The 115,343-nt window shown below is 35.8% G+C and carries 107 protein-coding genes, 1 other RNA gene and 3 pseudogenes (2 of these 111 only partly in view); 90 read left to right on the forward strand and 21 right to left on the reverse strand.

Annotation, left to right across the window (positions count from 1 at the left end):
• From mutL to glnA, 9 genes are all read left to right on the forward strand, one after another.
• Window positions 1-853: the 3' end of a DNA mismatch repair endonuclease MutL gene (gene mutL / locus FG390_RS02045; RefSeq protein ID WP_141189548.1), read on the forward strand. It extends 1,058 nt beyond the left edge of the window; the window shows 853 of its 1,911 coding nt (coding positions 1,059-1,911); its start codon lies beyond the left edge, outside the window; the stop codon is at window positions 851-853.
• Window positions 854-1,307: 454 nt separating this feature from the next.
• Complete coding sequence (locus FG390_RS15690; RefSeq protein WP_181406349.1) at window positions 1,308-1,481, forward strand: hypothetical protein; 174 nt, start codon at window positions 1,308-1,310, stop codon at window positions 1,479-1,481.
• A gap of 256 nt (window positions 1,482-1,737) precedes the next feature.
• Window positions 1,738-2,682 carry a tRNA (adenosine(37)-N6)-dimethylallyltransferase MiaA gene (gene miaA, locus FG390_RS02050; RefSeq protein ID WP_141189347.1) on the forward strand — a complete coding sequence of 315 codons (945 nt, stop codon included), beginning with the start codon at window positions 1,738-1,740 and terminating at the stop codon, window positions 2,680-2,682.
• Between the two features lie 356 nt (window positions 2,683-3,038).
• On the forward strand, window positions 3,039-3,272 hold the full coding sequence (hfq, locus tag FG390_RS02055) for an RNA chaperone Hfq (protein ID WP_141189348.1): 234 nt from the start codon (window positions 3,039-3,041) through the stop codon (window positions 3,270-3,272).
• Window positions 3,273-3,735: 463 nt separating this feature from the next.
• Window positions 3,736-4,680 (forward strand): stage V sporulation protein K, encoded by a 945-nt coding sequence (gene spoVK / locus FG390_RS02060; protein WP_141189349.1) that lies wholly within the window; start codon window positions 3,736-3,738, stop codon window positions 4,678-4,680.
• A gap of 71 nt (window positions 4,681-4,751) precedes the next feature.
• The gene (hflX, locus tag FG390_RS02065; RefSeq protein ID WP_141189350.1) at window positions 4,752-5,993 is read left to right on the forward strand and encodes a GTPase HflX; all 1,242 of its coding nucleotides are present in this window, start codon (window positions 4,752-4,754) and stop codon (window positions 5,991-5,993) included.
• Between the two features lie 15 nt (window positions 5,994-6,008).
• Complete coding sequence (locus FG390_RS02070) at window positions 6,009-7,265, forward strand: methionine gamma-lyase family protein (protein WP_141189351.1); 1,257 nt, start codon at window positions 6,009-6,011, stop codon at window positions 7,263-7,265.
• A gap of 174 nt (window positions 7,266-7,439) precedes the next feature.
• A complete protein-coding gene (locus tag FG390_RS02075; RefSeq protein ID WP_141189352.1) occupies window positions 7,440-7,844 on the forward strand; it encodes a MerR family transcriptional regulator in 405 nt (134 codons plus the stop codon).
• A 58-nt stretch (window positions 7,845-7,902) separates the two neighbouring features.
• Entirely contained in the window at window positions 7,903-9,240 is a 1,338-nt protein-coding gene (gene glnA / locus FG390_RS02080; RefSeq protein WP_141189353.1) for a type I glutamate--ammonia ligase, read from the forward strand.
• 87 nt (window positions 9,241-9,327) lie between these two features.
• Here glnA and FG390_RS02085 read toward each other — a convergent pair whose 3' ends face one another.
• Complete coding sequence (locus tag FG390_RS02085; protein ID WP_141189354.1) at window positions 9,328-9,426, reverse strand: YjcZ family sporulation protein; 99 nt, start codon at window positions 9,424-9,426, stop codon at window positions 9,328-9,330.
• Between the two features lie 171 nt (window positions 9,427-9,597).
• On the opposite strand from FG390_RS02085, the gene FG390_RS02090 reads away from it, so the two are divergent.
• Window positions 9,598-10,890 (forward strand): GH25 family lysozyme, encoded by a 1,293-nt coding sequence (locus tag FG390_RS02090; protein WP_141189355.1) that lies wholly within the window; start codon window positions 9,598-9,600, stop codon window positions 10,888-10,890.
• Between the two features lie 44 nt (window positions 10,891-10,934).
• On the opposite strand, the pseudogene FG390_RS16190 reads toward FG390_RS02090, so the two are convergent.
• Window positions 10,935-11,072 (reverse strand): annotated as a pseudogene (locus FG390_RS16190) (amino acid permease); the annotation flags it as partial.
• A gap of 200 nt (window positions 11,073-11,272) precedes the next feature.
• Here FG390_RS16190 and FG390_RS02100 point away from each other — a divergent pair.
• The 6 genes and pseudogenes from FG390_RS02100 to FG390_RS02125 form a co-directional block, all read left to right on the forward strand.
• The gene (locus FG390_RS02100) at window positions 11,273-12,118 is read left to right on the forward strand and encodes an MBL fold metallo-hydrolase (RefSeq protein ID WP_141189356.1); all 846 of its coding nucleotides are present in this window, start codon (window positions 11,273-11,275) and stop codon (window positions 12,116-12,118) included.
• A 745-nt stretch (window positions 12,119-12,863) separates the two neighbouring features.
• Window positions 12,864-13,163 (forward strand): hypothetical protein, encoded by a 300-nt coding sequence (locus FG390_RS02105; protein WP_141189357.1) that lies wholly within the window; start codon window positions 12,864-12,866, stop codon window positions 13,161-13,163.
• 252 nt (window positions 13,164-13,415) lie between these two features.
• Window positions 13,416-14,018 carry a hypothetical protein gene (locus FG390_RS02110; protein ID WP_141189358.1) on the forward strand — a complete coding sequence of 201 codons (603 nt, stop codon included), beginning with the start codon at window positions 13,416-13,418 and terminating at the stop codon, window positions 14,016-14,018.
• Between the two features lie 86 nt (window positions 14,019-14,104).
• Complete coding sequence (locus tag FG390_RS02115; RefSeq protein ID WP_141189359.1) at window positions 14,105-16,291, forward strand: type IA DNA topoisomerase; 2,187 nt, start codon at window positions 14,105-14,107, stop codon at window positions 16,289-16,291.
• 420 nt (window positions 16,292-16,711) lie between these two features.
• Window positions 16,712-16,969, forward strand: coding sequence for a GlsB/YeaQ/YmgE family stress response membrane protein (locus FG390_RS02120; protein ID WP_141189360.1), 258 nt, complete (start codon window positions 16,712-16,714; stop codon window positions 16,967-16,969).
• A gap of 519 nt (window positions 16,970-17,488) precedes the next feature.
• Window positions 17,489-18,210 (forward strand): annotated as a pseudogene (locus tag FG390_RS02125) (SPL family radical SAM protein); the annotation flags it as partial.
• A gap of 378 nt (window positions 18,211-18,588) precedes the next feature.
• Here the strand turns inward: FG390_RS02125 and lexA are convergent.
• Window positions 18,589-19,212, reverse strand: coding sequence for a transcriptional repressor LexA (gene lexA, locus FG390_RS02130; RefSeq protein WP_141189549.1), 624 nt, complete (start codon window positions 19,210-19,212; stop codon window positions 18,589-18,591).
• 176 nt (window positions 19,213-19,388) lie between these two features.
• On the opposite strand from lexA, the gene yneA reads away from it, so the two are divergent.
• From yneA to FG390_RS02160, 6 genes are all read left to right on the forward strand, one after another.
• Window positions 19,389-19,688, forward strand: coding sequence for a cell division suppressor protein YneA (gene yneA / locus FG390_RS02135; protein ID WP_181406325.1), 300 nt, complete (start codon window positions 19,389-19,391; stop codon window positions 19,686-19,688).
• 60 nt (window positions 19,689-19,748) lie between these two features.
• Window positions 19,749-19,982: a DUF896 domain-containing protein gene (locus FG390_RS02140; RefSeq protein ID WP_141189362.1), complete on the forward strand. Its 234-nt coding sequence runs from the start codon at window positions 19,749-19,751 to the stop codon at window positions 19,980-19,982.
• 123 nt (window positions 19,983-20,105) lie between these two features.
• Window positions 20,106-22,118, forward strand: a complete 2,013-nt coding sequence (tkt, locus tag FG390_RS02145) for a transketolase (RefSeq protein WP_246092625.1) — start codon at window positions 20,106-20,108, stop codon at window positions 22,116-22,118.
• A gap of 319 nt (window positions 22,119-22,437) precedes the next feature.
• Window positions 22,438-22,875 carry a sporulation inhibitor of replication protein SirA gene (gene sirA / locus FG390_RS02150; protein ID WP_141189363.1) on the forward strand — a complete coding sequence of 146 codons (438 nt, stop codon included), beginning with the start codon at window positions 22,438-22,440 and terminating at the stop codon, window positions 22,873-22,875.
• Window positions 22,876-23,089: 214 nt separating this feature from the next.
• Window positions 23,090-23,305: a YneF family protein gene (locus tag FG390_RS02155; protein ID WP_141189364.1), complete on the forward strand. Its 216-nt coding sequence runs from the start codon at window positions 23,090-23,092 to the stop codon at window positions 23,303-23,305.
• Between the two features lie 201 nt (window positions 23,306-23,506).
• Window positions 23,507-23,983 (forward strand): CcdC family protein, encoded by a 477-nt coding sequence (locus tag FG390_RS02160; protein WP_141189365.1) that lies wholly within the window; start codon window positions 23,507-23,509, stop codon window positions 23,981-23,983.
• 72 nt (window positions 23,984-24,055) lie between these two features.
• Here FG390_RS02160 and FG390_RS02165 read toward each other — a convergent pair whose 3' ends face one another.
• Entirely contained in the window at window positions 24,056-25,057 is a 1,002-nt protein-coding gene (locus FG390_RS02165) for an acyltransferase family protein (RefSeq protein WP_141189366.1), read from the reverse strand.
• A gap of 324 nt (window positions 25,058-25,381) precedes the next feature.
• On the opposite strand from FG390_RS02165, the gene nagA reads away from it, so the two are divergent.
• The 4 genes from nagA (at window position 25,382) to acnA (ending at window position 30,995) form a co-directional block, all read left to right on the forward strand.
• Complete coding sequence (gene nagA / locus FG390_RS02170) at window positions 25,382-26,560, forward strand: N-acetylglucosamine-6-phosphate deacetylase (protein WP_141189367.1); 1,179 nt, start codon at window positions 25,382-25,384, stop codon at window positions 26,558-26,560.
• Window positions 26,557-27,303 (forward strand): glucosamine-6-phosphate deaminase, encoded by a 747-nt coding sequence (gene nagB / locus FG390_RS02175; protein ID WP_141189368.1) that lies wholly within the window; start codon window positions 26,557-26,559, stop codon window positions 27,301-27,303. The genes nagA and nagB overlap by 4 nt, the downstream gene beginning before the upstream one ends.
• Window positions 27,304-27,313: 10 nt before the next feature.
• Complete coding sequence (locus FG390_RS02180; protein ID WP_141189369.1) at window positions 27,314-28,039, forward strand: GntR family transcriptional regulator; 726 nt, start codon at window positions 27,314-27,316, stop codon at window positions 28,037-28,039.
• Window positions 28,040-28,262: 223 nt separating this feature from the next.
• The gene (gene acnA / locus FG390_RS02185; protein WP_141189370.1) at window positions 28,263-30,995 is read left to right on the forward strand and encodes an aconitate hydratase AcnA; all 2,733 of its coding nucleotides are present in this window, start codon (window positions 28,263-28,265) and stop codon (window positions 30,993-30,995) included.
• Window positions 30,996-31,829: 834 nt separating this feature from the next.
• On the opposite strand, the gene FG390_RS02190 is transcribed toward acnA, so the two are convergent.
• Entirely contained in the window at window positions 31,830-33,203 is a 1,374-nt protein-coding gene (locus FG390_RS02190) for a dipeptidase (protein WP_141189371.1), read from the reverse strand.
• Window positions 33,204-33,272: 69 nt separating this feature from the next.
• A complete protein-coding gene (uptA, locus tag FG390_RS02195; protein WP_141189372.1) occupies window positions 33,273-33,872 on the reverse strand; it encodes an undecaprenyl phosphate transporter UptA in 600 nt (199 codons plus the stop codon).
• A gap of 126 nt (window positions 33,873-33,998) precedes the next feature.
• Here uptA and FG390_RS02200 point away from each other — a divergent pair, with 126 nt between their 5' ends.
• The 6 genes from FG390_RS02200 (at window position 33,999) to dat (ending at window position 37,594) form a co-directional block, all read left to right on the forward strand.
• Window positions 33,999-34,574, forward strand: a complete 576-nt coding sequence (locus tag FG390_RS02200; RefSeq protein ID WP_141189373.1) for a GNAT family N-acetyltransferase — start codon at window positions 33,999-34,001, stop codon at window positions 34,572-34,574.
• Window positions 34,575-34,683: 109 nt separating this feature from the next.
• On the forward strand, window positions 34,684-34,803 hold the full coding sequence (locus FG390_RS02205) for an FbpB family small basic protein (protein ID WP_309147163.1): 120 nt from the start codon (window positions 34,684-34,686) through the stop codon (window positions 34,801-34,803).
• 190 nt (window positions 34,804-34,993) lie between these two features.
• Window positions 34,994-35,530, forward strand: a complete 537-nt coding sequence (locus tag FG390_RS02210) for a GrpB family protein (RefSeq protein ID WP_141189375.1) — start codon at window positions 34,994-34,996, stop codon at window positions 35,528-35,530.
• Window positions 35,531-35,566: 36 nt separating this feature from the next.
• Window positions 35,567-36,337 carry an SGNH/GDSL hydrolase family protein gene (locus FG390_RS02215; RefSeq protein ID WP_181406326.1) on the forward strand — a complete coding sequence of 257 codons (771 nt, stop codon included), beginning with the start codon at window positions 35,567-35,569 and terminating at the stop codon, window positions 36,335-36,337.
• Window positions 36,338-36,421: 84 nt separating this feature from the next.
• Window positions 36,422-36,541 carry a small acid-soluble spore protein P gene (locus tag FG390_RS02220; RefSeq protein ID WP_141189377.1) on the forward strand — a complete coding sequence of 40 codons (120 nt, stop codon included), beginning with the start codon at window positions 36,422-36,424 and terminating at the stop codon, window positions 36,539-36,541.
• 198 nt (window positions 36,542-36,739) lie between these two features.
• On the forward strand, window positions 36,740-37,594 hold the full coding sequence (gene dat, locus FG390_RS02225) for a D-amino-acid transaminase (protein ID WP_141189378.1): 855 nt from the start codon (window positions 36,740-36,742) through the stop codon (window positions 37,592-37,594).
• Window positions 37,595-37,687: 93 nt separating this feature from the next.
• On the opposite strand, the gene FG390_RS02230 is transcribed toward dat, so the two are convergent.
• Complete coding sequence (locus FG390_RS02230; RefSeq protein WP_141189379.1) at window positions 37,688-37,969, reverse strand: hypothetical protein; 282 nt, start codon at window positions 37,967-37,969, stop codon at window positions 37,688-37,690.
• Window positions 37,970-38,373: 404 nt separating this feature from the next.
• Here FG390_RS02230 and FG390_RS02235 point away from each other — a divergent pair, with 404 nt between their 5' ends.
• Window positions 38,374-39,282, forward strand: coding sequence for a peptidase U32 family protein (locus tag FG390_RS02235; RefSeq protein ID WP_246092641.1), 909 nt, complete (start codon window positions 38,374-38,376; stop codon window positions 39,280-39,282).
• A gap of 13 nt (window positions 39,283-39,295) precedes the next feature.
• Window positions 39,296-40,525 carry a peptidase U32 family protein gene (locus tag FG390_RS02240; RefSeq protein ID WP_141189381.1) on the forward strand — a complete coding sequence of 410 codons (1,230 nt, stop codon included), beginning with the start codon at window positions 39,296-39,298 and terminating at the stop codon, window positions 40,523-40,525.
• 50 nt (window positions 40,526-40,575) lie between these two features.
• On the opposite strand, the gene FG390_RS02245 is transcribed toward FG390_RS02240, so the two are convergent.
• Complete coding sequence (locus tag FG390_RS02245) at window positions 40,576-42,246, reverse strand: alpha-keto acid decarboxylase family protein (protein ID WP_141189382.1); 1,671 nt, start codon at window positions 42,244-42,246, stop codon at window positions 40,576-40,578.
• Between the two features lie 210 nt (window positions 42,247-42,456).
• Here FG390_RS02245 and FG390_RS02250 point away from each other — a divergent pair, with 210 nt between their 5' ends.
• On the forward strand, window positions 42,457-42,951 hold the full coding sequence (locus tag FG390_RS02250; protein WP_246092626.1) for a MarR family winged helix-turn-helix transcriptional regulator: 495 nt from the start codon (window positions 42,457-42,459) through the stop codon (window positions 42,949-42,951).
• Window positions 42,952-43,101: 150 nt separating this feature from the next.
• Here FG390_RS02250 and zwf read toward each other — a convergent pair whose 3' ends face one another.
• Window positions 43,102-44,586 carry a glucose-6-phosphate dehydrogenase gene (gene zwf / locus FG390_RS02255; protein WP_141189383.1) on the reverse strand — a complete coding sequence of 495 codons (1,485 nt, stop codon included), beginning with the start codon at window positions 44,584-44,586 and terminating at the stop codon, window positions 43,102-43,104.
• A gap of 378 nt (window positions 44,587-44,964) precedes the next feature.
• On the opposite strand from zwf, the gene cshA reads away from it, so the two are divergent.
• On the forward strand, window positions 44,965-46,419 hold the full coding sequence (cshA, locus tag FG390_RS02260) for a degradosome RNA helicase CshA (RefSeq protein WP_141189384.1): 1,455 nt from the start codon (window positions 44,965-44,967) through the stop codon (window positions 46,417-46,419).
• 243 nt (window positions 46,420-46,662) lie between these two features.
• Entirely contained in the window at window positions 46,663-46,890 is a 228-nt protein-coding gene (locus tag FG390_RS02265; protein ID WP_141189385.1) for an IDEAL domain-containing protein, read from the forward strand.
• 80 nt (window positions 46,891-46,970) lie between these two features.
• Here FG390_RS02265 and FG390_RS02270 read toward each other — a convergent pair whose 3' ends face one another.
• Window positions 46,971-47,369, reverse strand: coding sequence for a reverse transcriptase-like protein (locus tag FG390_RS02270; RefSeq protein ID WP_141189552.1), 399 nt, complete (start codon window positions 47,367-47,369; stop codon window positions 46,971-46,973).
• Window positions 47,370-47,636: 267 nt separating this feature from the next.
• Here FG390_RS02270 and FG390_RS02275 point away from each other — a divergent pair, with 267 nt between their 5' ends.
• The 5 genes from FG390_RS02275 (at window position 47,637) to FG390_RS02295 (ending at window position 52,715) form a co-directional block, all read left to right on the forward strand.
• Window positions 47,637-49,316 (forward strand): formate--tetrahydrofolate ligase, encoded by a 1,680-nt coding sequence (locus FG390_RS02275; protein ID WP_141189386.1) that lies wholly within the window; start codon window positions 47,637-47,639, stop codon window positions 49,314-49,316.
• Between the two features lie 121 nt (window positions 49,317-49,437).
• Window positions 49,438-49,869, forward strand: coding sequence for a BrxA/BrxB family bacilliredoxin (locus FG390_RS02280; protein WP_141189387.1), 432 nt, complete (start codon window positions 49,438-49,440; stop codon window positions 49,867-49,869).
• Window positions 49,870-50,041: 172 nt separating this feature from the next.
• Window positions 50,042-50,272: a DUF2164 domain-containing protein gene (locus FG390_RS02285; protein WP_141189388.1), complete on the forward strand. Its 231-nt coding sequence runs from the start codon at window positions 50,042-50,044 to the stop codon at window positions 50,270-50,272.
• 192 nt (window positions 50,273-50,464) lie between these two features.
• On the forward strand, window positions 50,465-51,394 hold the full coding sequence (trhO, locus tag FG390_RS02290) for an oxygen-dependent tRNA uridine(34) hydroxylase TrhO (protein WP_141189389.1): 930 nt from the start codon (window positions 50,465-50,467) through the stop codon (window positions 51,392-51,394).
• A gap of 151 nt (window positions 51,395-51,545) precedes the next feature.
• Window positions 51,546-52,715, forward strand: coding sequence for an acyl-CoA dehydrogenase family protein (locus FG390_RS02295; RefSeq protein WP_141189390.1), 1,170 nt, complete (start codon window positions 51,546-51,548; stop codon window positions 52,713-52,715).
• A 33-nt stretch (window positions 52,716-52,748) separates the two neighbouring features.
• Here the strand turns inward: FG390_RS02295 and tgl are convergent, their stop codons facing one another.
• A complete protein-coding gene (gene tgl / locus FG390_RS02300) occupies window positions 52,749-53,546 on the reverse strand; it encodes a spore coat transglutaminase TGL (RefSeq protein ID WP_141189391.1) in 798 nt (265 codons plus the stop codon).
• On the reverse strand, window positions 53,543-54,517 hold the full coding sequence (locus FG390_RS02305; protein WP_141189392.1) for a hypothetical protein: 975 nt from the start codon (window positions 54,515-54,517) through the stop codon (window positions 53,543-53,545). The genes tgl and FG390_RS02305 overlap by 4 nt, the downstream gene beginning before the upstream one ends.
• Window positions 54,518-54,612: 95 nt before the next feature.
• On the opposite strand from FG390_RS02305, the gene kapB reads away from it, so the two are divergent.
• The 5 genes from kapB (at window position 54,613) to FG390_RS02330 (ending at window position 57,875) form a co-directional block, all read left to right on the forward strand.
• The gene (gene kapB, locus FG390_RS02310; protein ID WP_141189393.1) at window positions 54,613-54,996 is read left to right on the forward strand and encodes a kinase-associated lipoprotein KapB; all 384 of its coding nucleotides are present in this window, start codon (window positions 54,613-54,615) and stop codon (window positions 54,994-54,996) included.
• Between the two features lie 43 nt (window positions 54,997-55,039).
• Entirely contained in the window at window positions 55,040-55,834 is a 795-nt protein-coding gene (locus FG390_RS02315) for a thymidylate synthase (RefSeq protein WP_141189394.1), read from the forward strand.
• Entirely contained in the window at window positions 55,831-56,322 is a 492-nt protein-coding gene (locus FG390_RS02320; protein ID WP_141189395.1) for a dihydrofolate reductase, read from the forward strand. The genes FG390_RS02315 and FG390_RS02320 overlap by 4 nt, the downstream gene beginning before the upstream one ends.
• 290 nt (window positions 56,323-56,612) lie before the next feature.
• A complete protein-coding gene (locus FG390_RS02325) occupies window positions 56,613-56,816 on the forward strand; it encodes a hypothetical protein (RefSeq protein ID WP_141189396.1) in 204 nt (67 codons plus the stop codon).
• Between the two features lie 57 nt (window positions 56,817-56,873).
• On the forward strand, window positions 56,874-57,875 hold the full coding sequence (locus tag FG390_RS02330) for a hypothetical protein (protein ID WP_141189397.1): 1,002 nt from the start codon (window positions 56,874-56,876) through the stop codon (window positions 57,873-57,875).
• 90 nt (window positions 57,876-57,965) lie between these two features.
• Here the strand turns inward: FG390_RS02330 and FG390_RS02335 are convergent, their stop codons facing one another.
• Complete coding sequence (locus tag FG390_RS02335) at window positions 57,966-59,024, reverse strand: M20/M25/M40 family metallo-hydrolase (RefSeq protein WP_141189398.1); 1,059 nt, start codon at window positions 59,022-59,024, stop codon at window positions 57,966-57,968.
• A 516-nt stretch (window positions 59,025-59,540) separates the two neighbouring features.
• Window positions 59,541-59,741 (reverse strand): cold-shock protein, encoded by a 201-nt coding sequence (locus tag FG390_RS02340; protein WP_141189399.1) that lies wholly within the window; start codon window positions 59,739-59,741, stop codon window positions 59,541-59,543.
• 541 nt (window positions 59,742-60,282) lie between these two features.
• Here FG390_RS02340 and FG390_RS02345 point away from each other — a divergent pair.
• The 5 genes from FG390_RS02345 to FG390_RS02365 all read left to right on the forward strand — a co-directional run bounded on the left by FG390_RS02345 (window position 60,283) and on the right by FG390_RS02365 (window position 67,910).
• A complete protein-coding gene (locus tag FG390_RS02345) occupies window positions 60,283-61,650 on the forward strand; it encodes an APC family permease (RefSeq protein WP_141189400.1) in 1,368 nt (455 codons plus the stop codon).
• Between the two features lie 103 nt (window positions 61,651-61,753).
• The gene (locus tag FG390_RS02350; protein WP_141189401.1) at window positions 61,754-63,829 is read left to right on the forward strand and encodes a sigma 54-interacting transcriptional regulator; all 2,076 of its coding nucleotides are present in this window, start codon (window positions 61,754-61,756) and stop codon (window positions 63,827-63,829) included.
• Window positions 63,830-64,224: 395 nt separating this feature from the next.
• A complete protein-coding gene (locus FG390_RS02355) occupies window positions 64,225-65,694 on the forward strand; it encodes an aldehyde dehydrogenase family protein (protein ID WP_373681519.1) in 1,470 nt (489 codons plus the stop codon).
• A 31-nt stretch (window positions 65,695-65,725) separates the two neighbouring features.
• Window positions 65,726-67,093: a putrescine aminotransferase gene (locus tag FG390_RS02360; protein ID WP_373681515.1), complete on the forward strand. Its 1,368-nt coding sequence runs from the start codon at window positions 65,726-65,728 to the stop codon at window positions 67,091-67,093.
• A gap of 442 nt (window positions 67,094-67,535) precedes the next feature.
• A complete protein-coding gene (locus tag FG390_RS02365) occupies window positions 67,536-67,910 on the forward strand; it encodes an LSm family protein (protein ID WP_246092628.1) in 375 nt (124 codons plus the stop codon).
• Window positions 67,911-68,011: 101 nt separating this feature from the next.
• On the opposite strand, the gene FG390_RS02370 is transcribed toward FG390_RS02365, so the two are convergent.
• The gene (locus FG390_RS02370; protein WP_141189402.1) at window positions 68,012-68,803 is read right to left on the reverse strand and encodes an SDR family NAD(P)-dependent oxidoreductase; all 792 of its coding nucleotides are present in this window, start codon (window positions 68,801-68,803) and stop codon (window positions 68,012-68,014) included.
• Window positions 68,804-69,014: 211 nt separating this feature from the next.
• Here FG390_RS02370 and gloA2 point away from each other — a divergent pair, with 211 nt between their 5' ends.
• The 18 genes from gloA2 to FG390_RS02460 all read left to right on the forward strand — a co-directional run bounded on the left by gloA2 (window position 69,015) and on the right by FG390_RS02460 (window position 88,557).
• On the forward strand, window positions 69,015-69,401 hold the full coding sequence (gene gloA2, locus FG390_RS02375) for an SMU1112c/YaeR family gloxylase I-like metalloprotein (RefSeq protein ID WP_141189403.1): 387 nt from the start codon (window positions 69,015-69,017) through the stop codon (window positions 69,399-69,401).
• A gap of 621 nt (window positions 69,402-70,022) precedes the next feature.
• Complete coding sequence (locus FG390_RS02380; RefSeq protein WP_141189404.1) at window positions 70,023-70,436, forward strand: Fur family transcriptional regulator; 414 nt, start codon at window positions 70,023-70,025, stop codon at window positions 70,434-70,436.
• 132 nt (window positions 70,437-70,568) lie between these two features.
• Window positions 70,569-71,339: an alpha/beta fold hydrolase gene (locus FG390_RS02385; protein WP_181406328.1), complete on the forward strand. Its 771-nt coding sequence runs from the start codon at window positions 70,569-70,571 to the stop codon at window positions 71,337-71,339.
• A 345-nt stretch (window positions 71,340-71,684) separates the two neighbouring features.
• On the forward strand, window positions 71,685-72,794 hold the full coding sequence (locus FG390_RS02390; RefSeq protein WP_141189406.1) for a DEAD/DEAH box helicase: 1,110 nt from the start codon (window positions 71,685-71,687) through the stop codon (window positions 72,792-72,794).
• A gap of 260 nt (window positions 72,795-73,054) precedes the next feature.
• Window positions 73,055-73,693 (forward strand): YhbD family protein, encoded by a 639-nt coding sequence (locus tag FG390_RS02395; protein ID WP_258311541.1) that lies wholly within the window; start codon window positions 73,055-73,057, stop codon window positions 73,691-73,693.
• 160 nt (window positions 73,694-73,853) lie between these two features.
• Complete coding sequence (locus FG390_RS02400; protein WP_219995038.1) at window positions 73,854-74,573, forward strand: polymer-forming cytoskeletal protein; 720 nt, start codon at window positions 73,854-73,856, stop codon at window positions 74,571-74,573.
• 30 nt (window positions 74,574-74,603) lie between these two features.
• The gene (locus FG390_RS02405; RefSeq protein ID WP_141189558.1) at window positions 74,604-76,103 is read left to right on the forward strand and encodes an MDR family MFS transporter; all 1,500 of its coding nucleotides are present in this window, start codon (window positions 74,604-74,606) and stop codon (window positions 76,101-76,103) included.
• Between the two features lie 192 nt (window positions 76,104-76,295).
• Window positions 76,296-77,120 carry a D-aminopeptidase DppA gene (dppA, locus tag FG390_RS02410; RefSeq protein ID WP_141189407.1) on the forward strand — a complete coding sequence of 275 codons (825 nt, stop codon included), beginning with the start codon at window positions 76,296-76,298 and terminating at the stop codon, window positions 77,118-77,120.
• Between the two features lie 53 nt (window positions 77,121-77,173).
• The gene (locus tag FG390_RS02415) at window positions 77,174-78,112 is read left to right on the forward strand and encodes an ABC transporter permease (RefSeq protein WP_141189408.1); all 939 of its coding nucleotides are present in this window, start codon (window positions 77,174-77,176) and stop codon (window positions 78,110-78,112) included.
• A 9-nt stretch (window positions 78,113-78,121) separates the two neighbouring features.
• A complete protein-coding gene (locus FG390_RS02420) occupies window positions 78,122-79,066 on the forward strand; it encodes an ABC transporter permease (RefSeq protein ID WP_141189559.1) in 945 nt (314 codons plus the stop codon).
• A 6-nt stretch (window positions 79,067-79,072) separates the two neighbouring features.
• Window positions 79,073-80,080 (forward strand): ABC transporter ATP-binding protein, encoded by a 1,008-nt coding sequence (locus FG390_RS02425; RefSeq protein WP_141189409.1) that lies wholly within the window; start codon window positions 79,073-79,075, stop codon window positions 80,078-80,080.
• A gap of 109 nt (window positions 80,081-80,189) precedes the next feature.
• A complete protein-coding gene (locus FG390_RS02430) occupies window positions 80,190-81,797 on the forward strand; it encodes a peptide ABC transporter substrate-binding protein (protein WP_141189410.1) in 1,608 nt (535 codons plus the stop codon).
• A 178-nt stretch (window positions 81,798-81,975) separates the two neighbouring features.
• Window positions 81,976-82,896 (forward strand): S66 peptidase family protein, encoded by a 921-nt coding sequence (locus FG390_RS02435; RefSeq protein WP_141189411.1) that lies wholly within the window; start codon window positions 81,976-81,978, stop codon window positions 82,894-82,896.
• Window positions 82,897-82,939: 43 nt separating this feature from the next.
• Window positions 82,940-84,046, forward strand: coding sequence for a dipeptide epimerase (locus tag FG390_RS02440; protein ID WP_141189412.1), 1,107 nt, complete (start codon window positions 82,940-82,942; stop codon window positions 84,044-84,046).
• Window positions 84,043-84,972: an NlpC/P60 family protein gene (locus tag FG390_RS02445; RefSeq protein ID WP_141189413.1), complete on the forward strand. Its 930-nt coding sequence runs from the start codon at window positions 84,043-84,045 to the stop codon at window positions 84,970-84,972. The genes FG390_RS02440 and FG390_RS02445 overlap by 4 nt, the downstream gene beginning before the upstream one ends.
• Complete coding sequence (locus tag FG390_RS02450; protein WP_141189414.1) at window positions 84,969-85,964, forward strand: ABC transporter ATP-binding protein; 996 nt, start codon at window positions 84,969-84,971, stop codon at window positions 85,962-85,964. Before FG390_RS02445 ends, FG390_RS02450 begins: the two co-directional genes overlap by 4 nt.
• 1 nt (window position 85,965) lies before the next feature.
• On the forward strand, window positions 85,966-86,751 hold the full coding sequence (locus tag FG390_RS02455) for a serine hydrolase (RefSeq protein WP_141189415.1): 786 nt from the start codon (window positions 85,966-85,968) through the stop codon (window positions 86,749-86,751).
• An 87-nt stretch (window positions 86,752-86,838) separates the two neighbouring features.
• Entirely contained in the window at window positions 86,839-88,557 is a 1,719-nt protein-coding gene (locus FG390_RS02460) for an ABC transporter ATP-binding protein (RefSeq protein ID WP_141189416.1), read from the forward strand.
• Window positions 88,558-88,587: 30 nt separating this feature from the next.
• Here the strand turns inward: FG390_RS02460 and FG390_RS02465 are convergent, their stop codons facing one another.
• Window positions 88,588-88,773: a small acid-soluble spore protein H gene (locus FG390_RS02465; protein WP_141189560.1), complete on the reverse strand. Its 186-nt coding sequence runs from the start codon at window positions 88,771-88,773 to the stop codon at window positions 88,588-88,590.
• Window positions 88,774-89,310: 537 nt separating this feature from the next.
• Here FG390_RS02465 and gnd point away from each other — a divergent pair.
• The 3 genes from gnd to FG390_RS02480 all read left to right on the forward strand — a co-directional run bounded on the left by gnd (window position 89,311) and on the right by FG390_RS02480 (window position 94,084).
• Window positions 89,311-90,726 (forward strand): NADP-dependent phosphogluconate dehydrogenase, encoded by a 1,416-nt coding sequence (gene gnd / locus FG390_RS02470; protein WP_141189417.1) that lies wholly within the window; start codon window positions 89,311-89,313, stop codon window positions 90,724-90,726.
• Between the two features lie 164 nt (window positions 90,727-90,890).
• Complete coding sequence (locus FG390_RS02475; RefSeq protein WP_181406329.1) at window positions 90,891-92,669, forward strand: ABC transporter substrate-binding protein; 1,779 nt, start codon at window positions 90,891-90,893, stop codon at window positions 92,667-92,669.
• A 194-nt stretch (window positions 92,670-92,863) separates the two neighbouring features.
• Window positions 92,864-94,084, forward strand: coding sequence for an MFS transporter (locus tag FG390_RS02480; protein ID WP_141189419.1), 1,221 nt, complete (start codon window positions 92,864-92,866; stop codon window positions 94,082-94,084).
• Window positions 94,085-94,341: 257 nt separating this feature from the next.
• Here the strand turns inward: FG390_RS02480 and FG390_RS02490 are convergent, their stop codons facing one another.
• Entirely contained in the window at window positions 94,342-95,940 is a 1,599-nt protein-coding gene (locus FG390_RS02490) for an APC family permease (protein ID WP_141189420.1), read from the reverse strand.
• Window positions 95,941-96,415: 475 nt separating this feature from the next.
• On the opposite strand from FG390_RS02490, the gene FG390_RS02495 reads away from it, so the two are divergent.
• From FG390_RS02495 to FG390_RS02505, 3 genes and pseudogenes are all read left to right on the forward strand, one after another.
• The gene (locus tag FG390_RS02495; protein WP_141189421.1) at window positions 96,416-96,805 is read left to right on the forward strand and encodes a YidH family protein; all 390 of its coding nucleotides are present in this window, start codon (window positions 96,416-96,418) and stop codon (window positions 96,803-96,805) included.
• A gap of 90 nt (window positions 96,806-96,895) precedes the next feature.
• Entirely contained in the window at window positions 96,896-97,858 is a 963-nt protein-coding gene (gene uvsE, locus FG390_RS02500) for a UV DNA damage repair endonuclease UvsE (protein WP_141189422.1), read from the forward strand.
• 180 nt (window positions 97,859-98,038) lie between these two features.
• A pseudogene (locus tag FG390_RS02505) lies at window positions 98,039-98,204 on the forward strand (DUF255 domain-containing protein); the annotation flags it as partial.
• Window positions 98,205-98,391: 187 nt separating this feature from the next.
• Here FG390_RS02505 and FG390_RS02510 read toward each other — a convergent pair.
• Together FG390_RS02510 and FG390_RS02515 are read right to left on the reverse strand one after the other, a co-directional pair.
• Complete coding sequence (locus tag FG390_RS02510; protein WP_219995039.1) at window positions 98,392-98,667, reverse strand: type II toxin-antitoxin system RelE family toxin; 276 nt, start codon at window positions 98,665-98,667, stop codon at window positions 98,392-98,394.
• Entirely contained in the window at window positions 98,648-98,872 is a 225-nt protein-coding gene (locus tag FG390_RS02515; protein WP_141189424.1) for a hypothetical protein, read from the reverse strand. The genes FG390_RS02510 and FG390_RS02515 overlap by 20 nt, the downstream gene beginning before the upstream one ends.
• A gap of 171 nt (window positions 98,873-99,043) precedes the next feature.
• Between FG390_RS02515 and FG390_RS02520 the strand changes: the two genes are divergently transcribed.
• A complete protein-coding gene (locus tag FG390_RS02520; RefSeq protein ID WP_141189425.1) occupies window positions 99,044-101,086 on the forward strand; it encodes a thioredoxin domain-containing protein in 2,043 nt (680 codons plus the stop codon).
• Between the two features lie 47 nt (window positions 101,087-101,133).
• Here the strand turns inward: FG390_RS02520 and FG390_RS02525 are convergent, their stop codons facing one another.
• Window positions 101,134-102,348, reverse strand: coding sequence for an AGE family epimerase/isomerase (locus tag FG390_RS02525; protein ID WP_141189426.1), 1,215 nt, complete (start codon window positions 102,346-102,348; stop codon window positions 101,134-101,136).
• A gap of 144 nt (window positions 102,349-102,492) precedes the next feature.
• Here FG390_RS02525 and FG390_RS02530 point away from each other — a divergent pair, with 144 nt between their 5' ends.
• From FG390_RS02530 to hpaB, 4 genes are all read left to right on the forward strand, one after another.
• Window positions 102,493-103,098, forward strand: coding sequence for an NUDIX hydrolase (locus FG390_RS02530; RefSeq protein ID WP_181406331.1), 606 nt, complete (start codon window positions 102,493-102,495; stop codon window positions 103,096-103,098).
• A 101-nt stretch (window positions 103,099-103,199) separates the two neighbouring features.
• Window positions 103,200-103,436 carry an NUDIX hydrolase N-terminal domain-containing protein gene (locus FG390_RS15995; protein ID WP_246092631.1) on the forward strand — a complete coding sequence of 79 codons (237 nt, stop codon included), beginning with the start codon at window positions 103,200-103,202 and terminating at the stop codon, window positions 103,434-103,436.
• A 96-nt stretch (window positions 103,437-103,532) separates the two neighbouring features.
• Window positions 103,533-103,763 (forward strand): NUDIX hydrolase, encoded by a 231-nt coding sequence (locus FG390_RS16000; RefSeq protein ID WP_246092633.1) that lies wholly within the window; start codon window positions 103,533-103,535, stop codon window positions 103,761-103,763.
• A 70-nt stretch (window positions 103,764-103,833) separates the two neighbouring features.
• Window positions 103,834-105,270 carry a 4-hydroxyphenylacetate 3-monooxygenase, oxygenase component gene (hpaB, locus tag FG390_RS02540; protein WP_141189428.1) on the forward strand — a complete coding sequence of 479 codons (1,437 nt, stop codon included), beginning with the start codon at window positions 103,834-103,836 and terminating at the stop codon, window positions 105,268-105,270.
• Between the two features lie 97 nt (window positions 105,271-105,367).
• Here hpaB and FG390_RS02545 read toward each other — a convergent pair whose 3' ends face one another.
• Complete coding sequence (locus FG390_RS02545; RefSeq protein ID WP_141189429.1) at window positions 105,368-105,916, reverse strand: GbsR/MarR family transcriptional regulator; 549 nt, start codon at window positions 105,914-105,916, stop codon at window positions 105,368-105,370.
• 281 nt (window positions 105,917-106,197) lie between these two features.
• Between FG390_RS02545 and proV the strand changes: the two genes are divergently transcribed.
• From proV to FG390_RS02590, 9 genes are all read left to right on the forward strand, one after another.
• On the forward strand, window positions 106,198-107,400 hold the full coding sequence (proV, locus tag FG390_RS02550) for a glycine betaine/L-proline ABC transporter ATP-binding protein ProV (protein WP_141189430.1): 1,203 nt from the start codon (window positions 106,198-106,200) through the stop codon (window positions 107,398-107,400).
• The gene (locus tag FG390_RS02555; protein ID WP_141189431.1) at window positions 107,397-108,236 is read left to right on the forward strand and encodes an ABC transporter permease; all 840 of its coding nucleotides are present in this window, start codon (window positions 107,397-107,399) and stop codon (window positions 108,234-108,236) included. Before proV ends, FG390_RS02555 begins: the two co-directional genes overlap by 4 nt.
• 12 nt (window positions 108,237-108,248) lie before the next feature.
• Window positions 108,249-109,136: a glycine betaine ABC transporter substrate-binding protein gene (locus FG390_RS02560; RefSeq protein ID WP_141189432.1), complete on the forward strand. Its 888-nt coding sequence runs from the start codon at window positions 108,249-108,251 to the stop codon at window positions 109,134-109,136.
• A 249-nt stretch (window positions 109,137-109,385) separates the two neighbouring features.
• Window positions 109,386-111,659: a DEAD/DEAH box helicase gene (locus tag FG390_RS02565; protein ID WP_141189433.1), complete on the forward strand. Its 2,274-nt coding sequence runs from the start codon at window positions 109,386-109,388 to the stop codon at window positions 111,657-111,659.
• Window positions 111,650-112,954 (forward strand): ribonuclease H-like domain-containing protein, encoded by a 1,305-nt coding sequence (locus tag FG390_RS02570; RefSeq protein ID WP_141189434.1) that lies wholly within the window; start codon window positions 111,650-111,652, stop codon window positions 112,952-112,954. The genes FG390_RS02565 and FG390_RS02570 overlap by 10 nt, the downstream gene beginning before the upstream one ends.
• A 128-nt stretch (window positions 112,955-113,082) precedes the next feature.
• A complete protein-coding gene (locus tag FG390_RS02575; protein WP_141189435.1) occupies window positions 113,083-113,655 on the forward strand; it encodes an SLOG family protein in 573 nt (190 codons plus the stop codon).
• A 68-nt stretch (window positions 113,656-113,723) separates the two neighbouring features.
• A complete protein-coding gene (gene gpsB / locus FG390_RS02580) occupies window positions 113,724-114,029 on the forward strand; it encodes a cell division regulator GpsB (RefSeq protein WP_141189436.1) in 306 nt (101 codons plus the stop codon).
• A 51-nt stretch (window positions 114,030-114,080) separates the two neighbouring features.
• Window positions 114,081-114,476, forward strand: an RNA gene (gene rnpB, locus FG390_RS02585) — RNase P RNA component class B.
• Between the two features lie 424 nt (window positions 114,477-114,900).
• On the forward strand, window positions 114,901-115,343 hold the start of the coding sequence (locus tag FG390_RS02590; protein ID WP_373681516.1) for a THUMP domain-containing class I SAM-dependent RNA methyltransferase. It continues 715 nt past the right edge of the window; 443 of the gene's 1,158 nt are visible here — the first part of the coding sequence; the start codon lies at window positions 114,901-114,903; the stop codon falls past the right edge of the window.

The following is a 115,343-nucleotide window of genomic DNA, read 5'->3' on the forward strand; positions in this document are numbered from 1 at the left end:
AGACGTTAACTCAAATACAGAACAATCAATGGAGACGACATTCAGTGACAAAGATACGTTTGAAATAGAAGTTAAGGATATCCAAAAAAATCCAAATTCTAGTCGTCTCCAAGACCCACTTTATTCAGAATCCTTACCATCAGAGGTGCATGAAGAAACATTAGAAATTGAGCAAGTAAATGAAGTAAAAAACGATGTAGATGTTGAAAATGACTGGAGAACTTTGGATAAGAGTCCAATAGAACCGTCGAAGGAAGAGGAGATTTCTTCACGAATTCCCAAACTGTATCCAATTGGTCAAATGCACGGGACTTATATCCTCGCCCAAAATGAAGAGGGACTTTATATTATAGATCAACATGCAGCACAAGAAAGAATCAAGTATGAATTTTTTCGTGAGAAGGTAGGACAGACCACGAAAGAAGTACAAGAACTCCTTGTTCCTTTAACTTTTGAATTTACTGCAGCTGAATATGCAACCATTCATGAGTATAAACATTATCTTGAAGACATTGGATTATATTTTGAAGAGTTTGGACAACACACGTTGATCGTGCGATCACATCCAAGGTGGTTTCCTAAAGGAAAAGAAAAAGAGACAATAGAGGACATTGTGCATCAGTTAATACAAGAACGTCATATTTCAATAAAAAATCTACGGGAGTCTCTTGCTATTATGATGTCTTGTAAAGGGTCAATTAAAGCGAATCGCTATTTAAGAGATGATGAAATAGAAGCTTTGCTTGATCAATTGAGGCAAGCTTCAGATCCGTTCACTTGTCCACATGGTCGTCCGGTCATTATTAAATTCTCCACCTATGAAATGGAAAAAATGTTTAAACGTGTGATGTAAAATGATTAATTACATTAACCTAATAAAAGAAAAGGTGGGTAATTTCATATCCACATATTAAGAAAAGGAGACTCAGAAAAAAGCTGAGTGAAGACAGACAAACGGCTTTATCGACTTTACTAAGTTTAGATTTCTTTAGTGCCTTGTTTACAAAGTAAAGAATACCTATGATAATCAGTGCACTAATAATAATAGAAATTAATAGGATCACTTGACTCCCTCCTCTATTATAGAATTTGCAAATGAAAGAGAAGATATTCATGAATGATCAATTTTATAATCCAGTTTATTAACAATATCAAATTAAAAAACAAATAAAATAATGGAAAAACTCTAAATTTAATGTTAATATCAATTTGTGATTGGTCACACAATATGTTACCAAGCACATTGCATATACATAGCATGTAGAAACAGTAACCTCTTTTTTGTTGGGAAGGGCAAGAATTTAGAGGTGAGTGTTATTACTTTTTATGAAAAATTACCAAATGATGTTTTAATTCAGTTTTATTTTGAAATCAAAAATAATATTGACAAAGGTATATTATCAGAAGCTATGTATCAAGAATTAGAATTAATCAAGGATGCTGCATTAAAAAGAGGGTTAACGATTTTAGAAAAACATTAAATGTAATTTAATTTCTTGCCGTTCTCACAAAAAAGGGAGCGGTAAGAAACTAAAGCGTATACAGTAAACGCTTTTATGTTTTAGAGTGATAAAGAAATTTTATATCAATACAAGAAAATATAATATTACATATTATTCCGGGCCGTTTAAAGAATATATTTAGTATTTATAGCGAATATATAGATAAATATATACCTATTGGATATCATGTTTAATATAACTATAAGATAGCTGATTTAATAAGAAAGGAATCAGAATGAAGGAAAAAGTCATTGTCATCGTTGGGCCAACCGCGGTTGGCAAAACTAAGATGAGTGTAGAATTATCAAAACGATTTAATGGAGAAGTGATTAATGGCGATTCCACGCAAGTTTATAAGGGTCTAAACATCGGAACAGCTAAAATAACAGAGGATGAAAAAGAAGGAATTCCTCATCATCTTTTTGATATATGCTATCCTGATGAAGCTTATACCGTAGCAGATTACCAGAGAGACGCTAGGGAATATATTAAAGAGATACATTTACGGGAAAAGTGTCCTATTTTTGTTGGAGGAACGGGACTGTATATTAAGGCAGCTCTTTATAACTATCAATTTTCTGAAGTAAAAGCAAATGAAGATCTCCGTCAAAAATTTCTAAAGATGGCAAGTAGGGAAGGTTCGGATTTTCTTCATCAACACCTTCAATCCTTAAGTCCCGACGCTGCTAAAACCATTCATCCTCATAACATTCAACGCATCATTCGTGCGCTTGAAAAGGCTTATTCAAATGATGGAAAAGGGGATAAATCTGATGACTCAAATAGGTTAGAACCGTTATTCGATATCATCGTTATTGGTTTAACTATGGAAAGGGAACTTCTCTATTCGCGTATCAACGATCGAGTCGATCAGATGATAAAAAATGGGTTATTAGATGAAGCGAAGAACTTATATGATTTAAATATTAGAGAGAGTCAAGCGGCTAAAGCCATCGGATATAAAGAATTATTTCTCTATTTTGATGGAGAATGTTCACTAGATGAAGCCATAAGTTTAATGAAAAGAAATTCAAGACGCTATGCTAAGCGACAATTTACATGGTTTAAGCATCAAATGGATGTCAATTGGTTCAACATGGATCATGCCATTCAAAATTTTTCACATAAAGTCGATGAGATTGCCCTTTTTTTAGAAAAGCAAGGATTACAGCCAATGTAATGTGTAATTAAGTGGATAGTGATCTTGTTGAGTGAATTTTTTAATGTTAGAGAAACGTCATTTATTAGACATGTGAAAAAAACAAGTCAATATGTCATAGGTATAAAACTAACTTATATTTGCCTATATTGTTAGATAGACGATTTTTGGAAGACTTTTGAAACATTTGTATTATCTTTAATATACAATCTTTCATCTTTCATCTTTATTATGAGGAACATTGATCGCTAAGTTAACCATAGACAGGCTTTTTCATGTTTTCTTTGATTATTGTCGTTATAATGACATTTGTTGCAGGAAATTATGATATTAGAGTCGAATAATAGGTTTAGAGAGAAAAGAGGAGGAATACTACCATGAAACCGAATATTAATATTCAAGATACTTTTTTAAATCAATTGCGCAAAGAAAACATTTTAGTGACGGTTTTTTTACTAAATGGATTCCAATTAAAAGGTCTGGTCAAAAGTTTTGATAATTTCACTGTCCTATTAGAAACTGATGGAAAACAGCAGCTCATTTTTAAACATGCAATCTCAACATTTGCTCCCTCAAGGTCCGTTCAACTTAATAATCAAGAGGATAAATGAACCTGTTCATTCTACCTTTTTGAACGATAAGTATAAGAAAATCGATGGGGATAATCTCCATTTATTTGAAACCTTTACAAAGGAGTATCTTTAAAACAGAAAAATGTCTCTAGCCCATTGCTAGAGACATTTTTTATGTCTTAATGTAAAAAAAATACCTTAAGGGATGTCGTTTTCTTAGTTCGGGTAAGAAAGAAGAAGGTGAACCTGCTACCAAAGCTACAAAGAATTAATTCTCGAAAAAGTGCAAGGTTCGGAAGACATTAAGCATTCTATTTTTGCCGCATTCATTTTAAAAAAACTTCTGAAAGACAATTTTTTAACATACGATTATAAATAACATGACTTCATTTCTTTTTTCTAGATCATGATTTTATTTTAAAAAATTAATGGTGAAACTCGTTGAGCCAATGCCTATAACTGTATAGATTAAAGTATGCAATGAAACAGTGAGGTGGAATGTGTGTCTGAATCGTATACTTTTACGAAAAAAAGTCAAATTAATGTGATATTTAACCAAAAGAAATCCAATGATACGGCTGTGTTACCTAATTACCGAGAAGAGAGGTTAAAACATCAGCCACTTGAGCTCATAGAGAGTAAATTAAGTAAACTCATTGGACTTGAAGAAGTGAAGAAAATCGTTAAAGAAATCTATGCTTGGCTCTACGTCAACCAACGGCGGGGAGAGAAAAATTTAAAGGTACCTTCACAATCTCTTCACATGCTCTTCAAAGGAAACCCTGGAACGGGTAAAACAACCGTTGCAAGACTATTAGGTGAACTTCTGTGTGACATGGAAATCCTCTCCAAAGGGCATCTTATAGAAGCTGAAAGGGCAGATCTTGTTGGAGAGTATATTGGACAAACTGCTCAAAAGACGCGAGAATTGGTTAAAAAGGCAAAAGGCGGTATATTGTTTATTGATGAAGCTTATTCTCTAGCTCGTGGAGGAGAAAAAGATTTCGGTAAAGAGGCGATTGATACTCTTGTCAAACAAATGGAAGATTTACGGGAGGATTTTATTTTAATATTAGCGGGATATTCAGACGAAATGGAAGATTTTTTATCACAAAACCCTGGATTACCCTCAAGATTCCCAATAATTATTTCTTTTCCAAATTATAGTGGCAGCGAATTGCTTATGATTGCACATCAAATGCTTGATGAACAAGAATACAAATTAACATCCGAAGCGGAGAAAAAGTTAAAGCGATATTTAGATAATAAAACTATGGAGGAAAGTGAATCCTTCAGTAATGGAAGATTCGTTAGAAACCTTATTGAGAAAATGATTCGACAACAAGCTGTTAGATTACTTAAAGAAGGTCGCTTTGATCGAGAGTCCTTATTGACGGTTAGAGCTTGTGACCTTATCATTGAAGAGAACAAAGATTTAGGTCATTAAATGAATCGTAAATGGGTTAGACTAATGTCGTAAGTAACGGTCTATGAATCGGGACAAAGGTTGTGAAACTAATGGAAAAAGTCATATTGGTCGGCTGTCAACTACCTCATCATTCAGATCAAGCATTTGATTCCTCTATGCAGGAGTTGGCTGAACTCACGGATACAGCCGGGGGAGAAGTCATCTCAACGGTTGTGCAAAAACGACAAAAAATAGATGTTGGTACATATATTGGAAAGGGAAAATTGGATGAGCTTGAAGCTCTAGATAAGGCTCTAGAGCCCAGTACGATTATCTTTAATAGTGAACTAACCCCAGGACAATTGGGAAGGTTAAACGAGAAACTTGAAGCAAAAGTGATTGACCGCACGCAATTAATTTTAGATATTTTTGCGATGAGGGCTTTTTCTCGAGAAGGGAAACTACAAGTCGAGCTGGCGCAGCTTCAATACTTACTTCCTAAGTTAAGTGGAATAGGAACGACGTTATCCCGATTAGGAGGGGGAATTGGCACAAGAGGTCCAGGTGAAACCAAGCTTGAAACAGACAGACGATACATAAGAAAACGGATTTCCGACATAAAGAAGCAACTTGAAACTGTTGTTCACCATCGAGAACGTTATAGGGAAAGACGACACCAAAATGACCAATTTCAAATTGCTCTTGTTGGATATACAAACGCTGGAAAATCAACTATCTTTAATCAGTTAACTGAAGAAAGAACATACGAAGAAAACCGATTATTTGCCACGCTCGATCCATTAACGAGACGATTAATTTGTCCAAATGGATTTATTTCACTTGTATCGGATACCGTTGGATTTATTCAAGATTTACCAACAACATTAGTTGCGGCATTCAGATCAACGTTAGAAGAGGCAAGCCAAGCAGATCTCATTCTTCATGTGATTGATGTTTCATCGACAGATATGTTACAACATGAGAAAACAGTCAATGGTCTATTAGAAGAACTTGGTGCAGGGCATATTCCAAGTCTAAAAGTTTTCAATAAAAAAGATCAACTGACCACTTCATTTATTACACCAAAGGATGCTATATTAATATCTGCTAAGAGTGGACAAGATATTTTAAGGCTTAAGGAACGGATACAGGAACAGATTATTGATCAGATGACACCTTATCGAATGAAAGTCGCGTCGACTCAAGGTCATCTTATCGATCAGTTGAAAGATAAAACGATCATAATGAGTCAGACTTGGATAGAGTCCGAAGAACAATTTGAATTTACGGGTTACATCCATCCAAACCACCCATTAGCCGGGAAAATTTTGCCACCTATGCAGACAGAGTAAGGAGAAAGAAACGAAATGTATAGTGAATTGAAACATGGCTCTTATTTAGAAGAAATGACAGATCATATTGAAAAAAAGATTGCAGAACGTTTCGATGAAATTGAGAAAGTTGCACAAACGAATCAATTTAAAGTTCTTCAAAGTTTTCGTGAACATCAAATTAGCGATTCCCACTTGAACGGGTCAACGGGTTATGGATATGACGATTTTGGTCGAGAAGGATTAGAGGCTATCTACGCGGATGTATTTGGCGGAGAAGCTGCACTAGTGAGACCACAGTTGATATCAGGCACACATGCCATCACTGTGGCTCTTTTTGGTGTGTTGCGTCCGGGTGATGAGCTCATGTATATCACTGGGAAGCCGTACGATACGTTGGAAGGTGTTTTAGGTATAAATGGAAAAGGTCAAAGTTCGCTTAAAGACTTCCAAATTGAATCAAGAATTATCCCTTTGAAAGATCATAAAATAGATACGGAGAAAGTGATTCAATCTATTTCTTCAAAAACAAAAGTGATTGCCCTGCAGCGTTCCTGCGGGTATGCGAGAAGGCCTTCTTTTCACATTGATCAGCTTAAAGAAGTCATACAATGTATCAAAAAAGCTCATCCAAACGTTATTGTTTTTGTTGATAATTGTTACGGTGAATTTGTTGAATTAAAAGAGCCTTGTCATGTTGGTGCAGATCTCATAGCAGGTTCATTAATTAAAAATCCGGGTGGTGGATTAGCTAAAGTAGGAGGTTATATTGTAGGTAAAGAGCATCTTGTTGAGCGATGTGCGGAAAGACTAACTGCCCCGGGATTGGGAAAAGAAGTGGGCCCAACTCTAACACACCTATCTGATATGTATCAAGGCTTTTTTCTTGCACCACATGTCACTAGCCAGGCTTTAAAGGGAGCCATATTCACAGCGGCTTTGATGGAAGAGTTAGGTATGTCTACAACACCAAAATGGGATACTAAACGAACAGATCTTATCCAATCAGTCACTTTTGAGAATGAACAAGATATGGTCACCTTTTGTCAAGGTATTCAAATGGCTTCTCCCATTAACTCACATGTGACCCCGTATCCAAGTCCAATGCCGGGTTATTCAGATAAAGTGATTATGGCTGCAGGAACCTTTGTTCAAGGAGCAAGTATAGAATTATCTGCAGATGGACCAATCCGGCAGCCTTACACGGTATTCGTTCAAGGTGGTCTTACCTATGAGCATGTTAAAGTGGCATTGATTACCACGTTAGATCAACTGATGAGTCAGTGGAAATAAATATATCATCGAAAAAGGTTGTTAACTTCTGCTTAAGGGCTAAATTTGAAGAAAATATGTCGAAAATGAAAAAAATTATCAATTTATCATATTTTTTCTGTAAGAAAATGTAACATAGTTTGACATCATATTTTGCGTACCGTATAATATTAAATGTTGAAGGGGGGTTTGAATATGGACGATCGTCTACGTCGTTCAATGCCTTTATTTTCAATGGGTATTGTTCAAAACCTAACTGGATTAACTGCTCGCCAAATTCGTTATTATGAAGAGAATGCCTTAATAGAGCCCGAACGAACAGAAGGAAATAGGCGCGTCTTTTCGTTTAATGACGTTGAGAAGTTGCTAGACATCAAGTCTTTATTGGACGAAGGTGTGAACTTGGCCGGTATTAAGCACGTACTTAGTTCAAAACCTGTTGAAGCCAATCAACCCCTAAATGTTGTAAAACAAAAGAAGTCTGACTTATCTGATGCTGATTTAATGAAATATTTAAAAAGCGAATTAATAAATGCAGGTAAGTTTGGGGATCAAGCAGCGATACAAGGAGAATTCTCGAGGTTTTTTAACCAAAAATAATTCCTTTGTATAAATGGTTTTACTAAAAAAAGATAAAAGATTTTGGGGAGGATCACACATGGCAAAGAATTATAGCAAGTCAGACATTCTAAAAATTGCTAAAGAAGAAAACGTAAGATTTATTCGTTTACAATTTACAGATTTATTAGGAATCATAAAAAATGTTGAAATTCCTGTCGATCAATTGGAAAAAGCTCTCGACAATAAAGTTATGTTTGATGGCTCGTCAATTGAAGGATTTGTTCGCATTGAAGAATCAGATATGCTTTTATATCCTGATTATAATACTTGGGTGGTCTTCCCATGGACTGCTGAAAAAGGTAAAGTCGCACGTATGATTTGTGACATTCACAATCCAGACGGAACACCTTTTGCAGGAGATCCACGTAGTATTTTGAAAAGTCAACTTAAAAAAATGGAAGAACTTGGTTTTACTAGTTTCAACATCGGACCAGAACCAGAATTCTTTTTATTCAAAGTTGACGAAAAAGGTGAACCAACTCTTGAATTAAACGACCAAGGTGGTTACTTTGATTTAGCCCCAACTGACTTAGGTGAAAATTGTCGTCGTGACATCGTTCTTGAGCTTGAAGACATGGGATTTGAAATTGAAGCTTCTCACCATGAAGTAGCTCCAGGACAACACGAAATTGACTTTAAATATGCTGATGCGGTTACAACTTGTGACAACATCCAAACATTTAAATTAGTTGTTAAAACAATTGCACGTCAACATGGCTTGCATGCAACGTTTATGCCAAAACCTCTCTTTGGAGTGAACGGTTCAGGTATGCACGCAAACATGTCATTGTTTAAAGGCAATGAAAATGCGTTCTACGATGAATCTTCTGCTGACGGTTTAAGTGAAACAGCTAAACAATTTATTGCAGGTATCGTTAAACACGCTCGTGCGTTTACTGCAGTAACAAACCCAACCGTCAATTCATATAAACGTTTGGTGCCAGGTTATGAAGCTCCAAGTTATATCGCTTGGTCTCTCAGAAACCGCAGCCCACTTATTCGTATCCCAGCGTCACGTGGAGTGGGAACTCGTATTGAAGTACGTAGTGTTGATCCTTCCACAAACCCTTACTTAGGTATGGCTGTATTACTAGCAGCTGGTCTTGATGGAGTAACATCTAAAGCAACTCCACCGGCTCCAGTTGACCGTAACATTTATGTTATGGATAAAGAAGAACGTGAAGAACTCGGAATTCATGATCTTCCATCAACGCTTAAAGAAGCTCTTGATGTCATGAGTGGTGACCCTGTTATCACTGAAGCTCTTGGTGAACACGTTCTTACTCGTTTCCTTGAAGCTAAAGAAATTGAATGGGATATGTTCCGCACTCAAGTTCACCCTTGGGAACGTGATCAATACCTCAACTTATATTAATAATAGATTAAGAGAATCCCTTGATACATTCGTATCAAGGGATTTTTTTCTATCTTAAAGGAGTCGAGATATGAATACATTTTAAAATTAGTAGCAATAAAATGCACCAACAATAATAAGCAAGATAAATAGAACAACGATTAAGGCAAATCCATTGCCGTAACTATTTCCACCATCGTATCCCATAAAAACACCCCCTTATGATTATTCAGTATAAGATATGCAATAAATGACATAACCGAAAGGTATAAATGCTGATAAAGATGAAAACCGTGCTATAGAACTCAACAAACACGATTATCGGGCTTTTGAATAGGATAAAGAAAGAGCAAATATAGTAGGAAGGGGAATTTTAATTTGAATAAATGGTTTAAATATATATTCATACTGGCCTTCTCCTTCGGGGTCGTTTTTTTATTTATACCAAGTAGTTTGGCAGAAAAGCCCGATGCTGACTTTATAGATGTATCCCACCACAATCGACAAAGCGGCTTACCGCTTGCCTTCTATCAAATGATAAAAAATAGCGGAACAAAAAGTGTTGTTGTTAAGGTAAGCGAAGGAACTTACCATGTTGATCCTGCGGCAAGCGTTAACATCGCGAACGCAAAACAGGCTGGTTTGGTCGTTAATGCTTATCACTTTGCTCATTACAATAGTCATTTGAAAGCCAAATTAGAGGCCGACTGGTTTGATAAAAAATTAAGATTAGTCGGGTTTAATAAGACAAAAGATGGCTATGTTGTTGTTGATATTGAAGCTATGAATCTATCGCAAAGCCCAAAGAAATTAACTGGGTATACGAACACATTTATTAAAGAGATGAAACGATTAGGATATCCTAAGGTTGATATATATACTGGTTCTTATTTTTATAATAATCGCTTAGATCCCGAATCTTTAATTATTACGAAACCTTGGCTAGCCTCTTATCCCAAAAATCCAATAAAAAATAAACCAACAGCAATATTTAGTCATGGAAAAGGCGCCTGGCAATGGACAAGTGACTATTATTTCTTGGGATTGAAAAACTATGGGAATTTTGATGCGAGTGAGGATTATGCGGGAAAGTATACTAAGCAAACCCAATCATCTACTAAGGGGGTTAAACAAATAAAAACGGTATCCCTCGTTAATTACATGAAATCCAAAAACATGAATCCTTCATATAACAATCGTGTGAAATTAGCCAAATCCTATGGTATTATCAATTATTCAGGGACCGCGTCGCAAAATATCGCTTTACTTTCAAAATTGAAGTCGGGTGTTAAACCTGCTAAAGTCAATATAAGTAATAGTAAGCTTACAACAAAAACGACCACAAATTTAAAGACTAAACAAACCTTCTATAAAGTCAAGTTTGGGGATACTTTAAGTGAAATTGCTTCTAAATTAAGAACAACCGTATCTAAATTAAAGTCTGTAAATCACATCAAAAATGCGAATATCATCCGTATAAACCAAAGGCTAAAAATTCCTCGATCAAATTCAACATCTTTAACCACGTCTAAGAAGTACTATAAAGTCAATAGAGGAGATTATCTAGGTAAAATAGCCATTAAATACCATACTTCGGTAAGAAAAATTAAATCATTGAATAGCTTGAAATCAGATATCATTTTTCCAAATCAAAGGTTAAGAATTAAATAATGTAATTCGCTTTTATTCATTTATCTTTATTCCTTATAATTAATAAAAACGATCGAGGGACCGGTTGTTATGATACCAATACTAGATCCAAGAAAATAGCCTGTTCCAATAGTACAGCCAACCCCCAATAATGGTAAATACGACCATTGTGATTTATTCTTTTCATTCAGATTATTTGTGATCCTGGAGCACAGGAAACCAATTGTAATCCTCCGAGTTTTACGACTCTTGACTAAAGGATAGTTACATTTTTATTTTGATACATGACTTTTGTGAAGGTCTATCTTGCTCTAGATCATGTTATCGATTATTATCCGAATAGCGATAGGGTAGAAAGGGGGATAATAGGGTCATAAATTGATTCTAAAGGGAGAATGGGTTAATGCACGAAGATATGCACTATAGTGATGATTATAAATATATACCGATGACGTCTATAAACTCGGGTTTAGGTCAGGAAGTGTTAAAAGATCTTTATTGTTATACCATTCAGATCGTTAATATTTGTTTTGTGGGTAATCCAGAAAAGAATGATGAGTGGATTTTGATCGATGCGGGAATGCCCAAATCAGCTAATAAAATTGTTTGTGAAGCAGAAAATAGGTTTGGTTCTAAACCGCCTAAAATGATGATTCTCACTCATGGGCACTTTGATCACGTCGGAGCGATCGTTGACTTGGTCAATTATTGGCACGTTCCAGTCTACGCGCATGAGTTGGAATTACCTTATTTAAAAGGACAAAGAAGTTATCCAGAGCCAGATCCAACTGTCGAGGGTGGATTAATTGCTAAAATGTCTGCCATACTTCCACATGACCCCATCAATTTAGGAAAGCATGTCCAGGCTTTACCAGCAAATAATCTTATTCCTGAAATGCCAGAATGGTGCTGGATTCATACTCCCGGACACACACCAGGGCATGTATCATTATTTAGAAATAGGGACCAATCTTTAATTGCGGGGGATGCTTTTATTACTGTCAAACAAGACTCCTTGCTTAATGTCCTTGTTCAAAATTTAAAAATTAGTGGCCCACCAAGATATTTAACTATGGATTGGCAGAAGGCATGGAAATCAGTAGAAAAATTACAAGCTCTAAAACCAAAAGTAGCGGTTACTGGTCATGGTATGCCTGCACAAGGCGTTACACTCGAGGATGGACTGACAACTCTTGCAACAAATTTTGATCAATTAGCCATTCCGGATTACGGTCGTTACCTGAATTAATCACTTCTTTCGACTTATATAAAAATTAACCCATTAGAGTACGAATACCCTAAGTCCCGAAGTAAATACCAAATGCAATCAGCGATAATCCAGATAGTATGGAGATCACTTTTAAAGTCCATAGGTTTAATAAAAGTCTTAGACCACTTGTTAGAACAGCTACCGTAAATGCCCTAACCAAAAAGTATCGATAATGGGCTTAAAATCAACAACAAAAAACTGATAAAAGACAGGAAATATTGAATCCTTCTTTCTGTTATCTATTAACGTGAGCTTGTTTAAATTTAGAAGACCTTCATGATCAAGACTCAGAATCTTGAGGAGGGGGTCTTACTTATCGTTAAAGCGTGATAAAAAACTTTAAGTAGAGTAAATAAGAAAAAGGATAGTAAGCTTGCAATCAACACAGAAAAATACCCCTAATCGTTATCAGGGGTATCATTAGGAACGGATGAATAATCAATGGCATGTGGAAGTACTTTATGATTAGTTCCGCCCATAGTTTTATTATTAACCCATTTTCTTTATTGTATTCCTTAATTAAGGAAGTCCATATAAAAAAAGATCACGTTGAAAAGAAACTTATGTTATAGCTTTTATTTAATTTTTATTCTGTGATTGTCAAATGATGTAGAAATTGGGCAGGAATCTATAGCCGTCATGTAGAATATTAAATATATGAGAAATTTCAACTAAAAAATTATAATGGGCTGATAGGTTAAATGATGACTGTGAGGATGATTTTATGTGGTTGACCGATTATATTATTTTACTCATTACCATGCTTGTTTCCATGATGATATTCAAAGTGCTTTTTCATGGATTAAATAGAAGTATTTTACATCTTTTTGGTCCGTTGCAAAAACGAACCAAACGGTTAAAAAATAAAAAGAGAACCCAAAATATTATTTTTTATCTCCTTATCATAGGTTTCCTCATGATATCAAATACCGTTGATCTAAATAGCCTGGCATCAGGAATTATCATGGGATGTCTTATTAGCTTAATTGAAATCATTTTTTATGATGAGAAAATCACTTCATAGTTTCCTAGATTGATTGGTGTTAAATATTGAGAGCCTCAATTTCCTGTATAAGGCGTTGTTAAATATAGCTCTCAGTTGCCTTAAGTTGAAATCAACAGCTACATGTTTGATCGCCGCTTATAAGAAAGAAATGACTGAATCCTTCATATAGCCTTCCCGCATTTGTAATAACTCAATTAATACCTCTTTATCCTTATCCAAATTTCAATATGATACAATATGATTAGAACTCTAAGAACAGGGGGAATCGTCATGGGTTTTGTATCAGTTGTCGCAACTAAAGATTACTTGAACGTTTTGAGTGATGGTCTACATACTCAAGATCAAAAAGATGGGGAAATAACGATATTAAGTGAAGATACGCCTCATTTCATAAAGATTAGCCCAGACCAATTCTTTGCTTTTACAGGCGATAAAGGTCTCTTTGATCAAATAAAGAAAGAGCTTGTCTATCAAGACCATGGCTATGATTTAATTGACCTTGTTCATACATATCATACAAAAATCAGCAAAATTCCATATGAAAAAGCGCCTATTTTTATTACTATCGGAGGTTTAGATGATAAGCGAGATATGCAAGTTTTTGCTTTTTCAAATGAAAATAACACAGATAAAAGTTGGCTTCATTATACACCTAAAGAGAATGATTTATGCTGTACGTTTATGGAAAGTAGCCAGAACATTGATCAAAAGAGTCACCAAAAAATCACCGAAAAATTCAAAATCTATTTGGGAAAGTATGGAACAAACACAGCGAATAAAGCATCTAGAGCTCAACACGATTTAAACGCTTATGTGGCCTCTATCGATTCGACTGTAAACAAAAAAACTTTTCAACTCACAATTAAAAAGTAACTTTAGAGATAAATCAAGGGAGACTGGCGCGGATTATTGCCGAGAAGCCCGGCGATCAAATATTAATAGTAGTAAGAGGTTGAAAAATGACAAAAGTAGTAATTGCTGAGAAACCATCTGTCGCAAAAAATATTGCAGATGCTTTAAAGATTAAGGGTAGGAACAATGGGTATTTTGAAGGTAATGGATACATTATTACATGGGCTTTTGGTCATCTTTTGCAACTTCTTGATGCCAAAGATTATGATGAGAAGATGGCCAAATGGCGCATGGAAAACTTTCCCTTTATTCCACATCGTTTTCGATACAAAGTAAAAAGTGATCCCCGAAACCGAGGAAAAGAAGACTCTGGTGCAAGAAAGCAACTAAAAATCATTTATAGTTTAATCAAACGTCATGATGTGGATATGATTATATCTGCCTGTGATTTTGATAGAGAGGGTCAAATTATTGGAGATACAATCATTTATAATCTTAAGACCCAGAAACAAGTATATCGTCTTTTATTAAATGAGTGGACACCGGACGAAGTGTTAAAAGGACTTCAAAATATTAAGCCTAATACTGAAATGAGACCTCTTCAAGCCGCTGGTATAAGCCGCCAATGGGCTGATTGGGTCATTGGCATTAATTTAACATCAGTGGCTACATTAAAGTATCAGAAGGGATCTGGAAAGGCTCTAAATATTGGAAGGGTGCTGCTTCCTACATTAAAAATCATTTATGATCGAGATAAAGAAATAGAAAATTTTGTTCCAGAGGATTATTTTAAATTAGTAGCTACTTTTAAAACAAAAGACGATATAGAGTACGAAGGTACTTATGTGGAGAATGAAAAGGAAAAATTTAAAAGTAAAGAAACTCTGAAATTAATACAACAAGCGCTAATCAATCAAACAGCAACGATTCTAGACAAAAAAGTTGAACGTAAAAAAGAATATCCTCCATACTTATTTAACCTTTCTAACTTACAAGGTTTTATTACTAGTAAATACAAAGGCTGGACTTCAGATAAAGTCTTGAAAGTAGCCCAATCCCTTTATGAAAAAAAATATATTACGTACCCACGTACTGCAAGTGTGGTGTTAGAAGAAAGCTTAGTGGATAAAGTAGCAAAGGTACTCAATAATTTAAAAAAAGGGCTGCCGTATGAAAATGAAATTACATTTGCAAAAAAGAAACGTGTTTTTAATAATTCAAAAGTAGAGAGCCATAGTGCCATCATTCCAACCTATTTACTTCCAAAATCATTAACGAGGGATGAAGAAATCATCTATCATGCTATTAAAAATCGTTTTATCATGCAGTTTATGCCTATTGCTGAGCATGAAGAAACTAAAATAATGACCAAAGTTAATAATGATAAAATAAAAGGTCTGTTTACATCAAAAGGGAAAGTTCAGCTTGTTGAAGGATGGAAAAAGGTTGAGAAAATTGAATCTAAAGATACTATCCTTCCTTTGGTAAATATAGATGAGGTTGTTAATATTATAGATCACAAATTGACATCTCATGTGACGAAACCACCTAAGCATCATACAGAAAAAACGTTACTAAGAGTTATGGAAACATGCGGCAAGGGCAAAGACAAAGAGGATGAAAACAGTGAAGAAATGATGGCCGCTATTTTAAGCGGTTATAGTATTGGCACTCCAGCTACACGTGCAGAAATAATAAAAAAACTTAAAGATGTAGGCTACATGGCGTCTCAAAATAAAAATTTAATTTGTACTGAATTAGGTAGAAAATTAGTTGAAACATTTCCTGTAAAAGAATTATTTGATTTGGAATTTACAGGTAGATTAGAAAAAACATTGTCAGATATCGAGAAACAAAAGTTTACTAAGGAAAATTTCTTGAACTTAATTTTTGACTTTACAACTAAGTCTGTTAATACAATTAAAAACGACAAAGATATTATTATTAATGAAGTGACTAAAGAAAAGAAATCAATTAAGGTTCTTGGAAAATGTCCTCTTTGTGGTCATGAAATTATAGAGGGGCAAAAGGGCTTTGGTTGCAGTAACTGGAAAAATGGTTGTAAATTTGTCATATGGAAAAACGATAAATTTTTAGCATCGATGAAGAAAAAACCAACAAAGACAATGGTGAAAATGCTTTTGAAAAATGGAGTAACGACAGTCAAAGGTTTGACAAGTAAAAAAGGTAATAAATTTGACGCAAATCTAAGATATGAGAAAAATCCTGATAATGAATATTTTAGTTGGAAGATGGAATTTATTAAAGAGGTTGTTCAAAAAGTCAACAAATGATAAGCTACGAATTCTCGACGCCCGCTCGTTTTTCCCGTCCTCAAAACAGCGCCGCCTTGATCTTCTTGCTTCTAATTTATCGCCTTTTTGAACACGTATTTAAAGATAATAAATAATTTCATTCTGAACCTCTCATGACTAAAGTCACGAGTGTTCTCGGATATTTCATAAAATTTCTCTCTATTATTTACGCCTCTACGTGAGGCTTTTTTTATCGATTTTTTTGGCTTAGCAATGACCTATTGTTAATATCTTGAATATCTTAAACACTTTGATTTTGATACGATATTGCGTTATAAAAATCAATCTTGCTAGTTTTTCTAAATAGAGAGATTCCTTAATTTTCACGAGAAAATGATTAGAAACCACTAAATTTGGGCATATGAATAATAACTTACAACATAAGGAGGCAAAAGAATTATGGGCTTTATTTGGTCATTAATTATAGGAGGAATTTTAGGTTGGTTAGGAAGTTTAATTGTTGGACGAGACGTCCCTGGAGGTATTATTGGTAATATAATTGCCGGATTTATTGGTTCTTGGTTAGGGAACTTTCTACTTGGCCAATGGGGACCGGAAACAGGTGGATTTTACATTTTCCCTGCATTAATTGGGGCAATCGTGTTGATCTTCATTCTAAGTCTAATACTAAGATCATTTAAGCGAAGAAATGCCTAACGTTTAGTTGTACATTAATTATGAAAAGACAAGAAGAAAAATTTTCTTACTTCTCTTCTTGTCTTTTCTAATATAGGATATATAAATTACCATAACTTGGTTTAATCGATGTATTCTCTAAAAATTCAACATTAAACAATTGAACTACGGGTCATTAGATACTTTTCTAATGAAAAATCCTGGATCAACATAGAAAATATTCTACAAATTATAAATTTGGTCGTGACTTTAGTAATTTAATATGTTAAATTAATGAAGTAGTAAAGTAATGACCCCTATTGAATAAGCCCTGCTCCCTTAGGGCTTATTTTTATTATTTATAATTCAATTATGTTATCTAAAGTATTATATTGGTTGTATCTAAAATATCAAAATAAATAAAAATGATTAAGCTTGTGGAGGTTGTATTCTACAAGCTTATTTTATTTGAGAAAATACGTTAAAGAGAAATCAATCGTAAATTCCAGACTCTTTGGGCCTGATAACAATCGAAAATGGATTGGCGTGATATTGATTATGACGATGGGAAGTAAACCATATATTCGAACTTACGTGAATGTAGATGAAAATATTAGAAAGAGCAAATCAATATATGATAGATAGGCTATCAGAAGTAACACGTTTTGAGGCAGCTTGTACTTGATATTGTAGGTATTGACCATCTGACTCATTCCCTTAAAAAGGCTATTGAGTATTTTGGAAAAGCTGAACATGGTCAACTACGATTCGTAACTAAATTTCATCACATCGATCATTTACTCGATGCCAGACACAAAGGAAGGACCCGTTTTCGTTTTAGTGTAAATGCAGACTACGTCATAAAGTATTTTGAGCCTGGTACATCACCGTTAGACTATCGAATTGAAGTTGCACGTAAAGTTGCAAGGGCTGGGATATCCACTTGGATTTATTGCTGCACCTATTTATATTTACGAAGGTTGGAAAGAAGGCTATAGAGAACTCTTTGAAAAACTCGACTCAGAATTACCAACAGAATCAAGAAATGATATAACATTTGAGTTGATTCAACATAGATTCACTAAACCTGCAAAGCGCGTTATAGAAAAGAATTACCCTAAAACAAAGCTAATCATGAATGAAGATGAGCGTCGATATAAATGGGGAAGGTATGGGATTGGCAAGTATATATATCAAAAAAATGAAGAGCAAGAACTTCGTGAGGCATTAGAAGCTATATAGATCACTTTTTCCCTGAAGCAAAAATTGAATATTTTTCTTAGTAATTCATATATATCTTATAAAAATGATGATCATTATCGTAATTAAGTAGGATACAAAAGGCGAGTGAATAAGTTTTCACACGCCTATCGAAGGGAATTCAAATACGGTTTAATTTTAATAAAAGGAAAATTGCCCCAATAAGAATAAGTAAAATAAATAGAAAAGCGATTAAGGTAACACTAAAACCTCGAACAAATTGAGCGGATGATAAACAACTCCTTTTTCTTACCCCTTGGTTCCTGTGTTCTTCTTATATAATAATATGTATCTATTTTATGAGATGGATAGGCAAATTGACAGGAAAAGAGAAGATAAAAAGGGATATGTGGTACCATTTTGAATGCACCCGAATCATTAATGGAAAAATGTTCAACCTATTAATGAATATCCCGGAATACCCCGATGACTTTTCCAAGAATCACACAATCATTTAATATGATAGGCTCCATTGTTGGATTTTCTGGTTGAAGCCTGACATGGCCTTTTTCCTTATAAAAGCGTTTAACAGTAGCCTCATCGTCTTCCGTCATTGCAACAATTATTTCACCATTATCGGCACTTCTTTGTTGGCGAACAATGACTTTATCTCCATTCAGAATGCCCGCTTCAATCATACTATCCCCAATGACATTTAAGACAAAAACATCATTATCGTTGACCATTGTCTTTGGTACAGGGAAATATTCCTCAATATTCTCGATCGCAGTAATAGGTAGTCCAGCAGTCACTTTACCGACAACAGGGACGTGAACGACGTTATTTTCTTCTGGTGTAAAACTAGCAGATGAATCATCAAGGACTTCAATAGCACGGGGTTTTGTTGGATCTCTTCGGATCAATCCTTTTTTTTCTAAGCGTGAGAGATGTCCATGAACGGTAGAACTGGAAGCGAGTCCTACAGCGTCACCAATCTCTCTGACTGAAGGGGGATAACCTTTAGTTTGAACTTCGTGTTTTATAAAATCAATGATATCTTGTTGTCTCTGAGAGAGTTTCATAATTATTTCATTCCTTTCACTGCACTCAAAATTTCCACTATTATTATAACATGTCGATTTAACGAACACAAACATTCGTTCGAAAAAAATACAAACAGTTGTTCTTAAAAAATATTGACACAAACGGTTGTTCGTAATAAACTATAAACGAACAAACATTCTTATTTATGGGGTGGTTAATGATGCATTCAACAACTCAAAATGTCAAAGGGACTTCTTTCATTATTATATTTGTTTTTCTTATTCTTTTTATTTCTTTCTTTACGGCAAGGACCATTCTGGCTAATAGTCCTGATCAATATAAAACAATTACCATTAATAGAGGAGAAACGTTATGGTCAATTGCCAAAACATATAAAAATGATACTCATGGTTTTAATACGAATGAGTTTATTAATTGGGTTGTAAGAGAAAATGATATTGACAATGACCGATTAAAGTCGAATCAAAAGATCATTATACCGGTATTGAAACAGTAGCCTTGCATATCCATCTCCTTTACGATAAGCTATTTTCAACTTAATGTAAGGAGAATATATATGCTGGCTAAAGAAAAATTAAAACGAATTTCGGAACTAAGTAAAAAGTCAAAACTTGAAGGATTAACGATAGAGGAAAAAAAAGAGCAACAAGCTCTCAGGGAAGAGTATCTTAAAGCGTTTCGAAAAGGATTTCGGGATCATTTACATACCATCAAAGTAGTAGATGAAGAAGGGACAGATGTGACCCCATTAAAATTAAAACAAAGTAAGGAACGCCGATCAAAGAATTAGAAGATTATTTTTGATATACAAAAATAATTAGAATTCAATTTTGATATAAATTTGATGAAGAATTTATATAGTTTGTGTTAAACTGTAAGTGTTCCTTATTTTCAGATGAAAGGATGAAATTCATTGTCTCAAACTATTAAGCAACCCGCTATTGAACAACTATCGATTGACACCATTAGAACATTGTCTATCGATGCTATTGAAAAAGCTAACTCTGGGCACCCAGGAATGCCGCTTGGTGCAGCACCAATGGCATATACGCTATGGTCAAAAGTTATGAAGCATAGCCCTAAAAACCCAAATTGGTTTAACCGTGATCGTTTTGTCTTATCAGCTGGACACGGTTCGATGCTACTTTATAGCTTACTTCATTTATTTGAATATGGTCTTACAATCGAAGACTTAAAGAATTTCCGCCAATGGGGCAGTAAAACGCCTGGACACCCTGAATATGGACATACAGCCGGTGTCGATGCAACAACAGGCCCTCTTGGTCAAGGGATTGCTATGGCAGTTGGTATGGCTATGGCTGAAGCACATTTAGGTGCAAAATATAATCGTGAAGGCTTTAACGTGGTTGATCACCATACATATGCTATTTGTGGTGATGGAGATCTTATGGAGGGTGTAGCTTCTGAAGCGGCATCTCTAGCTGGTCACCTTAAACTTGGAAAACTTGTTGTACTCTATGATTCTAATGATATTTCTCTAGATGGAGACTTAAATATGTCCTTCTCAGAAGATGTCATGAAGCGCTTCGAAGCATATGGATGGCAAGTTATTCGTGTTGAAGAAGGAAATGACATTCAAGCAATCAAAGAAGCATTAGACAAAGCCAATGCTAAAACAGATCAACCAACATTAATAGAAGTAAAAACAGTTATTGGTTTTGGTGCTCCTACTAAAAGTGGTAAAAATAGTTCACACGGATCTCCACTTGGTGAAAAAGAAGCTTTAGCTGCCAAAAAGAACTATGGCTGGGATTATGAACCTTTCTTTGTTCCTGAAGAAGTGAAACAACATTTCGAAAAATTCAAAGAAAAAGGTGCAGAATTAGAAGAAGATTGGAATAAACTATTCAATTCATTTAAAAGCGCTTTCCCAGAACTTGGCGAAGAACTTCAAAATGCGATTGATGGTAAATTACCAGATGGCTATCAATCTGAATTACCACAATATAAAGTTGGAGATAGCAAAGCTTCGCGTATTACTTCGAATGAAGTACTTAATGCACTTGCTGGTAAAATCCCACAACTATTTGGTGGTGCTGCGGACCTTGCCTCCTCAACTAAAACATTAATGGGCCAAGATGTTAACTATAGTTCATCGAATTATGAAGGTCGCAATATTTGGTTTGGTGTAAGAGAATTCGGAATGGCAGCCGCTGTTAATGGTATGGCACTTCATGGCGGTGTTCTTCCATACTCATCAACTTTCTTTGTTTTCTCTGACTATTTGAAACCAGCTGTTAGACTTTCGGCACTTATGGGATTACCACTCGTTTATGTATTTACACATGACAGTATTGCTGTTGGTGAAGATGGTCCTACACATGAACCAATTGAACAATTAGCTGGTTTGCGTGCGATTCCTAACTTAAGTGTTATCAGGCCAGCTGATGGCAACGAAACTCGAGAAGCATGGAAACTTGCTGTAGAAAGCACTGATCATCCTACTGCTCTTGTTTTGACTCGTCAAAACTTACCAACACTTGAAGGCATGGTTCAAGGAGCTACTGAAGGTGTGGCCAAAGGGGCTTATATCGTTTCTGAAGCTAAAAAAGAAGCGGAAGGTATTTTGATTGCAACAGGATCAGAGGTTTCAAAAGCTGTGGAAGCTCAACAGATTCTTGAGGAGGACAACATTTTTGTCAGAGTGGTTAGCTTGCCATCATGGGATCTATTTGATCGCCAATCGAAAGAATATAAAGATTCCATTCTTCCTCCAAACTTAACAAAACGTGTTGGTGTAGAAATGGCAGCATCACTTGGATGGCACAAATACATTGGACTCGAAGGAGATCTAGTTACAATTGATACATTTGGAGCTTCTGCAAACGGTGATAAAGTTCAAGAAGAATATGGCTTTACAGCAGAAAATATTGCTTCAAAAATGAAAAAATTATTTAACAAATAACTATTGAATAAGGATCTATCCAATTTGGATAGGTCTTTTTTTATTCTTTTGTTGATACTTATCAAATTCTAGACATTTAATATGCCTATTATCTTACATATAAAAAACCTAAGTACTAATAAGAATCTTTTTTATTCTTGCTTTAAAAAAGGTTTTTGAAAGACTTTTGAAACAAGGAAAAAATAATTTTCTACTAAGTACACAAATAGATGATATTCGACAAAACTAGTGCTGGCTTGTCCCTCGTTTAGACACTCATTGCAAATAAATTATATTATAATGGTCATAAATTAGAGTTGTATAACGGGGGTGGGTATATTTGAGACAATACATGATTTATTTAATTGAAGAAGAGATATCAAGGTATTATTTTGGAAAAGAACATAAATTATATGAATTTTTTCTTGAAGCAAAACAGGACCATCAACCAAGAATGAAACAGTTGATTCAAAAGCAAATGGATTATATTGTAAGACCAATTTCATATTCTGAGATTTCAAAAATTCTTCAACGTCATTGCCGTTGTCTTTCCCACGCAAATATGTTTTCGTTGAATTGTTCGAATGGTACAAGTTCTGCAAAATTAATGATTCAGGAAAAAGAAATTAAACTTTTGTCAAAAGGATACTATGACGCCGAAGCAACATTTCTAGAAATCCTTAGACAGTTTGATAAACACTTTTTTGCCATTGACTATGCAAGTCATCAATTTGGCTGGCTAAATCCAATCAAAGATGCATATTATATTACGCAATAAGTTAGAGGCGCTTCATGAGCGTCTTTTTTTCTTGATCGATAATTCAAATTATAAAGATAAAGACAGTTTATATGATACTCTTTAGGTAAAACATGGATAAAAAGGTTTGGAACTTAACTTCTTTATTATAAACATTCGATGAAGAGGTTGTACTTTTCTATTTCTTTATAGTACACTAATGAATGGATATTAACATAAGGAGGACAACTAACTCATGTGGTTATACTTAATAGTGGGCATTGTCGTTGGTCTCATCTTGGGCGTCATTCTCGGCTTCTTCCTTGCCCGTAAATATATGATGGATTATCTCAAAAAGAACCCACCCATTAATGAAAAAATGCTTCGCGTGATGATGTCTCAAATGGGACAAAACCCATCACAAAAGAAAATTAATCAAATGATGAAAGCTATAAATAATCAAATGAAATAAAAACGAACCCCTTTTTAAAAGGGGTTTTTATCTTTTTTGTATCTGATTAAAAAACTCCTTATAATAGACCTTTTTTTAAATAGAAGGATATCAAAGGGAAGATATGGGCCATTACAGTAGGTTAACCATCAATTCATATGGTATAGTGATTTATATTGTATAAAGAATGGCCCTTAAAGATCAAGTCTAGAAGGTGATTGAATGCTTGTTGAAATATTAAGTTTATGTATCGGCGTATTATTCGCAGTTTCTGTCATTATGGTTCGATTAAAGGCATCGACAAGACCGACAAATGCGAAAAAAATATTGTTGCCTCCGATCTTTATGTCGACTGGCGCTTTGATGTTTCTTGTTCCAGCTTGCAGAGTGAGTTGGAAAGAAGCCATAATAGCATTTATGATAGGTATGTTATTCTCCATTCTATTAATAAAAACATCTTCATTTGAATGGCAAAATAATCAAGTCTATTTAAAAAGATCCAAGGCCTTTATATTTATCTTATTAGGTCTCCTAATCATACGGACAATCATGAAGATTATGGTGGAAAAGAGTGTAAATCTTCCTCAAACGAGTGGTTTGTTTTTTATTCTTGCATTTGGAATGATCTTACCATGGCGGATCGTTATGTATATTATGTACAGACATTTCATTAATGAAAAAAAGACATTCGTCAACTAATTTTGGAGATAATAACAAAAACATCTCGCTATTATTGATATTCAGCGGGATGTTTTTGTTTATTATTTTGATTTAATGTAAGACATTCCTTAATAACTTAGGCATTCTGACTTCTACTAATGGCCTCATAAATGTCCTTACCGGACGACTTGCGAGAATATAACAAAGAAGAATGGATCCGATAAACAAAACAGAATAAGAGTAAATGTTTTGTATTTTTTCATACAAAGGTAAGAGGGCAGCGATTTTTATAAAAAAGCCATGGAGTAAATAGATATATAACGTTTTTTCGCCTAATGTTGTAAATGACCAATGTTGTGAAGGAATAAGGGCTAAAAATGAAAATGTCGTGAGTAAGGTTAATGCATAGAGTGAGAGTCTGATGAATCCCCCTAACCAACTTGAAACGCCTAAACTTTGATAAGATGATGAATTGAGCAGCCAGGGCTGAATATCATCTGGAAAAAAGAAATAACTGATTGAAAAAATGACAATTAAGACAATTAAAGAAGGATATTTAATTTTAGGCTTTTTTAGAATTTTAAAATGCTCTTTCTTCAGAAGATATCCCAAATAAAATAGGGGGAAAAAAGCAAATGTACGGGAAAAACTCAAAAACGTTCCGATTTCATTAAGATAACCTGCGAATATCCCGATAAGTACGGCCAATGGAAAACCATAAACGCCAAACCTCGAAAAAAGCGGAAGTATTAACTGCCAACTAAGTAAGCTAATAAGAAACCATAATGTCCAATGAGGTGATAATAAATCAAAAGAAAATTGATCTTCGTACCCAGTAATATAGTAAAAACCTGAGTAAATCACTTGAAAGATTAAATAGGGAATGATGGTTTTTTTTATTAACTTTTTATGATAACCAGGTTTATTAAATCTTTTTGAAAAATAACCAGAAATTAAAATAAAAGCGGGCATATGAAAGATAAAGATAAATGTATAAATGGTTGAGATAATATGAGTATCTGATTTTAGAGACGTGATGCTGTGTCCAAAAACGACTAACAGAATTAAGATAAATTTTGCATTATCAAAGTAATTGTCTCTAACTTTAGACATGTTGATCCTCCTTTTGCACCTTATACATATAATTTTCGGGAATATGGTTTTTCTTTGGCTACTGAAAAGAAACTGTTAAACGAATGAAATATTTTGGAAATAACAACTTATCTAGTAGGTTTCTTAAAATTATTTTAATAGAAACATTTCCGATAATAGAATACGCCTCTTTATGAACAATTTCTACTATCTGGTCCATTATTAATCCCTCGTTTTATTCTCATTAATCATAAAAAACCGTATTGTAATGAAAAGCTATAATTATAGATGTATAGACAACCATACATAACGCTGATATAATATAACAAAAAGGAGCGAATCGAAATGGCGATTGTATCAGGATGTTCAATTTATTCAGATCAAAATTGGATTAAGCGAGGAAGTATAAAAGTTGATCGCGAAAAAATCGTTAATATATCAAGCAATCGGAAGATAGAAGATGCGCGAGAAGAGGTATACCATTTTCCCGATACATACAAATGTTTACCGGGAATGATTGATATTCATATTCATGGCGTTGCGGGAGCGGATACGATGGATGCAACGCCTGAAACATTCACTATGATGTCTCATAGTCTTCCGAAAGAGGGTACAACAAGTTTCCTAGCAACCACAATAACCCAATCAAAAGAGGCAATTGAAAAAGCCCTTTCTGCGGTTAATTTATACATGCAGAATCAGCAATCTGGTATGGCAGAGATTCTTGGTGTACATTTGGAGGGACCCTTTATCAACCCTAAAAGAGCAGGGGCTCAACCCATCGAATATATAAGAAACGCCGAGATCAAGCTATTTGAAAAATGGCAAAATCTTGCAGGTGGGAATATTAAAATTGTGACCCTCGCGCCTGAGGTAGGCGATAACCTTCATTTTATCAAGTATTTAACCAAGCATGATGTTGTCACCTCAATTGGACATTCAGATGGGACATTTGATGATATAAACAAAGCGGTTCTTGCAGGAGCGACGCAAGTCACGCATTTATACAATGGCATGAAAGGGTTGCATCACCGAGAGCCAGGTGTCCTCGGATCAGCTTTTATTTTTCCTGAACTCTATACAGAGCTAATTTGTGATGGGTATCATGTCTCAAAAGAAATGGTCAATTTCGCTTATCAAATCAAAGGTAAAGAAAAAATCATTTTAATTACGGATGCCATGAGAGCAAAGTGTTTGAAAAATGGTGTATATGATTTGGGAGGACAAGACGTCTATGTTAAAGATGGAATGGCTAAAACAGTCCATGGAACTCTTGCTGGAAGTCTTTTGAAAATGAAGGATTCAATTCAAAATATGTTGATGTTTACTGATGCCAAATTAGAAGATATTGTTCAAATGGGAGCGATTAATCCAGCAAAGCAGTGCGGAGTTTATGAAAAGAAAGGATCACTCGAGATAGGAAAAGATGCTGATTTAATTGTCCTTAATGAGAAAAACGAACACATTTTTACGATGTGTAGAGGAAAAGTAGCTTATGATCGAAGGGAGAAGTCATCATTATGAAACTAATTCAAGTCAAAGATAAAGACGAAATGAGCCGTTTGGGTGCAAAACATATTATTCATCGTGTGAAGAATCATCCTAAGCTAGTTTTAGGCTTGGCCACGGGAGGGACTCCTTTAGGGACGTATCATTATTTAGTAGAAGAGTATAATAAAAAACGAATTTCATACCAAGAGATGACGACGGTAAATTTAGATGAATACGTTGGGTTGACGCAGAAACATCCTAATAGTTATCATACGTATATGGAGGAAACCCTGTTTAAATTTATCGATGTTCCAGTAAACAAGACTCATATACCTAATGGAAGTGCAGAGCATTTGGATAAAGAATGCCAAGCATATGATACTCTAATTCAATCACTAGGCGGGATCGATTTGCAATTACTTGGTATAGGAGAAAACGGTCACATTGGATTTAATGAACCGGGAACCTCATTTGACCAAAGAACCCATATCATTCAATTGACTGAATCGACTCGCATGGCCAATGCTAGATATTTTTCTAAATTAGAAGATGTCCCCAAGTATGCGATCACAATGGGGATATTAACGATATGTGAGAGTAGAGAAATTGTATTATTAGTTTCAGGAGAGAATAAAGCGGAGGCACTAGATCAATTATTGAGACAGGAAAAAGAGGATGAAGCGTTCCCTGCTTCGGCTTTGATTCACCATCCCAATTTAACCATTTATGCAGATGAGTCAGCACTTACTCTATATAAAAGTAAAAAGATAGGATAGAGGCGTTTTTATGATTGACAAGCAATCACCTATTCCGATCTATTATCAGATTGAAGAATATATAAAAAAAATGATTGAAAATAAAACATTTAACCCGGGAGAAGCTATTCCTTCTGAAAGAGAATTCACTGAGATGTTTGAAGTCTCACGAATGACAATACGGCAAGCTTTGTCAAATTTGGTCAATCAAGGAATATTGGTAAGAAAAAAAGGAAAAGGAACATTTATTTCTGAAGGTAAGATTGAACAACCCTTAAAAGGATTAACGGGTTTTTCAGAAGAAATGGAAAAGAGAGGGCTTGTACCATCTAGTCAATTACTTGAGTTCAAGATTTTACCGGTTCCTGAGTCTATGACAAAACGGTTAAAGATGGGTCCGAATCAGAAAGTATATGAAATAAAACGGATTCGTTATGCAGATCAAATCCCTATGGCCATAGAAACAGCTTATGTTTCTTGTGATATCATAAAGAATTTACACGAAGAAGATACGTTACAATCATTCTATGCCTATTTAGAAAAACAAGGATTGAAAATAGGTCATGCTAGTCAAACATTAGAGGCTTCATTGGTTACAAAAGAGGATGCAAAGTTACTGGATGTTCCTGAACAATCTCCCGTTCTCTTAATCGAACGTTTGACATTTCTTTCCGATCATCGGCCATTGGAACTAGTTGAATCCATTTTTAGAGCAGACCGATATAAGTTTGTTATCGATATACAACGCCAAGATTAATCTAATTATTTAACGTATCCCTCTAGCCCTTTAGGTACGAGTACTAAAGGGCATTTACATGTTTTTTATCTTATTTTTATATCAAGATCAGGTTAGATGACTATATCATAAAAAATATCAATAGATAATGATCTGATAGTTCAATTTTACTTATCTTTCTGAATGAATTATCATAATTATAGATTAAATATGGCAAAAGAGATCGAAGACTAGGGGTGAAGAGATGGAGATAACCATGGATAATAAGAAAAAAGATATTTTTCAAGCCCGGGATCATTTCATTAGTAGTGGAAAAAAATATAGCTATTATAAGCTATCATCATTAAATAAGTATGGTGAGATTAAGAAATTACCGTATTCTATCAAGGTCCTATTAGAATCCGTATTAAGACAATATGATGGAAAAGTGATAAAAAAAGAACATGTTGAAAATTTGGCGAAATGGGGAACAGCGAATTTAGATAAATCAATTGATGTACCGTTCAACCCTGCTCGAATTATTCTTCAAGATTTTACTGGTGTTCCCGTCGTCGTAGATCTTGCATCTTTAAGAAAAGCGATGGCAGATCTAGGTGGAGACCCGGATAAGATTAACCCAGAAAAGCCGGTGGATTTGGTTGTGGATCATTCGGTTCAAGTTGATCGATTTGCTTCAAACGATGCTTTGAAGTTTAATATGGAAAGAGAGTTTCAACGTAATGGCGAGCGTTACAAATTTCTAAAATGGGCTCAACAATCGTTTGAAAATTATCGTGCCGTTCCACCAGCTACTGGTATCGTGCATCAAGTGAACCTTGAGTATCTGGCATCGGGTGTTCTTCAAACGGAGGAATCTGACGGTTCTCGTATGGCCTTTCCTGACACTCTCGTTGGAACAGACTCCCATACAACCATGATTAACGGATTGGGTGTATTAGGCTGGGGAGTTGGTGGAATTGAAGCAGAAGCCGGAATGCTTGGTCAACCTTCCTATTTCCCTGTACCGGACGTTATTGGTGTTCGCCTAACAGGTACGCTCCCTGATGGTACAACAGCGACAGATTTAGCCTTGAAGGTAACAGAAATGCTTCGAGAAGAAAAAGTCGTCGGTAAATTTGTTGAATTTTTCGGTCCGAGCATGTCTCAAATGTCTCTAGCTGACCGTGCAACGATTTCAAACATGTCGCCAGAAAATGGGGCAACAGCGACTTTTTTCCCAATTGATACTGAAACGATTAATTATTTGAAATTAACGGGTCGAAGCGATGAGCTAGTTCAATTAGTTGAGGATTATTGTAAGCAAAATGGCCTTTTTTATACTCCGGAAATGGAAATCCCTAATTACACGAAAGTGATTGAACTTGATTTATCAACGATAGAACCGGCACTAGCTGGTCCTAAACGTCCACAAGATCGGATCCCACTATCCAATATGAAAGACGAATTTAATCAGTCATTAACTCGTGAAGCAGGAAATCATGGCTTTGGCTTAGATGAGGATGAGATCAATAAATCAACGACTATAACTTTATCTGATGGTGAAAAAATTGAGCTGAAAACAGGCGCAGTGGTGATCGCTGCCATTACAAGTTGTACAAATACCTCAAATCCAAGTGTTATGCTTGGCGCAGGATTAGTCGCTAAAAAAGCAGTTGAAAGAGGTTTGAAAGTACCGAGTTATGTCAAAACCAGTTTAGCACCAGGATCTAAAGTCGTCACCGATTACTTAGATGATGCGGGGTTAACTCCTTATCTTGAACAATTAGGGTTTAATACAGTAGGTTACGGATGTACGACATGTATTGGAAACTCTGGCCCCCTCCCAGAAGTGATCGAACAAGCGATTAAAGATCATGATCTTACGGTATCTTCCGTTTTATCTGGAAACCGAAACTTCGAAGGACGTATTCATCAATTAGTAAAAGCAAATTATCTGGCTTCTCCACCTTTAGTGGTAGCTTATGCCTTAGCCGGTTCTGTTAATTTTGATCTCGTAAACGATTCATTTGGAAAGGATCAAGAAGGAAATGATGTCTTTTTCAAAGATCTTTGGCCAACAAGAGATGAGATTTCTGCATTATTAACTCAATCAGTAAATCCTGACATGTTTAAGAAAGAATATTCGCGTGTTTTTGAGGAAAATAAACGTTGGAATGACATTTTAACAACTGAAGGCCAATTATATGAATGGGACGCTGATTCAACCTATATTCAGAATCCACCTTTCTTTGAGAATCTATCTAAAGAACCAAGCAAAATTCAATCATTAAAGAACTTAAGAGTCATTGGAAAATTTGGTGATTCCGTCACAACCGATCACATTTCACCAGCTGGAGCTATTGCCAAAAATAGTCCTGCAGGTCAGTATCTATTAGCAAAAGGTGTCTCAACTCGAAATTTTAACTCTTATGGATCAAGACGTGGAAATCATGAAATTATGATGCGTGGTACATTTGCAAATGTGAGAATACGCAACCAGATTGCTCCTGGAACGGAAGGCGGATATACAACATATTGGCCAACAGGAGAAGTGATGTCTATTTACGATGCTGCTATGAAGTACAAAGAATCAGGAACAGGACTTGTAGTATTTGCAGGTAGTGATTATGGAATGGGAAGTTCAAGAGACTGGGCAGCAAAAGGTCCTAATCTCCTTGGTGTCAAAACCGTCATTGCAGAAAGCTACGAACGAATACACCGCAGTAACCTTGTTATGATGGGTATTTTACCGCTACAGTTCAAAGCAGGTGAAAATGCAGGGAGTCTTGGCTTAACGGGTGAGGAAATCATTGAGATCGATATTGATGAAAATATCAAACCAGGAAAAGAGGTCAACGTGACCGCCATTTCTGAAGGTAAGGAGAAAAAATTCTCAGTCATTGCTCGATTTGATAGTGATGTCGAAATCGATTACTACCGACACGGTGGGATATTACAAATGGTTTTAAGAAGAAAACTTGAAGATACAAAACATTAATATTTTTTTAAAGCTAATGTATATAAACTTGAACATTGGTTACAATAATTAGGGAAGAAGTCATTAAAGTTATTTAGACTTCGGATAATTTAGGGAGATGGTAGCGTTGGAAAAAATAGGATTTTTGACAATGTAACTTGCTTCGAAAGAGGTGTCTCCGAAAGATAATTGACCGAATGTCCTAGACAACTTCATTTATCTTCTTCATTAGGAGCTCTACCAATACGGTGGAGTTCCTATTTTTTTAATAAAATAACGTATATAAATCGTCATATTGGTTAGAATAGTGATTGAAGAAAGCTTGAGGTCTTAAAGTAGTCGGATTTGTTTCAGGGATCATTTCGTTGACTAAAACGGTATGTTTTACAATGGAATAAGGAAAACCTTTGAAAGAGGTGTCCCCAAAAAAACAATACCGAAGGCTTATAAACTAAAACTTCTTCGAAAAAGAGTTCCGTCCAAGCGGCGGAGCTCTTAATTTTTTATCTAATAATTTTTAAGTATAATTTTTAAAAAAATGGTTAAGTTATAAATAGGAGAAAGCCATTTAGTTTTTATATGGATTCGGTTATTTTTGGGAGTTGTTGCATATGAGAATGCAGCGAACCTGGGAAAAGGTGACTCTAATAAAGATAGTCCAATAATATAAAAACTTTATCCTTTTCTCCGTAAAGAGCTTTGTCTTAGGACAAAGCTCTTTTTCTCAAAATAAATGTTAGAATATATTGAAAAGATAATTTCGTTATGTTATATTTAAATAGTAAAATGATAGCGTTTACAAAACCTAGTAATTCAAAAAAGAGCCTTCTAAGCGAAAGCTCTTTACTCAAAGATTTAGGATAATTTTTCTTTAACATTGAAAAGAAAGTCAACAAGTGATTCTAGTCCTTTGTCAAAATTCTCTAAGTGAAAATGTTCGTTAGGTGCATGGAAGTTCTCTTCATCTAGACCAAAGCCCATGAGTACGGCAGGTAAACCGAGAGTGGTATTAAAAAGTTCGACAATGGGAACTGATCCGCCCATTCGAGCATATACTGGATCAACACCGTAAGAAGATTTAAGGGCATCACCCGCGGCTTCGATAGCTGGATGGTCATATGGCGTTAAAAATGGTTTTGCTTGATCATGCCATGTTATGGCTAATTTTACGCCAGTAGGCAAATGAGATTCTAAATGTTTTTGTAGCAGGGCAGCTATCTCTTTAGGTTCTTGATCCGGAACAAGGCGACAAGTGATTTTAGCATGGGCTTCAGAAGGAATAACAGTTTTAATTCCTTCACCTTCAAAACCGCCGTATAATCCATTTATTTCAAGTGTTGGCCTTGCCCAAATACGAGCAAGAGTTGGATAGCCTTCTTCACCGTACAAGGCATCAAGTTCCAATTGAGTTTTAAGGTCTTCATCCTGTGATAATTCCATACAAGTTTTCATCTCTTCTTCAGAGATAGGCTGAACAGCGTCGTAAAAACCGTCAACGGTGACTTGACCTTTATTGTTATGCATAGTTGAGAGCAATTCTGTTAAAGCATGAAGAGGATTCTGAACGGCGCCGCCATATATACCTGAATGAAGATCGTGACTTGGACCTTTTAATTCTATTTCAAATGCACACATGCCACGTAGACCATAACAAACAGTAGGTTTATTTTTACCTACCATTGTGGTATCGCTAACGAGTAAGACGTCTGAAGAAAGTAATTCCTGGTGATTTTCAACGAATCCATAAAGGTTTGGACTGCCAATTTCTTCTTCACCTTCAATACAGAACTTAACATTAACAGGGAGTTCACCATTTGTCTTTAATATGGCTTCAACCATTTTAATGTGCATAAACACTTGCCCTTTATCATCGCTTGCACCTCGGGCGAAAATTTTATTATCTTTTATAACGGGTTTAAACGGCTCTGAGTGCCACTTGTTTAACGGATCAACCGGTTGCACGTCATAATGGCCATATATAAGCACGGTTGGTTTACCATCTGCATGTAACCAGTCAGCATAAATGACAGGATGTCTTTTGGTTTCCATAATTTGAATGTTTTCCAAACCAGCTTCTTTTAATGAGTTTGATAACCACTTTGCGGCTGTTTTGATATCGTTGGCGTGTTCTGATTGGGCACTAATACTTGGGATAGAAAGAAAATCTTTTAGTTGATCTAAATGTACGCTTCGGTGATCTTTTAAATAGTTCTTGATAGAATTGGTCATGGTTTCTACTCCTCCATTTTAGATCTATTTGTGGGGATGATAAGTAGGGTCAAAAAAATGAATACCTAATTAAGGCTTTAACGAACGTTTTTTAATTATCTTAATACTGATATAAATGATGACGAGTAAAAGGACAACAAGCAAGATAATATGCATATAGGGTCCAGTCACATCTTTAATCTTATTCCAATTTTGACCTAATTTTTCACCTAGATAAACAAAAATAATGGCCCACGGAATTGTAGCTAGAATGGTAAATAACAAAAAAGTTTGAATAGACATTTTTGCAATACCAGCGGGAATTGAAATTGCTTGTCTCAAAACAGGGACAAAACGGGCAAAAAATACAACACCAGCACCATAGCGTTTAAACCATTGCTCTGTGATATCAATATGTTTGTTATGTATTAAAAAATATTTTCCATACTTATTTAAGAATGGTCTGCCACCGTAGTATCCGATGTAATAGAGTATCAGCTGCGCAACTGTCATGCCAATGATTGCTGCGATAACGGTGAAAGAAAAATTTAGATGTCCTAAAGACACCATAAAACCACCGTAAGCTAAAACAAGTTCACTTGGGATAATTTCAATAGCAAGGGCAAGAGCAACACCAAGATACCCAAGGCTTACAATAGCATTCAAAAGTTGAATGATCAAATGTGTCATGTTAAGTCCCTACTTTTCTAATTATTATTATACCCATTATAACTAACTTTTGATCATCATGGTATATTTTTGTCACTTGAAAGATAATTCTGAAAAATGAGAAGCGAAACGAAAGGATGAACGCATATGTCGTTATATCCTGAATTCACAACCCCACGTCTCAAGTTTCGTCAATTTAATATAAACGACGATATTGAACCTGTTTATCAACTTTTTTCTGATCCAGAAACGATGCGTTTCGATGGTGGAGAATTAATGGCAAGTCGTGATGAAGCTAGAGATTTAATTCAAGCTTTTTCTTCTTTTCAAGCACCAGCAGTCAGGTGGGCAGTGGTTTTACGTGAAAATAATCAATTCCTAGGATCTTGCGGGTATCATCATATAGATCACTACAATCAGAAAGCTGAACTTGGCGGAGAACTAATCAGACAATATTGGCGTCTTGGGTTTGCAAGGGAAGGATTATTTGAACTTCTTAGATTTGGGTTTGAAAGAATGAACTTCAATCGAATTGAAGCATGGATATCGCCGGAAAATAGAGCGGCAATTCGAACAATTAAGTGCGTGCCATTTCAAGAAGAAGGGTATCTTCGTCAGTGTCAACGTTGGGGTAATCACTTTGTAGATATGAAAATCTATAGTTTAATACGAAGAGATTGGGATATGTTTCATGAACAAATAAAATTTTCGGAACCTTTGTAATACTTTTTGCGTAAATGGGTATAACTATAACTAAATTACACAAGATGTCTAATCATCATCTTAAGTGTTCAAAACATAAAACTTAAAAAATATAAAGGCGGTTATGAATATGAAAAGAAAATTATCGTTTAAAGAACTTGTATCTCAGAATAAATCAGAAATTTTAAAAGATCAAGCCATTATAGAAAAAATCGAACAAAAAATTGATAAAAAACTTGGCTTACGATAATCACAAAAAAATGTAACATCAAAAAAACCACAGGGACACTTCTTCTTGTGGTTTTTTTGAGTTGATTAAAAGACATTTACTCACTTACCGAGCTATAGGGATTCTATTATTTAAATGAGTGCAAATGGCTATTTTATGATACAATATATGTCGAAAATTCGTTTTTTTATACGTGCTTGGAGGTTAGATTGTGAATCAAAAAAATAGAAAAGTTGAGGTTGTCCCATACACTAGAGATTGGGTCAAGCAATTTGAAAAAGAATCATTACGACTTAAGCAAGTATTATCTGACCTTTTAGTCAATATTCATCATGTTGGTAGCACAGCCATTCAAGGGATGTGGGCTAAACCAACTATAGATATGATGCTTGAGGTGAAAAATATCGATCAAGTAGACCTACACATGGATCAAATGACGTCCTTAGGCTATGAATCTCTTGGCGAGAATGGGATGAAAGGAAGACGCTATTTTAATAGACTAGCTGAGGATGGCGTAACACATCTAACCCATTTACACGTATTTGAACATGGCAGTGTATCAGCCATCCGCCATTTAGCATTTCGAGATTTTTTAAGAGCTCATGAAGAATTGGCAGACTTTTACGGTCAATTAAAAACAAAGTTGAGCACACAATTTCCATACGATATCGAAAGTTATATAGAAGGAAAAGAGGTTGCCATCAAAAAAATTGAGGAACAAGCGTTAATATGGTGGTATGAGAATTAATGAAGGAAGGGTTTTAAGATAAAAAAGACAATCATTTTGATATGTGGACTTATATGTATAATACTCGCAACTTTTTTTGTTATCAATCAACAGTTTCATCTATTAAATAAAGCTAAAGCTCTTGTTAATGTGCAACAAAAGACAAATAAACCCATTGAAAAGAAAACCCTTAACATCGTTGCTATTGGCGATTCATTAACTCAAGGTGTGGGTGACGAAAAAAACCATGGTTACGTGGGAGCAACCGTTGAGAAATTGAATCAATTAAAAACAGTTAGACGTGTCAACGTGGCTAACTTTGCACATAAAGGAGATAAAACGCAAGATCTTCTTATGGTCTTGAAAAAAGATCACGTACAAGATCAGTTAAAACAAGCTGACTGTATTTTCATGACGATTGGTGGAAATGATATTACTGGAGTTTTACGTACAAGGTTACTAAATTTAAAGGAACAAGATTTCAAAAACGAGCAAGTAGCGTACGTAGAAAGACTAAATACGATATTAAAAAAGATTAGGGAGTTGAACCCAAAAGCACCGATCTTTTTATTTGGGCTTTATAATCCCTTTGAAGACTATTTTGCAGATGTGAACAATCATTTTGTCCAAATACTCGGTGATTGGAATCATGAGACGGAATCGACCCTCGCTAAGTATTCAGACACCGTCTTTATTCCAACCTACAAAACATTTAAAGGGAAAGGTGATAAACTCCTTTTTGAGGATCATTTTCATCCCAATCATAAAGGATATGGTCTTTTATCTGATCTCTTATTTTTAAAAGTTAAAGAGGATTTTTCTTTGTAAGGCATGTATAATTAAAATAAACATGACCATCCTAAGACTTAATTCGCCATGTGTGCGAAGAGTAATAAAAAAAGGTGGGGTCATATGATGGCAGATAAAAAGAGACATTCCAGTCAACAAAATGGAAATCCAAAACCTTTAAGTGGGAATAAAAATGCTAAACAAAGACAAATGAAAAGACAAAAACATGGTGAAGGAAGTTAACTTTTTAAGCTTAAGCGAAAGCCTAGTTGGAATAAATTCCAACGGGCTTTCGCTTTTTTATGTATTGTCTGATTTAAAATGATCTGTATTATTTCTCTAAAAGGAGGGTTCATTTATACACTTACCATTTAAAATGTTATAATTCTAATTAATCAGTATACGAAACCAATTAGTCATTAAACAAGGGGATGAATATTAATGAGTACAATTCTTTATAATGATCAATTTGTACCTAGAAAAGAAGGAAAAGTCGACATTGAAGATAGGGGTTATCAATTTGGAGACGGGATATACGAAGTATTTCGCGTTTACCACGGGAAGGTTTTTCTTATGGAATGGCATTTAGATCGCCTTCAGCGAAGTATTAAGGAACTTTATTTAACACTTCCTTATCCAATCCAACAAATTGAGAAAAATATATATGCTCTTATAGAAAAAAATAGCCTCATTGAAGGCACCGTCTATCTTCAAATAACACGTGGAGCAACAAGTCGAAATCACTTATTTCCTACTAACACAAATCCCGTTCTTATTGCGTATACCACACATTTAAAAAGAGAAGAGGCGGTTGTTAAGGATGGAATTAAAGTAAGTCTATTAGATGATATCCGGTGGTTACGTTGTGACATTAAAACACTAAATTTACTTGGTAATGTACTAAATAAGGAAAAAGCACATCAAGAAGGTTCAAGCGAAGCGATTCAACATCGTGGCGATATTGTGACTGAAGGATGCACTTCGAATGTCTTTATCGTCAAAGAGGGCGTGTTAATCACTCATCAAGCCGATCACTTTATCCTAAATGGTATAACCCGTATGTACGTATTGGAATTAGCTACAAAGTTAGGCATTAAAATTGAAGAACGTCAGTATACGATCAACGAATGTCTCCAAGCAGATGAAGTTTTTATCACGAGTACTGGAGCAGAAGTGACACCTGTTATTCAAATTAAAGACCATCTCATAAATCAAGGAAAGCCTGGCCCGATTACCAAACAACTTTTTTCAGAATTTGAAAATGAAATTAAAAGAATGGAAAAAGTTTCTCAATAATGTTTTTTTAAATGTGAAAACACCTCTTTATCCGAAAAGAGGTGTTAATTATGGGGTATCAGCTAAAGTACGCCAAGTAAGAAGATCATTATCTTATGATAAATGATTATTTTGCGAGCTTTTTATTTGCTTGATCACTTTATCAGCCTGATCAATATCTTGTTCTGCTGTCTGAATAAGTGGGTCTTGATTGATCTTGCTTTGTGCTAATTCTTGTTTTGCTTTTTGGGTATATTGTTCTGTTTGATGAAACGCAAGATTATTTTGCATGGCTTCAGCTTGTGTGATTGAATTCATTGCATTTTGTAAATAGTTTTGTGCTTTCTTTAGTGATTTAAGGTGTTCTTTAGATTGGATTTGATCCGCTTCATTCATTTATAGTTCCTCCGTAACGTAGATTTTCACTTCTCTATTGTAGTTTTTCACCTTTTTAATAAATTTATGTTTAGGACTTGAATTACTCGCCTTAACGGCTAGTAAAGACCCCCACCCTCAAGGTAATAAGTGTAAACGAGCATTTTCTAGGTGGGAGTAACTGCCCGTAAAAGTCCGATTGGTTCAGACTGACAACCAGTGGGGGATGACACAGGCTAAAAACCAGGCGTCCTGTCGCAATGCCTGCACTAGCACATCCTGTATGTCGAAAAAACCCCCACTGATTGAAGTACGGCCTCATAAATAGTTGAAAAAATGACACAAATGAGTCATTCATTCAATTTCCATTGTGATAGGATGAGATAGGATAATTTAGTTAGTTGGTTTCGGAGGGTACAGAAATGATCGAAGTTATTGCTACAGCAGAATCTGTTAATCAGGCTAAGGCCTTGTTAACAGTAGGTATAGATACATTGTATGTCGGTCAAGATCAATTTGGTTTACGATTACCAAAGTCATTAACATTGGATGAGATTGAAGAAATCGTTCAGGAAGCACATAAGTTTCAAAAACGCCTTATTGTTGCTGTAAATGGTTTAATGCACAATCATCATATTGATGATGTTCCAGACTATTTAAGTAAACTGGATCAAATAGGCGTGGATGCCATCACAGTAGGTGATCCTGGTGTGATTATGACCCTTCAAGAACTAAACCTATCTTTACCTTTTATATATGATGCTCAGACGATGGTTACTTCAGCCGACCATATTTCTTTTTGGGTAAAAAGAGGCGCTATTGGAGCTGTGGCTGCGAGAGAGTTAACATTAATTGAACTTGAGAATATTCAAAATAATATTTCCGTTCCTTTAGAAGTTCAAGTTTATGGACCGACATGTATTCATCAATCCAAACGGCCCTTAGTATCAAATTATTTTAGATATTCACAAAAAAATGAAGCAACAAATAGAGAAAGAGGCTTGTTTTTATCTGAACCGAAAGATCCCGAAACGCAGTATCCTATCTATGAAGATCAAAATGGAACACACATTTATTCAACAGAGGACCTCTCGTTGATGCCTTATCTTGATCGGTGTGTCCAAAAAGGAATAACTACTTGGAAATTAGACGGTGTGCTTCTTCAAGGTGATCGATTTGTCCGTATTGCTCAATTATTTGTATCTGCAAAACAAGCGATTGAGTCAGGCGCCTACTCATCTGCTACATTTGAAACAAAACTTCATGAATTACAACCAACAAATCGACCACTTGGAGCAGGATTTTATTTAAAACAACCTGGAGACGTTCAGTAAGGAGTTAAGTAAGATGGGAGTAAAAATGAAAAAACCTGAAATTTTAGCACCAGCAGGGAACTTAGAAAAGTTGAAAATCGCCATTAGGTACGGGGCAGATGCTGTTTATATCGGTGGACAAGACTATGGACTACGTTCAAGAGCAGGAAATTTTGATTTTGATCAAATGCAAGAAGGGATTGCTTTTGCTCACGATCGTGATGCCAAAGTATATGTAGCGGCTAATATGGTCACCCATGAAGGCGATTCAAAAGGATCTGGAGAATTTTTCCGAACCTTAAGAGATATCGGTATTGATGCCGTCATCGTGTCTGATCCCGCTCTAATTGCGATATGTATGAGTGAAGCACCAGGTCTACCAGTGCACCTATCTACTCAATCTTCTGCCACAAATTATAAAACGTTAGAATTTTGGAAAAAGGAAGGATTAGAGAGGGTCGTATTGGCTCGTGAAGTCAATATGGAAGAAATTCGTGAAATCCGCCGAAAAACGGATGTTGAAATTGAAGCCTTCATTCACGGAGCAATGTGTATTTCTTACTCTGGTCGATGTGTCTTATCTAATCACATGTCAAATCGTGATGCCAATAGAGGAGGATGTGCTCAATCTTGTCGATGGAAATACGATTTGTTTGATATGGATGATGTAGCGACGAAGCATAGCCTAATTAAAGAAGGTGACGATCCTTTCTCAATGAGTGCTGTGGATTTAGCCATGATTCGCCATATACCAGATATTGTAAGCACGGGTATTGATAGTCTAAAAATAGAAGGGCGAATGAAATCGATACATTATGTATCAACCGTTGTTAATGTTTATCGAAAAGCGATTGATACGTATTGTTCTGATCCAGAAAATTATACTTTTGACCCTGCTTGGGAAGAAGAGTTATGGAAGACAGCTCAACGCGAATTAGCATCTGGCTTTTATTATCACATTCCAACAGAGAATGAACAAATCTTTGCCAAACCAAGAAAAATTCCTCAGTATACTTTTGCAGCGCAAGTCATTGATTATGACCCATCCACGAAAATGGCAACGCTACAACAAAGAAACAACTTTGGAGTGGGGGAAGCGGTTGAATTTTATGGACCGGGTTTGATTCATCATAAACAAGTTATTGAGGCTATTTGGGATGAAAATGGAAATGCTATTGATCGAGCTCCAAACGCCATGATGATCGTTAAAGTCAAAGTGGATCATCCTGTTGATCCTTACTATCTAATGAGAAAAAAAAGATAAAGAAAAAAGATAAAGATGTTGCTCTAATAGGGCAACATCTTTTTTGATTATTAATTATTTTGTGCGGCCAAAGCTTTACCAACTTTATTTAAGAGTTCCGGCATATCCATTCGATCCATCACAACCTCAATAAAGTGGAGTGTATCTGTATTTGCGATGGTGTTTTTTAAGGCATCAATCAGTTCTCCTTCGGTTGATACTTTTACTTGATTAGATTTTGCTCCTAAGACTGACGGTATTTCTGCATAATTCCACATCTGAATATCGTTATACACTTGTTTTTCCCCATGGATGGCACGTTCAACTGTATAACCATCATTGTTAAAAACAAAAATAATCGGCTTGATTTGCTGTCTCGCCATGGTTGATATTTCTTGGAACGTCAGTTGAAAGGCCCCGTCACCAATGAATAAAATATTTCTCCTTGTAGGATCGGCGAGTTGCGTACCTAGTAGAGCAGGTAATGTATAACCGATTGATCCCCACAATGGTTGACCAATAAAGGTTACGTGTTCTTTTAAAGGAATCGTGGATAATCCAAAATAGGCTGTGCCTTGGTCTGCGATAAGAACGTCATCTTTTTGAATAAATTGATGCATTAATTCCCAAAATCTTTCTTGTAAGATGGGCTGTTCAGGTTTTGCATAGAAAGAGGATAGATGTTTGTACTCATCTTGAGATAAAATAGGTTTTATATCTAAAGTCTCTGGACCACGTTTGGTTATTCGAGTTGATAGAGCCGTTAAAGCATCAACCATTTCGATGTTTTCCCAAGTATCATCTTGGTATCGAATTCCGTGAGGCATGATATGAATAACCTGCTGCTCAGAAAAGCCTTGTGAAAATCCACTTGTTATGGAATCGGTGAGTCTAACACCAATACAGATGATACAATCTGAAGAGTCGATGCGTTTTCTCAAATATGGAGTACTTGTTTTACCACTATAGACCCCGATATGTTGAGGATGATCCTCATCAAATACACCCTTACCCATACTTAAGGTAGCTACAGGGAAACCCGTTTTTTCAGCAAAAGTTTTTAAAGTTGAATAAGCATCGTAACGGTATACCTGATAATCAGCTAAGATGACGGGTGATGTTGCTTTTTCAATAACTGGTAATAAGTGTCTGATCAATTTATTTAATGTATTCGTATCAGTCTGAGGAAGATTTTCTAATAAAGCCGTTTTGGGCATTGTCGCTGGTTTAGAATGTATATCAACAGGTAAAGTAATATGGACAGGTTTCTTTTTCAGTACACACAGGCGTAGTACGCGATCTATTTCATCCGTAGCATTTTGTTCATTCAACGTCGTTTGAGCGACGCTTACTTCACTGAACATTCTTGAAAAGTGATGAAAGTCCCCGTCACCTAGTGTATGATGGACTAATTTTCCTGCATTTGATACAACAGTCGATGGAGCTCCCGTAATTTTGACAACAGGGACTTCTTCCGCATAGGATCCAGCAATTCCGTTTATTGCACTTAACTCACCAACACCAAAAGTTGTGACTAGAGCACTGATTCCGTGAATACGTGCATAACCATCAGCTGCATATGACGCATTTAATTCATTACAATTTCCGACCCATTCCAGTGCTGGGTGATCAACAATATCATCCAAAAATGATAAGTTATAGTCTCCTGGAACACCAAAGATATGTCTAATACCAAGCTCAGCTAAACGGTCGATTAAATACCGTCCGATTGTATATTCCACTCTATATCACTCCCAAGAAGAAATTAGAAATTAGGTCAATAAGATTGACTTATATGATTATTTTATATAAAAAACGAATTTAGGTCAATATACTTGACCTAAAAACCATCACTCAAATTATAGTTTATCGATTATCTTTTTTAATACTCGTGTTCGAAATAGTGAAAATGATGGTATGATATATTTACAGCGAAAGGGGAATCTAAACAAGTGAATCACGAAGAAGACGAACTTAATGAATTGCTCATATTATTTTATTTTGGATATCGAACATTTACAGAAAAACCCAATCAAATGATTCAAAAGTATGGAATTCAGAGAGTCCACCATCGTATTTTATTTTTTATTGCAAGAATTCCAGGAATCACGGTAAATGAATTATTAACGGTTTTAGAAGTAACTAAGCAAGCCTTAAATCATCCACTTAGACAACTTACGGAAAAGGGTTTTATTTTACATAAACCAGGTGAATTTGATAAAAGATATAAGCAGCTTTATTTAACGGATCGTGGAGTGAATTTGGAAAGAGAACTCAGTAAAGTGCAACAAGAGCAAATGAAAACGATTTTTACTAAATTAGGTGGAAATCATCAGGAAGCCTGGGTCGATGTGATGAAGGAATTATCTAGTGTTAGACCTGGTCAAAAATTCTTTAAAGATTTATTTTTAACAAAGAATTCAGAGACCAATATAAACAATAAATAACCTATGCAAAATAATCAAAATGTTGAAGATCCAACAAATATGCCAAAATATTCTTGAAAACACAATCAATAAAAGAGAATTAATGAATGAAAAAACGTCATACCTTAAAGGCTATGACGTTTTTTATGTGATAAACAATTATGTAAAAACCTAATTTTTATCAACTTTACTTATATCCCACCAGTGAAAGCCTTCTTTAGCAAGGAGATCATCAGCAGCTTTTGGACCCATTGATCCGGCAGTGTAGGCTTCTAGAGAAACATTCTCTTCTCTCCATGCTTTTGCAATTGCATCAACAAAAGTCCACGAGAAGGCAACCTCATCCCATCTAATAAAGTTTGTCGAATCACCATTTATACAATCCTCAATTAAACGTTCATAAGCTGTTGCAACATTAGGATTTCCCGAACAGTTATTACAGAATTCCATTTTAACAGGGATCGTATCGTTTTCTTGACTATATTGTTTTGCATTAAGCTTTAAGGAAATACCTTCATCCGGTTGGATATGAATGGTTAAAAGATTTGAACTTAACTCATTAAAGTTATAGAAATATGGATTTTTTGGTACATCTTTAAATTGAACAGTAATTTGTGCCGATCTCTCAGCCAAACGTTTACCTGTTCTGATATAGAATGGGACACCAGCCCAGCGATAATTATCGATAAAAAGTCTTGCGGCAACATAGGTCTCAGTTTTTGATTCTGGATCAATATTTTCCTCTTTTTTATAACCAATGACAGACTCACCATTAGGCATGGTTCCTTCAATGTACTGTCCACGAACGACATGTTCTTTAACTTCTTGGCTATTAAAAAGACGAAGCGATTTTAATACTTTCACTTTTTCATCACGGATATCTTCTGTAGCAAAACGGCTTGGTGGCTCCATTGCTGTTAGCGAAACTAACTGTAGCATGTGATTTTGAATCATATCTAGCAAGGCACCGGTTTGGTCATAATAACTTGCCCGTTCTCCTACACCGAGTTGTTCACTTAAAGTGATTTGAATATTTGAGATATAACGGTTATTCCAAACTGATTCAAAGATTGGATTTGCAAATCGGATCACTTGAATATTTTGAATCATTTCTTTACCAAGGTAATGATCAATGCGGTATATTTCACTTTCTTTAAATACCGCATGAAGTGACTCATTTAATTCAGTTCCTGATTCTAAGTCATGTCCGAAAGGCTTCTCAATGATAAGACGTTTCCAACCATTGTCATGAGTTAGACCAGCTTCTTTGAGATTGCTTGTTACTTGTCCGAACAAGCGTGGGGCAAGTGATAGGTAGAAAACACGATTACCTTGTAACTGAAATTTTTGGTCAACTTCATCACTTAAGGTTTTCAATGAAACGAATGCCTCAAGGTTATTAACATCCAGTGGATGGTAATAAAATGCGTCTAAAAAGTCTGTCAAATCAGTATCTTGAGCTACAAAATCCTGTATAGAGTCTTTAACCAGATCGCGAAACGATTGATGGTTGTGAGGTCGGCGTGCAAGCCCTATCACCGCAAATGGTTGTTGCTTTTTATACAGGTTATATAGTGCAGGGTACAGTTTTCTTCTTGCAAGGTCGCCAGTTGCACCGAACAAGAAAAAGATATTAGCTTCTTTATTTTGTGTCATCTTTTGAATCCTCATTTCTAATAAAAATCGGTATCATATATATTTTATCAGAGTTATGAAAAAATGTTAAAAAAGAAAGCTTAAAAATTTGAAAAAGAATGTATCATTGTGTCGTCCAATATACTCGTTTTTTGATTGAAAAATAAAAATTTATTTTTAGAATGAATAGTAGTTTAGTTTAAAATAATAAGGTGTATAGAGTAGAATGGGATTAAAATTGCAATTCAGTAACGTACATGATAAAGTAAATAAGTATTCTTATGTGGGTGGAGAATTTTCCTATTGAAAAAATTGATGCTAGGCTTAACTGTTTAGTAGGCATTTTCCGCCTGGAGAATGCCTAACTATTTGTAATAATAAAGGAGAATGTATTTATTAATGAAATTTTCTGAACTAAAAATTGATGAAGCAATACTAAAAGCAACGGAAAAAGTAGGCTTTGAAAATATGACGCCTATTCAAGAGAACGCCATACCTCTTGCATTAAAAAAAGTGGATTTAATCGGTCAAGCACAAACTGGAACAGGGAAAACAGCCGCTTTTGGTATCCCGTTATTGCAGTTCGCTGATCCAACAAATCGAGAAATACAAGGTATCATCATCACTCCGACTCGTGAACTTGCGATACAGGTCGCCGATGAACTAAATGGTCTTGGGCGCTATAAAGGTGTTACGACTTTACCAATATATGGTGGGCAAGATATTCAAAAACAAATTCGATCTCTAAAAAAACGTCCTAGCCTTATTTCAGCAACACCAGGTCGATTATTAGATCATATAAAAAGAAGAACTATCCGATTGGATCATATCGAACATGTCGTTCTAGATGAAGCAGATGAAATGCTAAACATGGGCTTTATTGACGATATTCGTTCTATTTTAGAGAAAACACCTGCCGATCGACAAACGTTACTGTTCTCTGCAACGATGCCAAAGGCTATTCGTCTTTTAGCTGAGCAGTTTATGAAAAATCCTGAAAAAGTACAAATTAAGGCAAAAACTTTAACGGTGTCAAGAATTGAACAGGGATATGTTCAACTTAGAGAATCAGAAAAATTTGATGTACTAGCCCGTTTTCTTGATTTACACACACCAGAAAGAGCGATTGTTTTTGGTCGAACGAAACGTCGTGTCGATGAGTTAACGCGTGCTCTTCAAAAAAGAGGGTATACAGCGGAAGGGATTCATGGTGATTTAACACAATCAAAACGAGATCACGTTCTTAAACGTTTTAAAAATGATCAAGTTGACTTACTTATAGCAACAGATGTTGCTGCACGTGGACTCGATATTAGTAATGTCACTCATGTTTATAACTTCGACTTACCACAAGATCCTGAAAGCTATGTGCACCGGATAGGTAGAACAGGTCGTGCAGGAAAACAAGGGATGGCTTTAACGTTTATCACACCTAAAGAAATGCCTCACTTAAGCTCAATTGAACGTGTAACTAAACAGCAAATGAAGGAAGTTAAAGCGCCAACGTATCATGAAGCTTTAGTTGGTCAACAAAAATCGGCGGTTAATGCGGTTGAAGACTTACTTTCAAATGCCAGATTAGATAGTTATAAACAACTTGCTGAGGATTTGCTTGAAGACAAAGATGCTGTTCAAGTGGTAGCAGCAGCTCTTAAAGCGTTAACGAAAGAGCCAGATTCTACACCAGTTCGCTTAACAAATGAATCACCATTAATGGTGAAACGAGATCGTAAACGTCCGCCTAGAGGAAAAGGAAGAAATTATAGTCATGGGCGAGACCGTTATCAAAACGGTAATAGAGATCGTTACCAAGGTAACCGTGATCGTAATCGAAAACATGCTCAACAACACTAAAACATGATGAACATAAGCTAATGCCTAATTAGAGCATTAGCTTATTTACGTTGTGCCTAAGAAATTTATGTTTAAAGTCATAAGTCGGTTAGATCTTTACTATATATAGTTAATAGTTATATAATTTAATTTGTAAGCGCAACCAAAATATTGTTTAAATTTTCGAAAAAAAATTAAACGGAAAGGTTGCAAAAGTCTGAAAAATAGTTTAAGATAGTAAAAAGTGCAGAGGGGGCAGTTAAGATGAAAAAAGATCAATCTTTTCAGCAAGATACAAAGGCGCTCGTTCTTTATAAAGAACAGCATGCTAAGATTTCAGTCGTCGAAATGTATGCACAAATGATCCTGGATGAACTTGAATACAATCACCGAGTTGAACAGCTGAAAGTGGCGATTGATAAAAGCCTTGATTGTCGCGATGAAGCACTATTCTTAAAACTAAGCGAAGAATATCGTAAACTCGTGTCTTAAAATTGAATAGAATATTAAAAGCGTCACTCATTTCCGAGTGGCGCTTTTTCAGCATATAAGAAACATCAATTAAGCCCTATTTAAGCTTGTTTCAATTGGTCTTGAATCGCTTTTTTTGCTAATTCGTCTGCATTTTTATTTTGTTTGCTGGGAATCCATTTGATAAAAAATAAATTAAATTCATCAATTAGTTTTGTTGCCCGTTCAAGATAGTTTTGGTAATCCTTTCGTTTAACAAAACCTTTTTCAATCGATTGATTCACGAGCTGAGAGTCTGTTCGGAAAGACACTTCAAGATAGCCGTGATTTTTGCAGTAAGATAAAGCGTGTATAAATGCTTCAAATTCAGCTTCATGGTTACTTAGAACACCGAGCGGTATAGCCTGACGCTCTTCCTTTGAGTGATGGTTAATATAAATGCCGGCTCCCGATAACCCTGGATTTCCTGCACTTGCTCCATCAAAATAGACATCAATCAAGGCCATTCCTCCATCTATAGACATATTAATAATCCTTCATAATAAAAAAATCATCATATCATGGTCCTAGTCTAGCAAAAACGTGAATGAAATATTGGTTAGCTGGTAATGTTTTTATGTTAAAATAATGTGTAACGTTTCTTACCTATTTTATTATACTTTAATCTGATAGTAATTTGTTGATATCGTAAATAGTGATAAAGAAAATTATCATAAAGTTATCATAACTTGAAAATATTTGCACTTAGTTTGTTGGGAGGCTCTTTCGTGAAAGAATTTAAAACAGATGTTGACATTGCACAACAAGCGACACTTTTACCAATAGAAAACATAGCGGCGCAATTAGATTTAGAGAAAGACGATTGGGAACCTTATGGACGTTATAAAGCGAAAATATCAATACATACACTAGACCGTTTGCATGATCAAGCTGATGGCAACCTTATATTAGTGACCTCAATTAATCCAACACCAGCGGGTGAAGGGAAATCGACTGTGACCGTCGGACTTGGTCAAGCCATGAACCGTATTGGAAAGAAGACGGTTATTGCTCTTAGGGAACCATCACTTGGACCAAATATGGGATTAAAAGGTGGTGCAGCTGGTGGGGGGTATTCACAAGTTGTTCCAATGGATGACCTGAATTTACATTTTACAGGGGATTTTCATGCCATTACGACAGCGAATAACACGTTGTCATCCATAATTGATAATCATATTTATCAAGGCAATGACCTTAACATTGATCAACGGCGTATTGTTTGGAAACGCGCATTAGATCTAAATGATCGTGCCCTCCGTCAAATAGTGGTTGGATTAGGTGGACCTTTTGGTGGTGTGCCGAGAGAGGATAGTTTTCAAATTACGGTTGCTTCAGAAATAATGGCTATTCTATGCTTGGCCACAGACATGGATGATTTAAAAGCGAGATTAAGTCGTATTGTTGTTGCGTATACATATGACAAAACGCCTGTTACTGTTAGTGATTTAAATGCACAAGGTGCATTGACGCTCCTATTAAAAGACGCTATTCATCCTAATCTTGTACAAACATTGGAAAATACGCCAGCCCTTGTACATGGAGGACCTTTTGCTAATATCGCTCATGGATGTAATAGTATTCTTGCAACAAAGTTAGCATTAAAGCTGGGTGACTATGTCGTTACAGAAGCAGGATTCGGGGCTGATCTAGGTGCGGAGAAATTTTTGAATATAAAATCCAGAGTAGGCCATTTGTCTCCAAAAGCTGTCGTTATTGTAGCTACTGTTAGGGCTTTAAAAATGCATGGGGGACTTCAAAAAAACGAATTAGATCAGGGAAATCTAGTTGCACTAAAACATGGTATGACGAATTTACAACGACATATTGAGACGATTCAATCCTTTGGACTGCCTGTCATCGTAGCTATTAACCGTTTTACAGCGGATACAGATGAAGAAGTTCACTTTATTAATCAGTGGTGTAAAGAGAATAATTACCCTTCAGCTCTTGCAACGGTTTGGGCAGATGGAGGAGCTGGGGGAGAAGAACTTGCACGTACGGTCGTAGATGTGATTAATCAAGGAGACGCTCAATTTAAGCCTATATACTCTTTAGAAGAAAGTATTGAAACAAAATTAAATAAGATTGTAACCCAGGTATATGGTGGACAAGGGGTTTCTTTTTCTGAAAAGGCACTCAAGCAAATCAAGGAATTCAATCAATGTGGTTGGGATAAACTACCAATCTGTGTGGCGAAGACACAATATTCATTATCGGATGACCCGAGCCGTTTGGGGAGGCCGAAAGATTTTACCATCCATGTTCGTGAATTCCATGCCTCTATAGGTGCTGGATTTCTCGTGGCTTTAACGGGTAACATTATGACGATGCCAGGTTTGCCAAAAGAGCCTGCAGCGCTAAAAATGGATATCTTAAGCGATGGTACGATAAAAGGTTTATTCTAAAAAGCGCATGATTTTGAGCAGGTGGTTTGCGCATAAAGCTAATAATTGATATTTTATAATTATACGCTCTATAAGGATGATGATTTAATGGATATGATCCACATAAGAGAGGATGATCGATATGTCTATGGCATATGAAGAATATATGAGACAAATTGTTAAACCAATGCGTGAGGAACTTACTCATGCAGATTTTACTGAACTTACCACTCCAGAATCAGTGGAGAACTTTATGAGTCAAGTAGAGGGAACGACCTTGGTTGTTGTTAACTCTGTATGTGGATGTGCAGCGGGTTTAGCCCGTCCCGCGGTTGTTGAAGCTTTAAAAGGTGAAAAAAAACCTGATCATTTAGTGACCGTTTTTGCTGGTCAGGATCGTGAGGCTACTCAAAAAATGCGCGAATATTTTACCGATATAGAGCCTTCGTCTCCATCAATGGCTTTGTTAAAAGGAAAAGAAGTTGTTCACTTTATCCCAAGAGATGATATTGAGGATCATTCTCTAGAGGAAATAAAAGGTAATATCGAATCAGCATTAAAAAAACATTGTTAATCGGGATGTTTAATAAGGGCTACTCTATCGCTATGGTTATGAAATAGTGATAGCAGCAGTCCTTTTTAACACTTTAAGAAAGTATAAAGTACAACTTGGCCTCTGTCAGCGCCTTATAGGCCCCCGCAATCGGCAGGTTTACTTTACATTCTTGGAAAGGGTATACATAGATATGAGACTTCGATCTGATCAAAAAACCGTTATTATACAGAAACTTCAAGATTATTATTATCAGGAACATGAAAAAGAACTAGGTATTATTGGTGCCGAAAACTTATATGATTTTTTTATGAAAAATTGTGCACCTTTGATTTATAATTTAGCTATTGAAGATATACAAGGGGTTATTTTACAACAATTTGAATCAATACAAGAAGACATAGAAGTATTAAAAAAGAGATAATAGGTACTATATTACTATGCCTTCGACTTTTTATTCTATATTATGGATGTAATTAAAATAAATGTCCAATACTAATGCATAAATGGTTCAAGTTTGGTATCATATTTTATGACACCTTTTTAACATTTTATATAATGTTTAAAAATAATAAATAACTGCAATATTTATTAATGAATAAGGGTGGAATCAAATATGACAGAACACAAACCATATCGTGTATTACTTTATTATAAGTATGTACCGATTGAAGATCATGAAGAATTCGCTAAGGATCATCTTAAATTTTGTAAAGAACTAGGATTGAAAGGCAGGATCTTAGTTGCACATGAAGGTATTAATGGGACAGTCTCTGGAACATGGGAACAGACTCAGATTTATATGGATACACTGAAAGCAGATCCAAGATTTAAAGATATTGTTTTTAAAATAGATGAAGCAGAGGAACATGCATTTAAAAAAATGTTTGTAAGACCTCGGAATGAAATCGTAAGTCTCAAACTAGACGAAGATTTAGATCCAAATCATATTACAGGTAAACATCTACCTCCAAAAGAGTTTCTGAAATACTTGCAACAAGATGATGTTGTGGTTATTGATGCTCGAAACGATTATGAAACACAAATTGGCCACTTTAGGAATGCTATTATCCCAGATGTTAAAGCGTTCCGAGATTTACCAAAATGGATTCGTGAAAATTTAAGTGAGTATAAAGATAAAAAAGTCTTAACCTATTGTACGGGTGGAATTAGGTGTGAAAAATTTACTGGTTTTCTAATTAAGGAAGGGTTTAATGACGTTAACCAATTAGAAGGCGGTATTGTAGAATATGGAAAAGATCCTGAAGTTCAAGGTCGGCTCTATGATGGAAAATGCTATGTCTTTGATGAAAGAATATCTGTACCTGTGAATAGGACGGACGAAGATGTTATTATTAGCCATTGTCATCATTGTGGAAAAGAAGTTGATCGACTTGTAAACTGTGCTAATCCAGAATGTAATAAACAATATGTTTGTTGCCCTGAATGTGAAGAGAAATACCATCGTTCATGTTCTGACGAGTGCAGAGAACACCCACGGAATCGTTTTGAATTAGATAAAAAACGGGCTGTACAACATAATTAATATCATTGATTATAAACATGCAGGTGGTTTTTATGCCCCGCATGTTTTTTAAATCTAACATATGGATCATGTTCGAAATGACAATGATGAAACGTTACGATAAAATAGAACAAGACAGTTCTAAAATTAAAGTTTTGACAGGAGGGCTAATATGTTTGATCTCTATGCTTCTTTTATAAAAAATGACCGGCATAAAGAACTTGTTGACATGGCGGCAGCACACGCCAAAAAATTCAAACTAAGAGCGGCAAAATATGATAAAGAAGCATCATTTCCATTTGAAAATTTTGCAGAATTAAAAGAGTCAGGTTATACGGCTTTGTCTGTGCCTAAAGTTTATGGAGGCCAGGATTTATCTCTATATGAATTTGCTCTCATTCAAGAAAATTTGGCTCAAGGGGATGGACCAACCGCATTGTGTGCAGGGTGGCATCTCGGTATAGTGATGGACTTAGTGACTCGAAGAGAGTGGGAGTCATCTGCTTTTGAAAAGATCTGTCAACAAATTGTTGATGAAAAAATAGTGATAAATCGAGCCGCAACAGAGCCGAAAACAGGAAGCCCAACAAGAGGTGGTAAGCCCGAGACAGAAGCTATTCAGACTGAAGATGGATGGCTGATCAATGGACATAAAACATTCACATCCCTAGCACCAATTGCTGATTATTTTATTGTTAGTGCGCAAGTCAGAGGCAGTGATGAGATTGGTGGATTTTTAGTACCTAGAGATGCAGATGGCGTTTCAACGAAAGAAACTTGGGACACACTTGGGATGAGAGCGACTCGAAGCGATGATTTAATCATTGACCATGTCAAACTCCCTAAAAATGCTTATGTTGAGCGAATTGGGTGGCAAGATAAAAACCATACACCCCCTGGATGGTTAATACATATTCCTGCTTGTTATTTAGGTATTGCTTTAGGTTGTCGTCAAGATATGATTGATTTTGCCACAAACTACAAACCAAACAGTTTAAATAAACCGATCAGTGAATTGGAGCACATTAAAAATAAGGTTGGACAAATTGATCTCGAACTCATGAAAGCAAGATATTTGATGTATGGTGTTGCAGCTGAGTGGGACGAATTTCCTGAAAGACGTGAATATCTAGGGCCAGAATTGCAAGCTGTCAAATATGCAGCGACGAATGCAGCTCTTAAAGCCGTTGATCTAGCTATGCGAGTGGTTGGTGGTCAAGGTTTATTCCGTTCAGAGCCTTTCGAACGGTATTACAGAGACATTCGTGCAGGAATTCATAATCCGCCAAGTGATGATATTGTTTTGCAGACTCTCGGGAAACGGGCATTTGAACAAGAATAGACGTGTGGACACCTTCTTAAATAGGATTTCAAATTAATCGTACTCATACTGAGTAGAACCTAATTGAATGGGAACACGACTCATTTCATTAGATGTGTAATTAAAAAGGAAATTAAAATCTGGACGAGTCGCACTTGTCATTAGATAGGCTGAAGCCGTGGCACCGATTCGCCGATATTTGTTTAATTCATCGATCATTGCATTCGCATTAAGGTTTCCTATTCCATGTCCGAAAAACTTTTGATCTGGCATTTGAATGGCATTTTCACCTTGCCATTGTGGTGTTCTTGGATTTACTTCGGGATTCTTGAAATATCGAATATCTCCAAGAATTCCTTGAGAGACATCGATTAAAACCAGAGGATAGTTAGCATGATGATGCCAATCCCATAGATATAGTTGGCGGTAAAATTGATCAAAATGACGTGATCCAATCACTTCAATTAACGCTTTATATAAGATAATCATCATGGCTGTTGCACATTCAAAGGCATATTGGTCTCCGTTTGTAAAAATGTCAATGATGGCGACGCTCGGTGAGCTTCCGACCCTTAATTCAAAACCGCCTTCCTCATTAAGAGTCCAATACCGCGGGTTACAGGCTGATTCATAAAAAGTGGCAAAACTTGCTCGGCTTTCTGATAAGAGAGATGCAGCGTTAATGATAGCTTGCCTTAATTTTATTTCAAAAATTAAAGCTTCTTGATTAGGGTATCGGTAAGTACGGAGGTCGCTGATTAGTCCATATACAATTTCTTTGGTAAATGGACCTAAGTTTCCCAACACCTGTTGTTCGACTGATGAAATGGGTCTATTTTGGATCAATATCATGGCTTGCCTCCTCCATTCAAGAATAAACGTTGATCTTGTAAGGAATAGGTAAGAATTTGTTTCCATTTTGAACGTTCCTGTAATCGAAGCTCTAATGATTTCTCTGCTAATGTCATTTGTTCTTGTTTCGATAATTGGACAAAATATCGATAGTTCCGTACATCTGTAGATGATAATCTAAGAAGAGGATTCCCGGTTTTATGTGATATAGGTTTACCTAAATATTTAGCAGCATAGTTAATTCGAAACGGATGGTGTTCTGGAGAGACATCATTTGTTTCTCCCGTATAAACAAGATAAGGGCTATTGTGCTCATACCAATTCACAAATACATCAAAAGTTTCTTCGGCTGATGCGCTTTGAACTTCAGGTATAAAACTTAACAATTGCTTCGCGTATTTTCGATCTGTAAGATATTCCGATAATAAATAATTAGAAAAGTGAAGAAGAACAGTTGGATCACCAAGTTCGTAAATGGCCCAAAGTAAATAATGACGCTGGGATTTATGACGATTTCTAAAAAATAACAATCTGATTAGTTGTTGAAGGTAATCCTGATGAAAAGTTAATAAAACCTGAATCGCTGTACTATCGATTACTTGAATATAATCTAATGAATGAATGGAATCTGATCCTGTCTCGAGGATCCATAAGAATGAAGTCACGATGGTATCGTGTTGATCATGAAATGGACTTTCGTTTGTTAGTCCATAATCCGTTCCTCTCAAAACATTACTAATATGGTTGATAACAATTTGATTTCGATCATTAAGGTCTACTGAATCTTTCCTAACTTCAAGTTCATGTAGAAGAAGAAAAAGGGTAGGAAATTCAAGTGCCTGATCATTAATTAATTGAATAGCATAATCTTTATTGGTGCTATAAAGAGTTTGCCATTCTTTTTTTAATTCTTTTATCCCTTTTTCACGAATTTTGTTTAGGGGATGATCTGATCGATTAAATTCACTCATGATTTTTTCCTCCAAATAATGCATCCTAAATCAATAGTATGTGACAAAGAAGAAAATCATGATAAAGGAATAAGTAGTCTAAGGAGGTGTATTACATGGAATTAAATGTAAATGGTCTTGTATATGCTCGTTATAAAACGGGGAAATATGTTGCAAAAATCATTCAGCTAGACGTCAATCATGCCATCGTAGAGATCTTAGCTGTTTTAACGCACCCGACTCAAGGTGATTTACACCATCCTAACGAAGTAAGCGTACCCCTTTTTCATCAAAGAAAAGCACTAAGTTTTCATGAAAAAGCACGGGTCCCATTGCACACCTGCACGCCATTTGATGAAGATGTGATTCCAGACTATGAAGAATCTTTAAAGAGCGCCCTTAAGAAAATTTCCTCCAAGCTTAAGAAACGAGACGACGCATGGTCTTCTGAGTCGCTCAAGCAGCTTCGCGATTTGGAGAATGACTATTTTAAAAAGTAAGATTAGACAGAATAGGCCAAAAGTCTTTATGAGGTGATGAAAAATGAAGCAATACCTAGATCTATGTAAACGTGTTTTAAAGGAAGGCAATGAAAAGGGAGATAGAACGGGGACAGGTACTCGGAGTGTTTTTGGCCATCAGATGCGTTTTTCTCTTCAAGAGGGTTTTCCGTTATTAACAACAAAAAAACTCCACTACAAATCCATTATTTACGAATTGCTTTGGTTTTTAAAAGGAGATACAAATGTTAAGTATTTACAAGACCATGGTGTTAGGATTTGGAATGAATGGGCAGACGAAACCGGGGAACTTGGGCCTGTTTATGGGCACCAATGGCGATCATGGCCAGGGAAGAATGGAGAAACGATTGACCAGATCTCTAAATTAATGGATATGATCAAATTAAATCCAAATTCCCGCCGTTTGATTGTAACGGCTTGGAATCCCAGTGATATTGAAGAGATGGCTTTACCTCCATGTCATTGTTTATTTCAATTTTATGTAAGTCGTGGCAAGCTATCATGTCAGTTATATCAGAGAAGTGCCGATATCTTTCTCGGAGTTCCGTTTAATATTGCATCATATGCTCTTTTAACACATGTGATTGCTCATGTCTCCGGACTCGAAGTCGGCGAATTTATCCATACGCTAGGCGATGCACATATTTATAACAATCATATTGAACAAGTAAAGGAACAATTGAACAGGACACCTAAAGAGCTGCCTACATTATCTTTTAAACGCAAGGTTCCAACAATATTTGATTTTGAATATGAAGATTTCGTTATTGAAGGTTATGATCCTCATCCTCATATTAAAGGGAAGGTATCAGTATGATATCTTTTTTACTGGCAATGGATGAAAAAGGTCTTATTGGAAAAAACAATGATTTACCGTGGCATTTACCTGCAGATTTACAATACTTCAAAAACATCACGATGGGCCATAGTATTATCATGGGAAGAAAAACGTATGAATCAATAGGAAGACCACTGCCTGGGAGAAGGAATATCATCTTAACACGGAATAAAGATTATTCTAGTGAACAGGCGCAAGTTTTTTATTCAGAAAAAACATTACTTAAGTATTGCGATGATCCAAGCGAAGAATATTTTATCATCGGAGGGGCCGAATTATTCAAAAGTTTGTTTCCTTATGCCAATAAATTATATATAACGCGAATTCATCATATATTTGAAGGTGATACCTATTTTGGAGGCTTTAATCCAGATGAATGGCGTTTGGTATCTGAGATAGAAGGAGTGGTAGATGCAAAGAATAGGTATCCTCATACTTTTTGCATATATGAAAGGAAAAGTGAATAGATAATGATTAAAACCGATCAGGCCAACTGATCGGTTTTTTTACACTTTAAAAAAGTATAAGTGCGGGCTTAGGCCTCTGTCTAAGCCGTAGGCCCCGCATCGGCCAGCTTTCTTTACCCTAATGAACTTACTGAAATTCAGAAAAAAGGGTTAACGCCGCCAGCTTTAAAATAACACCGATCAAATTACCACATGAATGACATGTATTTCCGTTTTTTCTGCACGCCTATTTTTCGTTTTGCATAATGTATAGAAAAAGCGCTTGAAATGGCGAGACGGAGCTGATAAAGATGATGTTGCAAATGCTGAACTTGGTCCTCGTCTATCTTATTTGTGGTACCTTGATTAGTGGATCGCTAACCATATTACCATTTAGAAAAAGGTCTTGGAAGACCCATGCTATTCCATTCTTAATACTCACCATTCTATGGTTTCCTATTAGTATCGTGACGATGATGCTGGCTCCCTTTATTCATAATATGGAATTGGATTGATCGAGATGATTGATTTTATAACAGGATCTTTAGAGCAGGGATAAGGAGGCGTGAGGAGTGTTCTTAAATCATGTTTGTTTTGAAAGCATTCTAGAGCCTGAAAGAATCATCATTCCATCTGAAATTTATAAGCGGATTAAAGTGATCAAAGTGATCAAGGATGAGACGTTAGGATATAGAGAATCAATTGAAAGAAAGCAGGACATTCAGAAAGATAAAGCGATATTTATTGTGAACCCTTTGGATTCGGCTTGGGTTGATGCTATGGTCATCGATAATGAACTTTTTGTTATTGAATCACTGTTTCCTAAGCTGAATTTGAATGGAAAAAAAGTATATGAACAAGGAGATTTAAATCGATCAAACTTAGATACGATTCTTTTATTTGAAAAACATCGATTTATGAATGAAGCGAGAAAACAATTTAAAGTCGCAAAAAAACATGCGAAAAACATCGCAAGTATTATGGATCATGCCACTCAATATGATCAGCTAAACCAATTTCTAAATCATCTCTCTGTTCAATTATTCAAAAATGAACAAGTTGTTGAAACAAAAGAGATATTCTTGTCTTCCTGTCAGTATGGAACGATTCTTCAACCCGCTCTTGATCCATTATTTATGATTCGAAATATTCGTCATTTCATTATATTAAAAGGAACAAACCAGCAATCGATATCCACTTGTTTGCATCAACTAAAAAAAGTAGCCATGATAGAAGAACATGCCCCTATTAGCTACTATTGCCCCTTCTATACAGAAGATATCGATATGCTTTACTTACCTAAGATGAAGATAGCTATATTAGATGGGATGTCCCCGCATCGTTTTGAACCGATTCATCCAAAGGACAAAATATATAATTTAGATTATATTGTGATGGATCAGGAGAAACGTTTGGAACATATTAGTGATTTAAATGAGTATATGAAATGTTACCATCATTACATGAATAAGGGGTATTACGCATTGCACCAGGCAAAATATTACCAAAACCAATTATTAGCCTTTAGTTCTCATAAAGATCAGATTCTGCATTACGTAGATGAGAATAAGTAAGCATAAAAACACTTTCTTAGTACAGAAATGAAGGATTACAGTGTAGCGTATCTGTAATCCTTTTAGGTCTATGATTGGTTAGATTTGAAATCATAAATCAACAGGATTAAAATCTTCTTCCCCGGTCAGATGACAAATCATATCAGTTAATAAATCTATTTCCTGTTCAATATCTTTAAAGCTAACGGTTTCTACTGGAGCATGCATATATCTAAGAGGCAGAGAAACAAGGGCAATAGGTACTCCTTCACCAGTTAAACGCATTCTATCTGCATCGGTACCCGTCATCCTAGGTGTTAGTTCATATTGCAGGTTGATATTTAATCTTTTTGCTGATTCCTCGATGATAGAGTTGATTTTATGATTTATAGGGGCTCCTTTTGCTAATACTGGTCCACCATCCAAGGTAATATGACCGTGCTTATTTTGATCCACTTCTGGAAAATCGGTAGCAAATGTGACATCACAGGCGATAGCGAGAGTAGGTTTTATTTGACTCGCTGCAAAATAAGCTCCACCCATATTCGTTTCCTCGTTAACTGTACTTGCTACATAGAGACCCACTTTACTATTCCTTTCTTTGCAACGTTTCAGAACTTCAGCAATGATAAAAGCACCAGTACGATTATCAAGACCGCGAGCACTTAGTCTGTGATTAAGGAGTTTTTCAGGTTCCCGCTTATAAACAGCAAGATCACCAACTTGGACATATTGCATGATTTCCTCTTTGGACTTCGCTCCACAATCAATATATAAATCGCTAAATTCAAATTCCTCCTTAACTCCACCATGATGTTCGGCGTTAACTCCAACAACTCCTACAATGCGTTGTTTGTAACCGAGAATTTCAATTTTCATGCCGATTGCGGGTTTTGGACTGATTCCTCCCAAACTATCTATGTATACAAATCCGTTATTGTCCATCCCTCGAACAATAAAGCCAATTTCATCAGAATGACCAGCAAGAAGTACTTTAAAGGGTGCTTCAGGATTTAAGATGCCAATCACATTTCCAGAAGAATCTGTACGTATTTCATCACAAAAAGCTTTTACATAGGATGCCCATTTGCGTTGAATAACAGCTTCCTGACCTGAAGGGGATGGAGTAGCTAATAAATCAAATAAGAATTCATATGATGGTTGTGTCATTATAGACTAGACCTCCTAATAAATTTAATTGCACGACTAAGCACTCATATGTTTATACAACATGGCTCTTAAAGAAGAAAGGGGATAGACATCTCCAAACCATTGATCCATGTTATATGTCATCACCATTTTACATCAACTTAAGGTAAGATCCTAATAACACAGAAAAAACATTATGTAAACTAAAAAGTCTATTATAATCAAATTTATCACGCCCATCAGTGAGGAATGACGCAGGCTAAAAACCAGGCGTCCTGTCGCAACGCCTGCACTAGCGCATCCTGTGTATCGAAAAGCCCCCACTTATGGAAGTTTCAGCTTTTTTGTCGAATAAGCATATATATTGGTGAATTGTGACGAGTTATGTTATACTGAATGTACCATTTGAAATACTGTACTTGATATACAAAACTCTCTATTCTTATACGGATTAGGGAGTTATTTTTTTAAAAAATATTTTAATTACAATAAACAAAAAGGCAGACTCTTATAAGAGTCTGCCTTATATCTTTTGTATTATAATTTAACAACGTTAGTTGCTTGTGGTCCGCGTTGACCTTGTTCAACTTCGAAAGAAACTTCTTGACCTTCGTCTAAAGTTTTGAAGCCGTCAGTTTGGATTGCTGAAAAGTGTACGAATACATCGTCTCCACCTTCACGTTCGATAAATCCAAAACCTTTTTCTGCGTTAAACCATTTTACTTTACCTTGTTCCATTGTTGTTGCCTCCTAGTGCGTTAAGCACACATTTGTTACTATCCTTGCTCAATTCTTTTAGATTTAAAGTAGTTACTTCTCAATCCAGACCGAACAAAAATAATTCTTGTTTAGTATAACAAGGAATAACAGATTTTGCAAATTTAATTAAACAAAATATGATCATGTTTACGAATAAGAAATCACCTTCTTTAAAATATGATGAATTAGTATACCCCATTTTCATTCTTTTAGTCCGAGTATCAGCTATTTGTCACCATTCGTTTAATTTAATGGATTATGAAAAAAATTTATTCTCTATTTTATGTGAAAAATAATTCCAATCTTTATATGGCTTTCTGAACGAGTTAATATGCAATAATGCATAAGCTATGCAATAATGTATAATTGAATTGCGGGATAATTTTAAAAATTAAATAAAAAACTGTAAAAATAATGCTTATTCAATTGTTAAACGTTTTGGCATTAAACTTGCATAATGATTATTGATGAAACTGTTAGTTTATCAATTTGTAAGAAATTATGAGGAAGAGGGATTGATATGGGAGAACAAACAACATTGAAACGTTCGCTCGGATTATGGTCGATTATTTTGCTTGGTCTAGGTTATATGACACCAATGGTTGTGTTTGACACATTTGGAATTGTAGCTGGAACGACCAGTGGAGGAGTTCCGCTCGCTTATTTGGTCGCATTAGTTGCCATGTTACTAACAGCGCTTAGCTATGGAAAAATGGTTCAAGTCATGCCGAGTGCAGGAACAGCTTATTCTTATACATCAAAAACGATTAACGGGCACCTTGGTTTTATGGTTGGCTGGGCTTCATTACTCGATTATTTATTACTGCCGATGGTCAATGCGCTTATTTTTCGAATTTATATGAATTCATTTTTTCCAGAAATCTCAGTTTGGATTTGGATTACGGCATACGTCATTCTATTAACAGGATTAAATATTTGGAGTGTAAAATTGGCTTCACGTTTTAATAGTTCACTCGTCTTTTTACAAATTATTATGGTTGTATTTTTCGCAATTATTGCAGTGGTCAAACTACATAACGGCCATGGAAATGGTGTGATATTTAGTATCGAGCCATTTATTCATTCAGGAATTCATTTTCAAACATTAATGATGGGGGCAACGGTTGTTTGTTTTTCATTTTTGGGTTTTGATGCGGTAACCACTTTTTCAGAAGAAACACCGAATCCAAAGAAAACCATACCAAAAGCAATTATCCTAACAACGTTATTTGGAGGTGCCTTGTTTATTGTTGCATCTTATTTCGCACAATCGTTATATCCACACCTTTCAACATTTAAAAATACTGACGATACGTTACCTGAAATCGCAAAATATTCAGCTGGTGTGACCTTTCAAGTGTTCTTTTTTGCTGCAGCGTTTGCAGGGGTTTTATCCTCTGGCTTAGCATCACATGGAAGTGTTTCTCGCTTATTGTATGTCATGGGTAGAGATGGTGTTTTACCACGAAAAGCATTCGGTTATGTGCACCCGCGCTTTCGCACCCCGATGTTTAATGTTATTTTAGTCGGATTAGTGACGTTTGCTTCCATGTCTTTTAGTCTTGATCTCATTAGTTCCTTTATTAATTATGGCGCACTTACGGCTTTTTCTTTTGTCAATTTATCTGTCATTGCCCATTATCTGTTTAAGGAAAAACGCTTTAAGACACCAAAAGAAATTATCAACTATGCAATCTTACCGTTAGGTGGATTTGCTTTTATTGTCATGCTTTGGACGTCTTTATCTCATGATTCGATTTATTTTGGTTTAATCTGGTCGGCCATTGGTTTTATCTACTTACTTTGGCAAACGCGTTTGTTTAAGGTCCAACCTAAACAATTTGATTTTGAACTTGCTGAAGATACAGTTGAACTAAAAGCACAATAATAAGGTGAAAAAACAGTAACACAATGATTATATAGCTAACTATTGATGTCATTATTTATAACTAGGTATGTTATAATCGTTTCATAAGGAGGGCGATTAATAGATGCTACCCATTCCTAGTGAAAAAATAAGACCTATTGTTAGTATTTCAATCGATCAGACAGAAGAAAAATTATCGGAATATTTGAGACATTCATTCAACGATTATATTTTTATAAAAGATGGTAATCGGTTAACAGGTTATTTAAACGTTACAGATGCCTTTAAGAATGAATCTGTCACTTTTGACCAAATCAAACAACTCACCCATCCACTAGATCACGCCTGTTTCCTGAACAAAGAACATACGTTGCTTGATCTATATCAAGTGATTGGGGAAGCTGTCACTCTTGTTAAAAATGATCGTAATCAAGTTATCGGTTATATCAAGAGAGAAGACTTGCTTGTAGAAATGTTTAAAGATGAAAGTCAAAATACAGATTTATTAAAAACCATCTTAACATCTATACCAATGGGTATATTTGTCGTCAATCAAGATCGGAAAATTATCAATTGTAATGATTCTGGTTTAAAAATGATCAAAAGAAGGGCTATGGATGTGATAAATAATCCTGCTTGTCTCATTTTTAAACAAAAACATATTGATTATGTTTTTCGAACTGGTGAAACATTATTGAATCAAATCATTACTTCGGATAACATGGGAATTCTTGCTGATTATAGCCCAATAATTCAAAATAACCAGGAAGTAAGTGGGGCCGTCATTGTTGTCCAGGATTTGCCAATGGTAGAGAAAATGGCCATGGAAATGGAGTATGTAAAAAATTTAAACAATGATTTAAACGCTGTTTTATCCAGCGTATATGATGATATTTTAGTATTAGATGAGAATGGCGTACTCCTAAGATGCAGTGAAGCTATGACACCAGACTATTGGGACATCGATTTTAAACGGTTTATTGGGAAATGTTTGCTTCACATGGATTTTAATAGTGAATTCGACCCGAAGGCCATCCAATATGTAAAAGAAAACAAGGAAAAATATACTATTGTATATGAAACGAAAATTGGGAAAAAAGTGCTCACTGTAGGTACGCCAATATTGGATGAAGCAGGGGATTTACAACGAATCATTATTGCGTTACGGGATATAACAGAAACAGCCAACTTAAAACAGCAATTAGACCAATATAAAAAGGAATTAGATGGTTTAAAAAAGAAAGACATATTTTTTAATCAAATGGTGTATCGCAGTGCAAGAATGGAAGAATTAATGATTCGTGTTAAGAAAGTAGCTGAATTTTCATCAACGGTCTTGATAAGTGGAGAATCTGGAGTAGGAAAAGAAGTCGTAGCCAAAGCGATTCATCAAATGGGTAGCCGCTCTAGTCAACCGTTCATTAAATTAAATTGTGGAGCTATTCCTGAACAATTATTAGAAAGTGAATTATTTGGTTATGTCAAAGGCGCTTTTACGGGAGCAGACGTTAAAGGTAAAAAAGGGTATTTTGAACAAGCTAATGGCGGTGTGATTTTTTTAGATGAAATAGGAGAAATGCCTATTCAACTTCAAGTGAAACTCCTTCGTGTTTTGCAAGAAAATGAAGTTGTACCTGTTGGAAGTACAAAAACCATACCGATTGATGTCCAGATTGTAGCAGCCACTAATCGTGATTTGTCTATCATGATCAAAGAAGGGGAATTTCGTGAAGATCTATATTATCGTTTGAATGTCATTCCTATCCATGTACCGCCCCTGCGCGAGCGAACAGAAGATATAGCTCCGCTAACCATGCATTTTTTAAAACAATTTAATGAAAAATATCATAAACAGTATACGTTCATGCCGGATGCATTAAATTTACTAGAATTGTATAGTTGGCCTGGGAATATTAGAGAACTACAAAATGTTATTGAAAGATTAATTGTAGCATCGGATGATCATATCATTAATGCTGATCTCGTGACTAAGCTGATCAAGTTTGATTTAAGTTTGCCAGAATCGGAACCATTGAATCGAGTGATACCTATGCGACAGGCAAAGGAAAAATTAGAAAATGAGTTAATTATTTTGGCGATGAAGCGCTACAAAACGACCATCCGTGCAGCCGAGGTTCTTGAAATAAGCCAATCCACGGTAAGTCGGAAATATAAGAAACTGCTAGAGCAGAATCAATAGACTATCAAACTCCCCATTACATTTTAGTTTAATAAAGTAACTTTCATCAATGGGGTCTTTCTAGCCGTTAAGGCGGGATAAAAAAATAGCTCAAACCACCATTCTTTAGACGGGGATGGTGGTTAATTTTTTCTTTAATAATGCAATTAAGAATACTGTTATGCAAAAAAGCATAGTCTTACAAACTCTTCTTATTCGGTTGGAAACGAAATTTCTTCATTTAGCGCCTCTTTTGTGCCTCAGTTCGTGATGTCTTTAAGGTTTTCAATGATTAAAGGAGGATTAATAGTTGGCATGAAGTTTGCATGTACTAGACTAAGAGGGAATAAATTAACGATCATTTAAAAATATATGGAAGGAGACATGATACGGTCGTATCAATGAATCGAAAAATAATGAAATTAAATATGTTTATTGACGGATCTTGGCAAGGTGGTGGTACCAACCAAACACGCCAAATTGTCAATCCTGCCAACGGGGAAATCATTGCTGAGGCTGCTGAAGGTACAACAAGTGATGTAAATTATGCTATTTCAATTGCAAAGAAAACGTTTGAATCAGGAATTTGGTCTGAGAAGCCCGCTGAAGAGCGAGCAGAAGTTTTATTGAAAATTGCACAAAAGATTGATGAAAAACAAGAGGAATTAGCAAAACTTGAAACTCTCGATAATGGAAAAACTTTGAGAGAAGCAAGTTATGACATGAGTGATGCAGCCAACTGTTTCCGTTATTACGCAGGTTTGATTCTAGCGCCTCATGGTGAAACCTATCAAGTCCCAGATCATATGCAGGCCATGGTCGTAAGAGAACCGATTGGAGTATGTGGACTCATCGTTCCTTGGAATTATCCTCTCTTAATGAGTGTATGGAAACTAGCTCCAGCACTCGCTGCTGGAAATACCGTCGTCTATAAACCATCTGAAGTAACCCCAGTGACACCTGTTAAGTTATTCGAGATTTTTGAAGAAGTTGGTCTCCCGCGTGGTGTAGCAAATCTTGTCATGGGAGAAGGGAAAGTGGTTGGCCATGCGATTGCTGAGAGTCATGATGTGGATATGGTTTCGTTTACAGGAGGGACTGAAACAGGTCGCCATATCATGAGAACTGCAGCAGGTAACATGAAGAAAGTGTCTCTTGAATTAGGCGGGAAATCACCAAATATTATTTTTGCTGATAGTGATTTTGAAACAGCCGTCGACTATGCCTTATTTGGTATTTATGCTGGTGCAGGTCAAGTCTGCTCGGCTGGCTCTCGGATTTTAGTTGAAGAAAGTATCCAAGAGGCTTTTATTTCGCGATTTGTTGAAAGAGCAAAAAAAATCAAGGTCGGTCCTGGTCTCAATCCAGACTCGGAAATGGGACCACTTGTAAGTGAGGAGCACATGAAGAAAGTGCTTCGTTATATTAAGATTGGTCAAGAAGAAGGGGCAGAACTTGCCTCTGGTGGTTACCGGATCGTCGATGAAGGGTATGATAAAGGTTATTTTGTTGCCCCAACAGTCTTTATTCATACGACACCGGATATGCGAATTGTTCAAGAGGAAATTTTTGGACCTGTCGTCGTCATCCAAACCTTTAAAGATGAGAATGAAGCGATAAAACTCGCAAATGATACAAAGTATGGCCTTGCAGGTGGCGTTTTTACCCAAGATGCAGCCAAAGCAATGCGCGTCATTAAAAAAGTTCGGGCTGGTATCACGTGGGTGAATACATACCATGGCACTTATAATGAGGCTCCGTGGCATGGATATAAACAAAGTGGAATTGGTTCTAGTTTAGGTACTTATGGATTGGATGAATTTCTAGAAATTAAACAAATCAATTTCAATTTACAAGTAGAACCAATCGGTTGGTTTAAAAATTAAAAACAACAGGATGAATCGAGGAGAAATGAACATGTCAATGGATACATTAGATTTAAAAAACCAGAAAGTTAATGAAGCGAATGAATATGCAAAAAAGGTATTAGATCTCATCAATAAAAAGGACACAGACATCACAGCAGAAGATGCTGAATGGATCACTCAAGAAACAGTTAAAGATTTTAGAGATTATGTCAATCCTGGATTTTTGAAATATCGAAAGTCGGTCACTAAAGATGAGCAATTTGCCGCTGTTGAATGGTCAGATGAAGGGGATTGTTTTAAAGACGTAAATGGTAAGAAATATATCGACTGTTTAGGTGGATTTGGTATATATAATGTCGGGCATCGTCATCCTAAAGTCGTTCAAGCTGTCGTTAATCAAATGAATCGTCAAGCCCTTCATAGCCAAGATTTACTGGACCCTCTTCGTGCTTTTTTAGCTAAAATACTTGCTGACATCACACCAGGTGATCTACAATATTCATTTTTCACGAATAGTGGTACAGAAAGTGTGGAAGCAGGTCTAAAATTGGCAAAGATGTATAACCCTGAGCGTCATACATTTATTGCGGCAACACGAGCTTTTCACGGTAAAAGTCTTGGATCATTGTCAGGAACAGCAAAAGGAATGTTCCGTAAACCGTTCCTTCCGTTAGTTTCCGGTTTCCGTCACGTCCAATATGGTGATATTGAGATGCTTAAGAAAACAATGGAAGCATGTGCGTTAACTGGGGAAGACGTGGCAGCGGTTCTTTTAGAGCCGATTCAAGGAGAAGGCGGTATTATTATTCCTCCTGAAGATTATCTCCCTCAAGTGAGGGCTCTTTGCGATAAGTTTGGCGCATTACTTATTTTTGATGAAGTACAAACAGGTATGGGCCGGACGGGTAAAATGTTCTGCTGTGAACATTCTAATGTGGTCCCCGATATTCTTTGTCTTGCAAAGGCGTTTGGTGGAGGTATAATGCCAGCTGGAGCCGTCATTGCAAGCGAGAAGGTCTTTGAGAATCTCTTTCCTAATCCATTCATGCATACGACAACTTTTGGAGGAAATCCATTAGCCTGTGCAGCAGCTATCGCAACCATCAACATATTAATTGATGAAAAATTACCAGAACGTGCAGCACAAATGGGCGAATATATGTTGGATGGCTTGAAAAAAGCAGCTGAAGGCCATGAAGACAAGGTTAAGGCGATTCGAGGCAAAGGGTTTATGATTGGGATAGAATTTCAAGAGGATGTAATTGGTTATGAGTTCTCTAAGAAATTATTTGATAAAGGTGTCCTTGTCGCAGGAACTCTAGTCAATGCCAAAACGATTCGAATCGAACCGCCTTTGACCATTAAAAAAGAAGAAATTGAAACGGTCATCCAAACCGTTGCGGAAGCATTAAAATAAAGATAAAAATAAAACCTTGACTCTTATCAAATGAATAGGAGCAAGGTTTTTGTGCTTGGATGCAAAGTTCTGGCCATAAAGCACATCCTTAATAAAAACGACTCGCCGATTGTTTCAGGACCTAGGTATTATTTTGAAATGTAAACATTATGAATCTAGAACATGATCATCATGTAATTAATGGAAATAATGAACGTTTATTCAATCTTCAAAGCTCACGTATCATTTGTCAACTTTCATAGTTTTTAATTGAAAAGAAAGAGGAGGATTTAGAGAAAACATTCGAAATATTAATGAAGAAAAAACAGAAGAATTAATATCATCTCTTTTAGGCGTTAGCCCTCTCATAATCATTTAGGTGACATATAGTATTGAATGAGAGGCAGGCATTTGTCATGTTTTGTATTCGTTTATGATGCAATAAAAAGAGGAGAGTGGCTTTATGTCTATTCGAGATAACTATAATCAATCTTATCAGTACTTGAACCAAGCAGTGGAAATCATGTGTGCAGACGGCAAGGTTTATCAAGGAATTGTTCATTCTGTCGACCATGAAAATGTGTATATACAACCGTTTAATGAGAAGGCACAACGCCCCTATGAAAATGAAGATGAAAGGTTTTTTGCAGCTCCATTTGTCGGAGCCTTGACGGGCGGTTTGATCGGGGTTAGTCTAGGCAGTATTTTAGCTTTTAGACCATGTGGCCCTTATGGTTGCCCTTATCCATATGGTGGTGGATATGGCTACGGAGCTGGTTATGGATATGGTTATGGATCGGTTCCTCCTTACTATGGTCCAAGACCGGGATATTATTAATAAGTATGAGGAACTTGTGATAATAATACATGATCTAACAAGTATAATAAAATGAAAAATGCTCCTAGTTGGGAGCATTTTCATTTAACTATCTTAATTTATTATACATATTTTATTGAACCGCCATTGACGGCATATTCAGACCCTGTTACGTAAGAAGCTTGGTTTGAAGCAAGAAAGACAACAACGGCCGCTATCTCCTCGGGTTTACCTATAGAACCTCTAGGAATTTGCCTAACATTTTTCGCAAAATGTTCTATGGCTTTTTCACCATCCATGTTAAATTTTTCAGCAAGCATATCAATCATACCGCCGGGTTGTTCCCACATATGCGTTCGAGTAGGTCCAGGGGATACACAGTTAACACGAACCCCTTCAGGTCCAAATTCTTTTGCTAAGGCTGACGTAAGGTTGATAACCCCTGCTTTACTTACGCTGTAGTCTATGGCAAATTCATCTGGTTGATGACCACTTTCTGAAGCTATGGAGATGATGGAAGATTGGTCTTGTTTAGTAAGATGAGGTATGGCAGCACGACTGACTCGAATCATACTATACAGATTCGTCCTTAATGTATTGTCCCAGTCATCGTCCGTTAAAGCTAAAAAACTATGTTTATATTTTGCTATGCCGACATTATTGATTAGGATATCAATTTTTCCAAATCGATCAATCGCTTTATTAATTAATGTTTCAGCGCCTTCTTGTGTACTTAGATCGACTTCAACAGGGAATAGACTATCTTGTGAGGCGATGTTTTGAAATCCCTCGATATGTATATCTCCGGCTACAACCTTAGCTTCTTCGTTAAGAAAGGCTTTAGTAATGGCGAGACCCATACCGGCATGGGCACCTGTAACGACAACGACTTTTTCCTTTAAACTTAAGTCCATAGATCCTATCTCTCCTTTTTCCTTTTTTAAACTTATACCCTTATTCAATATAAATAAAACCTACTGATGAAAATTGAATACAAAGTTTAAATTTAAAAACAGTATTTCTTGTTCAGATATCTGTACTATAATAATTAATAGAGGGACGTACAGTACAGATATAGATACCAAAAAAATCACAAAATAGGTGGTAAAAGAGGAGGACATAGAGATGGAGATTATGGGTATCCACCATATTGCTATTATTTGTTCGGATTATGAAAAATCAAAGCATTTTTATGTCAATATTTTGGGTTGTCAAGTTATTCATGAACATTACAGAGAAGAGAGGCAGTCGTATAAATGTGATTTGAGATTAGGTGAGTCCGATCAAATTGAATTGTTTTCATTCCCGAGTCCACCTGGAAGATTAACTCATCCTGAAGCCTGTGGATTACGGCATCTAGCGTTTAAGGTCAAGGATATTAACCAAGCTAAATTAGAACTAGAAGAAGCGGATATAGAAGTTGAGTCGATTCGTAAAGATCCAATCACCGGAAAATTATTTACTTTTTTTCAAGATCCTGACCATCTTCCGCTTGAGTTATATGAAATATAAGTGCGTGTTCAAAAAGGTGACAAATTAGAAGGGTTACTGGCTAAGTACGCTGGCATCCTACAAGAAACGCCAGTACTAGCCCGTCCTGGGCGTCGGAAGGGGAAGAACGGCATAGCTCCTTAGGACTAGCATTCCACATGATGTGGTAGCTTCAGGCGCCAGCGTGAGCGATTTTAGCCAGCGATCCTCTTGTATCCACGTACATGAGGACCGAAAAAACAAGTGGGCACCAAGATTCGCAGCTTATCATAGCATTTTTTTTCAACGATCGTATAGCTTAATCTAATACTTATGCCAATAAAAGGGTTAGTTAAGCTCCCCGCCTCAAGACTCTGAGTATTCAAAGAAGATAGGAGGGGGATCAACTGCCCGTAAAGGACTATTAAAAAATCGCGGCTTGTAAAATCAAGGCGGGAGGGTAAAACCATCTTTTATTCAAATGAAGATGACCATCTGCTGAAAATATAAAAACAAACGATTGATCATGCTCGCCACGAGTGAGATATACACGTTGAATAAGAGGTTTTGGTAGATAAAACGGTTAACCGTCTGTTATGATGTAATAAGTATTTATATTTAGGAAGTATGAGGAAATGAAAATGAGGAAAGAAGTGATGTGCGATGAATAAGCGTGATGCCCTCGTTGCACTTAAAGAAAAAGGTTATAAACATACGGATAAACGAGAGGATATTTTGCAGCTCTTTGAAAATAGTAATGGCTATATCTCAGCTAAAGATATCCAAACGGCTTTAAAGTCAACTTATCCAGGTTTAAGTTTTGATACAATCTATCGTAATCTTTCACTATTTGTAGACATGAACATACTAGAGACAACGGAACTTAATGGCGAGAAAATGTATCAGTTTTACTGCTCGCATCATCATCACCATCATTTTATTTGTCTAAAATGTGGAAAAACACATTCAATCGATGTCTGTCCAATGGAGAGTATACACGGACTAGATCCTAATTTTGTTGTAACTGGTCACAAGTTTGAAATTTATGGTTACTGTAAAGAGTGCAAATGCAAATAAAACGAGAAAAAGTGTGTGAATACGTTCCTAGTTTATTTGGATGGTATTTATTTTAAAATAAAATAGGATGAATAGATGAGCCTCCACTAGATAAAAATACCTTTATATTGTTATCGCATGGAGGCTATAAGTATGCCTTATTTTGAAAATTCAAGTGGCGTGAATATCTACTTTGAAACCATTGGAGAAGGACGGCCGATCATTTTTATTCATCCGCCTCTATTGGGGCATAATGTTTTTAAATATCAAAAAAAATTAAGTGAACATTTTAAAGTTATTTTATTTGATGGAAGAGGGCATGGAAAAAGCTCTTATAAGCCTTGTTCAGGAGGTGTTCTAGATACGCATGTCAAAGATTTAAGAGATCTGGTTGAGTTTCTTAATATAAAGAAACCCATTATTGTGGGATATTCTAATGGCGGTTTAATTGCACAATTGTATGCTCTAAAATTTCCTAATGATATTGAAGTGTTAATTTTTTTTGGCGGTTATCCTGTTGTAAATTCAATAACATTAGCTATGATTTATCAACTTGGAATCGGTTTTATGAAAACGAATAATAAGACATTATTGAGTTATATCCTTTCTCGTACTCATGCAGTAACGGAAGAAGATCAAAAAGAACTGTTTGTTTATATGTTAAAAGCAAATAATAAATCTGTATTGGAATTATATTGTGAAGGAAAAGACACCAATTTAATCGACCAACTTAGTAAATTTAACAATCTTCCCATTTTAGCGATATATGGGATGAATGATTGGTATACTAAAAAATACAATAAATTTTACTCGGGACTAAAGCAGTCAAAAACGGTTCTAGTTGAAGGAGCAACTCATCAAATTCCTATTCGTTGTCACGAAGAGGTAAATGCTGCGATCACTCATTTTTTAAGAGATTTATGAATAAGGTTGTGGGTAATAAAGAAAACAACTTGCCGAGTGCGGGGCCTGTAAGGCGCTAGAACAGAGACCTGAGCCCGCACTTTTATGCCTTTTCTTAAAGGTGTAAAAAAAGACCCAAGCCGATATGACTTAGGAATGTTAAAGCGCTTTCAATTAATAAAAAATCAATGTTGGATTGGATAAATTTATTATAGTTTATCTAGACATAAATTGCAAGTTAAAATAAAAGGAACCTTTTCTCTAGAAAATATATACGTATATAACATATGAAGGTTCGTATTTGTTGTAATAAACAACGATACTATACATAAACCGAAAAATTCACTTTAAAAAAGGAAGAATTTAATGAAATCTGCGTTCAACTCTTATGGGATAAACCGAAAAATAGTGGATCGATTACAGGGATTAGGGATCAATATACCTACAAACGTTCAGGAACTTTCGATACCGCAAATCCTTTTTAATAGAGATTTATGTATTCAAGCACCAACAGGCTCAGGGAAAACATTGGCTTTTCTCCTACCTTTACTTCACCTACTCCAAACTTCATTGGGTGAAGGACTGATTATTGTACCGACCCGAGAATTAGTGATACAAATAGCAGAGGTGGCTAGGTCACTTGTCGATGATCTAAAGATACTGGCCATTTATGGCGGACAATCTTTAGATAAAGAAATGGCTAACTTAAGCAACAATCATACTGATTTAATTGTAGGAACACCAGGTCGATTAAACGATCATTTGAGAAGAGGGACTTTGACATTTCAGACAACAAAGTATCTTGTCATTGATGAAGCCGATTTGCTATTTAAATTGGGATTCAAGGAAGACGTTGAGAGTATTGTTCAAAATGTATCAAGTGAACGCCAAACAGTGTTAATTTCAGCGACTTTAGCTCACCATTTAATGGATTGGAAAACTTTTTTTAGACAAGAACCCATTGACATTAGGATAAATTATAAAAAAAGTGATGTTAGTCATATCAAACAGTTAGCGATAACAACTTCTGATCGAGAAAAGTTTGAAACACTTTGCCGAATTATCCATCAATTTCAGCCCTTTAAGTCTATCATTTTTTGCCGAACAATTAGGCGGGTTAAAAATTTACATAAGAAGTTAGAGGATAAGGGCTATCATGTTTTAGCCCTTCATGGAGATTTATCACAGAATCAAAGAGAGCAGGTTGTATCGCGGTTTAAAGATGAATTGATACCTATCCTTGTCGCAACTGATCTCGCTTCCAGAGGATTAGACGTTGATTTTGTTACACATATCGTAAATTATGATTTTCCGCGAGATGTTGAAACATATGTCCATAGAATTGGAAGAACTGGTCGTGCAGGTCAATACGGCTTAGCTATAACATGCGTCACACCAAAAGAGGAGAAACTTCTGAAAGATATTGAACACACGTTAAACATTCATCTAAGCCTTAAACGCTTAGTTGATAAATAAATCATATTTATCTAATTGATGGCAAGCTATTAAAGTTTTACAACTTAACGGGAAGCAGTTATGAGTCTACCGTTAAAGCCAATATAACATTCTAGATTGTAGTTTCACCATATTGGATAAGATGAGAGATGGTAATAAGATTACAAATAAAGGTCTTTTACTTGTCGAATTCATATATTCTAATGAGGTCAAATGATTCGAGTTCTCTTTATTTACTCTTTACAACGTAACAGTGTTATGTTACATTGTTTGTGGAGGTTATGATGATGGAAAATGATCTTATCGCAAAAAAAGATCTATTAGAAGTAGCACATATTTCATATGGTCAACTTTATCGGTGGAAGAGAAAAAAATTAATACCAGATGAATGGTTTATTCGAAAATCGACTTTTACAGGACAAGAAACTTTCTTTCCAAAACAAAAGATATTAGATCGTATTGAGAAGATTATTAGTTTAAAAGACGATCTGTCACTAGATGAATTAGCTGATATGTTCTCACCTAATCCACAGTCTGTGTCATTAACTGTTAACCAAATTATAGAACGTCACATTGTTTCATTGATGACAGTGGATGTTTTGTTTCCTGAGGAAGAAAGAAACAAGTCATTATCATTTGAAGCGATCCTGTCAGCTAATATTGTTGAAAAGGTATTGAAATCAGGTGAAGTCAATCGAGAAGAAAGTAAACAACTCTATACTTTTTTAATCAACAATTATGGTAAGTTATACGGTCAGCCTTTTTATTTATTAATTTTTCGAAAACTTGGAGTAACGTCGTTTTTATTAATATCTAAGCAAGAAAATTATTATGTTGATGATCTTACTAATGAAGTCTTCAAATTAGATATTTTGCAAAGTATTGAAGAACTTAAGAGTTTATTATCGAAGGGAGCATAAATGATGAGAGGAAAATACAGTTGCGGAGATTGCAAGAGGAAATCATAAGTCAAAATTGTTCGATTGATCCGTTGGAATATAAAATAACATGTCAAATAAATAGAACATCAAATATAAAGGCAAAAGTGAAAACTTAATTACAATGGAGGAATGAAGAAACATGATTAAAACAACTCAAGCAGCCGATTTAATCATTTCGGGATCGGGTTCAACTTCAGGCGGAATATTTCGAGATGTTAAAATCAGCGGTTCAGGTAAAGTCAGTGGGGATATAGAATGTAACCAATTTCAAACAAGCGGTTCCAGTCGGATCAATGGAAATGTGAAGTCAGAAAACATGAAAATAAGCGGGAGCTCTAAAATCCTTGGGTCGGTGACTTCGGATACGATGGATATTAGCGGTTCAACGACAATTGAAGGAAATGCGGATGTGAAAACCATTCATATTAGCGGATTTTCTCGTATAAAAGGAAATATGAAAGGAGAAAGGGTGTCACTTAGCGGAGGTATTAAATTGTATGGTAGTTTGGAAGCCGACTCAGTTCAGTTAAAAGGTGGATTTATGATTCAAGACTTATTAAATGCAGACGAGATAACCATTGGCATTGGTGGTGATTGTAAGGTAAAGGAAATTGGATGTGGAACACTTAAAGTAACGAAAAAAACGTTTGGTTTAGATATTTTAGGTAAATTGTTTTCTAAACATTTAATCACGGATCAAATTGAAGGTGATGATATCTATTTAGAATATACAAAAGCAAAAACGGTTCGGGGAAATCGAGTGACGATTGGAACGGGTTGTGAAATTGATCATGTAGAATATAAAGACCATTTTTCTAAAGTTGGCAATGCGATGGTGAAACATTCAGAGAAAATATAAGGGAGAGTTTTAATTTTGACAGCAAAACAAATGAATATTGTCGTTATAGGGTTATTATTAAGTATATTTACAGCGTCAATGGATCAAACGATCGTATCGACTGCTATGGGTACGATTGTTGCTGATCTCGGTGGCTTAGATAAATTTGTTTGGGTCACATCCGCTTATTTAGTAACTGAAATGGCCGGTATGCCTATTTTTGGTAAATTATCCGATATGTATGGACGAAAGCGATTTTTTATCTTTGGATTATGTGTTTTTCTTCTAGGTTCGATTCTTTGTGGGACAGCGACCTCAATAACCCAATTAAGTCTATATCGGGCTATTCAAGGTATAGGAGGGGGTTCGTTGATGCCAATCGCTTTTGCGATTGTTTTTAATATCTTTCCTCCAGATCAAAGAGGTAAAATGGGTGGTTTGTTTGGAGCGGCTTTTGGTTTATCAAGTGTCTTTGGGCCTCTTTTAGGTGCCTATATTACAGACCATTTTAGTTGGCACTGGGTCTTTTATATTAATTTACCTCTAGGTATTTTGTCGGTTGTTCTTATTTCCTTTTTTTATAAGGAATCTAAAGAACATCAGAAGCAAAACATTGATTGGTGGGGAGCGATTACCCTTGTAATAGGAACAGTTTCCCTTATGTTTGCACTAGAACTAGGCGGTAATAAATTTGATTGGGGATCAGTTCAGATTATAGGTTTATTTACTTCATTTGTGATTTTCTTTCTATTATTTTTGTTCGCAGAAACAAGAGCTATTGATCCCATTCTTCCGTTTAAATTATTTAGAAAACGCCTTTTTACTGCATCTAACCTTATTGGTATATTTATCAGTATTCCCTTTATTGTAGCGATTGTTTTTATTCCCCTTTATGTCCAAGGGGTTACAGGTGGAACGGCCACAAGATCGGGATTAATTTTATTACCGTTAATGGTTGGAACAACTGTATCAAGTATTTTAGGCGGATCATTAATTCAAAAAGTCAGTTATCGAAATACCATGATTTTCTCTGGGTTTGTTATGTTCATTGGAATGATTTTATTAAGTACAATTACGGTAAACACACATATTGGTTTATTAATTGTATATGTGTTCTTCGTTGGTTTCGGTGTGGGTTTTTCTTTTTCAGTCTTAGGAACGGCGGCTGTTCATGGATTAAGTCCTAGAGAATTTGGTTCAGCCAGTTCGACTCTTGCTTTTTTAAGGGAACTTGGTATGACAGTGGGACTCACGATATATGGAGCTATTCAAAGTCATATTTTAAAAGATGAATTACATGATTTATTTCGATCCATGGCGAAAATGGGATCAGCTGGGCAATCCCAAAACCCAAGAGTTCTGCTATCACCTGAAGTAAGGGAACATATTCCATCCAATATTATTGATCATCTAGTCAGTGGATTATCTAAGTCCATTTCTCATACGTTCATTTGGGCCATTATACCTACTGTTATTGCTCTAATCTGTGTTTTTGTGATGACAAATGAGAAGTTAATCATTGAAGAAAAGCAAACAAAACAATCTTTTTAATGTATCCAGTACCTATTCTTTAGAACAGGTACTTTTTTATTAATTAGATAAAACATAACGGAATATTCAAATAAGAGGAGAAAAAAAGTCTTGTTATTTTATCTCTGTATGATATTATCTTTATATTATTAATTTTATAATAAATATGTATGTTTTAAGCTAAAAGCAGATGTTACGCAGGGAGTGATACTCATGACAAAATTATGGATTTCAGTCGATATGGAAGGAATCTCAGGCTTACCTGATTATACATATGTAAATTCAAGTGAATTTAATTATGAAACTGGCAGAAGAATAATGACAATGGAAGCAAATAGTATCATTCAAGCTGCTTTTGATTATGGGGTAGACGATATTGTAGTGAACGACAGCCATTCAAAAATGAACAATATCCTAATTGAAGAAATTCATCCTGAAGCCAGATTAATTTCTGGAGATGTTAAGCCAATGTCTATGGTTCAAGGATTAGATGATCAAGTAGACTTAGCTGCTTTCATTGGCTATCACGCCCGTGCTGGAAAGAAAGGGGTGATGTCACATTCTATGACTTTTGGAGTTCGGAATTTTTGGATTAATGATCAAGTCGTTGGGGAATTAGGTTTTAATGCCTATGTTGCGGGTTTCTATGATGTTCCGGTTATCCTTGTTGCTGGGGATGATTGTGCATGTGAAGAAGCAGAAACACTCATACCGGGGATCACGACTTGTATTGTAAAACGCGCCTTATCGCGCTCTTCGCAAGAAACATTATCACCAGCTAAAGCTACGGAGTTAATACGGGAAAAAACATTAGATGCTCTTGGTCAAAAATCGATCGAGCCACTAAAACCCCCAAAAAAGCCTACTCTTAGAGTAGAGTTTACAAACTATGGAGAAGCCGAGTGGGCTGCTCTCATTCCTCAAGTTACCATCGAACCTGGAACAACCATTGTCAAATATGAAGCTAATACAATTATTGATGCTTATCAAGCCATGGTTGCGATGACTGAACTCGCAATGAAAACAAAATTTTGTTAATTAAGCCATACTACATAGATTAATAGATTATTTGATTGAAGGGGGTAACAGAGATGATGAATTTTATCTTTAGACGACTACTAGCCATGCTCCTAACCATTTGGGTTATAGCAACACTTACTTTTATTCTAATGCATGCTATTCCAGGATCCCCGTTCAATAGTCATAATGGTAAGCAATTGAATGAAACGGTTCAAAAGAACATGGAGATGCATTACAACTTAGATAAACCGTTGCCTATACAATATCTGATCTACATGAAATCCGTTGCAACATTTAATTATGGACCCTCAATTAAGCATCCAAATGACACAGTCAATAGTTTAATTTCCGATGGATTTCCCGTGTCCTTTGAGCTAGGCATGATTACATTGATTGTCGCTATTATTTCAGGTCTTATTTTAGGTGTTTTAGCGGCTCTAAAGGCTAATCATTTCATTGATTATGTAGCAATGACCATAGCAGTACTGGGTATATCGATACCTAATTTTGTTTTAGCTTCATTATTAATACAAGAATTTTCCGTTAATTTAGGGTGGTTGCCACCTTCCATGTGGACAAGTTGGAAAAGTGAAGTGCTACCAACCATTGCCTTGGCTACAGGTCCAATGGCGATTATAGCGAGATTAATTCGTACTAGTATGATCGAAGTGTTGACACAAGACTATATTCGAACGGCACGAAGTAAGGGTTTATCTCCTTTTCTTATCGTTATGAAACATGCTTTAAAGAATGCCTTGCTACCCGTTATTACACTTCTCGGCACCTTAGCAGCAGGCATTTTAACGGGTACTTTTGTTATCGAAAAAATATTTGCTATTCCTGGAATGGGAAAATATTTTGTTGATAGTATTAATTCCCGTGATTATCCCGTTATCATGGGAACCACTGTTTTTTATAGTTCCATACTGATTGTTTTACTATTTATCGTTGATATGGCTTATGGTTGGCTAGATCCAAGAATTAAACTTCATAAGAAGGAAGTGAGCTAATTGTCCGCTATGAGAATAGATGAGGTGCCATCAACAAACGAAATTAAAGACGAATGGTTTAAAAAAAGAAACGTGGAGAATAGCGACGTAGAAGACATCACACGTCCAAGTTTATCTTATTGGAAAGGAGCGTGGTATCGTCTTCTGCAAAACAAACTAGCCATGTTTGGTCTAATTTTTATCATTTTACTCGCTATAATGGCCATTTTGGGTCCGGTAATGTCGAAATATTCCGTCTCTTACCAAAGCTTACAAGAGCAAAACTTAAGCCCTTCAATGAAACATTGGTTTGGAACTGATGACCTAGGGCGCGATGTGTTTACTAGGACATGGTATGGGGCTAGAATATCTCTTACTGTTGGACTATTAGCAGCTTTAGTAGATTTGTTTATCGGTGTTATTTATGGCGGAATAAGTGGCTATAAAGGAGGAACGGTTGATAGCGTTCTTATGAGAATTATAGAGATCCTTTATGGCCTTCCATACCTTCTTGTTGTTATTTTGATGATGGTCGTTATGGGACCTGGGTTGTTTACGGTTATTGTTGCCCTTACCATTACCGGATGGACGGGGATGGCTCGAATTGTTAGAGGTCAAGTTTTACAATTAAAAAATTATGAATTCGTGTTAGCATCAAGATCATTCGGGAGTCCAACTTTACGGATTGTTAAGAAAGATTTAATACCAAATACGATAGGACAAATTATTGTTCAAATGACCTTAACCGTTCCTTCAGCCATATTTGCCGAAGCCTTTCTAAGTTTTTTAGGACTCGGCATACAAGCCCCATTTGCAAGCTGGGGGACGATGGCGAACGACTCGTTATCTGCTATATTAACCGGTTATTGGTGGCAATTATTTTTTCCAGCATTTTTTATTTCGATGACCATGTTTGCCTTTAATGTCTTAGGTGATGGTTTACAACATGCACTCGACCCTAAATTAAGGAGGTGAAACTAATTGGAACCATTACTTGAGGTAAAGCAGTTGCACATTCAATTTCAAGCCCATGGCGGTACCGTGAAGGCGGTAAGAGGTATCGACTTTACCATTGGGAAAGGAGAAACCTTGGCTATTGTCGGCGAATCCGGCTGTGGGAAAAGTGTTTCTTCTCTTGCCATTATGGGTCTTATCGATCATCCAGGTAAAATTACAAATGGTTCAATAATTTTTAAAGGAAAAGATTTAACTAGGCTAACTTCAAAAGAGATGCGAAAAGTTCAAGGAATTGACATTTCGATGGTTTTTCAAGATCCAATGACGGCGCTAAATCCGACCTTAACGATTGAATCACAATTAATAGAAGGTCTTATTCATCAAAAGAAAATGTCGAAGCGTGTTGCCAAGAAGGAAGCCATCAAAGTATTAGAATGGGTTGGTATTTCGAATCCACATGAACGATTAAAACAGTATCCCCATCAGTTAAGTGGGGGGATGAGACAAAGAATTGTTATCGCTATGGCACTGATTTGTGAACCAGATTTACTTATCGCAGATGAACCTACAACGGCATTAGATGTGACGATCCAAGCTCAGATACTGGATTTATTTGAGTCTATTCAAAAAAGAACCGGCATTTCTATTGTTATCATTACTCATGATTTAGGGGTTGTAGCAAAAATGGCAGACCGAATCGCTGTCATGTATGCCGGTAGAATCGTGGAGATGGGGAGCAAACGTCAAGTATTCTATCATTCAGAGCATCCCTACACGCGTGCCTTACTTAATTCCGTTGTGAGATTAGATCAGACAAGTCATAGTTTAAAACCCATAGAGGGCTCACCTCCGGATCTATTTTCTCCACCTAAAGGTTGTGCGTTTGTTGATCGTTGTCCATTTGCTATGGAGGTCTGCGGACGTGTTCAACCCCAAAAATCAAGGTTACGTGAGGGACATCAGATTGAGTGTTGGTTACAAGATACAAGGGCAGTTGCCGTAAGAAAAGAAATGCTAGCAAGTCAATTGTAATAAAATTACAGGCGAAACAGAACTAATTTTTAGGTTTACATACAACTAATAACTTAAAAAATCAATACGCTAGTAAAGAATGTCTAACTTTCAGCTAGGGGGTTTCAAAATGAAAAAAACATTAACCATTCTGTTATCGATTATTTTAATTTTGGCTTTATCTGCTTGCACAGCTAACAGTTCGAGAAACTCTGATTCCTCTTCAGGTCATAAAAAAGTCCTAAAATTAAACAATGGACTAGAACCATCTTCATTTGATCCGCCTAAAGGATTTGATGCTGCTTCATGGAACCCTTTAAATAATTTGATGGAAGGCTTAGTACGACTTGGTAAAGATAATGAGCCACATCCTGCTATAGCCGAAAAATGGGATGTTTCATCGGATGGAAAAACATATACGTTTCATATACGTAAAAATGCAAAATGGTCAAATGGGGATCCTGTAACAGCTAACGATTTTGAATTTGCATGGAAGCGCCTTTTAGATCCGAAAACCGCGTCACCTGCAGCCTTCCTTGGTTATCTCATCGAAGGAGCCGAAGCTTTTAACTCTGGTAAGGGTTCGAGCCAAGATGTTAAAGTTTCAGCTACTGATAAAAACACACTTCAAGTGACTCTCACTGCACCACAAAAATATTTCTTAAATATTATAACAAACCCATGTTTCTTCCCTATAAATGAGAAAGTAGCCGAAAAAAATCCAAAGTGGTTTGCTAATGCCAAAACGTTTGTCGGAAACGGTCCATTCAACCTCACGACTTGGAAGCATAATAGTCAAATGGTATTCAAGAAAAACAATAACTACTGGGATAAGAAGAATGTCAAATTAGATGAAGTAGATTGGGCCATGATTGATGATCCAAACACGGAGTATCAAACCTATCAATCTGGTAATCTAGATGAGGCTAGTGTGCCGCCTGGACTTAGCGACAAATTATTTAAAGAAGGAAAAGTTAAAGTTGAACAGCAAGCAGGAACGTCATTTATTAGTATGAATGTTCATCAAGCTCCGTTCACAAATCAAAAAATAAGAAAAGCTTTTGCTATGTCGATTGATGGTAAGCAAATTGTTGATTATGTCACCAAGTGGAAACAAACACCTGCTTTTGGATTCGTGTCACCGGGATTTAAAGACCCAGATGGCAATGACTTCCGCGAGAAAAACGGAGATATGTATAAATTCAATCCAACTGAAGCTAAGAAACTATTGCAAGAAGGCATGAAAGAAGAAGGATATTCGAAACTGCCACCTGTCACATTTACTTATTCGACAACAGATGAAAATAAAAGAATAGCGGAAGCCATACAAGAAATGTTAAAGAAGAATTTAGGGGTAAACGTGAAATTGGCTAATATGGAATGGAATGTTTTTTCAACCGAACAAAAGGCGGGTAAATTCCAGTTTTCTAAAGCATCCTTCTTAGCTGATTATGGTGATCCAATTAATTATCTTGAAAACTTCCAAACCGGTATGCAAATGAATAGTGCGCGTTGGAGTAACAAAGAGTATGATGCTTTAATCAAAAAAGCAAAAAACGAAAAAGATGAAAAAGCTCGCTACAATGAAATGTATCAAGCAGAAAAAATCTTGTTTAAGGACATGCCATACTCCACAATTTTATTCTATAATCAGCCGTTTTTACAAAAGAGTAATGTCACAGAAATTGTTCATCATCCAGTAGGTTATTTAGATCTTAAGTGGGCTAGCAAAAAGTAATACACTTGATTTAAATATTTTAAAATTTTAAGGGTCGTTTTATAAACATTTTAAGTAGGGAACCCGCATATGTTAATAAGAATATCGGGTTTCCTTCCATTAATATTTACTTAAATCTGGTATTATTAACCAATAAATTATACATTCCTTTTAGTTTATAAAAAAGGAGAGAAAAACGATGCTAAGACCAACGAGATTAACTATAGGAGATACCATTGGCATTATCGCTCCAGCAAGTCCACCCAAAATTGAACCCCTAAAAAAAGGGATTAATATCTTGAAAAAGTTTGGTGTAAAGATTCATGAAGGTCAACATTTATACGATGAAGTTGGATACCTAGCAGGTTCTGATTATGATCGTGTGAATGATTTACATAGTATGTTTTTAGATCCAAAGATTAAAGCAATTTTTTGTGCATGTGGAGGGTACGGAACGCCTAGAATCGTAGATCGACTCGATTACAATTTAATAGCAAATAACCCAAAAATATTTTGGGGGTATAGCGACATTACCTGCTTACACACGTCTATACATAAAAAAAGCGGGCTCGTGACGTTTCATGGTCCAATGCCAAGTTCGGATATGGGTCATGATGATTTTAAGCTTTTATCAGAACAGTTGATTCAACAATTATTTGAACCTACAACTTTACATTATGATGAAACCATTTCACCATTAGATGTTCTTGTTGAGGGGATTGTAGAAGCTCCCATTGTAGGAGGAAATCTTTCTTTACTTGTAAGCAGTATTGGTTCGGACTATGACATTGATGTAAAGGATAAAATTCTCTTAATTGAGGATATAGGTGAGGAACCTTATAGAGTTGATGGTATGTTAAATCAGTTACGTCTTTCTGGAAAATTAAATGATGCGGCAGGATTTTTGATTGGTTCATTTACTGAAGCCGAACCAAAAAAACGACAATCATCTTTAACTTTAGATGAAGTATTCCATCATTATTTAAATCATTATGGAAAACCTGTTATGAAAGGTTTCCTAATCGGACATTGCCAGCCTCATTTTTCTATTCCACTTGGCGCTATGGCCATCCTTAATACTTATACAAAAACACTTACGATAGAAGCGGGGGTTTGTTAATCCTTCTCATAATCGAGGTTAAATAACTGAAGGGGATAGAATCATGAAGATTACCAATATACGTACAGATCGATTAATTGTACCACTGAATAAACCATTTAAAACGGCTTTACGTACAGTAAAACACTTAGAAACAGTTATTGTATTTGTTGAATGTGAAGATAGAGTTGGGGTAGGCGAAGCACCTGCCACGCATGTTATTACTGGAGATAGTTTAGAAAGTATTCAATCTACAATAGACAACATTTTTTGTCCTTTAATGGTTGGTATGGATATTTTAAATTATCAACAAATATTTGAAAAAATTGATCAGGCGATCATTCATCATTCAAGTGCTAAAGCTTGTATTGACATGGCTATCTATGATCTTTTATCTCAAAAAACAAATCTCCCTCTGTATCAATTGCTAGGGGGCTACCGCAATGAGCTTGAAACAGATTTTACAGTAAGTGTAAATGAGCCGCAAATGATGATTCATGATGCTATTGAGTTAATCGATAAGGGCTTTGATACGTTAAAAATCAAGGTTGGAAAAGGGGATATTGAAACGGACCTTGAAAGGATTGAACAAATACGACGAGCGATTGGCCCTGAAGTTAAACTTAGATTGGATGCAAATCAAGGTTGGACTGTAAAGGAAGCGATCTATGCAATTCGCTATTATGAAAGAAACCATTTAAATATTGAACTTATTGAACAACCCGTTCCAGCATGGGATATTGAAGGGTTAAAGGAAGTCACAAGAGCTGTTGAAACACCCATAATGGCTGACGAAAGTGTGTTTACACCACATGATGCTATGAAACTATTATCAACACGGTCGTGTGATTTAATCAATGTCAAGTTGATGAAAGCAGGTGGTATCCATCACGCGTTAGAAATTAACCACATAGCTGAATCGTACGGAGTAGAATGTATGGTTGGAAGTATGATTGAAAGTAAGATTGGGATAACAGCTGCTGCTCATTTCGCTGCAAGTCAAAAAAATGTGACGCGATGTGATTTTGATGCTCCACTTATGCTATTAGTTGATCCTATCGAAGGAGGAATCATCTATCAAGGTCGAAAGATGACCATGCCAACTTTATCAGGTCTCGGAATTCGTCATATTGATGCAACATATCTTTCAAGAGGAAGTGTGCAAGGATGAATCAAAATGAGTGTTTCCTTACAAATGTTTCTGTTGCAACGGTGTGGAAGAGACCTGATTCGGTGCGCCAAGTAGATAAAAAAGCGATAAAAAATCCATGCGATATACTAGGATGGCTTGGTGATATGTCTAAAGATGAAAACATAGCGTTATGTAGAGAAAATCGCCTGGAAACCCAACTTCTTTTTGGTGAAGAATTTCTAGTAGAAAAAATTGGTGACGGTTGGGCGTACGGCTATGCCATCATGCAGCCTTCGTCTAAGGACTCAAGGGGTTATCCTGGATATGTCCCTGCAAGCCAGCTCGTACAAAAACCTTCAAATTGGGATAATCAACCTAATTGGGTGATAGTGAAAGAAGATCGAGTCCCTTTATATGATCAAAAAGGCGAAATGATAACGATTCTGAGTATGGGGACAAGTCTTCCGGTTATCGATGAAGGGGATAGGTATGTTAATGTACTAACACCTACAAGTGAGATTGGATATCTAGACAGAAAAAATATAGCTTTTGAGAAAATAATGCCTTTTAGTGGCCAAACGATCATAAAAATAGCTGAACGTTATCTCGATTTACCCTATCTTTGGGCGGGTATGAGTTCTTATGGATTTGACTGTTCTGGATTTAGCTATTCTTTGTATCGTATGTTTGGGAAAAGAATTCCCAGAGATGCCCATGATCAGGCGATTACAGGAGAAGAAGTAAAGTTGGGTGAAGAAAAACCTGGTGATCTTCTCTTTTTTGCATACGAAGAAGGACGAGGAACGATCCATCATGTAGGAATTTATTATGGCGATGGCAAAATGATTCATTCTCCGACGCCAGGTAAGAAAATCGAAGTGACCGAGCTTAAAGGAACGATATTTGAAAGAGAGTGTTGTTCAATTAGACGATATTTAAAAGAATCGGAGGTTAATGCATCATGAAGGATCCTATCCTAGAAGTACAAAATTTAAAAAAATACTTTCAAATGAACCGGAACGAAACGTTAAAAGCAGTGGATGGGATATCCTTTACTTTAAATGAAGGAGAAACTCTTGGAATAGTAGGTGAATCAGGTTGTGGTAAATCGACACTTGGTCGAACAATTCTTGGTTTATATGAGAAAACAGAAGGTAACATACGATATAAAGGAAAAAATTATCCCCAAACTAAAAGAGATCGTTTTAAATTAACAAAAGAGATGCAAATGATATTTCAGGACCCTTATGCATCGTTAAATCCACGATCTACAGTGTATGATCTTATTGCTGAACCAATGGACATTCATGGACTATACCCAAATAAAAAACAACGACTTCATCGTATCGAAGAACTCATATCAGAGGTAGGTTTAACGAAAGAACATTTAAATCGTTACCCCCATGAATTTAGTGGCGGTCAAAGACAACGTATTGGTATTGCACGTGCACTTGCTCTTGAACCTTCTTTGATTATTGCTGACGAACCTATATCGGCTTTGGATGTTTCCATTCAAGCACAAGTCGTATATCTTTTAAAACAATTGCAAAAAGAAAAAGGCCTAACCTTCCTTTTCATCGCTCACGATTTGTCCATGGTTAAATATATGAGTGATCGCGTGGGAGTTATGTATCTTGGGCAATTGGTTGAATTGACAACAAGTGATAAGTTATATCAACATCCTCTTCATCCATATACTGAAGCCTTATTGTCTGCCATTCCGATTCCTGATCCTGATATTGAGGAAAAAAGAGAAAGAATTATATTGGAAGGAGATGTTCCAAGTCCAATAGATCCACCATCTGGATGTGTCTTTCGAACCCGATGTCCTCGTGCTATGGCTATTTGCTCGAAAATTAAACCGAATTTTAATGAGATAGAAAAAAATCACTTTGTTGCTTGTCATCTTTATCAACATCAAGAAGAAAAGTATAAAGAAAAAGAAGTAGGTGTGTAAAGTGACCTCAACAATTTTTGAAAAATTAGATCGACTTGTTTCACCTTTTGGAAATAAAGTTAGTGTCGTGATTCAAGAAGGAAAAAATCACTACTCGTTCAATGAATCAACTAAAATGCTTTCCGCAAGTTTAATTAAACTCCCCATTTTTCTTTATGCATTTGATCAAGTGATAAAAGGAACTCTATCACTTGATCAAAAAATACCTATATCACCTGAAAAGATGGTTGATGGTTCAGGCATTATTCAAGTGATTCAGGACGTCAGAGAATGGTCGATTCGAGATTTACTCGGTTTAATGATTAATGTATCAGATAATACGGCAACCAACGTCTTAATGGATGTATTAGGGATTGAACAAATTCAATCCTGGATAGAAAATAGTGGGTTAAATGGGACAAGTATACAGCGAAAAATGATGGATATACAAGCTAAAAAAGAAGGTAAAGAAAATTTCACTTGCGCATCAGATGTATCACAGTGTATGGAACTCATTTTTTTAAGACCTAATTCTTTAAGTTGTGAATTTCCTTTCGTTAAGCATTATTTTTTAAATCAACAGTTCAGGGGGAAAATACCAGGTAAAATCGAATACAGCCCCGTAAAAATTTATAACAAGACGGGAGAAATGGAAGGCATCTCACATGATACAGCCTTCATGAAATTAAAAGATAAAACGTCGATTGTAACTTGCATGACGTCCGGCTTTGAGGATGCTACTGAAGCGGACCAACTAATCCAAAAAATGGGTGAATGGGTCTATTTATTTTTAAATGAGCAGGTTTGATCACAAAAATTGCATGGGAATGTCCTCTTAGGTAAAATATAAGGTACTGCCCATGCCTGCAGAAATTTGTAAGAAGGTGATCAATGGATGCTAAAACAATTTATTTCGTATTATAAACCGTATAAAGCATTATTCATATTAGATTTTTCCTGTGCGGTTATCGCAGCTCTATTAGAGCTTGCCTTTCCAGTAGCCGTAAATCAATTCATTGACCAACTGTTACCGAGTCGTAATTGGTCTTGGATCATGTTAGCCGTATTAGGTTTACTGTTTTTCTATTCTTTAAATACGGCCATGCAGTTTGTCGTAAACTACTGGGGACATATGCTTGGTATCAATATAGAGACAACCATGCGCAAACAATTATTTGAGCATATTCAAAAGCAATCATTCTCATTTTTTGATAATCATAAAACAGGTCATTTATTATCACGTCTAACCAATGATTTATTTGATATCGGAGAAGTGGCACACCATGGTCCTGAAGATGTTTTTATTGCGGTGATGTCTTTGTTCGGATCATTTGTTTTAATGTTGACGATAAACTGGAAACTCGCCTGCTTATCCTTTGTTCTAGTTCCGATCTTAACTATCCTTATTGTCTTTTTTAATAAAAAAATGACTCATGCAACGACGAGAATTTATAAAGATATCGCTGCATTCAATGCAATAGTAGAAAATGCTGTTGGTGGTATTCGCGTTGTCCAAGCTTTCTCAAATGAAGCATATGAAAACGAGCAATTCAAGAAAAATAACACCAGGTACCGCTTGGCTAAGTTATTATCTTATAAAATCTTAGGTGCCAATAATACCTTTAATTACTTTCTTATGCGCCTAATTACTTTATTTACACTCGTTTGCGGTGCTTATTTTACTATTAAAGGTGAAATTACTGATGGTCAATTTGTGAGTTTCTTATTGCTAACGAATATCTTCATTAGACCGATAGAGAAGATCAATGCTGTGATTGAATTGTATCCAAAGGGAATTGCTGGTTTCAAAAGATTTATGGAATTGATGCAAACAAAGCCTGAGATTATGGATCTTCCTCACGCGATTGATGTTGATCATGTTGATGGCCACATTATCTATCAAGATGTCTCATTTGGGTATGAAGGAAAAAAAGATATTTTAAATCATATTAATCTAGAAATAAACCCTGGGGAAACCATTGCTTTTGTTGGACCTTCTGGGGCTGGTAAAACAACCATCTGCAATTTACTCCCACGCTTTTATGACATTAAATCTGGTGAAATATTGATCGATGGCCTTTCAATTCGTGATATGACATTGTCATCCTTGCGTCAGCATATTGGAATCGTGCAGCAAGATGTTTTTCTTTTCTCTGGAACATTACGTGAGAATATCGCTTATGGAAAATTAGATGCAACAGATGAAGAGATATGGCACGTTGTCCGATTAGCTCGATTAGAGGAAACCGTTAAAGCGATGTCAGATGGACTTGATACAGTCATCGGTGAACGGGGTGTTAAACTGTCTGGTGGTCAAAAACAACGACTTTCGATTGCAAGGATGTTCTTGAAAAATCCTTCTATTTTAATTCTAGATGAAGCGACATCAGCATTAGACACAGCAACTGAAATGGCTATTCAACAATCGCTAGAAGAACTATCTGAGGGCCGAACGACATTAGTCATTGCTCATCGATTAGCAACAATAAAACATGCAGATCGAATCATAGTAGTCACAGAAGAGGGAATTGTAGAACAAGGAAGCCATACTGAATTAATAAATAAAGGTGGCGTTTATAGCGGGCTTCATCAAGCACAATTTCAGATGTCTTAATAAAGGTAAGGTGAGAAGACACCTTACCTTTTATTTTTCGTTTTCTATTAAGCTCGAGAGGGGAACAGTCTGTTCATTTTCTGGTTTATCAAGTGGAAAGATTCGTGCGGTTTTGTTTTCGTCATTCACGGCTTGAATGTAGATCGGGGTACCTTGATACGTTACATCAGCCATAATTGGTGAGGTACTAATTTCATTTGCTCGTTGGATATTTATGATCAACACCTCCATTTTATATTGAGAAGCATCATTAGTCTTTGCAAACTAAGTCAGAACATACATGTAGCGATTATTCAGTTAATAAGTTCATAGAAGAGGTTGTTCAAAAAGTCACCAAATGATAAGCTGCGAATCTCGGCGCCCTCTTGTTTTTCCGGTCCTCATGTAGCAAAAACCTACATTCCGGTCCTCAAAACTGCGCCGCCTTGATCTTCTTGCTTCTAATTTGTCACCTTTTTGAACACGCACTAGAAGGAGTGGCCTATTATCAATAAACATGAATTAATCAATGATCATCTTGATGAAATAAGATGAAGTGCACACATCATGCTTTTTATTTGGCCGCTAACAATAGGAATGACTTTTCAACGTTTCTTCCTTGCAATTTAAGGTGGCTATGGCTTAAAATGATAAAGTGTAATAATTATCAGGTAAATCGATTTTTGGTTTAAGGATTTTGATGGATCATATTGTAGACGTTCAAAATAAAAAACCAAAAAGAGTTAATTTCAGTTGTGAAGGAGAAATGTAAACATGGTTAAACAACAGATTGGTGTTGTTGGTTTAGCTGTTATGGGGAAAAACTTGGCTCTAAATATTGAAAGCCGTGGCTATTCCGTTTCAGTTTATAATCGTACATCATCAAAGACAGAAGAATTTTTAGCTAATGAAGCAAAAGGAAAAAACTTTGTTGGTACATATAGTGTTGAAGAATTTGTTGAATCACTAGAATCGCCTCGTAAAATTTTATTGATGGTTAAAGCAGGGTATCCAACTGATGCGACAATTGAATCGTTAAAACCATATCTTTCAGAAGGTGATATTCTCATTGATGGAGGGAATACATTCTTTAAAGACACCGTGCGTCGTAATAAAGAACTCAGTGATGCTGGCTTAAATTTCATCGGAACAGGGGTATCTGGCGGTGAAGAAGGCGCCTTAAAAGGACCTTCTATTATGCCTGGTGGACAAAAAGAAGCTTATGATCTAGTTGAACCCATCCTTAAAGCGATCGCAGCCAAAGTTGACGGCGAACCTTGCACAACATATATAGGTCCAGATGGTGCGGGTCACTATGTAAAAATGGTTCACAATGGTATTGAATATGGTGACATGCAGTTAATTTCAGAAGCTTACTTCCTATTGAAAAATGTTCTCGGATTATCGACTGATGAACTTCACGAAGTATTTACTGAGTGGAACAAAGGAGAACTCGATAGCTACTTAATTGAAATTACAGCTGATATCTTTACGAAAAAAGATGACAAAACGGGTAAACCATTAGTTGACGTCATTCTTGATACGGCTGGACAAAAAGGAACAGGTAAATGGACAAGCCAAAGTGCTCTTGATCTTGGTGTACCACTTCCAATTATTACTGAGGCTGTTTTCGCCCGTTTCATTTCTGCAATGAAAGAAGAACGTGTAAAAGCAAGTAAACTCCTTAAAGGACCAGAAGTTAGTGCCTTTGATGGTGATAAAAAAGCTTTAATCGAATCCATTCGAAAAGCTCTTTATATGAGTAAAATCTGTTCTTATGCTCAAGGTTTTGCACAAATGAAAGTCGCTTCAGAAGAGTATGATTGGAATTTACAATATGGAAACATCGCCATGATCTTCCGTGGTGGATGTATCATTCGTGCTCAATTCTTACAAAAAATCAAAGATGCTTATGATCGAGAAGCAAACCTTGATAATCTCCTCCTTGATCCGTATTTCAAAGACATCGTAGAGAATTATCAATCAGCCTTGCGTGAAGTCGTTTCGCTTAGCGCAAAACAAGGAATTCCAGTTCCATGTTTCTCTGGTGCACTAGCTTATTATGATAGCTATCGTACAGCAACACTACCTGCAAATCTACTTCAAGCCCAACGTGATTATTTTGGAGCTCATACGTACCAAAGAACAGATATCGATGGCATATTCCATACTGAATGGATGAAAAAGTAATAAAGTTTAAATGGACAGCGATTTATTTTCGCTGTCTTTTTTTTAACTTTTATTAATTAATATAAACATTATGTAAACTATCAAATTAATCAATAAAATTTTTTATAGCTGAATGATTGAAAAATGATAAGATGATGATAGAAAAAGAAATTATAGGGGGACATATGGGATCAAGGTATTGGTATTATTTTTTAATGTTGCGGCGTGCCTATCAGCAATACGAAAACCATGTCAAAATTGAGATATCAATGAATGACATTGTTAATCTTTTTTACTGTACACAAAGAAATGCAAAAATTATTCTGAATAAGTTAATGGAAAAAAATTTAATTGAATTTACACCTGGAAGAGGAAGAGGAAATAGGTCAACCATCCTTTTCTTACAGCATTTTAATGAATGTTTACGAAAACGAATTGAAAAACTTCTTAATGAAAACGAGATAAATAAAGCGATGGAATTAGTCAAAGAATTTGGCGGTGGAACGGATGTTGAAGATTATTTTATAAAGCGGATCACCCATTTCTTTGGATACAATAAAATTCAAACGAATCAAGATGAGCTGGAATTGCTACGATTCCCTATATTTAGACCCATTACAACGGTAGATCCATCTCAAATCTTTTTTGATTTCGATGCTCACTTAGTAACGCAAGTTTTTAATACATTAGTCACCTATAACGCATCTTCAGATAGTTTTGAAGGATGTCTTGCTCATGCATGGGAATCAAATGAAGATAAAACACAATGGCTATTTTTTTTATATAAACAAGTTAAATTCCATAATGGAAAGGAGTTTACTGCGGAAGATGTTCAGAAAAATATTCAAAGATTGGAACAATCACCGCACAAATGGTTAGTCGAGGATATTATCGAAGTCGAACTAAAATCCAAGTATTCGTTACTCATCAAATTAAAGAATCCGAATCATTTATTCTTACACTTCGTTTCTTATTCACCTATGTCTATTGTTGATACCTCAAAATCTTATGAAGGTTTTGCCCAATATCCAATAGGAACAGGACCATTTAAGTTTGAAAAAATACAATCAAATGTATGTGAATTGATCGCTTATGATGCTTATTTTCAGTCACGTCCTCATCTGGACAAAGTTGAGATTATAAAAATGTCCGAGAATCTAAAGGAATCTTTAGGAGATTGGGGAAAAATTGTGATGGACACAGGTGAAATAGAAATTCCTCATCACTCTAATTTAAAGGCAACCCAAGCAGTCTTTTCCGGAACTAATATTTTAAGTCTTAATACTAGAAAAGGCCCTTTGCAAAATGAAAAGTTTAGAGAATATATTTGTCAAATTATTGATCGAGAAGAGTTAACGAAACTAGGTGATCCTAGACTTAGACCAGCTTATGGATTTATTTTATACGGCCAAGAATGTAAAGAATCTGAAAGAAAATCACTTTACTCTAACAAAGAATTTTTAAAAACGATGGGTTATCATGGTGAATCACTACGACTTACGACATATGAAAGACATGTATTAGATGCTAAATTAATACAAAAAACATTCAATGAGTACGGAATACATCTAGATATAAAAATTGAAGATTGGTCGACGATACAAAAAGGAGAACATGTCAGCCAGACAGATATCTTTTTATATGAAGGGACACCTAATGAAGGGATCGTTTCAGTTTTTGACTTATTATTTTATCAAGAGGGATTTATTTATCCACTCCTGACAGATGAATTAAAGTTGAAAATTAAAGCGTATGTGAAGAGAATCACATCACAAGATAATTCTTATAAAAGGTTATTAAAGTATTTTGAGCTAGAGAACTTTTTAATAAGTAAAGGAATCGTTATCTTTCTTATTCATAAAAAGGTGGATGTATCCTATGATTTAACGCTGGAAGGAGTCTCTATTAATCCAAGAATGTGGATTGACTTCGATAAGCTTTGGTATAAAAATGAAACACTATAGGATACCGAGTCATAGATCTAATTAGTCCATTTAGGGATTAAGTTGTTAGATTTTTCATTTTTTGGTTCATTAGTCAATTTCGCTTACATAACGAAAAACTAGAAAAAAAGAAAAAATTATTACGATTTTTATCATCCTAATGTCGCGATAAGATGAATGTGTAAATAAAATTCACGTGATTAGGAGATAAAATAATGGGATCAGATTATTCATATCAAAGTAAATCGATATGGCAATACAAGGAATTCACTTTATTACTTTCGGCGAGTTTGTTATTAAGTATAGGAAATAAAATTTATGAATTATTGTTACCATTGATTATGTACGATCAATCCGGTGGTTCGGCTATCGTGATGACTTCGATGAGGACAGCTGAATTGTTACCAAATTTATTTTTCGGCATTTTTATTGGGGTCATTGTTGATCGAGTAAACAAGAAGACATGGGCGATTATGATGATCTTATCTCAAGCCATCGTTCTCCTAGGTGTGTACCTTATGTTTGGAACAGGGGTATACAAACCAATGATATTTTATCTAGCTGGTTTTATTCTCATGACATTAAATTATGGATTCTTTAATACTCAGGTAAGTTTAATAAAATTAAGTGTTCCACTTAATATGCTGACCTCAGCTAATGCCAAATTCTCTTTTGTCGATACTTTTGTTAATATTATGGGGCCTGTATTTCTAGGCATTGTCTTGTCTTTTTTAAGTATGACACAAGGAATACTCGTCACGATCCTTTTATACATGACCGCCTTTCTATTAATCAAGTATCTTTCAATCTCTGAAATTCAGAAAGTGGCAAGCAAAAAGTCTTTTTGGTCCGATTTCAAAGAAGGATGGTTTGCTTTCAAAGACAATCAATATTTGAGAACGATGACCATCTATGTCATCCTTGTGAATAGCACGATGTCTGTCGTAAGTACAACCATCCTATTTTTCGGTATAGAGAATTTAGGTTTATCGAATTCATCCCTTTCGATCATCTTATCTATTGCAGGAGTTGGTGGCTTAGTAGCGAGTTTGACAATTAATGAGTTGAGGAAAAGAATGAAATTGGGAGTGCTATTCGGTATCGCAATTTTTTTAAATGCAGTAGCTTATATAGGTTTGTATATGACAAATCATCTCTTACTCTTTGCAGTATCCTTATTTGTTCTTGGGTATGCAACGACTATTTATATCATTAGTGCGTATACCTTTAGACATGAACAAACACTCACACATTTGATGGGAAGAATAGGTGGAATAACCGGGACTTTATTTAGAATCGGTATGCCAATCACCATGCTAATTTCTGGGTGGATCATAAATTTTTGGGGATCATCATTCGTATTTCTTGGTGCAGCGATTATGAACCTTCTTGTTTTCATGAGTTATTGGAAAACAAGTCTCTCTAAATTAAAATAGAAGCTATATAATAGCTTATAAAAAGCCTAAAAGTGATGAGTCTACTCACTTTTAGGCTTTTTATCCCACCTTAACGGCAAGTAAAGATCCACCTCAAGATACAGGTGGGGGATCAACTGCCCGTAAAGATCCGATTGGTTCAGGCTTTCCATCAATTAGGATGACGCAGGCTAAAAACCAGGCGTCCTGTCGCAGAACGCCTGCACTAATACATCCTGTGCGTCGAAAAACTTCCCACTGTTGAAAGTTTCACATTATTAATGTTGGGATGAAAGTTTTTCGGAAGCGGCTTTATTTCCTTGTTTTAAATGCTCTGTTAACCAGCCGCTTTTAATTCCCCATAGATAGAACACAAATCCAAAGATAGCTATCACTAAAAAGTCATATCCAAAAGGAATAATATTTAATCCACCAAATTTACTGCTGCCGATCCAAGATATCATAATCATGAAAAGCAAATAGGCGATCAGCCAAATCCCTGCTTTTAAGTCTTTTGCAAATCCTTTGAAATGATCTTTTACTTGATAGTAAAAATAGAGTGGCAAGCCAATAATGATAATAAATGTGACCTTACCGGTAAGTGGCCAAGTGGCCCAGTAGTAAATTAGTGAAGCAGCGATAAAGGCTATCGGTGCAATGATATGCATTCCTTTGATTTGTAGCGGGTGCTTAATGTTATCGCCAAATTGTCTAAATACCATGACACAAACGGGCCCTGTAACATACGAAATTAATGTGGCTACAGAGATAACACTAGCAAGAGATCCCCATCCGCGGAAAAGAAAGAGAAAGATGTAAGAGACAACGAGGTTAAACCACATTGCGGCTCGTGGAACTCCAACTTTTGAATTGACCTGTCCAAAAATCGGTGGGAAAAATCCATTTCTCTCCATTCCGTATATCATCCGTGCTGTGGTAGCTGTATATGTAATACCTGTACCAGAGGGTGATACAAAAGCGTCAGCAAATAATAAAAGAACTAGCCAGTTTAACCCAAGAGCCATGGCCAAATCGGCAAAAGGAGAGCTGAGATTTAAATGTGACCATCCGGATTTTAACATTCCTTCTGTAACGCCGCCAAGGAACGTGATTTGTAAAAGGACATAAATAACCCCAGCAATCAGAATAGAGCTAATGACCGCTATTGGTATGGAGCGTCCTGGTTTTTTTGCTTCACCAGCGAGGTTAATCGGGCTTTGAAATCCATTAAAGGCAAAGACAATGCCAGAAGTAGCGACGGCTGTTAATACACCAGACCAACCATTTGGCATAAATCCACCATGTTCAGGTGCTATAAAATTATGCGTATTGAACCCTGTATACATTATCCCTACAATTACCATAACCGGAATAATAAATTTAAAAATAGTAATAGTGGAATTAACTCTAGCAAACAAACTGACGGTAAAATAATTTAAAAGGAAATACACGATAACTAAAAAAGCAGCAATAATAAGACCTGGGAAGGTTAATTCTGAGCCATTGTAAAGCTGGTGAGTCCATTCAAAATTCCATGAACTTAAATATTGGGTCGAAGCAACAGCTTCAACTGGAATAACGGATACGATAGCAATCCAGTTTGCCCAGCCAGAAATAAAACCGACGAGTGAGCCATGAGAGAATTGCCCATATCGTACCATTCCTCCGGACGCTGGAAACATTGCGCCAAGTTCAGCAAATGTTAGTCCAATAAATAAAATAATAATCATACCTAAAATCCAAGAATAAATCGCAGCAGGACCTGCGACACTAGCCGCTTTCCAAGAACCAAAGAGCCAACCAGAACCAATGATGGAACCGAGCCCTGTCATCGTAAGAGCAAATGTGCGGATATCACGACGCATTTCATTTTTCATATTTTTTCACCTCTCTAAGTTGTCATAATGTGAATTGCGAACGAAAAAATATTATCACTTAAAAATTTTTCATTTTCACATTTCCTCAGCTATCTATCAATTAAACGGACATTAAACAATTTTATCACTTTTTTGTGAACTTGTCTTATATTTTGACTAATTATTGTTCTAATTAAATAAAATATGACAACAATTTGTTAAAGTTAGTCGAAAAAAATTTAAGCTATGAATGATCATTTATTCTTAAACCCGTTAAATTGTTTGATGAAAATACCATTTTTATTCATAAGCTAAATGCAGAGACGTAAATAATATGAATAGAGGAATAAAGCTATACTCAAAATACGACTATTAATGCCATTCAGGTTATAGGAATCGGAATGTTTATCAATTGGGAATTTAATAACTAGTTTAATCTTTACGGAAAAGGGGTAAGAGACGTTTAAAGATGTATGTTTTCAGAGGGTGAAGTGAATTGAGAAAAGATAATGATAATAACAAAAAGGACCACAAACTCACGAATGAATCAAAATATATTCAGCAACACTTAGCAAATGAACGTACCTTCCTTGCCTGGATACGAACTGCAATTGCCATCATTGGGGTAGGCTTCTTGGTTACTAATTTGCATTTTAATATGAGATCCAGTCTTTCACCACTTGGTGATTTATTAGCCGATTTAATTGGGTTATCATCTGTAGGGTTAGGTATATTAACCATCATGTTGGCTATTTTTTCATATTTTAAAAAAGTGATTACCATTAATGATCAAAACTTCCAAACACCAAAAATTACAATTATTCTACTTGGCTTTTTTGTTATCTTGATTGCACTAATTTTTGGTATCTATTTTTTAATATTATAGGATTGTTTTAAAAAAATGGATAAATGTTTCTTTCTAAACTTCGGCTATCCATTCACTTTTTTCACCATACTAAAACAGGAGGTGGAAAAAATGACAATTGTACGACTTGGTTATGTTGCTATGAGCATGGAACTAAAAAATGCCTCTCCATCAAAGACGATGACATTTGCCCAGTTCCAAAAATTATTGAACAGGGAAGCGGCATTACGAAAATTGGAGCGTATTGCACAACTAAACTTACAAAATACTCTGAGACTATTGAAGCATAACTTAGCGTCTAGGATTCACTTTTACCGTTTAACTTCACGTCTCATACCCTTAGCAAATCATGAGGAGTTGCTTGATTGGGATTATATGAAACCGTTACAGGAGAATTTACGTGATATAGGGGGTTTTATAAAAAAACATAAAATGAGAATTGATTTTCACCCAGATCACTTCGTCCTACTTAATTCCCCTAAAGAAGATATATTGAAGAATGCAATTAAAACGCTTAAACTTCATTATTTACTGTTAAAGGGGATGCAGTTAAATCCTATACATCGATGTGTAATCCACGTCGGAGGAAAATATAAAGAGACAGAAAAGTCACTCGAACGTTTTATTGATAATTGGATGATCGTTCCTAGATCCATTCAAAAAACGATCATGCTGGAAAATGACGATACATCATTTACATTAGAAGATACACTCTATTTATGTGAAAAATTAGATATTCCGCTCGTTTTTGATTATCATCATCACCTTGTTCATCATCATTCTAATTGGGAAGAAGATTGGGATCGAGTGGTTCAGACATGGAGACATTCCCCCTTGCCTATTAAGATGCATATCTCAAGTCCAAAAAGCGATAAAGAGGTTCGACATCATTCGGATTATGTAGACATAGATATGTTCTTCAAATTTTTAAACGTCATAAAAGGAAGCATTCCACAAATCGATTGCATGATTGAAGCTAAGAAAAAAGATGAAGCCCTTTTTAAATTAATGGATGAAGTGAGAACAAGGAAGGATGTTGAAGTGATTGATGGCTCGTCTTTTTTATTGAAGTAAATGTCATAATTTATGAGTCAAGCGACTTACCATTCTGGGTAATACCAATCAAAGAAGAACTTAAAAATAAATGACTTTCCAAAACTAACAATTATTTCGATAAAGATACTTATTAGGGTGTCTTTTCTTTTTATTATGGGCAACATAACTATAAATGAACCTTTTAGGAGGTGATGCCCTGTGACATCTAAACAAGAACCCAATCGATTAATCGCTGGAAAGTCTCCATATCTTCTTCAACATGCTTACAACCCTGTCGATTGGTATCCATGGGGTGATGAAGCATTTGAAAAAGCGAAACGTGAAAATAAACCCGTTCTCATTTCGGTTGTATAGCACATGCCATTGATGTCATGTCTGTAATTAACAGCATTTTTTTGTATTAATGAGTTATTGAGGAGTATTGTAAGGGCAATGGTGGTTGGATAAATAGAAGTAGAAGTTTTTATTAAGGCGAAATAGGAAATGGATTGTCAAATAATTGGTTAAGTGGGCAAGTGAACTCAAATATTATTTTGATTTTTGTTTTCAAATTATTTATAAATATCACCACGGCTGTCTAAATCAAATACAAAAATCACAACTTCTTTATCTATGATCGTATATAAAGCTCTGTATTTACCGACACGTAATCTATAGGAATCTTCATATCCAGCTAATCTTTTTATATCTAAATTTCGAGTTCCATATGGGTCCTCGGCAAGTTCCAATAAAGATTTTTTAATTCTATCTTTTGTGTTTCTATCTAACTTTTTCAAATACTTACCTGCACCTTTAGAAAAGCGGATTTCATACATTACTTTCACCATCCTCGAATACATCATCAAAAGTTAGGTATTCCCCTTTTGAATATTCCTCCAACGATTTTTCCAAGTTCTGTTTAGATTCCTTGTCTAAAACAACCTCTTCCTTTATTTGCTTGTTTAGTTTATCTAAATACTCTTTAACTTTTTGGTACTTTTCGACTGGCATATTATCAATTTGTTTAAATAAATCCCATTTTGTAAGTCCCATATTTGTTCCTCCCGAAAGTAAATATTTGCTATAATTATATCACGTTTAGTCTTAATTATCAGTAAAGAGATAAGGACATATTCCATTTCTGGGTACATTTGATTTGTACGTGTCATTTATACCTTTTGGGTAAACTAGATTGTAATAATAAAAAAATGGAGGTGATGCCCAATGACATCTATACAAAAACCCAATAGATTAATCGCCGAAAAATCTCCCTATCTGCTTCAACACGCTTACAACCCTGTCGATTGGTATCCATGGGGAGACGAAGCATTTGAAAAAGCGAAACGTGAAAATAAACCCGTTCTCATTTCGGTTGGCTATAGCACATGCCATTGGTGCCATGTCATGGCCCATGAATCGTTTGAAGATATGGATACTGCGCGGATCATAAATAAGCATTATGTTGCGATAAAAGTGGATCGTGAAGAACGACCGGACATTGATGCCGTTTATATGACCGTCTGCCAAGCATTAACGGGTCATGGCGGTTGGCCGCTAAATGTTTTCATCACACCAGATCAAAAACCATTCTATGCAGGAACCTATTTTCCTAAAACATCCATGGGTGGAATACCAAGTTTTAAAGATGTTTTACTCTCTCTTTCGAAGCAGTATCAAGAAGATCCGCAAAAAATTCAAGACGTTGGTCTGTCTATCGTCGAGGGATTATCTCAACAGTCAGCGAACGAAAAAAAACTGACTAAAGACATTTTTAGTGAAACTTTTGAACAATTTTTAGGATCGTTTGATACTTCTTATGGTGGTTTTGGTTCTGAACCGAAATTTCCTTCACCTCATCAACTGACCTTTTTACTTCGCTATTTTCATTGGACCAAAAACGAATCAGCTCTGAAAATGGTAACAAATACGTTACATAGTATGGCAAAAGGGGGCATCCGAGATCATATTGGCGGTGGATTTGCACGGTACTCAGCAGATAAAAAATGGCTTGTTCCTCACTTTGAAAAAATGTTATACGACCAAGCTCTAATTACACTTAGTTTTACGGAAACCTATGTATTAACAAAGGATCCGATTTTCAAAGAGGTGGTATATGACATCATTCAGTATGTAGAAAGAGAGCTATTAGACGATAAAGGCGGGTTTTACTGCGCTGAAGATGCAGATTCAGAAGGGGTCGAAGGAAAATATTATGTATGGTCTCCATTAGAAATATTAGATGTCTTAGGGGATACCCTTGGTGAGGTATTTTGTGCTGCTTATGATATTACTGAGGAAGGAAATTTTGAAGGGAAAAGCATTCCTAACCAAATTAACGTCAATTTAGACGAAGTCATGGATACATTTGAACTATCAGAGGAAGAGATGACGAACCGTTTTAATGAAGCAAAAGAGATTTTACTAAGTCACCGAAACAAACGAATTCATCCACATAAAGACGACAAAATATTAACATCTTGGAATGCGCTAATGATTGTGGCATTAGCTAAAGCGGGACAGATTTTTGAGGACGAACATTTTATAAATTTAGCGGAAGACGCTTTTGATTTTATCGAATCGACTCTAACGAAAGATGGAGAGTTGATGGCTAGATACCGATTAGGTGAGATAAAACATCACGCTTACTTAGACGATTATGCCTTTTTGGCTTGGGCATGTGATTCCTTATATGACGCCACCTATCGTATGCCGTATCTTGAAAAGATGCGTCACTATGTAGACAAGATGATTAAAAAATTTGAGGATAAAGAAAAGGGCGGTTTCTATCTTAAAAGTGTCTCAATGCCAGATTTAATTTTAAAAACAAAGGAAGTTTATGACGGTGCAATACCATCTGGAAATAGTGTTGCCTGTTATGTTTTATATAGATTATCAAGACGATTAGGAAACACAATATATGAACAACATATGAGTCGTGCTATTCAGGCTTTTTCTGATCAAGTCGCATCGTATCCGATGGGATATTCGTATTTTCTTTCGAGTATTCTTCAACCATATGCGGAACCAAAAGAACTCGTGATTGTTGAAGGAGAAAGTCGTCAAATTAAAAACAATGAGTTGAAATTAGGCCAATTATTTTTGCCGAATGTTGTTGTCATTTCAGGAACGGAGGAAGAACTAACACGATTAAATTCTGATTATCAAGCATATAAAGCAATCAGTGATCGAACAACCTATTATCTATGTCAAAATTATCAATGCCAAGCACCAACAAATGATGTTAATAAAATAATAACTCAATTATAAGGAACCAATCTATCCTGCATTATTGTAATAAAAACACCTTTCCAATTTTAGGATAAGGCGTTTTTTATTGGAAATAGCCGTAAAGCTCGAATGGTTTCAAAGCAATTTTCAATGGGATGATAATCCGCTTTTGATACAGAACTTTTAATATTTGATAACTTTTTATTATCTCTGCTTAATGTAGCAAACCAACCGCCAAATTCATGATCTACAAAAAAGTTCCATGCATAGTTGAAAACGACTTCATAATTGGCCCAATATTGTTTGTTTCCGGTTCTTACAGCAAGTAAAGCCGAAGCTCCAATCGCTTCTGTTTGGACCCAATAATATTTATCTGTATCAATGGGTTGGTTTTGATAGAGAGAGTAGTAAAGACCACTAAAGGCGTTATCCCATCCCTTACTCATTCCGAGTCGATATAACTGTTCTGCTTTTGGTAATATCCAAGGTTCAGGAGCATAGCGTTCAAGCATCACGAGCAATTTACTCCATTCGATTGAATGTCCAGCAATAAATCCAAAAGGTCTTATTTCATCATTTTTCGTATTAAATTTATTATAGTTCCAATCAACCGTCCAATTAGAATGATAGTTTTCCCAAATCATGTCGCCTGTTTGAGAAGTCAATTGTAGGGTCACGTTTTTAGCAAGTAGGAGGGCTCTTGATAAATACTTCTCTTCTTGAGTGACTTCATATGCCGATATGAGCGCTTCGCACATATGCATATTTCCGTTTTGACCACGATACGTAGACAGTTGTTTCCAATCTTCAGTTAAGCCATCAATATAGAGTCCATAGTCGGATTGAAATAAATAATCCTCCATTGTAAGGTAGATATTATTTATGATGGGTTTTGCAAAATCAAAACCTGCTTCAAGGGCTTTTGTTGCTGCTAACAATGCAAACGCATGACCATAAGTGTACTTGCGACTATCTTTTACTTTTGTTCCTTCAAGAATCCAATAATATCCGCCGTTTTTTCTATCTAGAAAATGATTTTGTAAGAAATCGAGTCCATGCAATGCGGCATCACGGCACCAAGATTTTCCACTAAGGATATAACCGATACTGAAGTTATAAATGAATCGGCAAGTTCCAACAAGGTTTTTTTGTGGATCCGGGCATAAATCCCCATCATCATAATAACAGCTATAATATCCGCCATTTTCTTTATCAATACAAATGGGATAATAAAATTTTAAAATATCGAAAATATGGCTCTTAAGCCAGTCTTGGTCCTTAAAATCTATTTTTTTTTGCATTAAAACGACTCTCCTTCGTTAGTCAATATGTAATACATTCATTCCCTAAAGAGTATTTTCAAAACTATAAATTAGAAGATTATGTATAATGAAATTAGCGGACCAATACATATATATATGAAAATTTTTGAGAGAAGGTCGTCTATGTCAGAATGGTTAACGATATTTAACGATGATGGAATAAACATAGGGATTAAGGAACGTGATCAAGTTCATCTAGATGGTGATTGGCATGAGACATTTCATTGCTGGCTTTTTGAAACTGATCATCAACGAATAAATCTATATTTTCAGAAAAGGTCTCATACTAAGAAAGACTTTCCAAGTTTATATGATATTACGTGTGCTGGCCATATTGACCATGATGAAAAAGTGATTGAAGCGGGATTGCGAGAACTTCAAGAGGAATTAGGTGTCATTCTAAAAGAAAAAGATATAATCTATGATGCCGATTTTAAAGAAACGATTCAGCTAGATTCGTTTTTTGATAGAGAGATTTGCCACCTTTTTTTCATGAACTTGACTGAATGTAAGTTAAACTTATTGAATATAGGTGATGAAGTTGAAAGTATAGCAAAAGTGGATATCAATCTATTTGAGCAATTAATTAAAAAAGAGAGAATGGACATTCCAATGCTAGAATTAACTAAAGAAGGTTTCATTCAGAAAAAGGTTACAAAATCCTCGTTTTGTCCTCATGATCATGAATACTTTAACCATATTATACAGGTATGTAAGAAACTTTCTTAGTTTCTCTATATTATATTGAAAGGATGGATTGATATGATGTGGAAAACCGTTTGCTTTGATTTTGATGGAACACTGGCAGATACATTACCGTTCACCTTTCATTGTTTAAAGGTAAGGATGTTCATGATTTAGAAAGATACGAACAACTAAGACAACTTAGTATACAGATTATGGAAACCTATTCGGGTGTAAGTAGGGATAAAATTGCTCTAACATTTGCTAGTGATACAGGATACGCTACGCCAAAAGTAGATATCCGGGCCGTTATTTTAAATGAAGAAAAAGAAATTCTTCTTGTTCAAGAAAAGAGTGATGGTAGATGGGCACTGCCTGGATGATGGGCCGATATCGGATATTCTCCATCAGAAATTGCGGTTAAAGAGACCAAGGAAGAATCTGGTTTAACGGTTTCACCGATTAGACGACTTGCTGTCATGGATAAAATGAAACATCATCATCCGCCTGAACCATATCATATTTATAAATTGTTTATCCAATGTGAAATCATAGGCGGGAAGATGATGAGTGGGGTTGAAACTAACGAAGTTCGCTTTTTTTCTATAAATGCGCTCCCAAATTTATCATTAGAACGAAATACAATTCAACAACTTCTCGATATTTATCAGTTAGCGATTCAATCAGATCATGCCGTTATTTTTGATTAATAAATGTAAATAACCTCGAAGCGTCAAGCATATATATATATTAATACAAAATGACAAAAGAGGTGTCAGTATGCCTTGTGTGAATGGTAAACAGTATATTAATCGAATTGATCAATTAAAATCCAATGTTTGGATTAATGGTCAAGAAGTGACTGGTAATATTTCTGAACATTCATCATTTAAAGGCATTATGAAAAGTCAAGCCTCGCTTTATGATTTACAATGCCGGGAAGACATGATAGATATCATGTCGTATTTATCTCCAAAAACAAATGAACGAGTAGGCATGTCGTTTCTACAACCAAAAACACGCAAAGACCTTGAAAAGAGACGGAGAATGATTGAAACTTGGGCGAGGCAAAGTGCTGGCATGATGGGTCGTTCCCCAGACTATATGAATACGGTGCTGATGAGTTTTTCTGCTGCGGCCGACTTGTTTTCAGATCCAAAAGGTCAGGAGAATTTTGTCAATTACTATGAATACTGCAGAGAAAATGACTTATCATTGACACATACGTTTATTAACCCTCAAGTCAATCGATCATCAAATTATATAGATGATTCGGATAAGACCATTTCCGCTCGTGTCATAGATAAAAATGAAAATGGAATTATCGTTCAAGGAGCAAGATTGTTGGCAACGCAAGGAGGCATAACAGATGAAATTCTTGTATTTCCTCCTGGTGGAAATCAAGTTGATACATCACTGTGTTATGCTTTTGCCATTCCATCGAATTCACCTGGCTTAAAATTTCTATGTCGCGAATCTTTTGATTACGGGCATGATGAATACGATCATCCGCTTAGCACAAGGTTTGATGAAGTGGATGCCGTTGTTGTATTTGATCATTGTGAAGTTCCTTGGGAACGAGTTTTTATTTATGGCGACCCTTTTTCTGTGAGCCTCCTTTATAGTGAAAGTGGATTTTTTCCACATCAAATCCATCAAGTCACAACAAAAAATGTGGTAAAAACAGAATTTGTTTTAGGCGTTCTTCAGTCAATTGTTGATACAATTAATATTGGAGAATATCAACATATACAAGAGAAGATAGTCGAAGTGGTGATTGCTCTTGAGACATTAAAAGGGTTTTTAATTTCATCTGAAACAAGTGCATCGCAAGATCGATGGGGATTTATGGTTCCAGACCGCAACCCTCTTTATGCTGCTATGGCTTATTTTCCAAAAATTTATCCGAAGTTCATTGAAATCATGCAGTTGATTGGTGCAAGCGGGTTAGTTTCGATTCCGACAGAACGGGATTTTCGTTCAATCAATCATAACGAATTAAATAAATATTTGCAATCAGCAACATTGAAAGGATATGAAAGGGTGAAATTATTTCGATTAGCCAGTGATATATGTATCAGTGCCTTTGGTGGGAGACAGACCTTGTACGAACGCTTTTTCTTTGGCGATTCGGCAAGGTTATCCGGAACGGTTTATCGTGAATATGATCGATCATCCTTTGTTGATTGGGTTAAAAAATTTTTGCATCAGTCATGAATGTTCTTACATTTTTGGATAAAAAGCGATCGATTTCTATGCTCAGGTCATGACCAAGTAACTTAAAAAACCCCAAGCAATTAGCTTGAGGTTATGTTCAATAGGGTTCTTTCCCTTCCTTGGTGATTAAGTCAAAAATTTGATTGGATTCAAAGTAATCGAAGAGTTGATTTAACCATTTATAGTACTCAATTGCATAGTTAAATTTCTCTAAATCACGAAGAATGGTTTCTTTTTCATCAATCGTTAAATCTTCCTCTAATACCGTTTTTAATTCTCGTATAGATTGATTTATGGCTTTCACATTTAACGAAACCACTTTACGCCACTCGTTAGAGAAAAAATCAATAAAGATTTGATACCAGTCCTTTTTCGCTTCATAAAGATCTTTACGAACGCCTTTCTTCCAAACCTTCTCCACCATATTAAGATCTGTTAGCGTTCTTACAGACGTACTCATACTTGTCTTGCTCATTTTTAATTCTTCTTTCATCTCATCAAGTGTCATAGGTTCGTTATTAAAAAAGAGTGTCCCATAAAGACGTCCAATTGAAGGTGTAACACCGTATAAGTACATGTTATGTGAAATGGTTTCAATGACACGTTCTCTCGCTGATTCCATAATCGTTTTTTTATCCAATTTCATAACCACCATTATTATTTTTTGTTGTTTTCTATAAGTTATTTTACCCATTGTTGATAAATAATGAAAGAATCAATTTGATACGGAAAATCGAGTAATCGGGAGGATTACTTAGAAAACGAGACATAAATTACATACAGAATAAACTGTACGTACAAAATGAATAGTTTTAAAAGTATTTAATGTTTGCTATTATGTTTTAACTCACGTTAGAATAATAAAGACGATGATGCTTGAGCAAAATAGAGAAGGGTTATTTTTTTTGAAAAAATTGAGGTGACTAAATGAACAAGATTGATGTTAAAAATATAACGAAGGTTTTTGGGAAAAATCCAAAACGTGCAGTTGATATGTTAAAACAAGGATTAAAAAAGCCTGAGATATTTAAAAAAACTGGCATGACCGTAGGTGTCAATCAAGCTGATTTTCATGTCAAAGAAGGTGAGATTTTTGTTATCATGGGACTTTCAGGTAGCGGAAAATCCACATTAGTCCGCCTTTTAAATCGTTTGATCGAGCCTACATCAGGTGAAATTCACATTGATGGTCAAGATATTACGAAAATGAATAAACAAGATTTAAGACAAGTTCGTCAGAAAAAAATCAGTATGGTTTTTCAGCGTTTTGCTTTGTTTCCCCATCGTACCATTTTAGAAAACACAGAATATGGGCTCGAAATACAAGGTATGGGTAAGGATGAACGTCGTAAAAAAGCAATGAAAGCCCTTGAACTTGTTGGACTAAAAGGTTATGAACATCAGAACCCTAATGAACTATCAGGTGGTATGCAACAAAGGGTTGGGTTAGCTCGTGCACTTGCAAGTGATACAGATATTTTGCTCATGGATGAAGCTTTCAGTGCATTAGACCCATTAATCCGTAAAGACATGCAAAATGAATTGTTAGACTTACAAAGCGACATGCATAAGACGATTGTGTTTATTACTCACGATCTTGATGAGGCTTTGAGAATTGGTGATCGGATAGCGTTAATGAGAGATGGCTCGATTGTCCAAGTGGGAACTCCTGAAGAAATTATGATGAATCCAGCTAATCGTTATGTTGAAAAATTCGTAGAAGACGTTGATATGAGTAAAGTTATCGTGGCAAGTAACATAATGATACGTCCAGAAACAATACTTATTGATCGTGGTCCAAGGGTCGCGTTGCAACTTATGCGTGATGAAGGCATTTCTTCTATCTATGCCATTGATAAAGGTAAAAAATTTCTTGGGATTATCAGCGCTGATGACGCATTAGATGCGACTAAAACGGGCAAGTCCTGCCGAGAAATTGTCAAAGAAATTGGGACGGTTAAACCGGATACTTTATTAAACGATTTATTTGAGGATATGAACCATTCACCCGTTCCACTACCTGTGGTAGATGACGAAGGCAGACTCCGAGGTATTGTTAAGCGTGCTGAAATAATTGCCGCTTTATCTGGAGATCAGGATGCTCTAAATGGAAATGAGGTGAAATTATGAATGATCATTTATTACCAAAAATACCTCTTGGGCATTGGATAGATCTATTCATTCAATTTATTACAAATAATTTTGAAGGTTTCTTTGGCCAGATTGCAAGTGGTCTAGCAGGTTTTGTTGAATTACTTGTCACGGCATTTGAATTTATCACCCCAATTGGATTTATTATTCTTTTTACGGCCATCGCTTTCTGGCGTCGGGGTTGGGGTGTTGCGTTGTTTACTTTGCTAGGACTAGCTTTAATTTATGACCTTGGATATTGGCATAATGCCATGCAAACCTTCTCTCTTGTCGTAACATCGGTCGTTCTCTCTATTGTTATCGGGTTACCTCTTGGGATCATTGCAGGAATTAATAATACATTTAAAAGTATTATTACACCGATACTTGACTTGCTACAAACTATGCCATCTTTTGTTTACCTTATTCCAGCTATCTTTCTTTTTGGAACAGGGATGGCGCCTGGCGTTGTAGCAACCATTATTTTTGCCATACCGCCAACCATTCGTTTAACGAATTTAGGGATTAGGCAAGTTCCAGAGGATTTAGTTGAAGCTTCGGAATCTTTTGGTTCTACAACCATGCAAAAATTGTTTAAAGTACAATTACCTCTTTCTATGCCTACTATCATGGCAGGAATCAATCAAAGCATCATGTTAGCGTTGTCTATGGTCGTTGTAGCGTCTCTTGTTGGGGCTCCTGGACTGGGAGCTGACGTTAACTTTGCAGTAACTTCTTTAAGAACTGATATTGGTTTTGAAGCTGGTATAGCTATCGTGATTATTGCGATTATGTTAGACCGGATTTCACAAAATACAAGAAGCAAAAAACAATAGGAGGATTTTTTTATGAAGAAAATTAGTTTAAGCATCGTGGCGCTGTTTGTTGTCATTGGTATGGCACTGTCAGGATGTGGAAGTAATGGGAATGATAAAAATAAGTCTGTTGGAGATCAAACGAATCATACAATTACTGGTATTGATCCTGGTTCAGGGATAATGAAGGCTACTGACAAAGTGATTAAAGATTACAATCTAAATGATTGGAAAGTTCAATCAGGTTCAGAAGCAACTATGACAGCGTCACTTGATAAAGCCATAAAAAATAAAAAACCGATCATTATTACAGGTTGGACACCACATTGGATGTTCTCGAAATACGATTTGAAATACCTTAAAGATCCAAAGGGTGTATACGGTAAGAATGAAGAAATTCATACGGTTATCAACAAAAATTTCGCGAAAAAAGATCCTAATGCTACAAAATTCTTAGATCAATTTACTTGGTCTCCAGAAGATATGGGTAAAGTTATGCTTGATATTCAAAATGGAAAAAGTGAGCAAAATGCAGCGAAAGCATGGATAAAAGCGAATCAAGACAAAGTTAAACAGTGGACAAATGGGGTCAACAAAGTAAACGGTAAAACGGTAAAATTAGCCTATGTTAGCTGGGCATCTGAAATTGCAAGTACAAATGTTGTTGCAGAGGCTCTACGTGATCTTGGTTACAAAGTGAACTTAGAACAATTAGGTGCAGGACAAATGTTTGCAGGACTCGCAAAAGGCAGTGATGACGCGATAGTGGCTGCTTGGTTACCATCAACTCACGCTGATTACATGAATGAATTTAAGAACAAGCTAACGGATCTTGGTCCTAACTTGAAAGGTACTAAATTAGGTCTTGTTGTTCCAAAATATATGAAAATCAACTCAATTGAAGATTTAAAAACAAAATAACAAAGATCATAAAAGAGGAGCGGCGATTTAAGCCGCTCCTTTTTGAAGTTTAATGATAAATATAAATAACATTATGTAAACTAATTCAATAATGTATAATTAAATAAACATTTGTTTAAGGGATATGTTCGGTTAAAATAGCTACCAGTTATTTAATAAAAATTTTAAGGCAAATTATCTAACGAACGCGTATTCGTTATGTTAAAATGGGAATATGATAGTTCATTTATCTCCTAAGGAGCATTGTTTATGAAAGTGAGACAATCAATTGAGAATTTACTCACAATTTTAAGAAATAATCCGAATATAGCCCATTGGCATACAATTCCTGAACGACATGCTCAGTCTGTCTCTTTTCCAGAAGAGATGGACAAACGATTAATTGAGGCATTAAGTCACAGAGGAATTTCATCTTTATATCGTCATCAAGCTGAAGCGTTCTTAAAAGTTAAAAAAGGAAAAAATATTGTGGCGGTTACCCCAACGGCTTCTGGTAAAACGCTTTGCTACAATTTACCTGTTCTGCAAGGAATCATTGAAAATGAGTCAAAGCGGGCGTTATATCTATTTCCAACAAAAGCACTTGCTCAAGATCAAAAAAGTGAAATGAATGAATTGATCGATGAGATGGGCATATCAATCAAAAGTTATACCTACGACGGAGATACACCGGGGCAAATTAGACAAAAAATAAGACAAGCTGGTCACGTCGTGATAACCAATCCGGACATGTTACATTCAGCGATATTACCACACCATACAAAATGGGTTTCATTATTTGAGAATTTACAGTATGTAGTCATTGATGAACTCCATACATATCGAGGTGTATTTGGAAGCCACGTAGCTAATGTTATCAGACGGTTAAAAAGGATCTGTGAATATTACGGTAGCCATCCAGTTTTTATTTGTACTTCAGCAACGATTCAAAATCCGAGAGAACACGCAGAAATTTTAACTGGTGAGAAAATGCATTTGATAAACAAAAATGGTGCACCAAGTGTACGGAAACATTTTATCTTTTATAATCCACCTGTTGTCAATTATGCGCTAAATGTAAGGAAAAGTGCAACACTTGAAGTTAGAGATCTTGCCAAAACTTTTTTAAAAAACGATATCCAGACCATTGTTTTTGCAAAAAGTCGTGTCAGAGTTGAACTGTTGCTAAGTTATCTTCAAAAACTCAATACGGGTAGACATGAACGATCGAAAATAAGAGCCTATCGAGGCGGTTATTTGCCTTCTGAACGACGAGCCATCGAAAAAGGATTAAGAAACGGAGAAATTATGGGTGTTGTGAGTACAAATGCGTTAGAACTTGGAGTGGATATCGGACAACTACAAGTATGTATCATGACAGGTTATCCAGGTAGTGTCGCAAGTACATGGCAGCAAGCAGGAAGGGCAGGCAGAAGGCAAGACGAAGCTGTGATTGTAATGGTCGCTTCTTCAGATCCTCTTGATCAATATATTGTTCATAACCCTAGTTACTTTTTTGAAAGAAAACCAGAAGCGGTACGTATCAATCCAAATAACATTATGATATTAATAGATCATATAAAATGTGCTGCTTATGAATTGCCGTTTCAAGTTGGTGATCGTTTTGGTGATTTAGAAGTTGACGATCTTTGTACCTATTTAGCTGATGAGGATGTTCTACATTTTCAATCTAACAAATGGTATTGGATGAATGATGCCTTCCCAGCGACAAATATTAGCTTAAGGTCGGCCTCTCAAGAAAATGTCGTTATTGTTGATCAAACCCACCCTGGATCTGTTCAAATCATTGGTGAAATGGATCGATTTAGCGCAATGACCATGTTATATGAAGAAGCTATCTATCTTCATCAAGGAAAGCAATACCAGGTGGAAGAGTTAGACTGGGAAGAGAAAAAGGCTTATGTACGTTCAATTAGTGTGAATTATTATACTGATGCTAATTTAGCGGTACATCTCGATGTACTCGATGTTGATCAATATGATAAAGAGATGGGAGAAACAATAGAGCGAGCTTTTGGCGATGTGTCTGTTCGGGCTCTGCCTACGATATTCAAAAAAATAAGATTTGAAACCCACGAAAATATTGGTTCAGGACCTATACATCTTCCAGAGGAGGAAATGCATACGAGTGCAGCATGGATAAGTTTTTCAAACGAAGTAGTTGAAGAGGTAGGGAAAGAGACGTTTGAATATGTCTTGCTCGCTTTAAGCCACGTTCTCAAAACGGCCGCGTCATTATTTGTGATGTGTGATGTGGGAGACTTGTCTGTCGTCCCCATGATTAAATCCCCTCATAATGAGAGAGCAACGATATTTATCTATGATCGATACCCGGGTGGAATCGGGCTCAGTAAAACGATCTATCATAAATTTCCGGAATTACTTGGAGAAGTAACGTCATTAATTGAGGGGTGTCATTGTGAAAAAGGCTGTCCTTCTTGTATTGGTCTTGGTGAAGAAGCGCCAAAAAACATAAAAAAAATCATTATTAATCTATTGAAGGAAACTAAATCGTGTCATTAAAAAAGCAATTAGAACGATATAAGCAAAAAAAGAAGCAAAAATCTATCCATGAGACGCCCATTAGTCATGAAGGTCAACCGTCCAAGGTTAAGGAAAGGCGTAAGTTTTCGAAAGAGGAAATATATGAGAAAGAGCTTCGATTAGCAGCGCAAAATCTCCATGCTGATATTAAAACTTTTGACAATCAAATGGTTCTTATCAGATCAAAACAGATTGATTTGGACGAAAAAATAGGTCCATACACGGGGAGACAACTTTTTGATATTATATCGAAATGGCAGGAGCTGACGCTGACTCATCCTTTATCGGCACAAGGGTTAAAAGCAGAGGAGTTGCTATTCTTTGATACAGAAACAACGGGTTTAGATACTGGGGCTGGAAATATGATCTTCCTGATTGGTTTTGCACGAGTATCAGAGGATGGAATTATCTTAAAGCAATATTTTTTACCGGGACCTGGACACGAAACGGCTTTTTATTATCATTTTTTAACGGACTGTAAGGAACTTAAACACCTTGTGACGTATAATGGAAAAGCCTTTGATTGGCCAAGAGTGAAATCACGCTATCAATTTGTCCAAGATCGTGTACCCAAACTACCTGCTTTTGGACATTTCGATTTACTTCATGCCTCGCGGAGGCTTTGGAAAAATCGTCTCGAACAAACACGTTTACAAACAGTTGAAAAAGAGATTCTGGGGATTGATAGGGGAGGGGATATCCCTGGGCATATGGCTCCATTTTTATATTTTCAGTTCCTTAAACAACCTAAAGCATCGCTTGTTGAAGGGGTCATAGAACATAACTTTCAAGATATTCTAACATTAATTAGTTTATATATTCATCTTTCTATAAAATGTTTTGGTGAAGAAAATGTAGACGATGATGAACAGTTTGAAATAGCCAGATGGTTTCAGTATTTAAAATGCAACGAGGAAGCGATCGCACGATTTGAAAAATTGATTAATTCTTCATCTTCATCCGAAATAAAGGTTAAAGCGAATCTGAATCTTGGAGAATTATATAAAAAACAAAAAAATTATTCACTAGCTTTAAAGCATTATCTGAACATCATTGAAACGGGGCAAGTAGAAGATGAATCCACCTATATTGAAGTGGCCAAATTATTCGAACATCAATATAAGGATATAGATCAAGCACTAAAATATACACAATGTGCCATGAGATTTATCAAGAATCGAAGGATCACTCATACATCAGATTTGTCTAAAAAAATGGAACCATTAATCAAACGAGAAAACCGTTTGAAGCGAAAGGGAAATAATAAAAATTAAGATAAAAATATTCCCCGGGTAAGCGCAAAATACGTCTTTCTTCGCTATTATTAGTGTTGAATAAACCCTTTATCTGACTTTTTCGACAAAATTCACTCGAATTTAAGATTAAATAAGGAAGGTTCTCCATGAATGCACAAGTCTATCTAATAACAGGTTATAAACCTAATGAGTTGGGCATATTCTCTGAAAAGCATAAAGGAATACGAGTGATTAAACATTGCTTGCGATCACAGATTCTTCAGTTAGTGGAAGAAGGCGTCCAATGGTTCATCATCAGTGGTCAACCTGGCATAGAAATTTGGGCTGCTGAAGAGATTTTAACCCTTAAGGAAGAAGGATATGAAATGAAACTAGCCGTAATGCCTCCCTTTTATGAACAGGAAGAAAGGTGGTCAGAGGCGATGAAAGAGACCTACCAACGTATTCTTTCTGAAGCAGACTTTGCTGACTTCATTTCAAAACGACCTTATCAAAGTCCATTACAATTGAAACAGAAAAATGATTTTTTAGTTGAGAAAAGTGACGGAATGCTTCTTTTGTATGACACAGAACAGCCAGGAACTCCGAAATACTATTTACAAGCAGCTAGCATAAAAAATAAAAAGGTCCATTATCCCATCCGTTTTATTACTCGATATGATATTGAGTGGGCGGCGGAAGAATTAAGGGAACAAGATCCAAATTATTGGACTAAATGAGTGATTGACAATTCGTGATTGTTTTGGAAAAATAATAGAAAGGGGCTTGAATAAAGAGGTGAGAAGAAATGAGTAAATTGGTTAACTTAACCACTCAAGATATTCTTGATAAAGAATTTAAATCGGGACTCAGGGGATATCAACCTGACGATGTGGACAAATTTTTGGACATCATTATAAAAGATTACGATACATTTGAAGCAGAAATTAACCGTCTTCAAAAAGAAAATCAACGTTTAAAATCAGAATTAAATAATCAACGAGCGGAACCTAGACGTCCAATTTCTGTTAATCAAGGTCAAACAAATTATGACATATTAAAACGGCTTTCTAATTTAGAAAAACACGTATTCGGAAGTCGATTGCACGATTGATGTTGCTTTTTTAATTGAAATAGTGTAAAATATATTTTTGTGATGTTATTGATGTTCAGGTAATCGCTGTACCATCATTGATGGTATAGAGGAAAGTCCATGCTCGCACGATCTGAGATGATCGTAGTGTTCGTGCCTAGCCAAGTCATAAGCTAGGGTAATCTGGATTTGTCTAGATTAACGGCTAGAAAATCACCTAAGTCTGTTTTTATAGATATGGTTATTTTCTTGTAAAAGTGCCATAGAGACGAGTTTTACTGGAAACAGTAAAAGTGGAACGTGGTAAACCCCTCGAGCGAGAAACTCAAATTTGGTAGAGGAATTCTCTGGATGGAAATGAACGGAAAGAGAGACGGAATATAATTTCTGTAGATAGATGATTACCACCGGCGTACGAGGATAACGGTCCGTATGAAGTACAATGGATACAGAACATGGCTTATCGAACATGAATAATGCACGTTACACGAGCCCAATTTATGGGCTTTTTTCATACATAAAATTATTGAACTTAGCTCGTTTTGAATCAATGTGGCTTAAAGGGGTTGTTCAAAAAGTCACCAAATGATAAGCTGCGAATCTCGGCGCCCACTTGTTTTTCCGGTCCTCGGGAACTGCCGCCGCTCTTAGCCTTCCGACGCCCAGGATGGGCTAGTTAATGGCGTTTCTTGCAGGATTCTAGTGTACTTAGCCAGTAACCCGTTTCGTTTGCCACCTTTTTTTGAACACGCACTTAAAAAGGTTTTCATATATATTTTGATTTGCCAAATCGATGAATTTAATTACATGACAAAATAGGTAAAAACATAAAAGATGATCAAACTAATATTAAATAGATTTAAAAATCGCACTTATTCGAGGAGGAAAGTTAGTGACAAAAAAGTTAACCCTTATTGCGACAACTGCGATGGGTTTAGAAGCAATTGCTGCAGATGAACTGCGAAAGCTAGGGTACACGGATTTACAAGTTGAAAATGGAAAAATTACATTTCAAGGTGAACCAAAAGATATTTGCAGAACAGCACTATGGCTTAGAACAACTGAACGAATTAAAGTAAAAATAGGTGAATTTAAAGCAACGTCGTTTGATGCTTTATTTGAGCAAACCAAAGCTCTTCCTTGGGGTGACTATTTGCCCGCTAATGCAGAATTTCCAGTTTCGGGGAAATCGATAAAATCGGAGTTATACAGTGTACCTGATTGTCAATCCATTGTAAAAAAAGCGATTGTAGAGAGTTTGAAAAATAAATACCATATCGATTGGTTTACCGAAGATGGACCTTTCTTTAAAATTGAAGTGACATTAAGAAAGAA

Source organism: Terrilactibacillus laevilacticus, assembly GCF_006517395.1.
Taxonomy (GTDB): domain Bacteria; phylum Bacillota; class Bacilli; order Bacillales; family Sporolactobacillaceae; genus Terrilactibacillus; species Terrilactibacillus laevilacticus.

Excerpts from the sequence above, each read along its gene's own strand:
- miaA (WP_141189347.1), top strand. The coding sequence starts at position 1,738 with ATGAAGGAAAAAGTCATTGTCATCGTTGGGCCAACCGCGGTTGGCAAA.
- hfq (WP_141189348.1), top strand. The coding sequence starts at position 3,039 with ATGAAACCGAATATTAATATTCAAGATACTTTTTTAAATCAATTGCGC.
- hflX (WP_141189350.1), top strand. The coding sequence starts at position 4,752 with ATGGAAAAAGTCATATTGGTCGGCTGTCAACTACCTCATCATTCAGAT.
- FG390_RS02070 (WP_141189351.1), top strand. The coding sequence starts at position 6,009 with ATGTATAGTGAATTGAAACATGGCTCTTATTTAGAAGAAATGACAGAT.
- FG390_RS02075 (WP_141189352.1), top strand. The coding sequence starts at position 7,440 with ATGGACGATCGTCTACGTCGTTCAATGCCTTTATTTTCAATGGGTATT.
- glnA (WP_141189353.1), top strand. The coding sequence starts at position 7,903 with ATGGCAAAGAATTATAGCAAGTCAGACATTCTAAAAATTGCTAAAGAA.
- FG390_RS02085 (WP_141189354.1), bottom strand. The coding sequence starts at position 9,426 with ATGGGATACGATGGTGGAAATAGTTACGGCAATGGATTTGCCTTAATC.
- FG390_RS02100 (WP_141189356.1), top strand. The coding sequence starts at position 11,273 with ATGCACGAAGATATGCACTATAGTGATGATTATAAATATATACCGATG.
- FG390_RS02105 (WP_141189357.1), top strand. The coding sequence starts at position 12,864 with ATGTGGTTGACCGATTATATTATTTTACTCATTACCATGCTTGTTTCC.
- FG390_RS02110 (WP_141189358.1), top strand. The coding sequence starts at position 13,416 with ATGGGTTTTGTATCAGTTGTCGCAACTAAAGATTACTTGAACGTTTTG.
- FG390_RS02115 (WP_141189359.1), top strand. The coding sequence starts at position 14,105 with ATGACAAAAGTAGTAATTGCTGAGAAACCATCTGTCGCAAAAAATATT.
- FG390_RS02120 (WP_141189360.1), top strand. The coding sequence starts at position 16,712 with ATGGGCTTTATTTGGTCATTAATTATAGGAGGAATTTTAGGTTGGTTA.
- yneA (WP_181406325.1), top strand. The coding sequence starts at position 19,389 with ATGATGCATTCAACAACTCAAAATGTCAAAGGGACTTCTTTCATTATT.
- FG390_RS02140 (WP_141189362.1), top strand. The coding sequence starts at position 19,749 with ATGCTGGCTAAAGAAAAATTAAAACGAATTTCGGAACTAAGTAAAAAG.
- FG390_RS02155 (WP_141189364.1), top strand. The coding sequence starts at position 23,090 with ATGTGGTTATACTTAATAGTGGGCATTGTCGTTGGTCTCATCTTGGGC.
- FG390_RS02160 (WP_141189365.1), top strand. The coding sequence starts at position 23,507 with ATGCTTGTTGAAATATTAAGTTTATGTATCGGCGTATTATTCGCAGTT.
- FG390_RS02165 (WP_141189366.1), bottom strand. The coding sequence starts at position 25,057 with ATGTCTAAAGTTAGAGACAATTACTTTGATAATGCAAAATTTATCTTA.
- nagA (WP_141189367.1), top strand. The coding sequence starts at position 25,382 with ATGGCGATTGTATCAGGATGTTCAATTTATTCAGATCAAAATTGGATT.
- nagB (WP_141189368.1), top strand. The coding sequence starts at position 26,557 with ATGAAACTAATTCAAGTCAAAGATAAAGACGAAATGAGCCGTTTGGGT.
- FG390_RS02180 (WP_141189369.1), top strand. The coding sequence starts at position 27,314 with ATGATTGACAAGCAATCACCTATTCCGATCTATTATCAGATTGAAGAA.
- acnA (WP_141189370.1), top strand. The coding sequence starts at position 28,263 with ATGGAGATAACCATGGATAATAAGAAAAAAGATATTTTTCAAGCCCGG.
- FG390_RS02190 (WP_141189371.1), bottom strand. The coding sequence starts at position 33,203 with ATGACCAATTCTATCAAGAACTATTTAAAAGATCACCGAAGCGTACAT.
- uptA (WP_141189372.1), bottom strand. The coding sequence starts at position 33,872 with ATGACACATTTGATCATTCAACTTTTGAATGCTATTGTAAGCCTTGGG.
- FG390_RS02200 (WP_141189373.1), top strand. The coding sequence starts at position 33,999 with ATGTCGTTATATCCTGAATTCACAACCCCACGTCTCAAGTTTCGTCAA.
- FG390_RS02205 (WP_309147163.1), top strand. The coding sequence starts at position 34,684 with ATGAAAAGAAAATTATCGTTTAAAGAACTTGTATCTCAGAATAAATCA.
- FG390_RS02220 (WP_141189377.1), top strand. The coding sequence starts at position 36,422 with ATGATGGCAGATAAAAAGAGACATTCCAGTCAACAAAATGGAAATCCA.
- dat (WP_141189378.1), top strand. The coding sequence starts at position 36,740 with ATGAGTACAATTCTTTATAATGATCAATTTGTACCTAGAAAAGAAGGA.
- FG390_RS02230 (WP_141189379.1), bottom strand. The coding sequence starts at position 37,969 with ATGAATGAAGCGGATCAAATCCAATCTAAAGAACACCTTAAATCACTA.
- FG390_RS02240 (WP_141189381.1), top strand. The coding sequence starts at position 39,296 with ATGGGAGTAAAAATGAAAAAACCTGAAATTTTAGCACCAGCAGGGAAC.
- zwf (WP_141189383.1), bottom strand. The coding sequence starts at position 44,586 with ATGACACAAAATAAAGAAGCTAATATCTTTTTCTTGTTCGGTGCAACT.
- cshA (WP_141189384.1), top strand. The coding sequence starts at position 44,965 with ATGAAATTTTCTGAACTAAAAATTGATGAAGCAATACTAAAAGCAACG.
- FG390_RS02265 (WP_141189385.1), top strand. The coding sequence starts at position 46,663 with ATGAAAAAAGATCAATCTTTTCAGCAAGATACAAAGGCGCTCGTTCTT.
- FG390_RS02280 (WP_141189387.1), top strand. The coding sequence starts at position 49,438 with ATGTCTATGGCATATGAAGAATATATGAGACAAATTGTTAAACCAATG.
- FG390_RS02285 (WP_141189388.1), top strand. The coding sequence starts at position 50,042 with ATGAGACTTCGATCTGATCAAAAAACCGTTATTATACAGAAACTTCAA.
- trhO (WP_141189389.1), top strand. The coding sequence starts at position 50,465 with ATGACAGAACACAAACCATATCGTGTATTACTTTATTATAAGTATGTA.
- FG390_RS02295 (WP_141189390.1), top strand. The coding sequence starts at position 51,546 with ATGTTTGATCTCTATGCTTCTTTTATAAAAAATGACCGGCATAAAGAA.
- tgl (WP_141189391.1), bottom strand. The coding sequence starts at position 53,546 with ATGATATTGATCCAAAATAGACCCATTTCATCAGTCGAACAACAGGTG.
- FG390_RS02305 (WP_141189392.1), bottom strand. The coding sequence starts at position 54,517 with ATGAGTGAATTTAATCGATCAGATCATCCCCTAAACAAAATTCGTGAA.
- kapB (WP_141189393.1), top strand. The coding sequence starts at position 54,613 with ATGGAATTAAATGTAAATGGTCTTGTATATGCTCGTTATAAAACGGGG.
- FG390_RS02315 (WP_141189394.1), top strand. The coding sequence starts at position 55,040 with ATGAAGCAATACCTAGATCTATGTAAACGTGTTTTAAAGGAAGGCAAT.
- FG390_RS02320 (WP_141189395.1), top strand. The coding sequence starts at position 55,831 with ATGATATCTTTTTTACTGGCAATGGATGAAAAAGGTCTTATTGGAAAA.
- FG390_RS02325 (WP_141189396.1), top strand. The coding sequence starts at position 56,613 with ATGATGTTGCAAATGCTGAACTTGGTCCTCGTCTATCTTATTTGTGGT.
- FG390_RS02335 (WP_141189398.1), bottom strand. The coding sequence starts at position 59,024 with ATGACACAACCATCATATGAATTCTTATTTGATTTATTAGCTACTCCA.
- FG390_RS02340 (WP_141189399.1), bottom strand. The coding sequence starts at position 59,741 with ATGGAACAAGGTAAAGTAAAATGGTTTAACGCAGAAAAAGGTTTTGGA.
- FG390_RS02345 (WP_141189400.1), top strand. The coding sequence starts at position 60,283 with ATGGGAGAACAAACAACATTGAAACGTTCGCTCGGATTATGGTCGATT.
- FG390_RS02350 (WP_141189401.1), top strand. The coding sequence starts at position 61,754 with ATGCTACCCATTCCTAGTGAAAAAATAAGACCTATTGTTAGTATTTCA.
- FG390_RS02355 (WP_373681519.1), top strand. The coding sequence starts at position 64,225 with ATGAAATTAAATATGTTTATTGACGGATCTTGGCAAGGTGGTGGTACC.
- FG390_RS02360 (WP_373681515.1), top strand. The coding sequence starts at position 65,726 with ATGTCAATGGATACATTAGATTTAAAAAACCAGAAAGTTAATGAAGCG.
- FG390_RS02365 (WP_246092628.1), top strand. The coding sequence starts at position 67,536 with ATGTCTATTCGAGATAACTATAATCAATCTTATCAGTACTTGAACCAA.
- FG390_RS02370 (WP_141189402.1), bottom strand. The coding sequence starts at position 68,803 with ATGGACTTAAGTTTAAAGGAAAAAGTCGTTGTCGTTACAGGTGCCCAT.
- gloA2 (WP_141189403.1), top strand. The coding sequence starts at position 69,015 with ATGGAGATTATGGGTATCCACCATATTGCTATTATTTGTTCGGATTAT.
- FG390_RS02380 (WP_141189404.1), top strand. The coding sequence starts at position 70,023 with ATGAATAAGCGTGATGCCCTCGTTGCACTTAAAGAAAAAGGTTATAAA.
- FG390_RS02385 (WP_181406328.1), top strand. The coding sequence starts at position 70,569 with ATGCCTTATTTTGAAAATTCAAGTGGCGTGAATATCTACTTTGAAACC.
- FG390_RS02390 (WP_141189406.1), top strand. The coding sequence starts at position 71,685 with ATGAAATCTGCGTTCAACTCTTATGGGATAAACCGAAAAATAGTGGAT.
- FG390_RS02395 (WP_258311541.1), top strand. The coding sequence starts at position 73,055 with ATGATGATGGAAAATGATCTTATCGCAAAAAAAGATCTATTAGAAGTA.
- FG390_RS02400 (WP_219995038.1), top strand. The coding sequence starts at position 73,854 with ATGATTAAAACAACTCAAGCAGCCGATTTAATCATTTCGGGATCGGGT.
- FG390_RS02405 (WP_141189558.1), top strand. The coding sequence starts at position 74,604 with ATGAATATTGTCGTTATAGGGTTATTATTAAGTATATTTACAGCGTCA.
- dppA (WP_141189407.1), top strand. The coding sequence starts at position 76,296 with ATGACAAAATTATGGATTTCAGTCGATATGGAAGGAATCTCAGGCTTA.
- FG390_RS02415 (WP_141189408.1), top strand. The coding sequence starts at position 77,174 with ATGATGAATTTTATCTTTAGACGACTACTAGCCATGCTCCTAACCATT.
- FG390_RS02420 (WP_141189559.1), top strand. The coding sequence starts at position 78,122 with ATGAGAATAGATGAGGTGCCATCAACAAACGAAATTAAAGACGAATGG.
- FG390_RS02430 (WP_141189410.1), top strand. The coding sequence starts at position 80,190 with ATGAAAAAAACATTAACCATTCTGTTATCGATTATTTTAATTTTGGCT.
- FG390_RS02435 (WP_141189411.1), top strand. The coding sequence starts at position 81,976 with ATGCTAAGACCAACGAGATTAACTATAGGAGATACCATTGGCATTATC.
- FG390_RS02440 (WP_141189412.1), top strand. The coding sequence starts at position 82,940 with ATGAAGATTACCAATATACGTACAGATCGATTAATTGTACCACTGAAT.
- FG390_RS02445 (WP_141189413.1), top strand. The coding sequence starts at position 84,043 with ATGAATCAAAATGAGTGTTTCCTTACAAATGTTTCTGTTGCAACGGTG.
- FG390_RS02450 (WP_141189414.1), top strand. The coding sequence starts at position 84,969 with ATGAAGGATCCTATCCTAGAAGTACAAAATTTAAAAAAATACTTTCAA.
- FG390_RS02460 (WP_141189416.1), top strand. The coding sequence starts at position 86,839 with ATGCTAAAACAATTTATTTCGTATTATAAACCGTATAAAGCATTATTC.
- gnd (WP_141189417.1), top strand. The coding sequence starts at position 89,311 with ATGGTTAAACAACAGATTGGTGTTGTTGGTTTAGCTGTTATGGGGAAA.
- FG390_RS02475 (WP_181406329.1), top strand. The coding sequence starts at position 90,891 with ATGGGATCAAGGTATTGGTATTATTTTTTAATGTTGCGGCGTGCCTAT.
- FG390_RS02480 (WP_141189419.1), top strand. The coding sequence starts at position 92,864 with ATGGGATCAGATTATTCATATCAAAGTAAATCGATATGGCAATACAAG.
- FG390_RS02490 (WP_141189420.1), bottom strand. The coding sequence starts at position 95,940 with ATGAAAAATGAAATGCGTCGTGATATCCGCACATTTGCTCTTACGATG.
- uvsE (WP_141189422.1), top strand. The coding sequence starts at position 96,896 with ATGACAATTGTACGACTTGGTTATGTTGCTATGAGCATGGAACTAAAA.
- FG390_RS02510 (WP_219995039.1), bottom strand. The coding sequence starts at position 98,667 with ATGGTGAAAGTAATGTATGAAATCCGCTTTTCTAAAGGTGCAGGTAAG.
- FG390_RS02515 (WP_141189424.1), bottom strand. The coding sequence starts at position 98,872 with ATGGGACTTACAAAATGGGATTTATTTAAACAAATTGATAATATGCCA.
- FG390_RS02520 (WP_141189425.1), top strand. The coding sequence starts at position 99,044 with ATGACATCTATACAAAAACCCAATAGATTAATCGCCGAAAAATCTCCC.
- FG390_RS02525 (WP_141189426.1), bottom strand. The coding sequence starts at position 102,348 with ATGCAAAAAAAAATAGATTTTAAGGACCAAGACTGGCTTAAGAGCCAT.
- FG390_RS02530 (WP_181406331.1), top strand. The coding sequence starts at position 102,493 with ATGTCAGAATGGTTAACGATATTTAACGATGATGGAATAAACATAGGG.
- FG390_RS16000 (WP_246092633.1), top strand. The coding sequence starts at position 103,533 with ATGGATAAAATGAAACATCATCATCCGCCTGAACCATATCATATTTAT.
- hpaB (WP_141189428.1), top strand. The coding sequence starts at position 103,834 with ATGCCTTGTGTGAATGGTAAACAGTATATTAATCGAATTGATCAATTA.
- FG390_RS02545 (WP_141189429.1), bottom strand. The coding sequence starts at position 105,916 with ATGAAATTGGATAAAAAAACGATTATGGAATCAGCGAGAGAACGTGTC.
- proV (WP_141189430.1), top strand. The coding sequence starts at position 106,198 with ATGAACAAGATTGATGTTAAAAATATAACGAAGGTTTTTGGGAAAAAT.
- FG390_RS02555 (WP_141189431.1), top strand. The coding sequence starts at position 107,397 with ATGAATGATCATTTATTACCAAAAATACCTCTTGGGCATTGGATAGAT.
- FG390_RS02560 (WP_141189432.1), top strand. The coding sequence starts at position 108,249 with ATGAAGAAAATTAGTTTAAGCATCGTGGCGCTGTTTGTTGTCATTGGT.
- FG390_RS02565 (WP_141189433.1), top strand. The coding sequence starts at position 109,386 with ATGAAAGTGAGACAATCAATTGAGAATTTACTCACAATTTTAAGAAAT.
- FG390_RS02575 (WP_141189435.1), top strand. The coding sequence starts at position 113,083 with ATGAATGCACAAGTCTATCTAATAACAGGTTATAAACCTAATGAGTTG.
- gpsB (WP_141189436.1), top strand. The coding sequence starts at position 113,724 with ATGAGTAAATTGGTTAACTTAACCACTCAAGATATTCTTGATAAAGAA.